Below are 113823 nucleotides of genomic sequence, written 5' to 3' on the forward strand. Positions count from 1 at the left end.
GTCGCGGTGAGGGCTCGAAGGGCAAGACCGCCGGTCGCGGCACCAAGGGCACGAAGGCCCGCAACACGGTGCGCCCCGGCTTCGAGGGCGGCCAGCTTCCGTACCACATGCGTGCGCCGAAGCTCCGCGGCTTCAAGAACCCGTTCCGCGTCGAGTACCAGGCGGTCAACCTGGACAAGCTCGCGGCGCTCTACCCGAAGGGCGGCGACGTCACCGTCGCCGACCTCGTGGCCAAGGGCGTGGTCCGCAAGAACGAGCGCGTCAAGGTGCTCGGCAACGGCGACCTGCAGGTGAAGCTGAACGTCTCCGTCGACAAGGTCTCCGGCTCGGCCGAGCAGAAGATCGTCGCGGCGGGCGGCTCGGTCAAGTAACCGATCCACCATCGAAGTTCGAGCCTGTCGGGACCTCGCGTATGATTCACGGGGGTCCTGACAGGCTCGAATCGCATCCGGGCGCCGCGCCCGGGTGCTGTGTATGACGCTCCACGACGGAGCAACAGGAGGACGAGTGTTCAACGCGATCGGGCGGATCTTCCGCACGCCGGACCTGCGCCGGAAGATCGGCTTCACCCTGGGCATCATCGCCCTGTTCCGTCTGGGCTCGTTCATCCCCGCGCCGTTCGTGGACTTCTCGAACGTGCAGGCCTGTCTCGCGGCGAACCAGGGCGCCTCCGGCCTCTACGAGCTCGTCAACCTCTTCTCCGGCGGTGCGCTGCTGCAGCTGTCGATCTTCGCGCTCGGCATCATGCCGTACATCACCGCGTCGATCATCGTCCAGCTGCTCCGCGTCGTCATCCCGCACTTCGAGACCCTCTACAAGGAGGGCCAGGCGGGCCAGGGCAAGCTGACCCAGTACACCCGGTACCTCACGATCGCCCTCGGCGTGCTGCAGTCGACCACTCTGATCACGGTCGCCCGCTCGGGCGCCCTGTTCAGCGGTTCGGCGGACCCCTCCTGCTCGCAGCTCATCACGAACGACGCCTGGTACGCGATCCTCCTGATGGTCATCACGATGACCGCGGGTACCGGCCTCATCATGTGGATGGGCGAGCTCATCACCGAGCGCGGCATCGGCAACGGCATGTCGCTGCTCATCTTCACCTCGATCGCCTCGACCTTCCCCGGCTCGCTCTGGGCCATCGGCATCTCGCGCGGTTGGGACGTCTTCGCGATCGTCCTCGCGATCGGCCTCGTCGTCGTCGTCGCGGTCGTCTTCGTCGAGCAGTCGCAGCGCCGCGTCCCCGTGCAGTACGCGAAGCGCATGGTCGGCCGGCGAACGTACGGCGGCAACAACACCTACATCCCGATCAAGGTGAACATGGCCGGCGTCGTGCCCGTCATCTTCGCCTCCTCGCTGCTCTACCTGCCCGCGCTCATCGCGCAGTTCAACCAGCCGAAGGCGGGCGAGGAGATCCAGCCCTGGGTCGCGTGGATCACGAACTACCTGACCAAGGGCGACCACCCGCTCTACATGCTGCTGTACTTCCTGCTCATCGTGGGCTTCACGTACTTCTACGTCGCGATCACCTTCAACCCCGACGAGGTCGCCGAGAACATGAAGAAGTACGGCGGCTTCATCCCCGGCATCCGCGCGGGCCGCCCGACGGCCGAGTACCTCGACTACGTGCTCACTCGCATCACGTTCCCGGGCTCGCTCTACCTGGGCCTCATCGCGCTCATCCCGCTCATCGCGTTCGCACTGGTCGGGGCCAATCAGAACTTCCCGTTCGGCGGTGCATCGATCCTGATCATCGTCGGCGTCGGTCTCGAGACCGTCAAGCAGATCGACGCGCAACTCCAGCAGCGACACTACGAAGGACTCCTCCGATGACCAGCGCCGACTCCGCCCGCTCCGCCCGCTTCCTCATCGTCGGCCCGCAGGGCTCCGGCAAGGGGACCCAGGGCGTGCTCGTCGCCGCGGCGTTCGACGTGCCGCAGATCGCGACCGGCGACATCTTCCGTGCGAACGTGAAGGGCGGCACCGAGCTCGGCAAGCAGGTGCAGTCGATCATCGAGGCCGGCGAGCTGGTGCCCGACGAGCTCACGAGCGCGCTCGTGGCCGACCGGCTCGCCCAGCCCGACGCGGCCGAGGGCTTCCTCCTCGACGGCTACCCGCGCAACCGCGGCCAGGTGGCCGACCTGGACGCCTTCCTCGAGCCCCGCGGCGAGGCGCTCGACGCCGTCATCGAGCTCGACGTGCCCCGCGATGAGTCCATCGCCCGGCTGCGCCAGCGCGCCGTCGAGCAGGGCCGCACCGACGACACCGAAGAGGTCATCGCCAACCGTCTCGCGATCTACGAGCGCGAGACGGCCCCGATCCTCGACGTGTACCGGGCTCGCGGCATCGTCGTGCGCATCGACGGTGTCGGCTCCCTCGACGAGGTCACGACGCGCATCTTCGAGTCCCTCGCGGCTCGCGGCCTCGCTCCGGTGCATCCGGGCGCCGTCGCCTGACTCCGTGTTCCGCCGCTCGATCCTGAAGTCGCCGGCCGAGCTGCGCGCGATGCGCGCGGCCGGCACGGTGACGGCGGCGGCACTCGCGGAGGCGCGCGGGCTGATCGCCCTCGGGGCGACGCCCCTCGAGCTCGACGCCGCAGCCGAACGGGTCATCCTCGATCACGGCGGCCGCTCGAACTTCCAGCTCGAGCCCGGCTACCGGCACACGCTCTGCGTCTCGGTCGACGACGACGTCGTGCACGGCATCCCGAGCGACCGGCCGTTCCGGCCGGGTGACCTCGTCTCCGTCGACGGCGGAGCGGAGGTCGACGGCTGGAACGGCGACGCCGCCTTCTCGGTCGTGCTCGACGATCCCGACCGCCCGGACGTCGTCGCCGCCCGGCGCGAGCTCGTGCGGGTCGCCGAGCTGGGGCTCTGGACGGGCATCGCGACGCTCGCGAGCGCCCGTCACCTGAACGAGGTCGGCGGGGCGATCGAGGACGCGATCCTCGCGGAGGCGGATGCCCCGGGCGGGACGGGCCGGCAGTACGGCATCCTGCTCGACTACGTCGGGCACGGCATCGGGCGGCGCATGCACGAGGAGCCCCCGGTGTTCAACTACCGCGTCGACCGCCGCGGGCCCGCGGTGAAGCCGGGCCTCGTCGTCGCCATCGAGCCGATGATCGTGGCGGGCTCGATCGAGACGTTCGTGCGCGACGACGGCTGGACCGTGACGACCGCCGACGGCTCGGACGCCGCGCACGTCGAGCACTCCGTCGCGGTGCACGCGGACGGCATCTGGGTGCTCACGGCCGAGGACGGCGGGGCAGCGGGACTCGCGCCCTTCGGCGTGACCCCGGTCCCCATTCCCTGAGCGCCGCCTCCCGCGCCGGCGCGACCGGGCTGCGCCGCGCCGTTCCTCAGCGCGCGACCCCGGGCTAGGGTGAACGAGGAGAGGGCGCCACCGACGAGGGAGGACCGCATGCGCGAGATCCAGGGCATCGGCATCGGGCAAGGCGTGGCGGCGGGGCCCGTCGTGCGGATGGCGGAGCCGCTCCCCGAACCGGTCGACCGCCCGAGCGAGCTCGACGCCGCGCGCGAGGAGGAGCGCGCGAGGGCGTCGCTCGCCGCCGTGGCCGAGGAGCTGCGGCGCCGCGGCGCCCGGGCCGGCGGCGCCGCGAAGGACGTCCTCGAGGCGCAGGCCATGATGGCCGAGGACCCGAGCCTCATCACCGACGTCGTCAAGCGGCTCGCCGAGGGCAAGACCGCCGAGCGCGCCGTGTACGAGGCGTTCGCCGCATTCCGGGAGCTCCTCGCCGGCATGGGCGGCTATCTCGGGGAGCGCGCCGCCGACCTCGACGACGTCTCGCAGCGAGTCGTCGCGCACCTGCTCAAGGTGCCCGCCCCCGGCGTGCCCGACCCGGGGCATCCCTTCGTGCTCGTCGCCCGAGACCTCGCCCCCGCCGACACGGCGGTGCTCGACCTCGAGCAGGTGCTCGCCCTCGTCACGATCGACGGCGGCCCCACCTCGCACACCGCGATCCTCGCTCGCGAGCAGTCCATCGTCGCCGTCGTCGGCGCCGTGGACGCCGCCTCGCTCGCCGACGGGGAGCAGGTGCTCGTCGATGCCGAGCACGACGTCGTCGTGGCGGCGCCGAGCGAGGCGCAGCTCGCCGAGGCGCGCGAGCGCAGCGCGGCCCGCCGGCTCGCCGCGGAGGCGCCGATCACGCCCGGTGCGCTCGCCGACGGGACCCCGGTGCCGCTGCTCGCGAACCTCGGCTCGGTCGCCGGCGCAGAGGAGGCGCTCCGGCTGGGCGCGGAGGGTGTGGGCCTGTTCCGCACCGAGTTCCTCTTCCTCGACGCCGAGCGCGCGCCGAGCGTCGTCGAGCAGCAGGAGCAGTACACGAAGCTGCTCACCGCCTTCGCCGGCAAGAAGGTGGTCGTGCGGGTGCTCGACGCCGGAGCGGACAAGCCGCTCGCGTTCCTGAACGACGCCGAGGAGGAAAATCCCGCGCTCGGGCTCCGAGGCATCCGCGCCCTGCGCCGGTCCGAGCCCGTCCTGCGCGAGCAGCTCGCGGCGCTCGCCGCCGCCGACGCCGCGACCGACGCCGAGCTCTGGGTCATGGCGCCGATGGTCGCGACGGTCGAGGAGACCCGGTACTTCACCGCCCTGGCCGCAGAGCTCGGCATCCGCACCGCGGGCGTCATGGTCGAGGTGCCCGCCGCGGCGCTGCTGGCCGAGCAGGTACTGGGCGCCTGCGCCTTCGCCTCGATCGGCACGAACGACCTCACCCAGTACACGATGGCCGCCGACCGCCTGCTGGGCACGGTCGCCCAGTTGCAGAGCCCGTGGCATCCGGCGGTGCTCCGCCTCATCGAGGAGGTCGGCGCCGCCGGGGCGCGCACCGGCACGCCGGTCGGGATCTGCGGCGAGGCCGCCGCCGATCCGTTGCTCGCGGTCGTCCTCGTCGGCCTCGGCGCCACCAGCCTGTCGATGTCGCCCTCGGCGCTCGCCGACGTGCGCGCCTCGCTCGCGCGCTACGGCCTGGAGGATGCCCGGGCCATCGCGAGGGCCGCGCTGGGGGCCGAGGGCGCGGCCGAGGCCAAGACGGCGGCGACGACCGCCGCCGAGGCGGCGCGGGGCGGCTCGGTTGGCGATTCCTCCGCGAGTGGTCTACAGTAGTCCCTTGGTGTTCTGCACCTGCGCTGCGGCATGCGCCGACAGGGCGTCAGAGGTGCGGAACCATCGCACGACCGACCACCTTTACCCCAAGCGATAGTGAGGCTATGGCGAAGAAAGACGGTGTCATCGAGATCGAGGGCTCGGTCATCGAGGCGCTCCCGAACGCAATGTTCCGCGTCGAGCTGACCAACGGCCACAAGGTCCTGGCCCACATCTCCGGCAAGATGCGGCAGCACTACATCCGCATCCTCCCGGAGGACCGCGTGATCGTGGAGCTGAGCCCCTACGACCTGACCCGCGGGCGCATCGTCTACCGCTACAAGTAAAGGCTGTCGGAAAGTAACGGCCCGCGGCATCCCGCGGGTACGAGGACAGCGAATCGAAGGAAACATCCCTCATGAAGGTGAACCCCAGCGTCAAGCCGATCTGCGATCACTGCAAGGTGATCCGCCGCCACGGCCGCGTCATGGTCATCTGCAAGTCGAACCCGCGCCACAAGCAGCGCCAGGGCTGACCTGCTGCGGTCCGTGCCGCGCACGGATCCGCGACAACTGAACACGGCAGTGCCAGAACCCGCCGCCCGATGACTCGGGAGCGGGGGACACCTCGGGAGGAGGCCCGGGCACCGGCACTGCTTCACACCTCCACTCACTCACAGGAGAAGCCACCATGGCACGTCTGGCAGGAGTCGACATCCCGCGCGAGAAGCGCGTGGAGATCGCACTGACCTACATCTACGGCGTCGGCCGCACCCGTGCGCTGCAGACGCTCGCGGACACCGGCATCGACGGCAACATCCGCGTCAAGGACCTCAGCGACGAGCAGCTCGTCGCGCTGCGCGACTACATCGAGGGCAACTACAAGGTGGAGGGTGACCTTCGCCGCGAGGTCGCCGCCGACATCCGCCGCAAGGTCGAGATCGGCTCGTACGAGGGCCTCCGCCACCGTCGCGGCCTTCCGGTCCGCGGCCAGCGCACCAAGACCAACGCTCGTACCCGCAAGGGCCCGAAGCGCACCGTCGCCGGCAAGAAGAAGGCCGGCCGCAAGTAACCGCTTGTCGCCAGATCTAGGAGATTTCGAACATGGCAGCACCCAAGGCGGCTACTCGCAAGCCGCGCAAGAAGGAAAAGAAGAACATCGCCGTGGGCCAGGCCCACATCAAGTCGACGTTCAACAACACGATCGTCTCGATCACCGACACCAACGGTGCCGTGATCAGCTGGGCCTCCTCCGGCGGCGTCGGCTTCAAGGGCTCGCGCAAGTCGACCCCGTTCGCCGCGCAGCTGGCCGCCGAGTCGGCCGCCCGCCAGGCGCAGGAGCACGGCATGAAGAAGGTCGACGTCTTCGTCAAGGGCCCGGGCTCGGGTCGTGAGACCGCCATCCGCTCGCTCCAGGCCGCGGGCCTCGAGGTCGGCAGCATCAACGACGTGACGCCCCAGGCGCACAACGGCTGCCGCCCGCCGAAGCGCCGTCGCGTCTGACCCTCCGTCCCCGCCCCCGGGCGGCGCCCTCGCGGCGTCGCCCGGGGTGCGGGCCGTTCTCTCACAACTCAAGATCCTTCAAGAACTGCTCGGTGTCATATAGCGGACACCCTGCCGAAAGGAATCCACAGTGCTGATCGCACAGCGCCCGACGCTCACCGAAGAGAACATCTCGGAGTTCCGTTCGCGGTTCGTGATCGAGCCCCTCGAGCCGGGCTTCGGTTACACCCTGGGCAACTCGCTCCGTCGCACCCTCCTCTCCTCGATCCCGGGGGCGGCCGTCACGAGCATCCGCATCGACGGCGTGCTGCACGAGTTCTCGACCGTGCCCGGCGTCAAGGAGGATGTCACCGAGATCATCCTCAACATCAAGAACCTGGTCGTCTCCAGCGAGCACGACGAGCCCATCACCGCCTACCTGCGCAAGCAGGGCGCCGGTGAGGTCACCGCCGCCGACATCTCGGCCCCGGCCGGTGTCGAGGTGCACAACCCCGAGCTCGTCATCGCGACCCTGAACGACTCGGCGAAGTTCGAGCTCGAGCTCACCATCGAGCGCGGCCGCGGCTACGTGTCGGCCCAGCAGAACCGCAACGAGTACAGCGAGGCGGGCCAGATCCCGATCGACTCGATCTACTCGCCGGTCCTGAAGGTCACCTACCGCGTCGAGGCCACCCGTGCCGGCGAGCGCACCGACTTCGACCGCCTCGTGGTCGACGTCGAGTCGAAGCCCGCCATCTCGCCGCGCGACGCGATCGCCTCGGCGGGTCGCACGCTCGTCGAGCTCTTCGGTCTCGCCCGCGAGCTGAACACCGCGGCCGAGGGCATCGAGATCGGCCCCGCGCCGGTCGACGCGGTGCTCTCGAGCGAGCTCTCGATCCCGATCGAGGACCTCGACCTCTCGGTGCGCAGCTACAACTGCCTGAAGCGCGAGGGCATCAACACGGTGTCCGAGCTCGTCGCCCTGTCGGAGTCGCAGCTCATGAACATCCGCAACTTCGGCCAGAAGTCGGTCGACGAGGTCAAGGACAAGCTCACGGAGATGGGGCTGGCCCTCAAGGACTCGGTTCCCGGCTTCGACGGCGCCCACTTCTACACGGGCTTCGACGACGAGAACTAAGCGGTAGCGCCGCCCTAACCCCCCAAGTACTGGAGACAACGAATCATGCCGAAGCCCACCAAGGGCCCCCGCCTCGGAGGCGGCCCCGCGCACGAGCGGCTGCTGCTCGCGAACCTCGCCGCCGCGCTGTTCACGCACAAGTCGATCACGACGACCGAGACCAAGGCCAAGCGCCTTCGTCCGCTCGCCGAGCGCCTGATCACCTTCGCGAAGCGCGGCGACCTGCACGCCCGCCGTCGCGTGCTCGCCGTCATCGGCGACAAGTCGGTCGTCCACGAGCTGTTCGCGGTCATCGCGCCGCAGGTCGCCGACCGTGAGGGCGGCTACACCCGCATCACGAAGATCGGCAACCGCAAGGGCGACAACGCCCCCATGGCGGTCATCGAGCTCGTGCTCGAGCCGGTCGTGAAGAAGCAGCGCGCGGCGAAGCCCGCCGCCGAGGCCGCCCCGGCCGCCCCGGTCGAGGAGCCGGCCGAGGAGGCCGCCGCCGAGACCGAGGCTCCCGCCGAGGAGACCGCGGAGACCGAGGCTCCGGCCGAGGAGCAGGCGGAGACCGCCGAGGCCGAGGCCAAGTAACCTCAGCACCCCGTTCGACGGGCCCCGATGCATCGCGCATCGGGGCCCGTCGTCGTTTCCGGCGGCGCGCTCGGCCGCTCCGCCCGCAGGCGGGCGGGGGTGCCGGATCGCCCTAAGCTGGACGGCATGGCGAGCACTCGGGATCCCGGAGTCGACGCCGGCCCGCAGCGGGACCGGGCGGACCTCGTCCGGCTGCGCCTGGGCATCGCCTACGACGGCGGCGGCTTCGCCGGCTGGAGCACGCAGCCCGGCCTGCGCACCGTGCAGGGGGTCGTCGAGCAGGCGCTCGGCACGCTGTTCCGTCGCACCGGCACCGCGCCGCGGCTGACCGTAGCCGGCCGCACCGACGCGGGCGTGCACGCCCTCGGCCAGGTCGCGCATCTCGACGTCGAGCCCGAGGCCCTCGCCGCGGTCACGAAGCCGCGTCGCGGCGACGCCGACTCGGCGGACGCCCCGGATCCGGCCGCGGTGCTGCTGCGCCGGCTCACCGGCATCCTCGGCGCGGCCGAGGCCGATGTCGTGGTGACCTCCGCGGCGGTCGCGCCGCCGGGCTTCGACGCCCGCTTCTCCGCGGTGTGGCGCCGCTACGAGTACCGCATCGCCGACGGCGCCGCGCTGAAGGACCCGCTCGCCAGGAACCGCACGGTCTGGCTGCCGCGCACGCTCGACGCGGCGGCGATGAATGCCTCGGCGCGCTCGCTGGTGGGGCTGCACGACTTCGCCGCCTTCTGCAAGCCCCGACCCGAGGCGACGACGATCCGCACGCTGCAGGCCTTCGGCTGGACGCGCGACCCCGACGGCGTCCTCGTGGCGCGGCTGCAGGCCGACGCCTTCTGCCACTCGATGGTGCGCGCGCTCGTCGGCTCGAGCGCGGCCGTGGGGGAGGGGCGGCTCGACCAGGCGGATCCCGCCGCGCTCCTCGCCGCCGCCGAGCGCACGAGCGCCTTCAAGGTGATGCCGGCGAAGGGGCTCGTGCTCACCGAGGTCGGCTACCCGCCCGACGCAGAGCTCGCGGCGCGCGCCGAGCAGACCCGAGCTCGCCGCGAATTGCGGGTCGACGGGGTCGTCGGCTAAACTCTCCCTTTGGTGCCACGGCGCCGACCTTCGGGTCGACCCCGGGTATCCGAAGTTGAGCCCTCCACCGGGGCGTTCCCGCGCATCGCGCTCGAACACCCCACCGGAGCGGGATTCACGAACCTCTCACTCGATACAGAAAGCAGCACTCCCGTGACGCGTACGTACACCCCGAAGCAGAGCGAGATCCAGCGCGACTGGCTCGTCATCGACGCCGCCGACATCGTGCTCGGCCGCCTCGCGAGCCACTCCGCCGCCCTGCTCCGCGGCAAGCACAAGGCGATCTTCGCCAACCACGTCGACACCGGCGACTTCGTCATCATCATCAACGCCGAGAAGGTGGCCCTCACCGGCCAGAAGCTCGAGCAGAAGAAGGCCTACCGCCACTCGGGCTACCCGGGCGGCCTCAAGGCCGTCGGATACGCCGAACTCCTCGAGAAGAACCCCGTCCGCGCCGTCGAGAAGGCGATCCGCGGCATGCTCCCGAAGAACTCGCTCGGTCGGGCCCAGCTCAAGAAGCTGAAGGTCTACGCCGGCCCGGAGCACCCGCACGCGGCTCAGCAGCCGAAGCCGTACACCCTCACCCAGGTCGCGCAGTAAGCGCCCCCTCGACTTCTCGAAAAGGACTCATTACCACCATGGCGAAGATCGCAGACCAGATCGACCAGGCTCCCGAGAGCTACACGACCGAGAGCGCCGCGGCTGAGGCTCCCGCCGCCGCCCGCCCCGTGCTGAACGTCTCCGGTGCGGCCGTCGGCCGCCGCAAGCAGGCCATCGCGCGCGTGCGCGTCGTGCCGGGCGCCGGCGGCATCAAGGTGAACGGCCGCGAGTTCGCGGACTACTTCCCGAACAAGCTCCACCAGCAGCTCATCACCGACCCCTTCACCGTGCTCGAGCTCAACGGCTCGTACGACGTGATTGCCCGCATCACCGGCGGCGGCCCCTCGGGCCAGGCCGGCGCGCTGCGTCTCGCGATCGCCCGTGCGCTCAACGAGATCGACCGAGAGAACAACCGTCCGACCCTGAAGAAGGCCGGCTTCCTCACGCGCGACGCCCGCGTCATCGAGCGCAAGAAGGCCGGTCTCAAGAAGGCGCGCAAGGCTCCGCAGTTCTCGAAGCGTTAATCGCTTCGCCGGACTTTCCGCATGCCTCGGCTATTCGGAACCGACGGGGTCCGGGGCCTGGCCAACCGTGAACTCACGGCTGACCTGGCCCTGGGCCTCGCTCAGGCGGCTGCCGCCGTCCTCACTCAGGGGCGCCACGCGGAGGAGAACCGCGCGGCCGGGCGACGCCCCGTCGCCGTCGTCGCGCGCGACCCTCGCGTCTCGGGTGAATTCCTCACCGCCGCCGTCGCGGCCGGCCTCGCGTCGAGCGGGGTCGACGTCCTCGACGCCGGCGTGATCCCCACCCCGGCGACCGCGTTCCTCATCGACTCGATCGACGCCGACTTCGGCGTGATGATCTCGGCGTCGCACAACCCGGCCCCCGACAACGGCATCAAGTTCTTCTCGTTCGGCGGCACGAAGCTCCCTGACGAGGTCGAAGACCGCATCGAGAGCTATCTCGGCAAGCAGAAGCTCGCCCCCGTCGGCGACGGCGTCGGCCGCATCCGCCGCTTCGCCGACGCCGAGGACCGCTACGTCGTGCACCTGCTCGGCACGCTGCCGCACCGTCTCGACGGGCTGAAGGTCGTCCTCGACTGCGCCCACGGCGCCGCCGCAGGCGTGTCCCCCGAGACGTTCCGCGACGCGGGCGCCGAGGTGATCGTCATCGGAGCCGACCCCGACGGCATCAACATCAACGACGGCGTCGGCTCCACCCACCTCGGGCCGCTGCAGGCCGCCGTCGTCGAGCACGGCGCCGATCTCGGCATCGCGCACGACGGCGACGCCGACCGCTGCCTCGCGGTCGACGCCGAGGGCAACGTCATCGACGGCGACCGCATCATGGCGATCCTCGCGGTCTCGATGAAGGAGCGCGGCACGCTCGTCGACGACACCCTCGTCGTCACCGTCATGTCGAACCTGGGCCTGAAGCGCGCGATGGCCGAGCACGGCATCCGCATCGTCGAGACGAAGGTCGGCGACCGCTACGTCCTCGAGGAACTGACGGCCGGCGGCTACGCGCTCGGCGGCGAGCAGTCCGGGCACGTGATCATGAGCGAGTTCGCGACGACGGGCGACGGCGTGCTCACGGGGCTGCACCTTGCGGCCGAGGTCGCCCGCACCGGCAAGTCGCTCGCAGAGCTCGCTTCCGTGATGCGCGTGTACCCGCAGGTTCTCGTCAACGTCCGCGACGTCGACCACCACGCGCTGCACGAGAGCCCCGGCATCGCCGCGGCGGTCGCCGCCGCGGAGGCCGAGCTCGGCGATTCCGGGCGCGTGCTGCTGCGTCCGAGCGGCACCGAGCCGATGGTGCGCGTCATGGTCGAGGCGGCCGAACAGGCCGAGGCCGACCGGCACGCGGCCACGCTCGCCGAGGTCGTGAGCGTCGAGCTCGCCCGCTGATCCGCGTCGCGCCGGTGCCGACGAGGCATCCGTCGCCGCCATCGCGAATCGCCCGTTCCCCGAGGGAGCGGGCGATTCGCCGTTCCGGAGCGGGAGGCGCGTTCAGAGCTTGCGCAGCAGCACGCTCGACACGGTGTGGTCCGCGCTCTTGCGCAGCACGAGCGAGGCCCGCGAGCGGGTGGGGCGCACGTTCTGCAGGAGGTTCGGCTCGTTGATCGCGTGCCAGATCTCCCGGGCGCGCTGGCGCGCCTCCTCCTCGGAGAGGGCGGCGTAGCGGTGGAAGTAGGAGCGCGGATTCGCGAAGGCGCCGCGCTGCAGCTTCAGGAAGCGCTCCTCGTACCAGCGGGCGATGTCGCTCGTGCGCGCGTCGACGTAGATCGTGAAGTCGAAGAGGTCGCTCACGGCGAGGCGGTGGCCGGGGCCGGGCGGCTGCAGCACGTTCAGTCCCTCGACGATGAGCACGTCCGGGCGGCGCACGGTGATCTGGGCGTCGGGGACGATGTCGTAGGCGAGATGCGAGTAGAAGGGGGCGCGCACCTCGGCCGCGCCGGCCTTCACCTCGCTCACGAAGCGCAGGAGCGCGCGCCGGTCGTACGACTCGGGGAAGCCCTTGCGGGCCATGAGCCCGCGGCGCTCGAGCTCGGCGTTCGGGAACAGGAAGCCGTCGGTCGTCACGAGCTCGACCCGCGGGGTGTGCTCCCAGCGCGCGAGGAGCTCTCGCAGCAGGCGGGCGATCGTCGACTTGCCGACCGCGACGGAGCCGGCGACGCCGATGACGAACGGGGTCGGCGCGAAGCGCTCCCGCAGGAACTCGCTGGTGACCTTGTGCAGGGCCTTCGTGCCGCCGACGTAGAGGTTCAGCAGTCGCGAGAGCGGCAGGTACACCTCGGCGACCTCGCGCGGGTCGAGCGGTTCGCCGAGCCCGCGCAGCTGCACGAGCTCGGTCTCCTGGAGCGGCGAGGGCATCGACGGTGCGAGCGCAGCCCAGTCGGAGCGGTCGAGCTCGATGAACGGCGACAGCTGCGGGGCGTTCGACGCGGCGTGATGCTGGTCCGGCACCCGCACAGTCTAGTGAGGGCCGCGGGCGCCGCCCGACCGTGGGGCGCTCGTCCAGGATCTCGCCGCTAGGATCGTGCGCATGTGTGGAATCGTCGGATACGTGGGCGCCCGTTCGAGCGTCGACGTCCTCATGGGTGGCCTGCGCCGCCTGGAATACCGTGGCTACGACTCGGCCGGGGTGGCCATCATCGGCGCCGAGGGCGAGCTCGCCACGGCGAAGCGCGCCGGCAAGCTGAAGGTCCTCGCCGATGCGCTGGAGCAGCAGCCGATCGAAGCGGGCGGCACCGGCATCGGCCACACCCGCTGGGCGACGCACGGCGGCCCCACCGACGCGAACGCGCACCCGCACCTCGCCGACGAGGGCCGGCTCGCGCTCATCCACAACGGCATCATCGAGAACTTCTCCGAGCTGAAGCAGGAGCTGCTCGACGAGGGCTTCGCCTTCGCCTCCGAGACCGACACCGAGGTCGCGGCCGTACTGCTGGGCCGCGAAGTCCGTCGCACCGGCGACCTCCGCGCCGCGTTCCGCGCGACCGTGCAGCAGCTCGAGGGCGCGTTCACGCTCCTCGCCGTGCACCGCGACGAGCCGGGACTCGTCGTCGGCGCGCGCCGCAACTCGCCGCTCGTGCTCGGCCTCGGCGAGGGCGAGAACTTCCTCGGCTCCGACGTCGCCGCCTTCGTGGAGTTCACGAAGCGCGCGGTCGCCATCGGCCAGGACCAGATCGTCGAGCTCACCGCCGACGAGGTCCGCGTCACGGACTTCGAGGGCTCGCCCGTCGAGGTCGAGTCCTTCGAGGTCGCCTGGGACGCCTCCGCCGCCGAGAAGGGCGGCTGGTCCTCCTTCATGCGCAAGGAGGTGGCCGAGCAGCCCGAGGCCGTTGCGAACACCGTGCGCGGCCGCATCGCCGACGAGCACGTCGTCATCCCCGAGCTCGAGGCGCTCGGCGACGAGGAGCTTCGCGCCGTCCGCCGCATCACGATCGTCGCCTGCGGCACCGCCTCCTATGCGGGCCTCGTCGCGAAGTACGCGATCGAGCAGTGGGCGCGCGTGCCCGTCGAGGTCGAGCTGAGCCATGAGTTCCGCTACCGCGAGCCGGTCATCGAGCAGGACACCCTCGTGCTCTCCATCAGCCAGTCCGGCGAGACGATGGACACGCTCATGGCCGTGAAGTACGCCCGCGAGATGGGCGCGAAGACGGTCTCGGTCTGCAACACGCAGGGTGCCACCATCCCGCGCGAGTCCGACGCGGTCGTCTACACGCACGCCGGGCCCGAGGTCGCCGTGGCGTCGACGAAGGCGTTCGTCGCGCAGATCACCGCCCTGTACCTCTTCGGCCTGCACCTCGCGCGCGTGCGCGGCACCCTGACGGACGGGCAGCTCGCCGCGCAGCTGCACGAGCTGCAGGCGGTGCCCGAGAAGCTCGCCTCGGTGCTCGAGGAGTCCGAGAAGGTCGCGCAGCTCGCGCACTGGATGGCCGACACCCGCTCCGTGCTCTTCCTCGGCCGTCACGTCGGCTACCCGATCGCCCTGGAGGGCGCGCTGAAGCTCAAGGAGCTCGCGTACATCCACGCCGAGGGCTTCGCCGCCGGCGAACTGAAGCACGGGCCGATCGCCCTGATCGAGCCCGGTCAGCCGGTGTTCGTCGTGGTGCCGAGCCCGCGCCACCCGAACAGCCTGCACCCGAAGGTCGTCTCGAACATCCAGGAGATCCGCGCCCGCGGCGCACGGGTCATCGCGATCGCCGAGGCCGGCGACGCGGCCGTGCTGCCCTTCGCCGACGAGGTCATCCGCATCCCGCTCGCCGCGCCCCTCTTCGAGCCGCTGCTCGCGGTGGTGCCGCTGCAGGTGTTCGCGATGGAGCTCGCGCAGGCCAAGGGCCTCGACGTGGACCAGCCGCGGAACCTCGCGAAGTCCGTGACGGTGGAGTGACCGGGAGCGCATGAACGACGGGGGCTGTGTGAGCGACGGAGCACGCGAGTGATCGCGGGCATCGGCATCGACGTGGTCGATCTGGACCGCTTCGAGCGGTCGATCCGTCGCACCCCGGCCCTCGTCGAGCGCCTGTTCGCCGAGAGCGAACGCGGCCGCTCGCCGCGCTCGCTCGCGGCGCGCTTCGCGGCGAAGGAGGCGCTCATCAAGGCCCTCGGCGGGCACGCGGTGCTGCGCTGGCAGGAGATGCGGGTCGTGCAGGACGCCGACGGCAACCCCGGCTTCGAGGTCACCGGCGGGCTCGCCGCGCACCTCGAGGCGCTCGGCATCGACACGCTCCACCTCTCGATGAGCCACGACGCGGGCATCGCGAGCGCCTTCGTCGTGCTCGAACGGAGCGGGGGAGCGGGCGGATGACGGAACGACCCTTCCGCGAGGCGCTGATCGACCTCGACGCCGTGACCGCGAACGTGCGCACCCTGGCGGAGCGGCTCGGCACGCCGGCGATGGCCGTCGTGAAGGCCGACGCCTACGGCCACGGCGCGGTGCCCGTCGCCCGCGCGGCGCTCGCCGGCGGGGCCGCCTGGCTCGGCACCGCCGACCTCGGCGAGGCCTTCGAGCTGCGCGCCGCCGGCATCGACGCGCCGATCCTCGCCTGGCTGCACGATCCCGGCGCCGACTTCGGCCCCGCGATCGACGCCGGCATCGACCTCGGCCTCTCCGCCGAGGCGCAGCTGCACCGGGCCGCGGACGCCGCGGGCACCGCCGGTCGGCCCGCGGCGGTGCACCTGAAGATCGACACGGGCCTCAGCCGCAACGGCGTCCAGCCCGACGAGTGGGCCGGCACCGTCGCGGCGGCCGCGCAGCTCGAGCGCGCGGGCCTCGTCCGCATCCGCGGCATCTTCAGCCACCTCGCGAACACCTCCGCCGAGGCGGACGCGGCCCAGCTCGCCGCCTTCGAGCGCGCGCTCGCCGTGGCCGCCGAGGCGGGCCTCCGGCCCGAACTCCGGCACATCGCGTCGACCGCCGGGGCGCTCACCAGGCCCGAGGCGCGCTACGACCTCGTCCGGCTCGGCATCGCCTGCTACGGCATCCCGCCGTTCGCCGACGGCACGACCTCGGCCGAGCTGGGACTCGTGCCGGTGATGACCCTCCGCGGCCGGGTCGCGGCGGTCCGCCGCATCGCCGCGGGCGACGGGGTGTCCTACGGGCACACCTGGCGCGCGGAGCGTCCCACCACGCTCGCGCTCGTGCCGCTCGGTTATGCCGACGGCATCCCGCGGCAGGCCTCCGGCCGCGGCGAGGTGCTGCTCGCGGGCGCCCGCCGCCCGGTCGTGGGCCGGATCGCGATGGACCAGTTCCTCGTCGACGTCGGCGACGACGCCGTCGAGGTCGGCGACGAGGTCGTGCTCTTCGGCGACCCGGCGACCGGTGCCCCCTCGGCCGACGACTGGGGCGTCGCCGCCGACACGATCGGCTACGAGATCGTCACCCGGATCGGCCCGCGCGTGCCGCGCGGCTACCTCGGCGGCGCGTGATGCGGGTCGAGATCGCCGACACCGAGCAGATGGAGGCGTTCGGCCGGCGGCTCGGCGCGGTGCTGCGCGCGGGCGACCTCGTGCTGCTCACGGGCCCGCTCGGCGCAGGCAAGACGACGCTCACCCGCGGGATCGGCGAGGGCCTCGGCATCCGCGGCCCCGTGCAGAGCCCGACCTTCGTGCTCGCTCGCACCCACCCGAGCCTCGTCGGCGGCGCGCCGCTCGTGCACGTCGACGCGTACCGGCTGCGCGATGCGCTCGAACTCGACGACCTCGACCTCGACTTCGACGGCTCCGTCGTCGTGGCGGAGTGGGCCGCCGGCCTCGTGGACGAGTCGCACCCCGCCTGGCTCGAGGTCGTCATCGAACGGCGCACGGGTGCCGACGCCGGGACGACGGCCGACGAGCTCGACCTCGAGGCCGACGAACCCCGCACGCTCACGCTTCGCGGACCCCTCCTCGAGCGGGTTCAGGAAGACGCGGCCGAGACGAGCGAGTAGCGCGCGGCCCGGCGCGGATTCCACGATGCCGAGACAGGTGCTCCCGTGCGAGCGGGGAGGGCGGGGCCCGTCGGCGAATAGGCTGGAGGCATGCTCCTCGCCATCGACACTTCGGCCGGCACGAGCGTCGCCGTGGTCGATCGCGACGGCGGCGTGCTCGAGCAGCGCGGCACCGCCGACGCGATGCGGCACGCCGAGGTCATCGGCGAGCTGATCGCCGAGACGCTCGCGGCCGCGGGCGTCGCGCCCGCGCAGCTCTCCGGCGTCGCGGTCGGCATGGGCCCCGGCCCGTACACGGGGCTCCGGGTCGGGATCGCCGCCGCCCGCGCGTTCGCGATCGGGATCGGGCGCCCGCTCGTGCCCGTGCCGAGCCACGACGCCGTCGCCTGGGCGCAGCTCCGCGCGGGCGGCGCCTCCGCCGTGCAGGTCGTGACCGACGCGCGCCGCCGCGAGTTCGCCGTCTCCGAGTACCTCGGGCTCGACGCCGACGGCCTGCCGGTGCGCACGTCCGGCCCCGTGCTCGTGCCGCGCGAGGAGGTGCCCGCATTCGAGGGGGCGCGGGTCGACGCGGCCGAGGTGCCGGCTGGCGGCATCGGGATGCTCGCCGAGCTGGCCTTCGCGGCCGGGCGGCTGCCGCTCGCCGGCGACTCGGCCATCTACCTGCGCGAGCCCGACGTGACGCCGTCCGCAGGCAAGCGGGTGACCCGGTGAGCGTGCTGCTCCGCCGTGCGCGCCCGGACGACCTCGGCGCGATCATGCGGCTCGAGCGCGACACGTTCACCGACGACGCCTGGCCCGAGGACGCGATGCGCCGCGAGCTCGCGAGCGAGCACGGCTATTACCTGGTCGCGGTCGACGGTGAGACCGACGCGGATGCCGCGCCCGACGCGGTCTTCGGCTACGCCGGGCTGCTCGCACCGCGGGGGAGCGGGCAGGGCGACATCCAGACGATCGCCGTCGAGCCGGCCCACCGGGGCGCCGGCCTCGGCCGCGTGCTCATGCAGGCGCTCATCGCCGAGGCGCGCCGCCGCGAGGCGGTCCACGTCTTCCTCGAAGTGCGCGCCGACAACCCGGTCGCCCGCGGCCTGTACGCGTCCCTCGGCTTCACGGAGCTCGGCGTGCGGCCGCGCTACTACCGCAACGGCGTCGACGCGGTGCTGATGCGCCTCGAGGTGCCCCAGCCCGTCACCCGCCCGGCCGACGCCCGCCCGGCCGACCCGATCGAGGAGACCCAGTCGTGAACCGCAGCGCCCCGCTCGTGCTCGGCATCGAGACGAGCTGCGACGAGACCGGCGTCGGCGTCGTCCGCGGCACCGAGCTGCTCGCGAACACGATCGCCTCCTCCATGGACGAGCACGCGAGGTACGGCGGCGTCGTCCCCGAGGTCGCCGCGCGGGCGCATCTGGAGGCGCTCGAGCCGACGATCCGGCAGGCGCTCGCCGAGGCATCCGTGTCCCTCGACGAGCTCGACGCGGTCGCGGTCACGAGCGGACCGGGACTCGCCGGCGCGCTCATGGTCGGCGTCGGCGCCGCGAAGGCGCTCGCCGTGTCGCTGGGGGTGCCGATCTACGCGGTGAACCACCTCGTCGGTCACGTCGGCGCCGATCTGCTCGATACGGATGCCCCGCTCGAGACGCCCACGATCGCCCTGCTCGTCTCCGGCGGGCACACCTCGCTGCTGCTCGTGCGCGACCTCGTCTCCGACGTGGAGCTCCTCGGCGAGACCATCGACGACGCGGCCGGGGAGGCCTTCGACAAGGTGGCCCGGCTGCTCGGCCTGCCCTACCCGGGCGGCCCCGAGATCGATCGTGCCGCGGTCGGCGGCGACCCCGCCGCCATCCGCTTCCCCCGCGGGCTGACCAAGCCGAAGGACCTCGAGCGGCACCGCTACGACTTCAGCTTCTCGGGCCTGAAGACCGCGGTCGCCCGCTGGGTCGAGCAGCGCGAGGCCGCGGGCGAGCCCGTGCCGGTCGCCGACGTCGCCGCGAGCTTCCGGGAGGCCGTCGTCGACGTGCTGACGGCGAAGGCGGTCGACGCGTGCCGCGAGCTCGGCGTCCCGCGCCTCCTGCTCGGCGGCGGGGTCATCGCGAACGCCCGGCTGCGCGAGCTCACAGCCGAACGCGCGGCGGCGGCCGGGATCGAGCTGCGCATCCCGCCGCTGTCGCTCTGCACCGACAACGGCGCGATGATCGCGGCCCTCGGCGCGCAGCTCATCATGGCCGGGCACGAGCCGTCCACGCTCGGCTTCGGGGCCGATTCGACGCTGCCGGTCACCGAGATCCAGGCCTGAAGCGGGCGCCGGGGCGGCGCTCCGGCCCTCGCGCGCGGCTGAGGCCCGCGCTAGGCTTTCGGGAGAGGCCGGATGCCTCGGGGGGAAACTGCGCCCGAAGCGGCGCGACCGGGCAGCCGAGCACGAGGAGGGCCAGCGATGAGCGATCCCAGGCAGAACTCCGACCCGGCGTTCACGCCGGCGTCGGCCGACTTCGGCATGGCGACCTCGGCCACGCCGCCGGAAGACCCGATCGTCCCCAACTACGTCGACCAGGAGTCGCGCATCCCGGCGCCCGCCAAGACGAACACCCTCGCGGTCGTCTCGCTGGTCGCCTCGCTCGCGGGCCTGCTCACGGGCTTCGGCTTCCTCGTCGGCATCATCTGCGGGCACATCTCGCTCAGCCAGATCAAGAAGACCGGCGAGGAGGGCCGCGGCGCCGCGCTCGCCGGCACCATCATCGGCTACATCGGCATCGCGCTCTCCGTGATCGCGGTGATCGTGGTCATCATCGTGGTGGCGGCCGCGGCCACCATGTCGAACGTCAGCGTCAGCGGCTGAGCGCCGGCCACGACTCCGAACTACCCGTCCCGCGCGCGACACGAGAGGCACGCACATGAGCGACCAGAACACCCCGCAGACTCCGGCCGAGCCCGAGCCGAACGCCGGCGGCACCCCCGAGGTGCCCTCGGCGCCCGAGCCGCCGGCCTCGCCCGAGCCTCCGGCGACTCCCGCCGCGCCCGAGCCGCCCGCCGCGCCGACCCCGCCGTCGTACGGCACGACCGAGGCCCCGGCGTACGGGGCCCAGCAGGCGCCCGCCGCCGCCCCGGCCCCGCCCGCATACGGCGCGCCCGCCGGCGAGCAGCCCCCGGCGTACGGCCAGCCGCCCTACGGCCAGCCCGCGTACGGTCAGCAGCCGGCCTACGGCCAGCAGCAGCCGGGATACGGCCAGCAGCCGTACGGACAGCCGCAGCAGCCCGCCTACGGCCAGCCGCAGGCCGGCTACGCCGCGTACGCGCCCGCCCAGGCGGCACCGACGCCGACGCTGAGCATCATCTCGATGATCGGCGGCATCCTCGGTCTCGTCGGCAGCCTGTTCTACGGCTTCGGCGCGCTCTTCTCGATCGCGGCCGTCGTGCTCGGCTTCCTCGGCCGCAAGAAAGAGCCGGCGGCCAAGGGCTTCTGGCTCACCGGCCTCATCACCGGGTTCGTGGGCATCGCGCTCGGCCTGCTCTGGATCATCGGCATCGTGATCTTCTTCGTCGTGCTCGCGGCGTCGAGCAGCGGCTACGGCTACTGAGCGGAGCCGTCCTGTCCGAAACGAACGATCGCTCAGGGGTCCCGTCGTCCGACGGGACCCCTGAGCGCTTCGACCCCGCCCGGCCGCTCGCGCCCTACGAGCCCGCGGAGCCCACCTTCCGCGGCGAGCCCGCCGTTCGTGAGGCGCTCAGCGGAGCGACGGGACGCCGGCGCCGCACGGACGACGAGGGCGCACCGGGCGCCGCGACGGCGGAGCCGCGCCGACTCGACGAGCCGCCGACCGCGATCGAGCAGCGGGAGTACGAGGTGCCCGTCGACACCGGGCAGCTGCGCTCGCTGTCGACGGGCCAGCTCCTGCTCGTGCACCGTCCGCCGCTGCCGGAGCCGGTCGAGCACGTCGACGTCGCGGACGACGACGAGGCGCAACGGCGGCTCTACAGCTGGATCTCCGTCATCACCGGCACCATCGGCGGCATCGCCTCCCTCTTCGTGGGCTGGATGCTGCCGGTCTCGCTCGCGGCGATCGTCTTCGGAGTGCTCGGGCTCCGCCGTGAGGAGCACGGCCGCTCGCTCGCCTTCGCCGGCATCGGCACCGGAGTCGGCGGGCTCGTGTTCTCCGCGGTCTGGATCGGCTACTACGCGATCGTCTTCGGCGCGCTCCCGCGCTGAGCCGGACGGGCGTCGGCTCAGTCGGCGCGCTCGACGAGCAGCGCGATGTGGCGGCCGGCCTCGCGGGTCAGGATGATCGTCGCCGAGGCCGCCCCGGACAGCTTCAGCCGGGTGCGCAGCGCCGCCGGATCCACGTCGACCCCGCGCTTCTTGATCTCGAGGGTGCCGACGCCGCGGCTCGCGAGTTCTCGGCGGAGCTGGCGTTCGTCCGCCGGCAGTCGCTCCAGTACGCGGAATGCGCGGGCGAACTGCGTCTCGACCAGGCGGTCGCCGGTCAGGTAGGCGATGCCTTCGGAGAGCATGCGCGCGTCGAGCGAGCGGGCCAGGTCGCCGATCAAGCGGGCGCGGATGACGCCGCCGTCCGGCTCGTAGACGTAGGCGCCGAGCTCGCCGACCGGCTCGTCCGGGCTGTCCGCCGGGGCGGTGAGTTCGTGCGCCTCGCCGCCGCGGATGACGAGGGCCGCGCGGCCGACGCCCGGCCGGGCCAGCGCGCCGAGCCAGACGGCGAGCTCCACGACGTCGCCGTCGACCGAGACCCACTGCGCCTCTGCGCCCGCCGGGATGACCCCGCGGTCGGTGCCCGGGCCGAGCTTCACGCCGACGGGGAGCCGTTCGGAGAGTCCGAACGCGAAGTCGAGCGGCGGCGAGTAGTCCGAGGCATCCGCCAGCCGCCGGGTGCTGCCGCCCGAGGTGACCCGGCGCGCCGGGTCGAGCCAGGCGCCGCCGATGCCGCCGAGGGCGACCTCCTCGGCGCGCGCGTGCAGCACCGTCGCCTGCGGGAACGGGGTCAGGTTGTAGGCGGCGATCGCGGCGGTGACCTCGTCGGCGTCGGCCGCGGTGACCTCGAGCTCGATCGCGGCGAGGGCGAGGGCGTCGCCGCCGATGCCGCAGCCGAGGTCGGCGACGTGCGTGATCCCGGCGCGCGCGAAGCGACCCGCGTGCAGCGCCGCGACGTTCAGTCGCGTCGCCTGCTCGAGGCCGGGCTCGGTGAAGAGCATGCGGGAGGCGAACTCGCCGAACTTCGCCCGCCCCTTCGCGCGCAGCCTGGCCTGGCTCAGCACGGCCGCCACGAGGCCGGGCGCGTGGCCCTGCTTGCGGAGCGCCGCGACGGTCTTGACGACGTCGGCCTTCGCGTCCCATTCGCCGATCGAGTCGAGGAGGCGGAGCCCCTCCGGCGACAGCAGTTCCACGAGTTCGGCGCGATCCACCCGGCCACGCTAGCACCCGGGGTTCCCCGCCCGAGCCGTCCGCTGGCACTCACGTTGCACGAGTGCCAGATCCACCCTAGACTTTGGTTAGCACTCTCGTTCCGAGGCTGCTAACCCAGTCTTCCAAGACAGTCGTCATCTAGAAAAGGGGTCAACCGTGTCGGTTTCCATCAAGCCGCTCGAGGATCGCATCGTCATCAAGCAGGTCGAGGCCGAGCAGACCACTGCGTCTGGCCTCGTCATCCCCGACACCGCCAAGGAGAAGCCGCAGGAGGGCGAGGTCGTCGCCGTCGGCCCCGGCCGCATCGACGACAACGGCAACCGCGTGCCGCTCGACGTCGCCGTCGGCGACCGCGTGCTCTACTCGAAGTACGGCGGCACCGAGGTCAAGTTTGGCGCCGACGAGTTCCTCGTGCTCTCGGCCCGCGACGTCCTCGCGGTCGTCGTCCGCTGACCTTCAGCACCGCTCGCAACGGCCCGGATGCCTCGTGCATCCGGGCCGTTCCGCGTTCCCGGGGCCCGCGGCATCCTGGAACGTCGCCCGCCGGGCGTAGGCTGAGCCGGTGAACAGCCCAGCCGACCGCCCTGCCGAGACGGTCGGCGCACCATCCGCGGGCCGCGCTTCGAGCGGCCGTGCCCCGCTGAGCGGATCGGGGCTCGGCTACGCCGTGTCCGCCTACGTGCTCTGGGGCTTCCTGCCGGTCTACTTCATCGCGCTCGCGCCGAGCGGGCCCGTCGAGATCGTGGCCTGGCGCATCCTGCTCTCGCTCGTCTTCTGCGCGCTGCTGCTCGCCGTGACCCGCGGGTGGCGCGCGTTCTGGGCGCTCCTGCGCGACCGCCGGGTGCTCTTCACGATGGGTGCGGCGGGCGTGCTCATCTTCGTGAACTGGCTGACCTACGTCTACGCCGCCGTGTCGGGTCAGGTCGTCGAAGCCGCGCTCGGCTACTTCATCAACCCGATCGTCACCGTCTTCCTCGGCGTGCTCGTGCTGCGCGAACGGCTCAGCGTCATGCAGTGGGTCGCGGTCGGCATCAGCATCGTCGCGGTCGTCGTGCTCGCGGTCGGCCACGGACAGTTCCCGTGGATCGCGCTCGTCCTCGCCTTCTCCTTCGGCTTCTACGGACTCATCAAGAAGCGCGTCGGCCATCGCGTCGACGCCGTGTCCGGGCTGACGCTCGAGACGCTGTGGCTCGCGCCCGTCGCCGCGGGCCTGCTCTGGTGGGTCGCCGCCACGAGCGGGCTGACGATGGGCACGGTGAGCGCCTGGCACACGGTGCTCCTGGTCTGCGCCGGCGCCGTGACCGCGGTGCCGCTGCTGCTGTTCGCCGCCGCCTCGCGCCGGCTTCCGCTCATCCACCTCGGCTTCATCCAGTATTTCGCCCCGTTCATCCAGTTCCTCGTCGGCGTGCTCATCCTGCGCGAGCCGATGCCGCTCGAACGCTGGATCGGCTTCGCCCTCGTCTGGGTCGCCCTCGTCGTGCTGACGATCGACCTCGTGCGGAACGCCAGGGCGGCCCGCAAGCTCGTTCCCGAGCCCGTCTGATCCGAGCGCCCGAAGGCGCCGCGGCGCACGGATGCTGCGTCGGAACGGGTCCCGAAGTCGGCGCAGGCACGATGAACGCGGTGTTACGCGGTTGTGACCGGCATCCCTTGTTTCCAGGTTGGCCGGGCAATACTGTCAAGACCACGGCGTCATCTGACGCATCGTTCTGTCCGAATCCTTAGTCCCAAGGAGCACCATGAGCGTATTCGCGAAGGCCACGGCCAAGCGCGGTGCACGCGGAATCTGGACGGGGGTCGCCCTCGCCGGCGCCGCCGCCCTCCTTCTCTCCGCCTGCACGAGCGGCGGCGGCAGCACCACCGCCCCGACCGAGGAGCCGGCCGACACGGGCGACGCCCTGCCCATCGAGGCGGGCCCGCGCGACCTCACCCTGAAGGTCGGCCAGCTCGCGCCCCAGTCGGGCAGCCTCGCCGTCCTGGGCCCGCCCCAGATCGCCGCGGCGAAGCTCGCGGTCGACGACATCAACAAGGCTGACCTCGGCATCACGCTCGAGCTCGTCCTCCGCGACGAGGGCGACACCTCGATCGACGTCGCCACGGGCTCGGTCACCGACCTGCTCTCGCAGGGCGTCTCGGCCATCTCGGGTGCTGCCGCGTCGGCGCAGACGCGCAACATCTACGAGCAGGTCACGAGCGCCGGCGTGGTGCTGATGTCGCCGTCGAACACCGGTCTCGACCTGTCGACCATCGACGACAACGACCTCTACTGGCGCACGGCGCCCTCCGACCTGCTGCAGGGCGAGGTGCTGGGCAACCTGATCGCCGAGGACGGCAACAGCACCCTCGGCATCATCTTCCAGAACGACGCCTACGGCACCGGCTTCGCCGAGACGACGAAGAAGGCGTTCGAGAGCGCCGGCGGCGAGGTCGTCGCGGAGTCCTCGTACAACACGGGCGACACCAACTTCACCACGCAGATCTCCGACGTGACGGCGCAGTCGCCCGACGCGATCGCGATCATCTCGTTCGACCAGGCGAAGATCATCATCCCGGAGCTCGTCGGCGGCGGCTTCCCGGGCGACAAGATCTACCTGACCGACGGAAACCGGCTCGACTACAGCGACGTGTTCGCCCCCGGCCTGATCAAGGGCGCGAAGGCGACCACCCCGGGTCTCGACCTGGCGACGCTCGGCGACTTCACCGACCGTCTCCTCGAGGTCGACCCGTCGCTGACCGACTTCACCTACGCGGCGGAGTCGTACGACAACATCGTGCTGTTCGCGCTCGCGGCCTACGCCGCGAACGACACGAGCGGCACGAAGATCGCCGAGTACCTCCGTCAGATCTCCGGCTCGAGCGGAGACGGCGAGAAGGTGACCGACTTCGCGCAGGGCGCCGCCCTGCTGGAGAAGGGCGAGCAGATCGACTACGACGGTCTCTCCGGTCCCATCACCTTCGATGAGAACGGCGACCCGACCGGCGCCACGATCGGCATCTACGAGTACCAGGACGACAACACCTCGACGCGCGTCAACTAGTCGATGGTGGAAGGCCTCGGCGAGCGTTCCGCTCGCCGGGGCCTTCGTCATGCCGGGGCCTTCGTCATGCCGGGCCTTCGTCATGCCGGGCCTTCGTCATGCCGGGCCGTCGTCATGCCGGGCCGTCGTCATGCCGGGCCGTCGTCATGCCGGGCCGTCGTCATGCCGGGGGAACGAGAACGGGCGGGTGGATGCCGAGGCATCCACCCGCCCGTCAGCGGCGCTCAGGCGCCCGCTCAGTCGTCCTGACCGAGGGTGCCGAGGTAGAGGCCGATCACCTTCGGATCGTTCAGCAGCTCGCGACCGGTGCCCTCATAGGCGTCGCGGCCCTGATCGAGCACGTAGCCGCGGTCGCAGATCTGCAGGCAGCGGCGGGCGTTCTGCTCGACCATGATCGTCGTCACGCCCGCGCGGTTGATCTCCTTCACCCGCAGGAACGCCTCGTCCTGCTTCACGGGGGAGAGTCCGGCGCTCGGCTCGTCGAGGAGCAGCACGTGCGGCCCCATCATGAGCGCGCGGCTCATCGCGACCATCTGCCGTTCGCCGCCCGAGAGCGATCCGGCGCGCTGGCCGAGCCGCTTGCCGATCTCGGGGAAGATCGCGGTCACGAACTCGAGCCGCTCCTTCAGCCCCTTGGGCTTCTGGTAGAGGCCCATCTCGAGGTTCTCCTGGATCGTGAGCGAGGGGAACACGTTGTTCGTCTGCGGCACGAAGCCGACGCCCTTGGCGACGAGCTTGTTCGCCTTCAGGTTCGTGATGTCCTCGCCGTTCAGCAGCACGGCGCCCTTCCGCACCTTCACGAGGCCGAAGATCGACTTCAGCAGCGTCGACTTGCCGGCGCCGTTCGGGCCGATGATGCCGATGAGCTCGCCCTGCCTCGCGACGAGCGAGCAGCCGTTCAGGATGTTCACGCCGGGCAGGTAGCCCGCGGTGACCTCGGCGACCTCGACGACGGTGTCGCCCGGGGCCTCGGTCACGGCCGTGGCGCCGGCCGGTTCACTGTTCGTCATCGATGAGCTCCTTCACTGCCTCGACGTTCGACGTGTGCGCCGCGCCGAGGTCCGTGTCGTGGTGGGCGCCGAGGTAGGCGTCGATCACGGCCTGGTCCTGCATGACGGAGTGCGGGTCGCCCTCCGCCACGATGCGTCCCTCCGCCATCACCACGACCCAGTCGGCGATGTGCCGGACCATGTGCATGTCGTGCTCGACGAAGAGCACGGTCATCCCCTGCGTCTTCAGGTCGAGGATGTGGTCGAGGAGGGACTGGGTGAGGGCGGGGTTCACGCCGGCCATCGGCTCGTCGAGCATGACGAGCGTCGGGTCGCTCATGAGCGCCCGCGCCATCTCGAGGAGCTTGCGCTGCCCGCCCGAGAGGCTCGCCGCGTAATCGTGCTGCTTCGCGTCGAGCTTGAACCGGGTCAGCAGCTCGACGGCCTTCGCCTCGATCTGCTGCTCCTGCTTGCGCCAGAGGAACGGCAGCAGCGAGCGGAACAGGTTCTCGCCCGTCTGGTCCTTGGCGCCCAGCTTCATGTTGTCGAGCACGCTCAGCAGGCCGAGCGACTTCGTCAGCTGGAAGGTGCGGATGAGCCCCATGCGGGCGACCCGGTAGGCGGGCACGTGCGCGAGCGAGCGGCCGTCGAACTGCCACGTGCCCGAGTCGGGCTTGTCGAAGCCGGTCAGCAGGTTGAAGAACGTCGTCTTGCCGGCGCCGTTCGGGCCGATGAGGGCCGTGATCGCGCCGCGCGGGATCTCGACGTGGGCGACGTCGACGGCCGTCAGGCCGCCGAAGGTGCGCGTCACGCCGTCGGCGACGAGGATCGGGTCGACCTTGCGGCAGCCGGGCTCGGCGTCGCCGAGGTGGAGGCCGGTCGACTTCACCGGCTTGGACGTGGGAGTGGTCTCACTTGACAAAAGACATCTCCTTCTTGTTTCCGAGCAGCCCCTGCGGTCTGAAGATCACGAGGAGCATGATCGCGACGCCGACGAGGATGAACCGGAGCTGTCCCGCCTGCACCTCGGAGATCGGGAACCAGCCGGCCTCGACCGCGCGGGCGATGAAGCCCGAGAAGAAGGACAGCAGCACCCAGAACACGATCGATCCGAGCACGGGGCCGAGGATCGTCGCGGCTCCGCCGAGGAGCAGGATCGCCCAGATGAAGAAGGTGAGCGAGGTCGCGTAGGCGGAGGGGATCACCGCGCGCGGCATGATGAAGATCATGCCCGCGAGGGTGCCGAAGACTCCGCCGATGATGAGGCTCTGCATCTTGTAGGAGTAGACGTTCTTGCCGAGGGCGCGCACGGCGTCCTCGTCCTCCCGGATGCCCTTGATGACGCGGCCCCAGGGGCTGCGCATGAGGAGCCAGGTGAAGAGCACCGCGAGGATCACGACGCTCCAGCCGACGATGATGTTCCACCAGTCGTTCGCGCTGAACATCCAGGGGCCGAAGCCGGCCTTGCCCTCGAAGCTCAGCGGGTTCAGCGCCCGGAATCCGCCCTTGTACTCGCTGAGGCCGTTCGCCGAGCCCGTCACCGCGACGAAGGTGTTCGTCGTGAACAGGAGACGCACGATCTCGGCCGCCGCGATCGTGACGATCGCGAGGTAGTCGGCCCGGAGCCGCAGGGTCGGGATGCCGAGGATGAGGGCGAACACGATGGACGCCCCGATGCCGACGAGCACGGCGCCCCACACCGGGAACCCGAAGGTGAGCACCGAGATGGCGTAGCCGTAGGCGCCGATGGCCATGAAGCCGGCCTGGCCGAAGTTCAGCAGGCCCGTGTAGCCGAAGTGCACCGCGAGGCCGAGCGCCGCGAGGGCGTAGGCGGCCGTGGTCGGGCTGATGAGCTCGACCGCCGCGTTCGAGAAGATGCTTCCCCAATCGATCATCGTCGGCCTCCTACCCGATCCGCTCTCGTCGGCCGAGGATGCCCTGCGGCCGGAAGAGGAGCACCAGAATCAGCACGACGAGCGCGCTGACGAACTTCATGTCGGAGGGCAGCCAGAGCGTCGAGAGCTCGACGAAGATGCCCACGATGAGCGAACCGATCAGGGCGCCGAACGCCGTGCCGAGACCGCCCAGGGTGACCGCCGCGAAGACCAGCAGCAGGATCTGGAAGCCCATGTCCCAGCTGACGCCGGGGCGGTAGTACGCCCAGAGGATGCCGCTCAGGCCGGCGAGGCCGGCGCCGAGCACCCAGACGATCCGGATCACCCGGTCGACGTCGATGCCGCTCGTGGCGGCGAGGCTCGCGTTGTCGGCGACCGCGCGGGTCGCCTTGCCGATCCGCGTGCGCATCAGCAGGAACGCGACGCCGAGCAGGACGACGATGCTGATGCCCATGCTGGCGAGGTCGATCCACGAGAGCGAGATGGGGCCGAGCTGCAGATCGGCGGGGGAGGCGCCGGGCAGCTGCCTGGTCGCTCCGCCGTAGAAGAACTGGTACGTGTACCGCATCGCCAGCGAGAGGCCGATGCTCACGATCATCAGCTGGATGACTCCGACCCCTCGTCTTCGGAGGGGTTTCCAGATCACCCCGTCGAGGGACCAGCCCAGGCCGAGGCTCAGCAGCAGCGCGATGATGATCGCGATCCAGACGGGGAAGCCGAGGTCGCTGGAGAAGGTCAGCAGCATGAGCGCGCCGAAGGTGATCATCTCGGAGTGCGCGAAGTTGCTGAGGCCCGTGGTGCCGTAGATCAGCGAGAGCCCGATCGCCGCGAGGGCGAGCAGCAGGCCGAAGTTCACGCCGTTCGCCAGCCGGTTCAGCAACTGGTCGAAGAACGAGACGGTCTGCCTGGTGCCCTCGCCGAGGAAGAAGTTCACCGACTTCGTGTTGGTGAGCCCGAACTCCGCGGTGCGCGGGTTCTCCTCGTCCTCCGCGACGATGACGCCCTTCGGCAGGGTGTCCTCGTCGAGGGTCACTTTGTAGCTGGCCTTCTCGGGCACGCCGATGCGCCATTTGCCGTCGGCATCCGTCTCGGCGCTGGCTTTGAAGCCACCGCCCTCGACCGTGATCTCGACACCTTCAAGCGGTTCGTCCTCGTACTTCACATTCCCGAGGAAGAAGTAGTCGTACTCTTCGGAGCCTGTGCCCGTACTCCCAGCCTCCGCCATCGCAGGGGACGCTGCGATGCCGGACAGAGTGAGTGCGGACAGTAGGACTGCGAGGAGTACGAGCCATCTCCCTGGGGAATGCCGTCGGACTGTTCGCGTGGATTCCACTGCACCTCCAAGGGGTTCCGGAGGTCGTTGTGGACCTCCGGGACCGGTCCTTTCCCGTCGACAACGTCGTTGACGGTACGTGCCGATTATGTCTCAGGTGTTTCGCCCGTGACACAAACGGCCCTCGATTGTTATCCGAGCGACGGGTCCGGCGCAACGTTCGTGCGGGGCACGGCCCGAATACGCAGCGACGATGGGAATTCGGCGGCCCCGCCGTCGCTTAACATTGATGCACCGCATCGCGCGCATCCCGCGCGGGCGGCATCGATCCAGGCGGCGAAACCAGCGGCGGCAGCGAAGGGCAGACATGGACAGGAACGATCCGTTCGGATTCACGGGACTCACCTACGACGACGTGCTGCTCCTGCCCGGGCACACCGACGTCATCCCGAGCGAGGCCGACACGACCTCGCGGCTCACCCGACGGATCAGCGTGGCGACGCCGCTGCTCTCCGCCGCGATGGACACCGTCACCGAGAGCCGCATGGCGATCGCGATGGCGCGCCAGGGCGGCATCGGCATCCTGCACCGCAACCTCTCCATCCAGGACCAGGCCGAGATGGTCGACCGGGTGAAGCGCAGCGAGTCCGGCATGGTCACGAACCCCGTGACGACCACCCCCGACGCCTCCGTCGCCGACGTCGACGCGCTCTGCGGCACCTACCGGGTGAGCGGCCTGCCGGTCGTCGACGAGGCGGGCAAGCTCGTCGGCATCGTCACGAACCGCGACATGCGCTTCGTCTCCGACTTCGAGAAGCCGAGCACGAAGGTCTCCGAGGTGATGACGCGGATGCCGCTCATCACCGGTCACGTCGGCATGAACCCCGACGAGGCGCTCGCCATCTTCGCCGAGCACAAGATCGAGAAGCTGCCGCTGATCGACGACGAGGGCCGGCTCACCGGCCTCATCACCGTCAAGGACTTCGACAAGAGCGAGCAGTACCCGAACGCGACGAAGGACGCCGAGGGGCGCCTGCGCGTGGGCGCGGCGATGGGCTTCTTCGGCGACGCCTGGGAGCGCGCCGAGGCCCTCCGCGACGCCGGGGTCGACGTGCTCGTCGTCGACACCGCGAACGGCGAGTCCGCCGGCGTGCTCGACATCATCCGCCGCCTGAAGGCCGACCCCTCCTTCGCGGACATCGACGTCATCGGCGGCAACGTCGCGACCTACGAGGGTGCGAAGGCGCTCGTCGAGGCCGGCGCCGACGCCGTGAAGGTCGGCGTGGGCCCGGGCTCGATCTGCACGACCCGCGTCGTCGCGGGCGTCGGCGTGCCGCAGATCACGGCCGTGTACGAGGCCTCGAAGGCGACGATGCCGGCCGGCGTACCGCTCATCGCCGACGGCGGCCTGCAGTACTCGGGCGACATCGCCAAGGCGCTCGTCGCCGGCGCCGACACGGTCATGCTCGGCTCGCTGCTCGCCGGCACCGCCGAGAGCCCCGGCGAGCTCGTCTTCCAGAACGGCAAGCAGTTCAAGACGTACCGCGGCATGGGCTCGCTCGGCGCGCTGCAGACCCGCGGCAAGAAGACCTCGTACTCGAAGGACCGCTACTTCCAGGCCGACGTGCCGAGCGACGACAAGCTGATCCCCGAGGGCATCGAGGGCCAGGTGCCCTACCGCGGCCCGCTGTCCGCCGTGGCGTACCAACTCATCGGCGGCCTGCGCCAGTCGATGTTCTACGTCGGCGCGCGCACGATCGAGGAGCTGAAGACCAAGGGCCGCTTCGTGCGCATCACGCCGGCGGGGCTCAAGGAGTCGCACCCGCACGACGTGCAGATCGTCGTCGAGGCGCCGAACTACACGCGCTGAGGGTCAGCGCGGCGCGGCGGAGCCGCGACGCGCTTCCCTCAGCAAGCGGCAGCAGGAGCGCTCGCGGCGCGCCAGCGCCGCGAAGCGTGCCACGGCAGATCGCCGACGCGAGCTGCACGGGCCCCTCCCGTCCCTACCGCGCGTCCGCCAGCCGGGTGATCGCCTCGGCGAGCACCTCGGGCGTGCACGCGAAGTTCAGCCGCACGTGGCCGCGGCCGGCCGTCGCGCCGAACTGCGGCCCGACGCCGAGGGCGACCTTCGCGTGCTCGAGCGCGTACGCGGCGGGGTCGTCGCCCCAGCCGAGCGCGCTGAAGTCGAGCCAGGCGAGGTAGCTCGCCTGCGGCATCCGGTAGCGCACCCCCGGCAGCTCGTCGGCGAGGAGCTCGGCGAGCAGCCGCCGGTTGTCGTCGAGGCTCGCGAGCACGCCGTCGAGCCAGAAGCCGCCCTCGCGGAACGCGGCGATGCTCGCGATGGAGCCGAACTGGCTCATCCGCCACTCGACCTCGTACGGCATGCCCCGGCGCACGGCGTCGCCGCGCTCGGAGGCCGTCACGATCATCGCCGCCTTGAGCCCGGCGAGGTTGAACGCCTTCGTGCCTGCCGTCACGGTGACGCCGAACTCGCGGGCCGCGTCCGAGACGGTGAGGAACGGCGTGTAGACCGAGTCCGGCTGCGAGAGCGGGCCGTGCACCTCGTCGGAGACGATCGTGGCGCCGTGCCGGGCGGCGATCTCCGCGAGGGCGGCGAGCTCGTCGCGGCTCGGCACGAGGCCGATCGGGTTGTGCGGGTTGCAGAGCAGCATCGCCTTCGCCCCGGCGGCGAAGGCGCGGTCGATGCCGTCGAGGTCGAGCGCCCAGCCGGCGTCGATGCCGCCCGTCATGGGCACCTCGACGACCGCGGCCGACGCCTCCGTCACGATGTCGAAGAACGGCGGGTAGATCGGCGGGGTGACGACGACGCGGTCGCCGGGGCTCGTGACCCGGCGGAGCACCTCGACGAGCCCCATGGCGACGTCGCCCGTGCTCGTCACCCGGGCCGGGTCGACCTCCCAGCCGAAGCGCGCGAGGGCGAACGGTGCGAAGGCCTCGGCGATGGGGCCGCTGCCGGCGGCGTAGCCGGTGTCCGAACGGTCGATCGCGGCGTGCAGCGCCGCCGCGACCGGCTCGGCGAGCGGGTAGTCCATCTCGGCGACCGGCAGCGGCAGGACGTCGGCGGGGTAGAGCCGCCACTTGGCACTCGTGCGGGTGCGGAGGACGTCGAGGGGCTGAGCGGCGATCCGATGCATGGCTCCAGCTTGCCGCAGACGGCCGGGCTCGGCATCCCTCCGCCGTGGTCGCGTTTGCCGATCGAGTCGTCGCTCGCTAGTCTGATCGGCTGCCCACGAGGCGGCGCGGCCCCGGAGCGTCCGGCGCGGCCGCATGCGAACGGATGTCTCGACATGGGATTCATCGACGTCAACGGCGTCTCCTACTCGCTGCCCGACGGGCGGCCGCTCCTCGCCGACCTCGCCTTCCGCGTCACGGAGGGCCGCACGACGGCGCTCATCGGTGCGAACGGCGCGGGCAAGTCCACCCTGCTGCGGATCGTCCGCGGCGAGCTCGCCGCCGACGAGGGCAGTGTGCGGGTCGAGGGCGGCCTCGGGGTCATGGACCAGTTCATCGGCACGGGCCGCACCGCCGAGGGCGCCGCCGAGACCGTCGCGGGGCTCCTCGTCTCGGTCGCGCCCGAGCGGATCCGCGTGGCCGCGCTCGAGCTCGAGGCCGCCGAGAACGCGCTCATCGAGCACGAGGACACCGCCGCGCAGATGCGCTACGCCGCCGCGCTCGCCGAGTACGCCGAAGCGGGCGGCTACGAGCAGGAGGTCGTCTGGGACCACTGCACCGAGGCCGCGCTCGGGGTGCCGTTCGAGCGGGCCCGCTGGCGGGAGCTCGCGACGCTATCCGGCGGCGAGCAGAAGCGGCTCGCGCTCGAGGCGCTGCTGCGCGGGCCCGAGCAGGTGCTGCTGCTCGACGAGCCGGACAACTCGCTCGACGTGCCGGGCAAGCGCTGGCTCGAGGAGCGGCTGCGGGAGACGTCGAAGACCGTCTTCCTCGTCTCGCACGACCGCGAGCTGCTGGCCAGGGCCGCCGATCGCATCGTGACGATCGAGCTCGGCGGCGGAGGCAACACCGCCTGGGTGCACGGCGGCGGCTTCGAGGGGTACCACGAGGCCCGCGAGGCGCGCTTCGCCCGGCTCGACGAGCTGCGTCGGCGCTGGGACGAGCAGCACGCCGCGCTGAAGCAGCTCGTGGCGACGCTCAAGGTGAAGGCGACGTACAACGACGGCATGGCCTCCAGGTATCAGGCGGCGGTCACCCGACTCCGCAAGTTCGAGGAGGCCGGGCCGCCGGAGGAGCGCCCGCCCGCCCGCGAGGTCGACATGCGCCTGCGCGGGGCGCGCACCGGCAAGCGCGCGCTCGTGTGCGAGGGGCTCGAGCTCACGGGCCTGATGCGGCCGTTCGAGCTCGAGGTCTGGTACGGCGACCGGGTCGCCGTGCTCGGCTCGAACGGCTCGGGCAAATCGCACTTCCTGCGCCTGCTCGCGGGCGGCGGCAGCGACCCCGACCCGATGCAGGGCCACCGGACCGAGGCGACGGCGGGGCTCGCCCGGGTGCCGCACTCCGGTCGCGCCGTGCTCGGCGCCCGGGTCGTGCCCGGCTGGTTCGCGCAGAACCACGAGCACCCCGAGTTCGCCGGGCGGACGCTGCTGGAGATCCTGTTCCGCGGCGACGCCGAGCGGCCGGGCCTGCCGCGCGAGCAGGCGAGCTCGGCGCTCGACCGCTACGGCCTCGCCCGGGAGGCGCAGCAGCGCTTCGAGCACCTGTCCGGCGGGCAGCAGGCCCGCCTGCAGATCCTCCTGCTCGAGCTCTCGGGCGCGACCATGCTGCTGCTCGACGAGCCGACGGACAACCTCGACCTCGTCTCGGCCGAGGCGCTCGAGGACGCGCTGTCGCGCTTCGACGGCACGGTGCTCGCCGTGACCCACGACCGCTGGTTCGCGCGCGGCTTCGACCGCTTCCTCGTGTTCCGCGAGGACGGCGCGGTCGTCGAGGCGGATGCCCCGGTCTGGGACGAGCGCCGCGTGGCGCGCGCCCGATGAGGCTCCCGGGTAGGCTGGGACGGTGAGCCAGGAGATCGAGATCGGCCGTTCCAAGCGGGGCCGCCGTGTCTACGCGTTCGACGACATCGCCATCGTGCCGAGCCGGCGCACGCGCGACCCGGAGGACGTCTCCGTCGCCTGGTCGATCGACGCGTACCAGTTCGAGCTGCCGTTCCTCGCGGCGCCGATGGACTCCGTGGTCTCGCCGAAGACGGCGATCATGATGGGCCAGCTCGGCGGTCTCGGCGTCCTCGACCTCGAGGGCCTGTGGACCCGCTACGAGAACCCCGAGCCGGTGCTCGCCGAGATCCGCAGCCTCCCGGCCGACAAGGCCACGGCGCGCATGCAGGAGCTCTACGCCGCGCCGATCCAGCCCACGCTCGTGCGCGAGCGGCTCGCCGAGATCCGCGCCGCCGGCGTCACCGTCGCCGGCGCGCTGTCCCCGCAACGCACGGCGGAGCTGCACTCGACCGTCGTCGAGGCGGGCGTCGACCTCTTCGTCATCCGCGGCACGACCGTCTCGGCCGAGCACGTCTCGAAGAACGTCGAGCCGCTGAACCTGAAGAAGTTCATCTACGAGCTCGACGTCCCCGTCATCGTCGGCGGCGCTGCCACGTACACCGCAGCGCTGCATCTCATGCGCACGGGCGCGGCGGGCGTGCTCGTGGGCTTCGGCGGCGGCGCCGCCTCCACGACGCGCGCCTCGCTCGGCATCCACGCGCCCATGGCAACCGCGGTGGCGGATGTCGCGGGCGCGCGCCGCGACTACCTCGACGAGTCGGGCGGCCGCTACGTGCACGTCATCGCCGACGGCGGCGTCGGGGCCTCCGGCGACATCGTGAAGGCGATCGCGTGCGGCGCCGACGCGGTCATGCTCGGCGCCGCGCTCGCGCGGGCGACCGACGCCCCGGGCGGCGGCTGGCACTGGGGCGCCGAGGCGCACCACCCGAAGCTGCCCCGCGGCAAGCGCGTGCAGGTCGGCCAGGTGGCCCCGCTCGAGGAGATCCTCTACGGCCCGGCGCCGAACGCCGAGGGCACCGCGAACCTCGTGGGCTCGCTGCGCAAGTCGATGGCGACGACCGGCTACTCCGACCTGAAGGAGTTCCAGCGGGTCGAGATCGTCGTCGCGCCGTACCAGGGCGCCTGAGACCGGCCGGAGCGCGGACTCGGGCTCGTCGAACCGAGTCGTGATCGCCGGACCTGCTGTCCGAGTTGTCGGGTAGCGTGGAAGCAGCGCGGTATACGACGTCTGGGGAGGCGACGATGGCGAAGCTCAAGTCGGTGGCACGGTCGGACAAGCTCGGCCCTGAGGAGCGCGCGGCGGCGATCGCGCGACTGAAAGAGAAAGAGCTCGACGTCCTCGTCGTCGGCGGCGGCATCGTCGGCACCGGCTCCGCGCTCGACGCGGTCACCCGCGGGCTCTCGACCGGGCTCCTCGAGGCCCGCGACTGGGCGAGCGGCACCTCGAGCCGCTCCTCGAAGCTCGTGCACGGCGGCATCCGCTACCTCGAGCAGCTCGACTTCCGGCTGGTCCGCGAGGCGCTCATCGAGCGTGGCCTCCTGCTGCAGCGCATCGCCCCGCACCTCGTAAAGCCGGTGCGCTTCCTCTACCCGCTGAAGAAGCGGGTGTTCGAGCGCTTCTACATCGGCGCCGGCATGATGCTCTACGACATCTTCAGCTACACGGGCGGGCGTCCGCCCGGTGTCCCGCACCACCGGCACCTGTCGAAGCGCCAGGTCATGCGGGCCATCCCCTCGCTCTCGAAGGACGCCCTCGTGGGCGGCCTGACCTACTACGACGCGCAGGTCGACGACGCCCGCTACGTGGCCTCGCTCGCGCGCACGGCGAGCTTCTACGGCGCCCACGTCGCGAGCCGCGTGAACGTCGAGGGCTTCCTGAAGGTCGGCGAGCGGGTCGTGGGCGTGAAGGCGCACGACCTCGAGACCGACGAGCACTTCGAGATCCGCGCGAAGCAGGTCGTCAACGCGACCGGCGTGTGGACCGACGACACCCAGCGCATGGTGGGGGAGCGGGGCACCTTCAAGGTGCGCGCCTCGAAGGGCATCCACCTCGTCGTGCCGCGCGACCGCATCCAGTCCGCGATGGGCATGATCTTCCGCACCGAGAAGAGCGTGCTCTTCGTCATCCCCTGGGGCCGGCACTGGCTGATCGGCACGACCGACACCGACTGGAACCTCGACAAGGCGCACCCCGCGGCGACCGCGGCCGACATCGACTACCTGCTCGAGCACGTGAACGCCGTGCTCGCGGTGCCGCTCACCCGGGAGGACGTCGAGGGCGTGTACGCGGGCCTCCGCCCGCTCCTCGCGGGCGAGAGCGACCAGACCTCCAAGCTCTCCCGCGAGCACCTCGTCGCGCACACCGTGCCCGGGCTCGTGGTCATCGCGGGCGGCAAGTGGACCACCTACCGGGTCATGGCGAAGGACGCGATCGACGCGGCCGTCGACGCGCTCGACGGCAAGATCCCGCCGTCGGCGACACAGGACATCGCGCTGCTCGGCGCCGAGGGCTATCAGGCCGCGTGGAACAAGCGCGGCAAGATCGCCCGCGCCTTCGGCGTGCACAAGGTGCGCATCGAGCACCTGCTGAACCGCTACGGCACGATGACCGACGACCTGCTCGACCTCATCCGCAACGACCCCTCGCTCGGCGAGCCGCTGCCCGGGGCCGACGACTACCTCGCCGCCGAGGTCGTGTACGCGGCCTCGCACGAGGGCGCCCTGCACCTCGACGACGTGCTCGCCCGGCGCACCCGCATCTCGATCGAGGCGTGGGACCGCGGCGTCTCGGCCGCGCCCGTCGCGGCGAAGCTCATGGGCGGCGTGCTCGGCTGGGACGAGGCCCGCGAGACCCTCGAGGTCGAGCGCTACCTGCAGCGGGTCGAGGCCGAGCGCGCCTCGCAGGAGCAGCCCGACGACGCCTCGGCCGACCGGGTGCGGCTGGAGGCGCCGGACATCGTCCGGGTCGACTGATCGGTCCGCCCGGCGCCCCGGCATCGTCGTGGGCGCCGGGCGGGCACCCACCGCTTCCCCAGCCGCGGGCGGGTAGGCTCGGTGATCGTGTCCGCTGACTCACGCCGCGCCGTGCTGCGCATGATGGTGCGCCCGCGGTGGCTGCTCGCCCTGCTCCTCGCCCTCGGCATCGCCGCCGCCTTCGCCCTGCTCGGGCAGTGGCAGGTCGAGCGGGCCGTCGAGCAGGCCACGGTCGAGGTGCGGCCGACGGAGGAGGTGCTGCCCTTCGCCGGGCTCGCCGCCCCCGACGCGCCCACCGAGCAGCGCGCGACCGGGCAGATGGTCGAGGTCACCGGGCGTTTCGTCCCCGGCGACACGGTGATCGTCGACGGCCGTCTGAACGACGGCGTCGCGGGCAGCTGGGTCGTCGCGCACCTCGAGGTCACCGACGGCGCGCCGGGTGGTCTGCCCGTCGCGCTCGGCTGGGCGCCCGACCGCGAGGCGGCCGAGCGCGCGCTCGCCGAGTTCGAGCGCGGCCTCGGCTCTGAGGACACCACCCTCGTCGGCCGTTTCCTGCCGAGCGAGGCCCCGATCGCGCCCGCGGACGACGCCGACCCCTTCGAGATGAAGACGGTCGCCGTCGCGCAGCTCGTGAACCTGTGGGCCGACTTCGACGACCGGCCGGCGTACTTCGGCTACGTCACGGCGAAGGATGCCTCGCCCGGACTCGAGGCGATCCACTCGCCGCCGCCCGAGCAGTCGGTGGAGCTGAACTGGCTGAACGTCTTCTACGCGGTCGAATGGGTGGTGTTCGCGGGCTTCGCGATCTACCTCTGGTACCGGCTCGTGCGAGACGCGGTCGAGCGCGAGCGCGACGAGGCGGAGGCGCTCAGCCAGTCCGCGTAGACTGGTGGCATGCCCCTCGAGCCCAAACTCGCCGATCTGCCGCGCATCCGCGGGGCGCTGAAGTTCTACCAGGTGGCGTCGGTCATCACGGGCGTGATGCTGCTGCTGCTCTGCGCCGAGATGCTGCTGAAGTACGTCTGGCACTTCGAGCTGTACGCCTTCGGCCCGAACGGCGTGCTCAGCTTCGAGCCCGTGCTCGAGACGGCGAGCGGTCTCGAGTCGACCGGCACCGGGGTGAACCTCTCCACCGGCATCCTGATCGCGCACGGCTGGTTCTACGTCGTGTACCTCTTCAGCGACTTCCGGCTGTGGAGCCTCATGCGCTGGCCGTTCACGCGCTTCATCCTCATCGCGCTCGGCGGCATCGTGCCGTTCCTCTCCTTCTTCCTCGAGGCCAAGATCGGCCGCGAGGTCCGCAGCTACCTCGACCGCCGCGAGGCCGAGGCCGCAGATTCCGACAACCAGCCCGTGGAGGCCGCCCAGTGAGCGAGACCGAACAGCGTCCCGTCCTCGTCGTCGACTTCGGTGCCCAGTACGCGCAGCTCATCGCGCGACGGGTGCGCGAGGCATCCGTCTACTCCGAGATCGTGCCGCACACGGTCACGGCCGAGGAGGTGCGCGCCAAGAACCCGATCGGCATCGTGCTCTCCGGCGGGCCGAGCTCGGTGTACGAGCAGGGCGCCCCGCAGCTCGACCCCGAGGTGCTCGAGCTCGGCGTGCCGACTCTCGGCATCTGCTACGGCTTCCAGGTCATGGCGCAGCACTTCGGCGGCGAGGTCGCGCAGACCGGCCAGCGCGAGTACGGCGCGACACACGCGAACGTGGTGGATGCCGAGGGCAACGCGCTGCTCGTCGACCAGCCGGCCGGGCAGACCGTGTGGATGAGCCACGGCGACTCGGTCGCCCGAGCCCCCGAGGGCTTCGAGGTGCTCGCCTCGACCGAGTCGACGCCGGTCGCCGCCTTCGCGAACGACGAGCGCAAGCTCTACGGCGTGCAGTGGCACCCCGAGGTGAAGCACACGCCGTTCGGCCAGGGCATCATCGAGAACTTCCTGCACCGCGCCGCGGGCATCCCCGCCGACTGGAACTCGGGCAACGTCATCGCCGAGCAGGTCGCCCGTATCCGCGAGCAGGTCGGCGACGCCCGGGTCATCTCGGCCCTCTCCGGCGGCGTCGACTCGGCCGTGTCGACCGCGCTCGTGCAGCGCGCCGTGGGCGAGCAGCTCACCGCGGTGTTCGTCGACCACGGTCTGCTCCGCAAGGGCGAGCGCGAGCAGGTGCAGCAGGACTACGTCGCCGCGACCGGGGTGCGCCTCGTCACGGTCGACGCGGCAGACACCTTCCTCGACGCGCTCGCCGGGGTCACCGACCCCGAGGAGAAGCGCAAGATCATCGGGCGCGAGTTCATCCGCGCCTTCGAGGCGGCGGAGCGCGACCTCCTCGCCGAGGCGGCGGCCGACGGCACGCCCATCAAGTTCCTCGTGCAGGGCACGCTCTACCCCGACGTCGTCGAGTCGGGCGGCGGCGCGGGCACGGCGAACATCAAGAGCCACCACAACGTCGGCGGCCTGCCCGAAGACCTGCAGTTCGAGCTCGTCGAGCCGTTGCGCACCCTGTTCAAGGACGAGGTGCGCGCGATCGGCCGCGAGCTCGGGCTGCCCGAGGCGATCGTCGGCCGGCAGCCCTTTCCGGGGCCCGGCCTCGGCATCCGCATCGTGGGCGAGGTCACCCGTGATCGTCTCGATCTGCTCCGCGAGGCCGATGCCATCGCGCGCGAGGAGCTGAGCCGTGCGGGCCTCGACCAGGAGATCTGGCAGTGCCCCGTCGTGCTGCTCGCCGATGTGCGCTCGGTCGGCGTCCAGGGCGACGGCCGTACCTACGGGCACCCCATCGTGCTCCGCCCGGTCTCGAGCGAGGACGCGATGACCGCCGACTGGACGCGGCTGCCTTACGACGTGCTCGCGAAGATCTCGAACCGCATCACGAACGAGGTGCGCGAGGTGAACCGCGTCGTGCTCGACGTCACGTCGAAGCCGCCGGGCACCATCGAGTGGGAGTGAGCCGGGGCATCCGGCATCCGGAGGGCGCGGTCTGCTGACCGCGCCCTCCGTCGTTTCCGGCGCCGCAGCGCGCACGCACTGGCCGTCGCCGTTCCGGCCGGGCAGGATGGTCCGCATGGCGAATGCGCGCACGAAACTGACCGTGGTCGGCGCCGGCAGCGTCGGGGTGAGCCTCGCGTACGCCGCGCTCATCCGGGAGAGCGCCGCCGAGGTGGCGCTCTACGACATCGCCGCCGAGAAGGTGGAGGCCGAGGTGCTCGACCTCGCGCACGGCACCCAGTTCACCGGCTCCGCGGTGTCCGGCGGCGCGGACCCGGCCGTCGTCGAGGGCAGCGACGTGGTCGTCGTGACGGCGGGCGCGAAGCAGCAGCCCGGGCAGTCGCGCATGGAACTCGCGGCGACGAACGCGGGCATCCTCGAGCAGCTCATGCCGACGCTCCTCGCGCGGGCGCCGGGCGCGGTGTTCGTCATCGTGACGAACCCGGCGGACGTGATGACGGTCGTGGCACGGCGGGTCACCGGGCTGCCGGCCGAGCGGGTGTTCGGCTCCGGCACGGTGCTCGACACCTCGAGGCTGCGCTGGCGGCTCGCCGAGCGCGCGGGCGTCGGCACCGCGAGCGTGCACGCCGACATCGTGGGCGAGCACGGCGACACCGAGTTCCCGCTCTGGTCGAACGCGCGCATCGGGCCGGTGCCGATCCTCGACTGGCGCGGCGGCGAGCCGTTCACGATGGGCGAGCTCGACCGCGTCGCCCAGGAGGTGCGCGAGGCGGCGTACACGGTCATCCGCGGCAAGGGGGCGACGAACCTCGCGATCGGGCTCAGCGGGGCGCGCATCGTCGAGGCCGTGCTCCGCGACGAGCACGCCGTGCTGCCGGTGTCGACCGTGCTCGACGGCGTCCGCGGCATCCGGGGCGTCGCGCTCTCCCTGCCCTCGGTGGTCGGGGCGCACGGCGCCCGGGTCGTCGCCGAGACCCCGATGTCGGCGGAGGAGGAGGCGCGCCTCCTGGCCTCCGCCGAGGCCATCCGCACCGCTGTCGAGGCCCTCGGCTGAGACGCGAGAAGATTCTCGGAGAGTTTTTCGCACTCGTGTCGATCTGCGCGGTTCCCGTTCGACGCCATGAGTGAGAGGGTCGGAACCGGCCCCGATCGATCCGAACAGGAGACGGAATCATGACCAAGTACATGCTGATCATGCGTGCGGACGAGCGCGGCGTCGCCGCCTACGAGGAGATGGACTTCACCGAGGTCATCGCCGCGATGGGCCGCTACAACGAGTCCATGATGAAGGCCGGCGTGCTGCTCGCGGGCGAGGGCCTGTCCGACGCGAGCGAGGGCTTCGTCGTCGACTTCAGCGGCGAGACCCCGCTCGTCACCGACGGCCCCTACGGCGAGATCAAGGAGCTCTTCAACGGCTTCTGGATCATCGAGGTGGGCTCGAAGGCCGAGGCCGCCGAATGGGCGAGCCGGGCGCCGCTCGGACCGGGCGCGTTCCTCGAGGTGCGCCGGGTGACCGACGCCTCCGACTTCCCCGCCGATAACGAGTGGGTGCAGAAGGAGGAGGGCTGGCGCGAGGAGCAGGCCCAGCGGGCCGCACAGGCCTGAGCCGGGCGGCCGCGTGAGCCACGAGACCGAGGAGCGCCGCATCGACGAGGCGTCGGTGCGGCGCTCCGGCGCGCCCGGCGAGGCGTCCGCTCCTGCTCCGGCGGCCGACCCGGCCCTCGTCGCCGAGCGCGTCGCGGCGGTGTGGCGCATCGAGGCGCCGCGCATCGTGGGCGCGCTCACCCGCTTCGTCGGCGACTTCGCCCAGGCGGAAGACCTGGCCCAGGAGGCGCTCGCCGAGGCGCTCGAGCAGTGGCCGGCCGAGGGGGTGCCGCGCAACCCCGGCGCGTGGCTCACCGCGGTCGCGAAGCGCCGCGCCATCGACGGCTGGCGCCGCAGGGAGCGCTACGAGGAGCGGGTGGCGGCGATCGCGCACGACCTCGAGGCCGAGCGCGCGGCCGAGGCGGAGGCGCCGCCCTACGACCCCGACCGGATCGACGACGACGTGCTGCGCCTCGTCTTCGTCGCGTGCCATCCGGTGCTCAGCCGGGAGGCGCGCGTCGCGCTCACCCTCCGCGTGGTCGGCGGACTCACGAGCGAGGAGGTGGCGCGCATGTTCCTCGTGCCCGTCGCCACCGTGCAGCAGCGCGTCGTGCGCGCGAAGAAGACGCTCGCCGAGGCCGGCGTCGCGTTCGAGGTGCCGCCCAGGGCGGAACTGCCCGAGCGCCTCGGCGCGGTGCTCGGCGTGCTCTACCTGATCTTCACCGAGGGCCACGCCGCGAGCGGCGGCGAGGACTGGATGCGCCCGGAGCTCAGCCGCGAGGCCCTGCGGCTCGCGCGCATCGTCGCCGCGCTGCTGCCCCGGGAGCCCGAGGCGCAGGGCCTCGTCGCGCTGATGGAGCTCACCGCGGCGCGCTTCCCCGCCAGGACGGACGCCGAGGGCAACCCGGTCCTGCTCGCCGATCAGGACCGCTCCCGCTGGGACCGCGGGGCGATCGGCCGCGGCCGCGCGGCGCTCGAGCGCGCCGATGCGATCGGGCATGGGCGCGGGCCGTACGCGCTGCAGGCGGCGATCGCGCTCGAGCACGACCGGGCCGCCTCGGTCGAGGACACCGACTGGGCGGCGATCGTCGCCGTGTACGACGCGCTCGCGGAGCTCTCCGGATCGCCGGTGGTCGCCCTCAACCGCGCGGTCGCCGTGTCGATGGCGGACGGCCCGGCGGCCGCCATCGAACTCGTCGACGCGCTCGCCGGCGAGCCGCGGCTGGCGCTCTCGCACCTGCTGCCGAGCGTGCGGGGCGAGCTGCTCGCGCGGCTCGGCCGAGACGAGGAAGCGAGGGCCGAGTTCGAGCTCGCCGCCGAGCGCACGCAGAACGCCCGGGAGCGCGCCGTGCTGCTCGCGAAGGCGAGCGGCCGGGGCTGAGCTGCCGGCCGGGCTGAGCGGGCGGCGGGCTCCGCCGCGCATCGGGCCCTCGCCCGGAAACGACGAACGGGCCGCCCGAGGGCGACCCGTTCGTGCAGTCGAGCTGCTGCGGCGACTAGTCTCGCGCGATCGCGATGAAGCGCAGGATCTCGAGGTAGAGCCAGATGACGGTGACCATGATGCCGAAGGCGCCGGACCAGCCGTACTTCTTCGGGGCGCGGTTGCGCACGCCCTGCTGGATCGCGTCGAAGTCGAGCACGAGCGAGTACGCGGCCATCAGGATGACGAGCACCCCGATGACGAGGCCGAGCGGGATGCCCATGATCTCGACGCCGCGGAGGCCCCACGGGTCGCTGTTGACGCCGGTCCACATGAGGATCATGTTGACGAGCGAGAACACGAGGTAGCCCACCATCGCGATGAGGAAGACCTTCGTGGCCTTCTTCGAGGCGCGCACCTTGCCGCTCGCGAAGAGCGCGAGCGTCACGCCGAAGACGGCGAGCGTGCCGATCACGGCCTGGGCGATGATGCCCGAGTACTGGGTCTCGTAGATCAGCGAGATGCCGCCGATGAAGAGACCCTGCGCGGCCGCGTAGGCGAGGATCAGCGCGGGCGAGGGCTCGCGCTTGAAGATGTTGACGAGGGCGAGCACGAAGCCGACGATGGCGCCGACCCAGAACACCCACGGCATGGTGGGGGTCAGGGCGAAGCCCGCGGCGGCGCCGACGAGCAGCACGCCGAACGAGGCGACGGTCTTCGAGATCGTGTTCTCGACCGTCATGACCTCGGTGTCGGGCAGCGTGGTCGGGCGGTCGTACATCTCCTGCAGCTGCTGGGCCGACACGTCCTGCGCTGCGGCCACCGCCCCCTGCTGGGAGAATGCGGGGTTCCGCGAGAAGGCGGGATTGTCGAGTGCCATGGACGGTTCCTCTGCTTTCGGCGTTCGTCGGGTGGAGGGGAATCCGGGCGCGGCTGCATACCGGATTCCTACGAATCTACCGTGTCCAGCCGTGACGACGCCGAGAATGCGCCGGAGATCATCCTCTGGTGCCATGCCGTCGCTACGCTATGCGCATGCTGGCAGACACCGCGGGCCATCCGCTCGTCATCGGACACCGCGGCGCCTCCGGCTACCGGCCCGAGCACACCCGTGCGGCCTACGAGCTCGCCTTCGCGCTCGGCGCGGAGGCCGTCGAGCCGGATCTCGTCGCGTCGCGCGACGGCGTGCTGGTGCTGCGCCACGAGAACGAGATCTCGGGCACGACGGATGTCGCGAGCCGCCCCGAGTTCGCCGGGCGCCGCACGACCCGCGAGGTGGACGGGGCCCCGCTCACCGGCTGGTTCACCGAGGACTTCACCTGGGCCGAGCTCGCGACCCTGCGGGCGACCGAGCGCCTGGGCGCGCTGCGCCAGACGAGCGCGAGCTTCGACGGCCGTTTCCCGCTGCTGCGGCTGCGGGACCTGCTCGAGCTGGTGGAGGATGCCGCGGACGCCGGTCAGCGGCTGCTCCGCATCGTGGCGGAGTTCAAGCACGCGAGCCACTTCGCCGGTCTCGGGCTGCCGCTCGACGAGCTGTTCGCCGCCGAGCTCGAGGCGGCCGGGTGGGGGAGAGGCGACGGGCGGCTCATCCTCGAGTCCTTCGAGCCGACGATCCTCGACCGCCTGGGCGATCGCGGCGTGCACGGGGCCCGGGTGTTCCTCATCGAGGAGTCGGGCGCGCCCTGGGACCTCGTGCTCCGCGACGGCGCGGCCGCGACGAGCTACGACGAGGTCGTGACCGAGGCCGGGCTGATGCGGCTCGCCGGCCGCTTCGACGGGGTGAGCGTCTCGAAGTCGCGCCTCGTCGGCGGCTCGAAGCGCCGCGGACCGCTGCATGGGGCGGAGCTCGTGGACGCCGCGCACAGCGCCGGCCTCGCCGTCTACACCTGGACGCTCCGCCCGGAGAACCGCTTCCTGGCACCGGCGTTCCGGCGCGGGACGGCCCGCGCGCACTGGGGGGACTGGCTCGGGGAGTTCCGCGCCGTCATCGACACCGGGGTCGACGGGATCTTCGTCGACCAGCCCGACCTCGGGGTCGAGGCGCGCGACGGGCGCGACTGACAGCTCGGTCTCGGGTCGCGGGGTCTGTCCACAGCCCGGCCGGATGCCTCGGCGCGGCCGGGGGCGTGTCGCTAGGCTGGGGAACCCAGCACGCCGGCGTCGACAGGAGGAACGATGTCCAGCTCCACTCCGGGTCCCGATCCCGCTCAGGGGTCGGTCCCAGCACCGGGGTCCGCACCGGTCCAGCGCTCGCGCACCGCGAGGATCGCACTCTGGCTCTCCATCGGCATGCTGGTGGCGGCAGCGCTGCTCGGCGGCTTCTTCATCATCGTCGGCGATCAGGCGAACGTCGCGGGGCGGGCGTGGCTCACCATGCTGCTCGTCGCGGTGTTCGCCGGCACCGTGCTGCTCGACACGACCATCGCCGACGGGCCCAACCGCTGGTACCTCGCGGCCTCGACCATCGTCAACGTGGTGCTCGTCGCGATCGGCCTGATGAAGGTGTGGAACGGCTGGCTCCAGCCGGCCAACACCGCCGACCCGGGCGTCTGGGCCGCCCAGATCGGCCGCTTCATCGCCGTCGTCATCCTGTTGCGGCTCGCGCTGCTGCTCACCCAGCTCTACGGGCTGCATTTCGTCGCGCGGGCGAAGAAGACGGCGACGCGCATCTCCGGCATCGTGACGCTGATCTTCGTCTGGGCGACGGCGCTCGTGCTGTCGATCCCCTCGGCGTTCCCCGAGCCCGACTGGCCCGACTGGTGGTGGCGCACCGCGGGCGCCACCTCGCTCGTCGCGGTCGTCGCCGCGGTCATCCCGCTCATCCTGCGCGCCTTCGAGCCGAAGGAGCCGCGACCGGCGCAGCTCGCGTACGGGCAGCCGGGCTACGGGCAGCAGCCCGCGTACGGTCAGCAGCCGGGGTATGGCCAGCAGCCGGTCCAGCAGCCGGGGTACGGGGAGCCCGGGTACGGGCAGCCGCCGGTGCAGCCGGGGTACGGCCAGCCCGGGTACGGTCAGCCGGCCGCGCAGCCCGGGTACCCCGCACCGCCGGCTCCTCCCGGGTATGGGCAGCCGACGACCCCGCCGCCTCCGCCCGGGTATGCGCAGCCGACGCCGCCCCCGCCGCCCGTTCCGGGACAGCAGCAGCCGACGCCGCCCCCGCCGCCCGCACCTGGGCCGCAGCCCCCGGCGCCGCAGCCCCCGGCCTGAGTCAGCGGGGTCGGGTGTCGGCGGTCCCGCCTAGACTTGAAGGGACATGACGCTGATCCTCGACCCCGACGACCCGGCCGGCTGGCGCGAGGCCGACGCTCCCGTGCGCGACGGCGCCGGCAGCCGCCTCACCGACGGACTCAACCCCCAGCAGAAGGCCGCAGTCGAGTACCGCGGCCCCGCGCTGCTCATCGTGGCAGGCGCGGGGTCCGGCAAGACCCGGGTGCTCACCCACCGCATCGCGCACCTCATCGAGACGCGCGAGGCCTGGCCGAGCCAGATCCTCGCGATCACCTTCACGAATAAGGCCGCCGCCGAGATGCGCGAGCGGGTGCAGGCCCTGCTCGGCGACAGCGCGCAGGGCATGTGGATCTCCACGTTCCACTCCGCCTGCGTGCGCATCCTCCGCCGAGAGGCCGAGTCGCTCGGGCTCAGCTCGACCTTCACCATCTACGACTCGGCCGACCAGCGCACCATCCTGAAGCGCATCATCAAAGAGCTGAACGCCGACACGATGGGCTTCACCCCGGCCGGTGCGCAGAGCAAGATCTCCAAGCTCAAGAACGAGCTCGCCGACGTCGAGACGTACGCGCGCAACGTCAACACGAACGATCCGCAGGAGCTCACGTTCCTCGAGATCTTCCGTCAGTACACGCGCCGGCTCCGCGAGGCCAGCGCGCTCGACTTCGACGACCTGATCGCCGAGACCGTGTACCTGTTCCGGGCGTTCCCGAAGGTGGCCGCGCTCTACCAGCGGCGCTTCCGGCACATCCTCGTCGACGAGTACCAGGACACGAACCACGCCCAGTACGCGCTCATCCACGAGCTCACCCGTCCGGTGGAGCCCGAGATCGTCGCCGAGCTCGACCAGCACGGCGTCCTCGTGCGCGGGCTCACCGACCGCAACGGCCGCATCCCCGGGGCCTCCCTCACGGTCGTCGGCGACTCCGACCAGTCGATCTACGCCTTCCGCGGCGCCGACATCCGCAACATCGCCGAGTTCGAGCGCGACTTCCCGGGCGCCGAGGTGGTGCTCCTCGAGCAGAACTACCGCTCCACGCAGAACATCCTCTCCGCAGCCAACGCGGTCATCTCGAACAACTTCGACCGCAAAGACAAGAAGCTCTGGACGGCCGACGGCGACGGCGACAAGATCGTCGGCTACACGGGGTACACCGCGCACGACGAGGCGCAGTTCATCGCCGACGAGATCGAGGCTCTCCACCGCGACGGGGTCGCCTACCGCGACATCGCCGTCTTCTACCGCACCAACGCGCAGACGCGCGCGCTGGAGGAGATCTTCGTGCGCTCGGCGCTGCCGTACCGCGTCGTCGGCGGCACCAAGTTCTACGAGCGAGCCGAGATCAAGGACGCCATGGCGTACCTCATCGCCGTGGCGAACCCGCTCGACGAGCTCGCGCTGCGACGCATCCTGAACACCCCGAAGCGGGGCATCGGGCCCGCGACCGAGACCGCGATCGCGAACTACGCCGAGCAGAACGAGCTGAGCTTCCGGCAGGCCATGCGGCACGCGGGGTCGCTCGGCCTCGGGCCGAAGGTCACCGGCGCGATCACCGCGCTCGCCGACGTGCTCGACGAGGCCGCCGCGATGCTCGTGCCCTCGCAGGCCGGCATCGACGCGGGCACCAACGAGGGCGCCGCGAAGGTGTCCGACGTGCTCGTCCACCTCGTGCAGCGCTCCGGCCTGCTCGACGCCCTCCGCAACAGCCGCGACCCGCAGGACGAGACCCGAGCCGAGAACGTCGACGAGCTCGTCGCGCAGACGCGCGACTTCGACCGGGAGAACCCCGGCTCCACCCTCGTCGACTTCCTCACTCAGGTCTCGCTCGTCGCGGCGGCCGACGAGATCGACGACGAGTCCGGCACCGTCTCGCTCATGACCCTGCACACCGCGAAGGGCCTCGAGTACCACGCGGTCTTCCTCACCGGCATCGAGGAGGGGCTGCTGCCGCACCAGATGTCGGCCTCCGAGCCCGGCGGCCCGGCCGAGGAGCGGCGGCTGTTCTACGTCGGCATCACCCGGGCGCGCAAGCGCCTCTACCTCTCGCTCGCGATGAGCCGGGCCCAGTTCGGCGAGGTGGCGGTCGCGATGCCGAGCCGGTACCTGCAGGAGATCCCCGACGAGCTCATCGACTGGAAGCAGTCGCCCGGCATGGCCACGAGCCGGGGCGGCACGCAGCCGCGCGCGCTCAACGCCCGGCGCGGCTCCGAGCGCTGGGGCGGCGGCTTCGAGTCCCGGCGCGACCTCGACCGCTTCAGCGTCACCAGGGCGCCGGCGACGAAGACGGAGTGGGCGAACAAGGTCACCGGCACGGTGCGCGACAACGGCGACCTCACCCTCGAGGCCGGCGACCGCATCCGTCACACCGACTTCGGCGAGGGGCGCGTCACCCAGGTGACCGGCGAGGGCACCAAGCGCATCGCGCACGTCGCCTTCGACACCGCGGGGCAGAAGAAGCTCCTCATCAAGATCGCCCCGATCGAGAAGCTGTGAGCTGGCCCGTGCGCGCCAGCCGCGCCGTGTACGAGAACGCGTGGATCCGGGTGCGCGAAGACGAGGTGGTCCGGCCCGACGGCAGCGACGGCGTGTACGGCGTCGTCGAGCTGCGGCATCCCGCCGTCATCGTCATCGCGATGACCGACGACGACGAGGTGCTCCTCGTCGACCTCGACCGGCACACCGTCGGGCGCACGCTGGAACTCCCCGCCGGCGGCAGCGACGGGCAGCCGTTCCTCGACGCCGCGCGCCGCGAGCTCCTCGAGGAGACGGGCTACACCGCCTCGTTCTGGCGCGAGCTCTCGCCGATGTCCATGCTGAACGGTGTGACGGTCGCCGAAGTGCGCCCGTTCCTCGCGACCGGGCTCCAGCGCGCCGTCGACGGCGAGCTCTCGACCCAGCGCGAAGAGGGCATCGCCGAGGTGCAGGCCATCGCCTGGCCCGAGGTCCTGCGCATGATCGGCACGGGCGAGATCGACGACGGTGAGTCCGTCGCGGCCCTGTTCCGCGCGGCCCTGGAGCTCGGGCGCGTCTCGTGAACCGCGCGACCGCCGCGATGGGCGGCTGGTGGCGTTCGGCTCGGGAACTCGACCTCGAGGTCGCCTTCCGCGCCGCCGTCGCGGCCGCGGTCCCGCTCGCGATCCTGGTCGCGGTCGGCCGCATCGATTGGGCCGCCTACGCCGCGTTCGGCGGGATGACGGCGATCTTCGGCCGCAGCGAGCCGTACCGCACCCGGCTGCGCACCGTCACCACCGCGGCGGTCGTGCAGCTCGCGGCGACCGGACTCGGCATCCTGCTCTCCGTCGGCGGCGCCGGACCGCTCGGGCAGGCCGCCGTGCTCGCGCTCGTCGTCGCGGCCGTCATCGTCGCGTACAACATGCTCGGCGTGACGCCCTCGACGCCGCTGTTCGCGGTGTTCGGGCTGCTCGTCTGCGCGGCCCTCCCGGTCGACGACGGCACCGGGTGGCAGCGCTGGGGCGTCGCGGTCGCGGCGACCGTCTTCGCCTGGCTCCTGGCCATGTCCGGCTGGCTGCTGCGGCGGCTCGCCGGGCGTCGGGCGCAGCGGGTGTTCCGCCCGCTGCCGCGCACCACGCCGGTCCGCGGTCGCGGGCACACCGACCCCCGGCTCTGGCTGAACGTCGCGCAGAACGTCCTCGCGGCGCTCGTCGCCGGGGCGATCGCGCTGGCGCTCGGCACCGGGCATCCGTACTGGGCGGTCGTGAGCGCCGTGGCGGTGATTCCGCCGGCACGAGCCGCCCACACCGTCTCCCGTGCCGTGCACCGGGTGCTCGGCACGGTCGCGGGCGTCGCGGTCGCCGCGCTGCTGCTCTGGCCTGAGCCCTCCGTGTGGCTGCTCGTCGCGGCGGTCGCGATCTGCCAGTTCGGCGCGGAGGTGCTCGTGACCCGCCACTACGGCACCGCGCTCGTCTTCATCACGCCGATGGCGCTGACGGTCGCGCACCTCGCCTCGCCGGCGCCACTCATCGGACTGCTCGGCGACCGGGTGCTCGAGACCGTCATCGGGGCGGCGGTCGGCGTCGTCGCGGTGCTGGCCGCTCGGCGCTTCGTCGAGGCGGTGCCGATGCCGCCGCCGACGACGGCGACGCCCAGCGTCGCTCCGAAGGGCCCGGACCGGCCGTAGCGCCGGTTAGACCGCGCCGCCGATGAGCCAGCCGATCAGCCAGGTGACGGCGAGCGCGAGCGCGCCCCCGACGACCACCCGCACGATGGCGCGCCCCCGGGGCGAGCCGCCGATCCAGGCCGACAGCCAGCCCGTGACCGCGAGGGCGACGACGACCGCGGCGAACGTCGTGGCGATCCGCCACTCTGGCGGCGGCAGCAGGATCGCGAGCATCGGCAGCACCGCGCCGACGAGGAACGACAGGGCCGAGGCGCCCGCCGCGTGCCACGGGTTCACGACGTCGGCTTCGGCGATGTGGAGCTCGGCCTCGAGGTGCGCGGCGAGCGCGTCGTGCGCCGTGAGCTCGCGGGCCACCTGATCCGCCGTCTCGGCGCTCAGCCCCTTCGAGCGGTAGATGCCGGCGAGCTCGGCGAGCTCCTGCTCGGGCATGGCCCCCAGCTCCCAGCGCTCCTTCGCGATGAGCGCGTGCTCGGTGTCGCGCTGGCTCGAGACCGAGACGTACTCGCCGAGCCCCATCGAGATCGCGCCGGCGACGACGGACGCGACGCCCGCGACGAGGATGGGGCCGCTGTCGCTCGTGGCGGCGGCGACGCCGACGACGAGGGCGGCGACGGAGATGATGCCGTCGTTCGCGCCGAGCACGCCGGCGCGGAGCCAGTTCAGCCGCTCGTGCACTCGGGGGTCGTGCGGCTCGTCGCCGTGGAAGGGAACTGCTTCGCCGTCCGTCATGCCTGCAGTCTCGCAGCGCACGCGCGCCACCGCCAGGATGCCGAGGCTGTCCTCAGTCGCGCAAGCGGGCGATGAGCGCCATCGCGTCGACCGGGGCGCGCACCTTCGCGTCGTTGTCGAAGTAGAGGTACGCATCGCGGCCGGCATCGAGGTGAGCCGAGGCCCACGCGGCCCAGCGGTCGAGGGCCGCGTCGTCGTAGCCCGAGACATAGAGCTCCTCGTCGCCGTGCAGCCGCGCATAGGCGAAGTCGGCCGTCGTCCGGTCGATGCGGGGGTACCGTCCGGCGGTGTCCGCCACGACGCTCGCGACGCCGTGCCGGGCGAGCAGCCCGGCCCACTCCTCCTCCGCCTCGGCGAAGGACGGATGCCGCACCTCGACCGCGTGGCGGAGCGGGGCATCCTCCTCGACGGCGAACGCGCTGCGTCCCTCCATCCGCTCGTCGTGCGCCGCGGCGAGCCGCGCCGCGGCCCGCCGGGTGCTGGGCAGCCGCTCGAGGAACCCGGCGAGCAGCGCCTCGTCGTACGCGAGGGTCGGCGGCAGCTGCCAGAGGATCGGGCCGAGCTTCGCCCCGAGCTCGAGCACGCCGGAGGCGAAGAAGTTCGCGAGCGGGGCGTCGACGTCGCCGAGCCGTTTGACGTGGGTGATGAAGCGCGGGCCCTTCACCGCGAAGACGAAGCCGTCGGGCGTCGCGTCGCGCCAGCGATGCCAGCTCGCGGGGCGCTGCAGCGCGTAGAACGAGCCGTTGATCTCGATCGAGGTCATCCGCGCGGCGGCGTAGCCGAGCTCGTCGGCCTGCCGGAGGCCCTTCGGATAGAAGGTGCGCCGCCACGCCGGGTAGACCCAGCCGGAGATGCCGACTCGGGCCTGCGGGCGGGGTGCTGACTCGCTCATGGCGCCAGTCTTCCGAGGCCGCCGCGGTCGCGGAAGGGGGTGACGAGCGAGCGCCGCTCGGCTACCGGGGTGGCGCCGACGATCGAAACATGTAGCATAAGTGCTACATCTGATAGCGATTCAACGACGAGAGGATGCCCGATGGTCACCGCTCCCGTCGTCGAGGTGCAGGGGCTGCGCCTGCGCTACGGCGCACGCACCGTGCTCGACGGCATCGACTTCCGACTCGATCGCGGCGAGGTGGTCGCGCTCCTCGGGCCGAACGGCGCCGGCAAGACGACGACGATCGAGGTGCTCGAGGGCTTCCGGCGGCCCGACGCGGGAGCGGTCCGCGTGCTCGGCGAGTCGCCCGAGACCGCCGGCGACGCCTGGCGAGCCAGGATCGGGGTCGTGCTGCAGTCCTGGCGCGACCACGCCCGCTGGCGGGTCGGCCCGCTGCTCGAGCAGTTCGCGACGCTGTACGAACCGTTCGCGGCGAGCACCGGGCGCCGCCCGCACGACGTCGCGGAGCTCCTCGACCTCGTCGGGCTCGGCGGGCACCGCGGTGCGCTCGTCCGCTCCCTCTCGGGCGGTCAGCGCCGCCGCCTCGACGTCGCGATCGGCCTGGTCGGGCGACCCGAGCTGCTCTTCCTCGACGAGCCGACGACGGGCTTCGACCCCGTCGCCCGGCACGAGTTCCACGAGCTCGTCCACGCCCTCAGCGACTTCGACGACACGACCGTGCTGCTCACCACGCACGACCTCGCCGAAGCGGAGAAGATCGCGGGACGCATCCTGATCCTCGACCGCGGCGCCATCGTCGCCGACGGCAGCCCCGCCGAGCTCGCCCGCGCCGTGCCGAGCGCGAGCGAGATCAGCTGGCGCGAGGACGGTGTCCCGCAGGTGCACAGCGCCGCCGATCCCGAGGCCTTCGTGCGCGAGCTGCTCGCCCGCACCGACGTGGCCGTGACCGAGCTCGTGGTCCGCGCGCAGACCCTCGAAGAGACCTACCTCGCCATGATCGATACGGAGGACGCCCGATGATCGCCGCCGTCCGCGCCGGCCTCCGCCGGGGCCTGACCGAGTTCGGCATCTCGCTGCGCACCCCGTCCGACGTGGTGTTCATCCTGATCGGCCTCGTCGCCGTCGGCGTCACGCTCTGGCTGTACCGCGACGTGGAAGCGGCCCCCGGGGTGCCGCTCACCTGGTTCATCCTGCCCAGCATCCTCACGATCCAGCTCGTCTTCATCGCCGGCTACGGGCTCGCCACGGTCGTCGTCACCGAGCGCGAAGACGGCACCCTCCTCCGGGCCCGCACCCTGCCGCGCGGGCTGCCGGTCTACGCGAGCGGGGTCGTCACCAAGACGCTCGCCGAGCTCGTCTGCACCTTCGTGCCCACGCTCGTGATCGCCGCGATCCTGCTCGGCGGGCGCTTCGGGCTCGACGCCGTGGACCTCGCGATCGTGCTGGCCATGCTCGTGCTCGGTACGCTCGCGCTCACGCCCTTCGGCTTCGTCGTCGGCACCGTCTTCCGCAACCCGCGCTCGGTGAGCGGCTGGGGCTTCCTCGTCGTCGGCCTCCTCGCCTTCGTCTCGGGCCTGGTGCAGCCGCTCGCCTCACTGCCGGTCTGGGTGCAGCCGCTCGGGCTCGCACTGCCGCTCTACTGGATCGGCCACGCGCTGCGCGGGGCGTTCCTGCCCGGCGAGCTCGGCGCGTTCGAAGTGTTCGGCGACTGGCAGTTCGGCCTCGCGTTCCTCGTCGTCGGTTCCTGGGCCGTCGTCGGCCTCCTGCTCGCGCCGCGGCTGCTGCGCCGCGTCGCGCGCCGGGAGACCGCCTCGGGCATCGAGCTGCGGCGTCAGGCCGCACTGCAGCGGGCATGAGCGGCGCCGCAGGGGAGGGCGGGCGCAGCGACCTGGTGCACAACCGGGTCGCCATGCTGCGCGCCGAGCGACGGGTCACGAGACGGGAGCTCGCCGAGGCGATCGGCGTGCACTATCAGACTGTCGGCTACCTCGAACGGGGCGAGTTCAACCCGAGCCTGCACCTCGCCCTGCGCATCGCGCGCTTCTTCGAGGTGCCGCTCGAGTTCGTCTTCTCGCTCGAGGAGTTCCCCCGGATCGCGCCGGACGGGATGCCTCGCGGCTGACCCTGCCCGCGGGCCTCGCGTCGGGCCAGGCGGCGCTTCCTGCACCGCGTCGAGCGACGCCGGGCGACCCCGGTTCGGCGGCGTCGAACAAGGGGAGTAGCATGGCAGGCGGCCCGTGCCGATAGCTCGACATCGAGAGAGTTTCGGGGCCGGGTCCCTCACCCACCATCCCTGCGCGAACCAGCGCGGACCGATTGGAAGCAGAGCGTGGATCTTTACGAGTACCAGGCCAGAGACCTCTTCGAGCAGTACGGGGTGCCGGTGCTCCCCGGCATCGTGGCCGACACCCCCGAGGCGGTGCGTGCGGCGGCCGAGCAGCTCGGCGGCGTCGTCGTGGTCAAGGCCCAGGTGAAGACGGGCGGCCGAGGCAAGGCCGGCGGCGTCAAGGTCGCGAAGACCCCCGACGAGGCGTACGAGGCGGCGAAGGCCATCCTCGGGCTCGACATCAAGGGGCACGTCGTGAAGCGCGTCATGGTCGCCGGCGGCGCCCGCATCGCGCAGGAGTTCTACTTCTCCGTGCTGCTCGACCGCGCCAACCGCTCCTACCTGTCGCTCACGAGCGTCGAGGGCGGCATGGAGATCGAGCAGCTCGCCGTCGAGAAGCCCGAGGCGCTCGCGCGCATCGAGATCGACCCGATCGCCGGCATCTCGCTCGAGAAGGCCAAGGAGATCGCCGTGGCCGCGAACTTCCCGGCCGAGCTCGTCGACCGCGTCGCCGAGGTGTTCGTGAAGCTCTACGAGGTCTACGACAAGGAAGACGCGACCCTGGTCGAGGTCAACCCGCTCATCCTCGACGAGGACGGCAAGATCATCGCCCTCGACGGCAAGGTCAGCCTCGACGAGAACGCCGAGTTCCGTCACGCCGGCCACGCGCTGCTCGAGGACAAGGACGCCGCCGACCCGCTCGAGGCGAAGGCCAAGGCCCTCGACCTCAACTACGTCAAGCTCGACGGCGAGGTCGGCATCATCGGCAACGGCGCGGGCCTCGTCATGTCGACGCTCGACGTCGTCGCCTACGCCGGCGAGAACCACGGCTCGGTCAAGCCCGCGAACTTCCTCGACATCGGCGGCGGCGCCTCGGCCGAGGTCATGGCCAACGGCCTCTCGATCATCCTCGGCGACCCGCAGGTGAAGAGCGTCTTCGTGAACGTCTTCGGCGGCATCACCGCCTGCGACCAGGTCGCGAAGGGCATCGTCGGCGCGCTCGCCGAGCTCGGCTCGGCGGCGAACAAGCCGCTCGTCGTGCGTCTCGACGGCAACAACGTCGTCGAGGGCCGCCGCATCCTCGAGGAGGCGGCGCACCCGCTCGTGACCCTCGCCGAGAACATGGACCAGGGCGCCGACAAGGCCGCCGAGCTGGCGAACGCGTAAGGACAGCAGAACCATGACGATCTTCCTCAACAAGGACTCCAAGGTCATCGTCCAGGGCATCACCGGCGGCGAGGGCTCGAAGCACACCGCCCGCATGCTCGCGGCCGGCACCCAGGTGGTCGGCGGCGTGAACGCCCGCAAGGCCGGCACCACCGTGCTGCACCAGGACGCTTCGGGCGCCGACGTCGAGCTGCCCGTGTTCGGCACGGTCGCCGAGGCCATCGCCGCGACCGGCGCCGACGTCTCGATCGCCTTCGTCCCGCCGGCCTTCACGAAGGACGCCGTGATCGAGGCCATCGACGCCGAGATCCCGCTCCTCGTCATCATCACCGAGGGCGTGCCCGTGCAGGACTCGGCCGAGTTCTGGGCCTACGCCAAGGAGAAGGGCGGCTCGACCCGCATCATCGGGCCGAACTGCCCCGGCATCATCAGCCCCGGTGAGTCGCTCGTCGGCATCACCCCGGCGAACATCACCGGCAAGGGCCCGATCGGCCTCGTCTCGAAGTCGGGCACGCTCACGTACCAGATGATGTACGAGCTGCGCGACCTCGGCTTCTCGACCGCCATCGGCATCGGCGGCGACCCCGTCATCGGCACGACGCACATCGACGCGCTCGCCGCGTTCGAGGCCGACCCCGAGACGAAGGCGATCGTCATGATCGGCGAGATCGGCGGCGACGCCGAGGAGCGTGCGGCCGACTTCATCAAGGCGAACGTGACGAAGCCGGTCGTCGGCTACGTCGCGGGCTTCACCGCGCCCGAGGGCAAGACCATGGGCCACGCCGGCGCCATCGTCTCCGGCTCGGCCGGCACCGCCCAGGCGAAGAAGGAAGCCCTCGAGGCCGCGGGCGTCAAGGTCGGCAAGACCCCGAGCGAGACCGCCCGCCTCCTCCGCGAGGTGTACGCGGCGCTCTGATCGCCCGGAGCCCCCGGCTCCGCTCCGCACGAAGGCCCCGCCGGCATCGACCGGCGGGGCCTTCGTCGTGCGTGGATCCCACTCTGTCGCCCGCGCCGCTCCACCCGCTATCGTCGTGCCCAGGGGGGAACATGGCGAAGACGCAGGCGGACCTCGAGGCGCGCATCGCGCTGCTCGAGGCGGAGAACCGCGAGCTGCGCTCGCGCGAGTCGGCCCGCACCGCGGGCGGCGACGAGGCGGAGGCCTCGGCCGGCACCGGGGGGCGCCGGAAGCCCGGGCGCTGGCGCTCGGTGGTGTCCGGCATCCTCGTGGTGCTCGCCCTGCTGCTCACCCCGGTCGCGCTGCTCAGCTCCTGGGCACGGCTCGAGCTCGTCGACACCGACCGCTTCGTCGCGACCTTCGCCCCGCTCGCCGATGACCCGGATGTGCAGGCGTTCGTCGCCGACACGGTCACCGGGATCATCGAGGAGCAGGTCGACATCCCGGAGCTCACCTCCCAGGTGTTCGACGGCATCCGCTCGCTCGAGCTGCCGCCCCGCGCGGCCGACGCGCTCGGCCTCCTCGAGGGGCCAGCGGCCCAGGGGCTGCAGGCCCTGGTCGCGCAGACGGTGAGCCAGGTCGTCGCCTCCGACGCCTTCGCCGACACCTGGGCGACGGCGCTGCGAGTGAGCCACCGGCAGGCGATCGCCGCGATCCAGGGCGACCCGAACGCCGCCCTCGAGATCGGCCCGGGCGGGCAGCTGTCCGTGCAGCTCGGCCCGATCATCGAGACGGTGAAGCAGCAGCTCGTCGACCGCGGTGTCGGCTTCGCGAGCGCGATCCCGGTCGTGAACCAGAGCATCGCGATCGCCCAGGCCGACTCGCTCGTGCTCGTGCAGACCGTGTACGCGCTCGCCGTGGCGGTCGGCACCTGGCTGCCCTGGGTGGTGCTCGCGATGCTCGTGGGCGGCGTGCTGCTCGCCCGCAACCGGCCGAGGGTGTTCGTCTGGACCGCCGCGGGCTTCGCGCTCGTGATGGCGACCCTCGCCGCCGGGGTCGGCATCGGCCGCCTCTTCTTCGTCGGCACCGTCAGCCCGTCGATCATGCCGGCGGGCGCCGCGGGCGCACTGTACGAGCAGATCATCGAGCTCATCCGCTCCACGATCGTCGCCGGCCTCGTGCTCGGCATCCTCACCGCGGTCATCGCGTGGTGGGCGGGGCCGTTCCGGCCGGCCAGAGCGCTCCGCCGCTTCTCGAACGCGATGTTCTCGGCGATCCGGCGCGCCGCGGCGAAGTACGGCGTCACCACCGGCGCGTTCGGCACCGCCCTCGACCGCTTCCGCTCCGCGATCTACCTGGTGATCGCGCTCATCGCCGTGGTCGTCGTGCTGCTCGGCCGCCCGCTCACGACGGGCCTCGTGGTGACGACGGTGCTCCTCGCGCTCCTCGCCATCCTGCTCGTCGAGCTGCTGCGGCGGCCGGCCGAGGAACGGGAGCCGGCCGGGCTCGACGGCACCGGCGACGCCGCTGATCGGGCGCCGACGGCGGAGGGCGACGACCCGCTCGCCGAGGACGCGACGGCCGACGCCGCCGACGCGGTCGCGGCGGCACGCGCACGGGAGTGACGGAGCCCCGCCGTGGCGGGCGGGATCGGGGGATCGGTCCGCTAGGCTCGACCGGGTCATGAGACGCACCACGGTCGCCCTGCTCGCCGCGCTCGAGGCGCTCGTCTCGGCGCTCGTCGGCTACGGCATCGCCCTCGTGCCGCTCATGCTGCTCTGGGGCATGCACTTCCAGCTGGGCCTCGGCCTCGACGTCGTGTTCCGCGCCGCCGCCGACGTCTGGCTCCTCGGCCACGGGGTGGACCTCACGGTGCAGCTCGACGCGGTCACGGCCGCCCGCACCGGCGTGCCCGGCGCGGAGGCGGCCTTCCCGATCACGATCGCCCTGCTCGGCTTCGCCCTGCTCACCCTCCTCGTCGCCCGACGCATCGGCCGCCGGGCGGTCGCGGCCGGCGCGCCCGTGGCCGGGCTCGTGGCCGCCGTCGTCGTCTCGGGCGCCGTCGGGCTCGTCGCCACCCTCGCGGCCCGCCATCCGGCCGCGCACGCATCGCTGTGGCAGGGGGCGCTGCTGCCGGCGGCGATCACCGCCGCGGGCGTCCTGATCGGCCTGCTGAGCTCGGAGGAGCTGCGCGACCGGCTCCTCGACCGTCTGCCCGCCACGGTGCCCGACGAGTGGCTCGAGCTCGCCGGGCGGGCGTGGCGCGTCGGCGTCGGCTCGGCCTTCGCCGTGCTGACCGTCGCCGGGCTCGTCGTCGCGTGGGCGATCGTGTCGAGCTACGCGACGATCACCGGGCTGCACCAGGTCCTCGGCGCGGGCTTCGACGGCGGCGTCGCCATCTTCGTCGCCGAGCTCGCCCTCCTGCCGAACCTCGTGCTCTGGGGTGCGTCCTGGCTCCTCGGTCCCGGCTTCGCGATCGGGACCGGCACCCAGGTCACCCCGGCGGGCACGCTGCTCGGGCCCGTCCCGGGGCTGCCCATCGCCGGCGCGCTGCCGAGCGACGGCGCGCCGATGTCGGCGCTCTGGCTCCTCGTGCCCGTGCTCGCGGCCTTCGTGGGCGCGTACCTCGTCACCCGGCTCGCGCGGCAGGGTGCGGATGCCTCGGCGGCCCTCGGCGCCGTGCGCGATGCGAGCTCAGCAGAGGACGGCTGGCACCTCGAGCCCGACCCCGGGTCGGCATCGGCGCCGTGGTGGCATCCGCTCGTCGTCGGACTCGCGGCCGGCGTCCTCGCCGGACTCGTCCTCGGCCTCGGCGCCTGGTGGTCGGGCGGCGCGATCGGACCCGGCCGGCTCGCCGACACCGGCCCGAACGGCTGGGCCGTCGCCGGGGTGGCCGCGCTCACCGTGGCCGTCGGCGCCGTCGTCGGCGGCTTCACCGCGAGGGCCCGCACCGCTCGCCGAGCGTCACCGACCGAATCGGCCGCCGCCGAACCCGATACACTCTGAGCGTGCTGAAGCTCGTCGTGCTCATCTCCGGCGGCGGCTCGAACCTCCGCGCGCTGCTCGAAGCCTCCCGCGACGCCGAGTTCCCCGCCCGCGTCGTCGCCATCGGCGCCGACCGCGAGGCCGACGGGCTCGCGCTCGGCGAGGAGTTCGGCATCCCGACCTTCACCGTGCCGTACACGGCCTACGAGAGCCGCGACGCCTGGGGCGACGCCCTTATCGAGGAGGTGCGCCGCTGGGACGCCGAGCTCGTGGTGCTCTCCGGCCTCATGCGGCTCGTACCGCCCGCCGTCGTCCGCGCCTTCTCTCCGCAGCTCATCAACACCCATCCCGCCTACCTGCCGGAGTTCCCCGGCGCGCACGCCGTGCGCGACGCGATCGCGGCGGGCGTCAGCCAGACGGGCGCGAGCCTCATCGTCGTCGACGACTCCGTCGACGGCGGCCCGATCGTCGCCCAGGAGCGCGTGCCCGTGCTGCCCGGCGACACCGAGGCCAGCCTGCACGAGCGCATCAAACCCGTCGAACGCCGCCTCCTCATCGAGGCCGTGCTCGACATCGCCAACGCCCACCTCGATCTGAAGGACCTCGCGCGATCATGAGCGGCCCCGCCATCGACCCCAGCCTGTACCGCGAGCGGGACGTCGTGCCCGTGCGCCGCGCGCTCATCGCCGTGAGCGACAAGCGCCGGCTCGCCGAACTCGCCTCGGCCCTCGTCGACGCGGGCGTCGAGATCGTCTCGACCGGCGGCACCGCGAAGGCGATCGCCGAGGCCGGCCTCCCCGTCACGCAGATCGCCGAGGTGACGGGCTACCCCGAGCATCTCGACGGGCGCGTGCGCACCCTGCACCCCGCCGTGCACTCGGGCCTGCTCGCCGATCTGCGGCTCGAGCACCACGAGCGCGAGCTCGAGGGCCTCGGCATCGCGCCGTACGAGCTCGTCGTCGTGAACCTGTACCCCTTCGTCGAGACCGTCGCGTCCGGGGCGGAGCCCGCCGCCGTCGTCGAGCAGATCGACATCGGCGGCCCCGCGATGGTGCGCGCCTCCGCCAAGAACCACGCGAACGTCGCCGTCGTCGTCTCACCCGACCGCTACGACGACGTCATCGCCGCGGTCGCGGCCGGCGGCACCACGCTCGCGCAGCGCCAGGAGCTCGCCCGCGAGGCGTTCCGGCACACCGCCAGCTACGACGTCGCGGTCGCGAGCTGGATCGGCAGCGCGGTCGCGCCGGACCAGGATGCCTCGGTGTCGCCGTTCCCCGCCTGGGTGGGCGGCACCTGGCAGAAGCAGGCCGACCTCCGCTACGGCGAGAACAGCCACCAGCGCGCCGCGATCTTCGCGACGGACGGCGGCCGCCCCGGCATCGCCCAGGCCGTGCAGCTGCACGGCAAGGAGATGAGCTACAACAACTACGTCGACGCCGACGCGGCCGTGCGCGCCGCGTTCGACTTCGACGAGCCCGCGGTCGCGATCATCAAGCACGCGAACCCCTGCGGCATCGCCGTCGCCGCCCCCGACGCCGCGGACCCGATCGCCGACGCGCACCGCCGCGCCCACGAGTGTGACCCCGTCTCCGCGTTCGGCGGCGTCATCGCCGCGAACCGCACCGTCACCCGCGAGATGGCCGAGACCGTCTCGGGCATCTTCACCGAGGTGCTCGTCGCGCCGGCCTTCGAGGCCGAGGCGGTCGAACTGCTCAGCCAGAAGAAGAACCTCCGCCTGCTCACCCTGCCCGAGGGCTTCGCGCCCACCGCGGTCGAGCTGAAGCAGGTCTCCGGCGGCATGCTGCTGCAAGAGGCCGACCGCAGCTTCGCGCCGGTCGCCGGGTGGACGCTCGTCTCCGGCGAGCCGGCCGACGAGGCGACCCTCGCCGACCTCGCCTTCGCCTGGACCGCGAGCCGGGCCGTGAAGTCGAACGCCATCCTGCTCGCCTCGGGCGGCGCCTCGGTGGGCGTCGGCATGGGGCAGGTCAACCGGGTCGACTCCTGCCGGCTCGCCGTCGAGCGGGCGGGGGAGCGCGCGGCCGGTTCGGTCGCGGCATCCGACGCCTTCTTCCCCTTCGCCGACGGCCTGCAGATCCTGCTCGACGCCGGCGTGAAGGCCGTCGTGCAGCCCGGCGGATCGGTGCGCGACGAGGAGGTCGTCGAGGCGGCGAAGGCCGCCGGCGTCACCATGTACTTCACCGGGGAGCGGCACTTCTTCCACTGACCCCTCGCCGGCTCCGCCCCGGATCCGGGGCGCTCCGCCGGGCGGTACGCTGGGAGCGACGGGCGCTCACGAGGCGCTCGCACCAGCATGCCCACGAGGCGTCAGAGTCGAGGAGAACCGATCGATGTCGATCACCCCTGCACCGGCCGCACCCGCGACCGAGGTCCACGTCCAGTTGCCCCAGGCGGCCCCCGAACATGAACGGGTGCTCATCACCCGCGGGGCGCGATCCGGGCTCACCATCATCGTCGCCGTGCACTCCACGGTGCTCGGCCAGGCGCTCGGCGGGGCCCGCCTCTGGCGCTACGAGCACTGGACCGACGCGCTCGGCGACGCGCTTCGGCTCTCCCAGGCGATGACGATGAAGAACGCCGCGGCGGGACTCGCGCGCGGCGGCGGCAAGTCGGTCGTCGCGATCCCGGCCGGGGTCGAACTCGACGAGGCCGGCCGACGCGACGCCATGCTCGACCTCGGCGACGCGGTCGAGGCGCTCGGCGGTGCGTACATGACCGCCGAGGACGTCGGCACGAGCGCGGAGCTCATGGCCGTCGTCCACGAGCGCACCGAGCACGTCTGCGGCCTGCCCGCCGAGGCCGGCGGCGTCGGCGAGCCCGCCGACGCGACCGCCGCGGGCGTCTTCGCCGGCATGCTCGCGACGCTCGAGCACGTCTTCGGCTCCGCCGATCCCGCCGGCCGCCACTTCGTCGTGGCCGGGCTCGGCCAGGTCGGCGGACGGCTCGCCCGCATGCTCGCCGCCCGCGGCGCCCGGCTCACCGTCACCGACGTGTTCGAGGGCAAGCGGGCGCTCGCCGAGGAGCTCGGCGCCGCCTGGGTCCCGGCCGCCGAGGCGCACCTCGTCGAGGCCGACGTATTCGTGCCGTGCGGGCTCGGCGGCGTGCTCACCGGCCAGGTCGTCTCCGAGCTGCGGGTGCGCGCCGTCGTCGGCGCGGCGAACAACCAGCTCGCGGCGCGCGGCGTCGCCGATCGGCTCCGCGAGCGCGGCATCGCCTGGGCACCCGATTTCGTCGTGAACGCCGGCGGCGTCGTCTACCTCGACCTGGCGTCCACCCCGGGCGTCACGGCCGCCGAGCTCGACGAGCGCATCGCGGGCATCGGCGACACGATCGGCGCGATCCTGCGCGAAGCGGATGCCTCGGGCACGACCACCCTCGAGGCCGCCGAGCGGCTCGCCCTCGCCCGGCTGCACGCCGCCGGCTGATCGGGTGACGGACGGCACGAAGGAACGGCCGGGAGCGCGGGCGGCAGCGGTGACGCGCCGCCCGCGGCCCGGCCGCTAGGCTCGGTGACCATGACGTCCCCCGCGCCCGCCGATCCCGCCGCCGAATCGAGCGGCGACCCCGCCGAGCCCGCCGCGAGACCCGCGCCGGCCCGCCGCACCGGCGGCGGCCGGCAGGTGCTCGCCGTGCTCGGCTCGGCCGCGGCTGTCGGCGCGCTCGGCTTCCTGGGCGCGCTGCTCGCCTTCTTCATCGGCAACGGGCACACCCCCGAGGTGTTCGTGCAGCTCACGGGGCACTTCGCGCTCGCCGGGTTCTTCGCCGCCGCCCTGCTCGCGATCTCGAACGCCGCCGGCGCCCTGCGCACCTGGTTCCTCGCCCTCATCTCGGGCTTCGCCGCGGCGGTGCTCGCCGCGATCCTCGCCACCACGGTGACCGTGCTAGCCACGGGGCGCGGCATCTCCGGCGAACTGTTCCTCTTCGTCGTCGGCTCGCTCGTCAGCCTGAACCTCGTCTTCGTGCTCCTCGTGACGTTCGGGGAGCTCTGGCTCGCCCCCTTCGTCGCCCGGGCCATCCAGTCGTACCAGCCCGAACGGACGCCCCGGCGCATCGCCCTCGTGCGCATCCCCGCCTCGAACCTCGCCGACGGCGAGCTCACCCACCTCGAGCGACTGCCCGTCGACCAGGCCAAGGCCGACGAGCAGTGGGACAACTACTGCGCCACGCTCGTCGCCGAGGGCTGGGAGACCGTCGAGATCGACGCGGCGCCCGAACTCGCCGACTCGGTCTTCGTCGAGGACACGGTCGTGCTCTTCGAGGACCTGGCCGTCATCACGAGTCCGGGCGCGGCCTCGCGGCGCGGGGAGATCGAGGGGGTCGAGCGCAGCGTCCGCGACCTGCCCGGGCTCGAGTTCGCCCGCATCGAGGCGCCGGGCACCCTCGAGGGCGGCGACGTCCTGAAGGTCGGCCGCACGGTGTACGTCGGGGCCTCCAGCCGCACGAACGCGGAGGGGATCCGCCAGCTCCGCGCTCTGCTCGAGGGCCGCGGCTACACCGTCGTCGCCGTCCCCGTGACGCGCGCGCTCCACCTGAAGAGCGCGGTCACGGCGCTCCCGGACGGCACGGTCATCGGGCACCCCGAGCTCGTCGACGCGCCGAGCCTGTTCCCGCGCTTCCTGCCGGTGCCGGAGCGCGAGGGCGTCGCCGTCGTGCTCGTCTCGGACGACACGCTGCTGATGTCGGCGGCCGCACCTCGCACCGCCGAGCTGCTGTCGGGGCTCGGCTACCGCGTGCTCACGGTCGACATCAGCGAGTTCGAGAAGCTCGAGGGCTGCGTCACGTGCCTGTCGGTCCGGGTGCGCTGAGCCCCGGCGCCGGGCGGGTCGACCCGACGCCGTCGTGCAGCTCCAGCAGCTGATCCGCCCGCTTCACGAGCGAGGGATCGTGCGTGGTCACGACCGCGGCGACGCCGTGCTCGTGGACGAGCTCGCCGATGAGGTCCATGACCTGCGCGGCGGTGCCGCTGTCGAGCTGCCCGGTCGGCTCGTCCGCGAGCAGCAGCTGCGGGCGGGCGACGAGGGCCCGGGCGATGCCCACCCGCTGCTGCTGACCGCCGGAGAGCTCGTACGGCCGCTGAGCCGCGTGCTCGGCGAGCCCGACGAGCCGGAGCGCCTCGGCGACGCGCTCCTCGCGTTCGGCGGGGTCGATCCGCTGCAGCCGGAGCGGGACCGAGACGTTCTCGGCGGCCGAGAGCACCGGGATGAGCCCGAACGACTGGAAGATGTAGCCGAGGCGGTCGCGCCGCACCTCCGCGAGGGCGGACTCGTCGAGGGCGGAGAGCTCGAGCTCGCCGAGGTGCACGCGGCCGGCATCGGGGCGGTCGAGGCCGCCCAGGAGGTTGAGCAGCGTCGTCTTGCCGGCGCCCGAGGGGCCGGTTACGACGAGGAGCTCGCCCGGCCGGACCTCGAGCGAGACCTCGCGGACGGCGTGCACCTCGCCGGCCCGAGCTGAGAAGGTGCGGGTGATCGATTCGGCGCGCAGCGCGGCGGTCATGCGGCTCCTCCGTTCGGGGCCGGGCGCTCGCCCGGGGCGGGGTCGGCGGGCTCGCCGTGCGCGGGCTGTTCGGCGAGGTCCGGCGCGGCGTGCCGGCCGCGGCGGCGCGGAGCCCCATCGGCGGATGCCTCGACCCCGGACGGCTCTGAGCCGGATGCCTCGGCCCCGGGCGCCTCGGCCCCGGATGCCTCGGTCCCGGGCGCCTCGGCCCCGGGCGCCTCGGCCCGGGATGCCGAGGGCGTCCCCGGGCTCTGGGCGGGCGCGGCCTCGCGCGGTCGCGGCGGCGGGGCGCCGTCATGGCCGGGCCAGACGCCCACGTGGTCGGGCTCGAGCGCGAGCCGCACGCGCTCCTGCAGTTCGAGCGAGGCGACGAAGTCGTGCGGGAGCTGCAACCGTCCGACCCGGTCGAGCACCGCGAACTCCTCGGCCACTGCCTGCTCGGCGCCGTGCTCGTCGAGCCGGGTCGAACGCAGCACCTCGGTGGACGTGCGGCCGTCGCGGATCTGCACGGTGCGCCGGACGTGCTCGGACACGGTCGGGTCGTGCGTGACGATGAGCGTCGTCACGCCGAGCTCCTCGTTGACCCGTCGCATCGCCTCGAGCACCGACGCGCTCGTCGCCTCGTCGAGCTCGCCGGTCGGTTCGTCGGCGAGCAGCACCCGGGGCGCATTCGCGAGGGCCACGGCGATGGCCACCCGCTGCTGCTGACCGCCGGAGAGTTCGCCCGGACGACGGTCGGCGAACTCCGCGACCTCGAGGAGCTCGAGGAGCTCGGCGATGCGCGCAGTGCGCGCGCCGCCCTTCGCGGTGCCCGCGACGTTGATCGCGAGCGCCAGGTTCTCGGCGGCGGTGAGATACGGCAGCAGGTTCCGCGAGGTCTGCTGCCAGATGAAGCCGACCGTGCGGCGCTGGTACTGGACGCGCTCGCGTCCGCCCATCGTCAGCAGGTCGTGGCCCGCGACCCTGGCGACGCCGGCGGTGGCGGTGTCGAGCCCGGAGAGGATCGTGAGCAGGGTGGACTTGCCCGAGCCCGACGCCCCGACCACGGCGACCATCTCGCCGGCCTCGACCCGGAGGTTCAGGCCCTGCAGCGCCTGCACCTCGACGCCGTCGGCGCTGAAGATGCGCACGAGATCGACGCAGAGGATGTGCGGTTCGGCGACGTCGGTCATGATTCCTCCTCCTTGCGGAGCGCTCTGGCGGCATCCACCCGGCCCCCGATGCTCGCCGCGACCCAGGCGCCGATCGCGGAGACCGCGATCGCACCGGCGAGCACCCCGCCGACGAGCAACGGGTCGATCGAGATCGGCGGTTGGACGATGGCGCCCGTGAACGCCGCGATGTTGATGGCCGGCAGCACGACCGCCGGCAGCAGCAGCCCGAGCGCGGCGCCGGCGACGACCGCGGCGACGACGACCGGGCCGATCTCCCACGCGACGAGGGCGCGTTCCTCGCGGCGGCGGAGGCCGAGGGTGGACAGCAGTGGCAGGAGCCGCTCGCGGGCGGGCCGGCCGACGACGAGGGTGAGCACGATCGCGAGCGCCGTCGCGAGGCTCGTCAGCACGATGGCGATCGCGAGCGCGACCATGAGGCCCCGCGCGGCCGGACTCGCCGCAAGCGCCGTGGCCAGCGAGTCCGGGGTGTCGGCGGTCGCGCCGTCGCCGGCGATCTCGACCGCGGCGTCCGCGACCGCCCGGGCGGAGGCGTCGGGTGCCACCCGGATGAGCACGGTGCGCGGCACGAGGGTGTCGGTGAACGGCCGCGCCTTCGACCGGTCGACGAGCAGCCAGTCGCGTCGCGGGGTGAACGCCGTCTCGGCGGTGACGCCCTCGACGACGTCGATCTCCTGCCCGTCGAGCCGGACCCGGTCGCTGCCGGCGAGCCGTTCGGCGAGCGCCCCGGAGGCCAGCACCGCCACCGGGCGGTCGGCGGCGTCGCCCGCCCCGAGCTCGGCCGGCAACGGCACGACGCCGCTTCGCCCCTCCTGCACGGCCGTCATCTCGGCGACGTCCACCACGACGACCGTCGTCGGTCGGCGCTGACCGTCGACCTCGAGCGGCGCGGAATCGGTCGAGTACACGGGCGCGATGGCCTCGACCCCGTCGATCGCGCGGAGCTCGTCGAGCTGCGCGGTCGTCAGCGGCCCGGAGTGCAGCTGCACGTCGGCACCGACCTGCACGGCGGCGGATGCCTCGATGCCGCCCCGCACGGTGCCGAGCAGCACCGCGGAGAACACGGCGACGGCCACGCCCACCACGACCGCGAGCACGGGGACGAGGCCGGCGGACGGGTCGCGCAGGGCGCGTGCCGCACCGAGGAAGGCGACGAGCGATCGACGTCGCTCGAGCACGGTCACCAGGCGTCGCAGCGGAAACGGGTAGAGGCGGAGCACGACGACGCAGACGACGAGGGCGAGCAGCAGGGGCACCGCCGCGAGCAGCGGGTCGACGCTCGCCGAGCCCGCCGGGTCGGTGCCCGCGAGGCCCCGACGGAACAGCAGCACGACGGCGGTCGCGGCGACGAGGACGACGGCGAGCTCGGCGATCCAGCGTCCCCGGGCGGGAACCCCGCCGAGGTCGACCCTGGCGCGCCGCAACGGGCTCAGCTGCCCGGCCGAGGCGGCGAGCAGCACCCCCGGCGCGAGCGCGAAGGCTGCGGCGAGCCACCATCCACCGGTGCCCGCGTCGGAGCTCACGGCGAAGGTGCCGGCGACGCCCCCGGCGAGGAGCGCGGGCAGGCCGATGATCGCGCCCTCCGCGCCGAGCACGGCGCGCAGCTGCCCCGTGGAGCCGCCGCGCGCGGCGGCGAGCTCGAGGCCGGTGCGGCGGCGCTCGAACACCACGAGCGCGCCGAGCACGAGCACGGCGACCGTGACGCCGATCGGGCCGGAGGCGACGGTGGCGAGCACGGCGTCGACCGCGACCGCTTCGCTGCGCGCCTGGATCAGCACGTCGCGCAGGCCGCTGCGGAAGGTGATGCTCTCCGCGGTGCGGAAGGACAGGGTCTCGGCACTCTGGTCGAGCGGCTCCATGCGGGACTCGACCTCGCCGAGCTGGTCGATGAGGGTAGACATCTGCTCCGCGCGGACCTCGCCGGGCTCGAGCGGGAACCACACCTGGAACTGGATCGGGAGCGAGACGGACTGGACCGTCTCCCACGAGCTCGGATCGAGCATCCCGACGCCGGTGATGATGGGCGGGCTGAGGCCGACCTGCTCCCGGTTCGCGCGGAGCGCCGTCGGCACGTGGCTCCAGAACGGATCGGCGGGATCCACCGCCGTGTAGGTGCCGGTCACGATCGCCGGCACCTGACCGGTCGGGAAGTCGAGCGTCCGCGTCTCGCCGACCGCCCACTCCAGGCGTTCGGCGACCGGGACGGAGAGCACGATCTCGATCGGCTCCGCGCCGGGCACCGCGCCGTCGAACGGGGCCGGCCAGTCGCCCTCGCTGAGTTCGGCGTGCTTGCGCAGTCGTGGGTCGAAGCCGGGCTGGATGCGGAAGACGGTGCTGCCGACCCCCTGCTCCGCGGTGCTCGCGATCACCGGGTCGCCGACCACGACGGCGCTCGGCGGGCCGAGGACCGCACGGAGCTCGTCGGGCAGCCGCTCCCGGATCTGCTCCGCTTGCTCGGCCTGCGAGCCCCAGACGGCGGAGACGTCCTCGGGCAGGGCGGACTCGCCCGGCCCGACCGGCGGGCGGTCCCTCGTCGACGCGGTCAGGTCGAGCTCCCGCGGCTCGACGGCCGCCATCGACTGCTGGAGCGACTCCGTGTGCAGCGCGGTGATCGCGCGGGGCAGGGCGACCGCGGCGAAGGCGGCAACCGCGACGAGGACCGCCAGCAGGATCGAGGCGGTGGGGGAGGCCTGGAACTGCCGGCCGACGAGGCCCGCGGAGGACAGCCGGGAATGCCTGCTCATCGCACCTCCTCCCGCCCGGGGCGGCCGGCGGCGACCGTGACCGCACGCGCCGCGACCAGCGCGACGGCGGCGGTCGCCAGCGCGAACGCGCCGAGCGCCGCGAGCAGCGGCCACCAGTCGAGCACGATGGCCGGGGCGAGCGCCGCCGGCGCGCCTGGCACGGCGGCGCGCGCGAGCTCGGCCGCGGTCGCCCACGCGGCGACGGCGCCGATCGCCGCGCCGAGGACGATCGCGGTGCCGACGGCCGCCGCGAGCTCGGCGAAGCGCGCCCGCCCCTGCATCACGGCGGGCGCCCCGAGGGCGCGGAGCACGAGCACCTCGCCCCGCCGGGCCGAGCCGAGCGCGGCGGCGAGGGCGATGATCGCCGCGAGGGCGGCGGCGAGAGCACCGATCGCGCCGAGCCAGAGCGCGGTGATCGCGGGGGCGACGAGGCTCGCCGTCGACGTGGCGTCCCGGGCGAGCGCCACGGCGCCACCTGGGCGCTCCCGGTCGAACGCGGCGACGACGGCATTCGGTTCGGCCGCGCCGATCCACAGCTCGTCCGCGCTCGGCGTGCGTGCGCCGGCCTCGGTCACGGCAGCGTCGAGCTCGGCTCGGTCGGCGAGCACGCCGATCTCCCCGGCACCGGGAACGGCCTGGACGACGGCGGCGACGCGCGCGTCGATCGTGCCGTCGGCGCTGCCGAGCCGGAGCGAGATGCGATCGCCGGGGCCCGCACTCGTGCCGGCGGAGAGCCGCTCGTCGATCGCGACGGGGAGGAGCGAGGCATCCGCCGCCTCGATCGCCCCGATCGCGTCCTGCACGTCGTCGGGAAGCCCGGGGGCCACCTGCGGCAGAAGATCGAGCCCGGTGGCGACCAGCGTCGCGGTCTCGGGGCCGACACGGATCTCGCGCCGCACGACCGGCTCGACGATCACCTCTGGCAGTGCCGCGGCGGCCTCGGCCGCGGCGGCCGGGTCCGCGGCGCCGACGACCCGGACCTCGCCGCCCGTGGCGAGTGCGGCGGCGTCGGCGTCGAAGCGCTGCCAGCTGCCGGCGACGGCCGCGGTCAGCACGATCCCGGCGACGCCGAGCATCGCGGTGAACGAGGCCGCGGCGAACATGGGCGCCCGCCGGGCGAGCTGACGCAGGGGGAGCGAGGGGACGAGTCCAGGCCGCGCCGAGGCGATGCGCTCGAGCAGCCGGGAGACGAACGGCGTGCAGGCGAGGGCCCCGAGCGCGAGGGCGAGCAGCACCAGCACGGGCGCGAGCACCGCGAGCGGGTCGACCGCCGTGCCGCCGTCGGCGGTCCGCACGAGCGGCGAGCCGTAGAGGCGGAACTGCCAGAGCGACACCGCCGCAGCGACCGCGACGAGGATCGTGCCGCCCAGTGCGGCGGCACGGGTGCCGCGGCCGCTTTCGTCGCCGGTGGAGCGGGTGACCGGCCGCCTCGCCTCGCCCCACGCGCTCGCCGCGAGCAGGACGACGGCGACGAGCACCGAGGCGACGGCGACCGCGGCGGCGATCGCGAGCGAGCGCGGCTCGCCGGGGCGGAGCAGGAGCAGGGCGAGTTCGCCGGCCGCTGCGCCGAGGACCGCGGCGGGCGCGCCGACCGCGGCCGCCTCGCCCGCCTGCCAGCCGACGAGCTGCCGGGTCGCGGCGCCGCGGGCGCGCAGGAGCACGGTCTCGCCGCGTCGGGCGCCCGCGAGCAGCGTGCCGAGCCGTCCGAGCGCGGCGATCCCGGCGGCGGCGAGGAGCAGCAGCGGCAGCGGGGTGATGGCGCGCACGGCGTCGAGCCCCGCCGTGGCCCCGTCGATCGTGGCTGGCAGGCCGCCGAGCCGGCTGAGCCCGTCCTCGCCGATGCCCGGCTGCGCGGCGAGGGCCGGCGTCGTGCGAGCGAGGTCGCCGGTGAGCTCGCGAGCCGTGTCGGGCGTGAGCGCGTCGATGATCGGGGTCGCCGTCCAGCGCACCCGGACCGCGACCGGCAGCCCGTCGAGCGCGGGCTCGTCGACGAGGAAGGGGCCCGCGGCTCCGTCGGCCGAACCGGTGGCGACGAGTGGCTCGCCGAACCAGGCGGGTGCTCTGGCATCGTCGGGCAGCCAAGTGCCGACGATCTGCAGGCGACGGTCGACGAGCTCGACCGTGTCGCCGATCGCGAGACCGAGCGTGTCCGCCGCGCCCTGGTGGACCGCGGTCGGGATGACGGCGGATGCCTCGTCGGCGCTCGCCGCCTCGGGCCAGCCCCCCTCGACGAGTCGCGCCCGTTCCGCGATCGCCGGGTCGGCGAGGAGCACGAGCCCCGTCTCGGGCGAGTCGTCGGTGCCGTCGGGCTCGCTGCCGGCGGCCGTGTCGATGCCGTCGGCCGCGTCGATGTCAGCGGCCACGGGCACCGGCGAGCTCTCGGCCGAACGCTCCCACTCGATCGTCGCGGCGGGGAGGGTGCGGTCGAGCACCGCCGCGCCGGCCTCGGCCTGCGCCTCGGGATCGGTCGAGCGGCGGATCTCCCAGCGCACGGCCCCCTCGGCTCCGGCGGCGGCGGCCACACGATCCCGGAGCCCGGTGACGGCGGCCCCGGCGGTCTGATCGATGATGGCGGTGCCGACGCCGGCGAGCACGAGGACGACGGCGGCGACGCCGGCGAGCACGCCCGAACGCGCGCGGGCACGAGCCAGTGCCAGCCGGGCCGATGCCACGCGCGGAGCCTCCTCGATGCAGGGTTCGGGTCGCCGCGGCGATCGGTGCAGCGGTGCGCCGGCGTCGAATTCGGACAGCTTACCCCGCACCGGGGACTTGCATACCACTCCGATCTCTGAATAGTCTGTAAGGCTGTCGCACCACGAGTTCGACAGGCTATGGATCACGAGACGATGACGCAGGAGGACCCGATGTCAACAGCCCACACTTCCGCCCGTTCGGTCGCGGTCGCTGGCGCTGGCATCCGCGCCCCGCGCCGTCCCGCTGCCACGCCGGAGCACTAGCTCCGACCCGTCGCGCCGGACTCGGTCCGGCCGAAGCGCCGCTCCAGCGGCCACCATTCCCGGGCGCCCCCGGATCGCGAGATCTCCGCTGAGCCTCGCCCTCCGGCGCTCCGCCCCCGCCCCCAGGCATCGGTTCCGCTCCGGATCCGACTCCGCTTCGCCTCGGCACCGTTCGCCGTCGACGACGACGCTCCGGTCCGCCATCCGCATCTCATCGCACGCCTCCGCGTGCGCGGCCTTCGCTGCCGCACGCCGTTTCGAAAGGGCCATCCTTGACCACCCCACCCACCCATCCGCCCGGTCACGCCGCCGAGGCGCCCCGCCTCGGCGCGGTGCGCGCGCTCTGGCGCCTCCGCGAGTACGCGGGGCCCGCGCTGCCCGCCTTCGCGATGAGCATGGGCGCCGCGCTGATCGCGCAGCTCTTCGCGCTCGCGATCCCGCAGGTGATGCAGCAGATCGTCGACGGGCCGCTCGCGCAGCGCGACGCGAGCGCCGTCTGGCCGCTCGCGATCCTCGTCTTCGTGCTCGGGGCGATCGAGTCGATCCTCTACGCGCTCCGCCGCTGGCTCGTCGTCGGCCCCGGCACCAAGGTCGAGGCGCGCATGCGCGACGCCCTGTACGCGAAGCTGCAGGATCTGCCCGTCAGCTTCCACGACCGCTGGCCGAGCGGGCAGCTGCTCTCGCGCGCCGTCAGCGACCTGAGCCTCATCCGCCGGTGGTTGAGCTTCGGCCTCGTGCTGACCGGCGCGAACCTCGTCATCATCGTGGTCGGCGTCGGCATCCTGATGTCGATGAACTGGCTGCTCGGGCTCATCTTCCTCGTCTGCTCGCTGCCGCTCTGGTGGGCCGGCTACCGCTTCGAGGGGGAGTACTCGGAGAAGTCGCGCCTCAGCCAGGATCAGCAGGGCGACCTCGCGACCGCGGTCGAGGAGTCGGTGCACGGCATTCGCGTCCTCAAGGCGTTCGGCCGGGGCAAGCACGCCCTGTCGACGTTCCGGGCGCAGGCCGAGTCGCTGCGCCGCACCGAGATGGAGAAGGCGCGCCTCGACGCGAACATCTGGGTGTGGATCATGGTCGTGCCGGCCATCGCGCTCGGCGCCTGCCTCGTCGTCGGCATCTGGCTCGCGGCGAACGGGCAGCTGACGGTCGGCGAGCTCGTCGCGTTCTTCGCGACCGCGACGGTGCTCGCCTGGCCGATCGAGTCGATCGGCTTCATGCTCGCGTTCGCGCTCGACGCGCGCACCGCGACCGACCGCTTCTTCGACATCATGGACAGCGAGAACACGATCCTCGACCCGGAGGCGCCGCGCACGCTCGAGCGTCCGCGCGGCGAGCTCGCCTTCGAGGGCGTGCACTTCCGGTATCAGGATGCCCCGTCGCGGTTCCCCGACCTGCTGGACGACGTCGAGCTCGTCGTCCGGCCGGGCGAGACCATGGCGCTCGTCGGCCTCACCGGCAGCGGCAAGACCACGATGACTGCGCTCACGACCCGCCTGTACGACGTGACCGGCGGCGCCGTCACGCTCGACGGCGTCGATGTGCGTGCGTTCAGCCGCGAGGAACTGCGCCGGCACATCGCCATGGCGTTCGAGGACGCCACGCTGTTCAGCGCCTCGGTGCGTGAGAACGTGCTGCTCGGGCGTCCCGAGCTCGCCGGGGACGACCCGGCCGTGCAGGCGGAGGCGCAGCGCGTGCTCGAGGAGGCGCTGCGCATCGCGCAGGCCGGCTTCGCGTACGAGCTGCCCGATGGGCTCGAGACGAAGGTCGGCGAAGAGGGCATGAGCCTGTCCGGCGGTCAGCGTCAGCGGCTCGCGCTCGCGCGTGCGGTCGCGGCGAAGCCGGCCGTGCTCGTGCTCGACGACCCGCTGTCCGCGCTCGACGTCACCACCGAGGCGAAGGTCGAGGAGGAGCTGCGCAGCGTGCTCGCCGACACCACCGCGCTCATCGTCGCGCACCGCCCCTCGACGGTCATGATGGCCGACCGGGTGGCGCTGCTCGAGGCCGGACGGATCACCGCCGTCGGCACCCACTCCGAGCTGCTGCGGGAGTCGGAGCACTACCGCTTCGTCATCTCCAGCCTCGAAGAGGAGGAGCGGGCCGGCAGCGACCCGGTCGACACCATGCGAGAAGAACCCGAGACCGATCGAGAGGAGGTCGCCCGATGAGCGTCACTGGCGTTCAGGGAGAAGAGCGCGAGCACTACACGCGCGCCGAGTCACGGCAGATCCGCCGGCGGTCCATGCGGCTGCTCGGCTCGTTGCTGCACCCGCTGCGGCCCACCCTGTGGCTCACCGTCATCGCGGTGATGCTCTCGTCCGCCGCGCAGGTGGCGGGCCCGGCGATCATCGCCTACGGCATCGACACCGGCATCCCGGCCCTGATCGGGCAGAACTGGTGGCCGGCGGCGCTCTCGGGCGCCGCGTACGTCGTGACCGGCCTCGTCGGGGCGTTCCTCATCGCCGTGTACATCCGCCTCTCGGCGCGGATCAGCCAGGCCGTGCTCATCGACCTGCGCACGCGGGTGTTCCTGCACACGCAGAAGCTCTCGCTCGAGTTCCACGAGTCGTACACCTCGGGCCGGATCATCTCGCGCCAGACGAGCGACCTCGACGCCATCCGCGAGCTCATGGACGAGGGGCTCACGCTGCTCGTGCGCGGGCTCATGTACATGGTGTTCACCGCGGTCATGCTCATCATCCTCGACTGGCCGTCGGGCGTGGTGCTGCTCATCGCGCTCGTGCCGCTCGGCATCCTGACGCGGTGGTTCCAGCTGCGCTCGCAGCAGCTGTTCCGCCGCTCGCGCGTCGCCTCGGCACGGCTCATCGTGCAGTTCGTGGAGACCATGACCGGCATCCGCGCGGTGCAGGCGTTCCGCAAGGAGCGCCGCAACGAGCGGGAGTTCGGCGCGCTCGTCGAGGACTACCGGGACGTCAACGCGAAGGTGCTCGGCCTGTTCGCGGTGTTCAACCCGGGGCTCGCGCTCATCGGCAACACGGCGGTGGCCGCCACGATCGTGCTCGGCGGCTTCCGCGTCGTCGACGGCTCCCTGCAGGTCGGCGTGCTGCTCGCGGCCGTGCTGTACACGAAGCGCTTCTTCGACCCCATGGAAGACCTCGCGATGTTCTACAACGGGTACCAGTCCGCCGCGAGCGCGCTCGAGAAGATCTCGGGCGTGCTCGAGGAGGAGCCGAGCGTCCCCGACCCCGAGCGACCGGTCGACCTGTGGAACGCGAACGGCCGCGTGCGCTTCGACGGCGTCGAGTTCGCCTACACGAAGGACCGGGTCGTGCTGCCACGCTTCGACCTCGACATCCCCGCCGGGCAGACGATCGCGCTCGTCGGCTCCACGGGGGCCGGCAAATCGACGCTCGCGAAGCTGATCGCCCGGTTTTACGACCCGAGCGACGGCGCGGTCACGCTCGACGAGCTCGACCTGCGCACCCTGCACCCCAAGGACCTGCGCCGCGCGATCGTCATGGTCACGCAGGAGGCGTACCTGTTCTCGGGTTCCGTCGCGGACAACATCGCGCTCGGCAAGCCGGACGCCTCGTTCGACGAGGTGGTCGCGGCGGCGAAGGCCGTGGGGGCGCACGAGTTCATCGAGGGGCTGCCGAACGGCTACGACACCGACGTGAACAAGCGCGGCGGCCGGGTGAGCGCGGGGCAGCGGCAGCTGATCTCGTTCGCGCGGGCATTCCTGGCGAATCCGGCGGTGCTGATCCTCGACGAGGCGACGAGCTCGCTCGACATCCCGAGCGAGCGGCTCGTGCAGGAGGGACTCACGAAGTTGCTCGCCGACCGGACGGCGATCATCATCGCCCACCGGCTGTCGACGGTCGCGATCGCCGACCGGGTGCTCGTGATGGAGCACGGGCGGATCGTCGAAGACGGCTCGCCCGCGGAGCTGATCGGCGGCGACGGCCGGTTCGCCGCGCTGCATGCGGCGTGGCGCGACTCGCTCGTGTGAGCGGGCGCTGAACAGCGGAAGGCGGGTGACCCGATGGGGTCACCCGCCTTCTTGCGTTCGTGCGTGCTTGCGTTCGTGCGGTGCCGGGCTAGATGCTGCAGCCCGCCGCGCGGGCCGCGGCGTATGGGAAGCCGGGGATGGGGCCCGGGCCCTTCTGCGGGTAGCAGATGATGTTCCAGGTGCGCGGTCCGACGATGCCGTCGGCGGTGAGGCGGAAGATCGACTGCACCCGGATGACGGCGGACCGCGTCTTCGGCCCGAAGTTGTTGTCGACCGCGAGTCCGGCGCCCGTGTGGTAATTGACGAGCTGCTGGATGTAGCCGATGCAGCTCGAGTAGCCGCCCTGGGAGTAGTTGTAGTCGACGCATCGGCCCGCCGCCTCGGCCGGCTCGGCGCCGGTGCCGACTGCGCCGATCGTGCCGGTGGCGGCGAGCGCGAGCGCGGAGAGGGCGAGGGCGAGCTTGTGTCGCCGGGTGCGAAGTTTCACGGTGATCTCCTGTCGGTACGGAAACGGTCGAGCGTGGCGATCGTACGTACGGCCGTCCGCCGGTGTCGATGGGCAGCGGTGCCCATCGTTCTCGTGCGGAGATCCGCATCAGGCACCCCCGGATTGGGACCTGCCCTGCCGTTTCCAGCGCGATACAGTGAGCGGGGCGGTGTGTGCGCCCGCGGCCGCGCGCCCGAGCGCCGTCGAACGGAGGAGCAATGGGCGATTCGACCACGCCCCTGCGAGTCGTCATCGCGGACGACGCGATGCTGCTCCGCGAGGGAATCCAGAAGGTGCTGGAGGACGCGGACATCGAGGTCGTCGCCTCCGTCGGGACCGCCGACGAACTCCTCGGAGTGCTCGACGAGACTCCCGTCGATGCCGCCGTCCTCGATATCCGCATGCCGCCCGGACACAGTGACGAGGGCGTCGTCGCGCTCGAACGGATCCGCGCCGGCGGCTCGACGATCGGCGTACTGCTGCTTTCCATGTACGCGACCCCGGAGTACGCGCTGCGCGTCATGGGGGCGGGGAGCGGCACCGGCTATCTGCTGAAAGAGCGGGTCGCCCAGCCGCAGACGCTCGTGCGCGCCGTCGAGACGGTCGCTTCGGGTGGCTCCGTCGTCGACCCGGAGGTCGTCGAGCAGCTCGTCGGTCGGAGTCGAGTCGATGACCCGATCTCACGACTGACCGAACGTGAGCGCTCGGTGCTCGAGCTGATGGCGCAGGGGTACTCGAACGGCGGCATCGCGCAGTCCCTGTTCCTCGGGCTCAAGACCGTCGAAACGCACGTGCGCAGCATCCTGCAGAAGCTGGGGCTCGAGGAATCGCGCGACCATCATCGTCGCGTGCTCGCCGTCCTCGCGCTCCTCGGCGAGCGGTGACCGCGAGGTGATGGCTCCGGGCCGGAACGGCCGGATCGTCCGGCGGGGCATCACCCTCGCCCTCGCGGTCGGCCTGAGTCTGGCGATGGCGATCTCCGGATACTGGTCGACGCCGGCCGAGGCGCGCCCGGAGACCTCGTACGCGACCCTGCACGCGCTCGTCCCCCTCGTCTTCGCCGCGTGCGCCGGCGTGGCGTGGGCGATCAGCGAGAGCCGATGGCCTGCCCGCTTGATGGTCGCGTTCGTCGTGCTCTGGATTCCGCAATCGATCTACGCGGTGATCGGCGGCGTCGGATGGCTCTGGCCGATCGTGCGCGGACTCGACCTCGGGTGGGCGGTCGTCACCGGCATCATCGTGCTCATCTACCCCCGCGGAGTGCTGCGCGAACGATTCGATCGGTGGGTGGTCGGCATCGCGGCCGTCGCGTCTGCGGTGAATCTCCTCGCGGTGCTCCTGCTCGCCGCACCGGGCGACGGGGTCTGCGCGTGCAGCGCACCGAACCCGTACCGCCTGGCCGCGCTCCCGGAACTCTTCGCTGCGATCGACGTCGGCTACCGCATCATCGGCGTCGGCCTGGCGCTGGCCATCGCGGTGCGTCTGCTCTTCCGGTGGATGCGGGGCAGTGTCCCCGCCCGGACGGTCGCCTTCCTGATGCCGCTCGCGCTTCTCGCGTGGGCGACGACCCTCACCGCCCAAGCGGTCAGCTACGCTGCCGAGGCTCGGAGCGACCAGATGCTCGCGACGATTTCGCTGATCGCGATCGCGTCCATCCCCGTGAGCTTCGTCGCGGGCGTCTCGCACGCCCGGAACATGCGGGCCCGGGTCGCCGACCTGATGCGGATCACCCGCGAGGGCGCCGACCGGGGGCTCTGGGCGGAATCGCTCGCCCGAACGCTGCGGGATGCGTCGGTGCGGGTGTACTGGTGGGACGAGGAACGCGGCGTCTACGCCGACGCCTCGGGTACGCCGATCCCCGAAGGCGACGCCGACCCCGGGGGAGCCAGAGCGTCCTCCCGGTCGCCTCGCCCCTCGGTGTACCGATCGCGCTCATTCGACACGACCGCGTGCTGACGGACAACATGCGCTTGCTCGACGGGGTCTCGAGCGCGCTGAGGCTCTCCGTGGACAACGGCCGGCTTCGTTCGGAGATCGAGCGGACGCTCGCTCATGTGCGGGAGTCCCGTCAGCGCATCGTCGAGGCCGGCGACGCAGCCCGGCGGCGCATCGAGCGCGATCTGCACGACGGGGCCCAGCAGCAGCTCGTCTCGCTCGCCATGCGGCTCCGGCGGACGTCCGACCAGGCGAGGGACCGCGGCATGCCGGCCATCGCCGACGAGGTCGATGCCGAGATCCTGCTCTTGAACGCCGCGCTGAAGGAGCTTCGAGAGCTCGCCCAGGGTCTCCACCCGAGCCTGCTCGCCCAAGGCGGCCTGTCGCTGGCATTGCCCGAGCTCGCCGGACGGTGCTCGGTGCCGACTGAGGTGCGGGTCGACGTCGCCGGCAGGCTGCCGGAGCTCGTCGAAGCGACGGCCTACTTCGTCGTGGCCGAGGCGCTCGCGAACGTCGACAAGCACGCCGGGGCGACGCGTGTGTGGATCGATGCGAGTTCGGACGGCGGCGAGCTTCGGCTGACCGTCCGGGACAACGGCGCGGGAGGCGCTCGGCTCGATGCCGGAACCGGCATCGTCGGAGTCCTCGATCGCGTCGAGGCGGTTGGCGGGACGCTCGAGCTCGTCAGCGAGTCAGGGCACGGGACGACGATCACTGTCCGCCTACCGCTCGTCGACGGTGTCGATGGAGCGCCGCCCACGCTGGGCTGAGAGCGGCGCGGGCTGAGAGCGGCGCGCGCCGAGAGCGGCGCGGGCTGAGACCGGCGCCGGCGCTGAGACTGGCGTTGGCGTTGGCGTTGGCGTTGGCGTTGGTGTTGGTGTTGGGCGCTGGCACTGCACCGGCACGGCACGGCGGCGCGGCACAGCATGGCATGGCACGGCAAGGATCCCACTGGACGCCACCCGCGTTGGACCTGTTCTGGTTCAGGCTCAGCTCGGGGCGAAGGGATCCAGCACATCTGCTGGAGTCTTCGAGGGCATCGCACGGGGGCGTTGCTCGGGGTCGACCCGAGCCGGCGGGATCAGCCAGTACTCGGTGCCCTCGCGCCGGACTTCCCAGCCTTCGTTGTGATAGCGGAGGTGGTCCCGCCGGCACAGCAGGATGCCGTCCGCGAGATCGGTGCGGCCGTCGTCGCGACGCCAGTGGTCGATATGGTGCGCCTCGGTCCAGGAGGGCGGACGATCGCATTCGGGGTCGCGGCATCCGCCGTCTCGCACCGCCATCGCGGCCTTCTGCGCCTCGCTGAACAGGCGTTCGTCTCGTCCGAGGTCGAGCACCGCGCCGCCGTCGAAGCGGACCGGGAGGTAGCCCTCGCAGAGACCGGCGACGGTCGTCGCGAGCGGCACGCGGTCGCTGTGCCCCTCCAGGGCGCCGCTGCCCCTGCCGCGTTCGAGTGATGCGGCGTTCACGACCAGGTGCACCGCGGGTCGGCGGTCACCGAGGACGCGGTGCGGGTTCACCGAGGCACCGGCTCGGAGCAGCTGCGCGAACCCTTCGGCGGCGTTGCGCTCGCGGCTCTTGCGCGCCTCGGCGTACGCGCGCTCGCCGTGGACCGGATGACCGAACGTGCGCCGGACGCCCCGATCGAGGCGACGTGGATGGCTCAGCCGGTCGAAGAGCGCCTTGACCTCGGCCCCCGCGACCGGCTCCAGCTCGAACTCGCCGTGGTACATGCCCGATTCGGTCTGCCACATGCGCCAGAACTGCGCACGCCGCTGGCCCTCCGCGCGTCGTTCGACGCCGACGGGGTCGAGTCGGTCGCGCAGCGAGCGGGCTGCTCGTCTCGCCTGTTCCGGAGAGCGGGTGCGGCAGGTGGCGATGAGCTCGGGGAGTGCCCGGGCGATGAGGACGGAGAGCGCTTCGGCACCCGGCTCGCCATCGGCAGGGGAGGGATCGTCGAGCTCCTCGATCGGACCGATGCCCCAACGGAGCGCGTCGGCGACGGCGACGGTCAGCTCGCCGCGCGCGACCGCGAGTCCGATGGCCGCATGCCAGGGAGCCTCGACGGGCATGGCGGTGGCAGCACGCGCGCCACTCCCGTCGAGCACGGCCCCGCTCGTCTCATCTGCGTCGGCGTCGCCGTCGGGTCGGCCGGGGCCTGCCGAGGCAGCGGCCGCAGCCTCGGCGGCGATGCGCCCCACTTCGAGCAGCGCCTCCGCCTCGCGCCTCGTGGCTCCGGTGACGTGCTGCACAAGGGCCGTCGTCGTCGCGTGGCCGTCGCGGCGGGCGAGTCCCTGCGCACCGAACACGGTTCGCGAGCGCCGCGCCGCCTCGGCCGCGGCGAGGGCTTGCAGCCGCTCGATCTCCTGACGGAGTTCGCTGAGCGCGCGAAGGCTCTCGAGCAGCTCGCGGTCGGAGCGATCGGCCGGGTGCCAGGAGCGGGCCGCTGTGCGCACGGCTTCGCCGAGTTCGGCGAAGGGCGGGAATGCGGCGGACATGGGTCCATGCTGCGTCGAGATGGCGCGGTCTCGGGACGGGGCGCCCCGGACGGTGGAGGAAGACGGACGGGTGCGGCGTGTGGAGGACGGCCGCTCAGCCGCGCCAGCGGCACGCAGCGAGGTCGACGCGGTAGCCGTCCTCGGAATCGACGGCGATCAGTGGTGTGCCCTCGCGCTCGTAGTGCGCACGGGCCTCCGCTCCGTGCCCGCTCGGCGGGTGCCCGCCGGCGCGGATGACCCGCCACCACGGCACGGTGCCGCCCGAGAGTGCCATGACGCGCCCGACCGCGCGAGCCCCGCGGGTGCCGAGGACGGCGGCGACATCGCCGTAGGTCGCGACGCAGCCGGAGGGGATATCGGCGACGACGGCGAGCACGGCGTCCGCGAAGCTGCCGAACGGCTCGCCGGAACCAGCACTCGCCGCACCGGCGCCCGCTGCGCGAGAACTCAGCGCGGGAGCGCCGTCCGAGCCGGTGCCCGTGCGAAGCATCCGCCCGCTCAGAGCTCGAGCGCCCCGATGATGTCGCCGTACGCGGTCTCGCCGATGTCGGTGAACCCGACCCGGTGGAAGAACGCTTCGGGGCCTTCGTCGCCGGGCTCCCAGAGCACGGTGATGCGGTCGAAGCCGCGCCGCTTGGCCTCTTCGGCGAGGGCGGTCGCGAGGAAGCGGCCGACGCCCTGGCCCTGCACCTCGGCGTCCACGTTGATGCGCCAGATGCAGGCGCGGAACTCCTCGTGCACGTTCTCGGGGTCGAAGTTGCCGTGGATGAACCCGACGACCCGGTCGTCGAGGAGCGCGACCCGCTGCCACGCGGTCTCGGGGTTCACGACGGAGGCCTCGGCGGAGTAGGTGACGGGGGCGATGAACTGCTCCTGCCCGGGCTTCAGCGACAGCGTGTTCGCCGCGACGATGTTCGAGGCGGACAGGTCTTCAAGTCTCAGCGCACCCATGCGAACAGGCTAACGGCTCGCGGCCCGTGCCGGTATCCGCCTCTGGTCCCATCCGCAGCGCCCCCGTCGTTCCGCGGAACGACGGGGGAGGGTCTCTCGATGTCGAGATATTCGCGCGACACGGTAAACTGTCCGGCGGTGCGAACTCTCGCGCCCCGCCGGTTCTCGAGCCCGCACGACGGGCCCGCTTCCCCGCCCGCATTCAAGGAGACATCCCTTTGTCGAAGATCAAGGTTGAAGGCACCGTCGTCGAACTCGACGGCGACGAGATGACGCGCATCATCTGGCAGGCCATCAAAGACCAGCTCATCCACCCCTACCTCGACGTGAACCTCGAGTACTACGACCTCTCGATCCAGAAGCGCGACGAGACCGACGACCAGATCACGATCGACGCCGCGAACGCCATCAAGAAGCACGGCGTCGGCGTCAAGTGCGCCACCATCACCCCCGACGAGGCCCGCGTCGAGGAGTTCGGCCTGAAGAAGATGTGGCGGTCGCCGAACGGCACGATCCGCAACATCCTCGGCGGCGTCATCTTCCGCGAGCCGATCATCATCTCGAACATCCCGCGCCTCGTGCCGGGCTGGAACAAGCCGATCATCGTCGGCCGCCATGCCTTCGGCGACCAGTACCGCGCCACGGACTTCAAGTTCGAGGGCGAGGGCACGCTCACGATGACCTTCACCCCGAAGGACGGCTCGGAGCCGCAGTCGTTCGAGGTGTTCCAGGCCCCGGGCGCGGGCGTCGCGATGGGCATGTACAACCTCGACGACTCGATCCGCGACTTCGCGCGCGCCTCGCTGAACTACGGCCTCTCGCGCAACTACCCGGTGTACCTCTCGACGAAGAACACGATCCTGAAGGCGTACGACGGCCGGTTCAAGGACCTGTTCCAGGAGGTCTTCGACACCGAGTTCAAGGACGCGTTCGACGCGGCCGGCCTCACCTACGAGCACCGCCTCATCGACGACATGGTCGCCTCCTCGCTGAAGTGGGAGGGCGGTTACGTCTGGGCGTGCAAGAACTACGACGGCGACGTGCAGTCCGACACGGTCGCGCAGGGCTTCGGCTCGCTCGGCCTCATGACGAGCGTGCTCACCACGCCCGACGGCAAGATCGTCGAGGCTGAGGCGGCGCACGGCACGGTCACGCGCCACTACCGCCAGCACCAGCAGGGCAAGCCGACCTCGACGAACCCGATCGCCTCGATCTACGCCTGGACGCGCGGCCTCGCGCACCGCGGCAAGCTCGACGGTAACCAGGAGCTCATCGACTTCTCGAACACCCTCGAGGACGTCGTCGTGAAGACGGTCGAGTCGGGTGCCATGACGAAGGACCTCGCGCTCCTCGTCGGCCCGGAGCAGGAGTACCTGACGACCGAGGGCTTCCTCGACGCGATCGACGCGAACCTGAAGGCGCGCCTCGCGGCCTGATGACGCGGGCCGCGATGCGGCCGACCACGTAGGGCGGATGCTTCGGCATCCGCCCTTCGTCGTGCCGGGAGGAGGCGAGCCGGCGGACGAGGCAGCGGACGAGGCGGGCGGACGAGGAGGGCGACCGAGCGACCCGGTGGGCGGATGCCTCGTGCAGCCACGCGGATGCCCGGCGCGGAGGCCGCCGGCGTCGTAGGCTGGGCCCGTGACCGGCGCGGGGGAGCCGGCGGGAGGAGCGGGCTCGTGACACGGATCCTGCACGTCGCCAGGCGCTACTGGGCGGTCACGCTGACGGTGATCGTCGGGCTCGCGGGGCTCGTCCTGTGGGCGGCCGGCGCGGGGGCGGCGGTGCCGTGGCTGTTCAGCGTCTACGCGCTCGCGATCGCGGCCTGGCAGGGCGTCGGCATGGTGCGCGATCTGCTCCGCGGTCACTGGGGCCTCGACGTCCTCGCGATCACGGCGATCGTCGCGACGGTGCTGGTCGGCGAGTACATCGCGGCCGTGGTCGTCGTGCTCATGCTGACCGGCGGCGAAGCGCTCGAGGACTACGCGAACCGTCGGGCGAAGCGCGAGCTCGACGCCCTGCTCACCCGTGCCCCGCAGCAGGCGCACGTGCGCCGTGACGGCGAGATCGTCGATGTGCCCGCCGACGCCGTGCGGCCGGGCGAAGTGCTGCTCATCCGTCCCTCCGAGCTCGTCCCGGTCGACGCAGTGCTGCTCTCGCCGGAGACGACGATGGACGAGTCGCAGATCACCGGCGAGAGCGTGCCGGCCGAGAAGCGCTCGGGCGACGCGGTCCTGAGCGGTTCGGTGAACGGCAGCTCCGCCGTCGAGGTGCGGGCCACCGCGACCGCGGCCGACAGCCAGTACCAGCAGATCGTCGCGCTCGTCGCGGAGGCGTCCGAGTCGAAGGCGCCGGTGGTGCGCCTCGCCGACCGCTACGCCGTGCCCTTCACGGTCTTCTCGCTCGCGCTCGGCGGCATCGCCTGGTGGGCGTCGGGCGATCCGGTGCGCTTCGCCGAGGTGCTCGTGCTGGCGACCCCCTGTCCGCTGCTCATCGCGGCGCCGGTCGCGTTCCTGGGCGGGATGAGCCGGGCCGCGAAGAACGGGCTCATCGTGAAGTCCGGCGGCGTGCTCGAGCTGCTGGCGAGGGTGCGCACGGCGGTCTTCGACAAGACGGGCACCCTGACGAGCGGTGAACCCGAGCTCGCGGAGATCCGTCCGGAACCGGGTTTCGACGAGCGCGAGCTGCTGCGCCTCGTCGCGAGCGCCGAGCAGTACTCCTCGCATGTGCTGGCCGCCGCCATGCTCCGGGCGGCCGCGGCTCGGGGGCTCGTGCTCGCCGAGGCGGATCGCGCGGGCGAGACGGCCACGAACGGCGTCGTCGCCACCATCGAGGGCCGCGAGGTCGTGGTGGGCAAGTTCCGCTTCGTCGCCGAGCACGCGCCGGAAGCCCATCGGACCGAGATCGCCGCCGGCCAGCTCGCCGTCTACGTCGCGGTCGGCGGCCGGTACGCGGGCGCGGTACTCGCCGCGGACCACGTGCGCCCGGATGCCGCGGCCACCCTCGCCGAGCTGCGCCGCCTCGGCGTCGAGGAGACCATGATGCTGACGGGCGACGCGGAGGCCACCGCCCGGCACATCGCGGAGGAGCTCGGCATCACCCGTGTGCACGCGGAGTGCCTGCCCGGTGACAAGGTGCGCGATGTGCAGGCCGTCGAGCGTCGCCCGGTGATGATGGTCGGCGACGGCGTGAACGACGCCCCGGTGCTCGCGGCGGCGGATGTCGGTGTCGCGATGGGGGCGAAGGGCACGACGGCGGCGAGCGAGTCGGCGAATGTGGTCGTGCTCGTCGACGAGATCTCGCGGGTGGCTCGCGCGGTGCGGATCGGGCAGGACACGGTGCGGATCGCGCTGCAGAGCATCTGGCTCGGCATCCTCGTGAGCGTCGGGCTGATGCTCGTCGCGGCGTTCGGCGTCATCCCGGCGACCCTCGGTGCGGTGCTGCAGGAGGTCGTGGACCTCGTCGCGATCCTCGCCGCGCTGCGGGCGATCGGCGGGCGCCTGGACCGTGCGAAGGTCGCGCCGGGCGAACCGCGCGCGGCTGCGGCGGCGTCCGAGCCGGAGCTTCGCTGAGGCGGATCACAACTCGGTAACGAGGGGCTCGCATCGGGAATTCCTCTTGCGCGAAGTTTGTTCGTAAGCTTTACTAACTTTCGTGACTGCTACGGAAGCACCTCGTGGAACGGCGCAGGCGGAGCTCGCGGGCCCCGCCACCGCCGCCGGTCCCGGCGCGCTCGCCGGGCTCTCGAGCCGGAGCCGCGCACTTCGCCCCTCGGGCAAGGTGCTCCCCGAGCACGCGCGCAGCCACAACCGGGCGCTCGTGCTGCAGACCCTTTACACGACCGGCGCGCAGAGCCGTGCCGACCTCGCCCGCGGAACCGGGCTCACCCGGGTCACGGTCTCCGACCTCGTGGCCGAGCTGATGGCCGAGGGCCTCGTGGTCGAACTCGGCCAGCGTGAGGACGCCCGGCCGGGCAAGCCCGCGACCCTCCTCGACGTCGCCCGCGGAGCCTTCCGCATCGTCGGCATCGACGTCTCCGGCCACCGCGTCGTCCGCGGAGCCGTGCTCGACCTCTCCGGCACGATCCTCGAGCGCGCAGAGTCGCCGCTCGGCGGGGCGACGGGGGAGCGGGCCTTCGAACTCGTCGCGGAGCTCGCCGCCCGCCTCGTCGGGCTCGCGACCGCGCCCGTGCTCGGCGTCGGCATCGGCACCCCCGGTGTCGTCGACCCGCGCGGCACCGTCCGCTCGGCCCCCAACCTCGGCTGGGCCGACCTGCCGCTCCAGGCGCGGCTCTCGGCCCGCCTCGGCCTGCCGGTGCACGCCACCAACGACGCCAACGCCGCGGTGCTCGCCGAGCACGGCGCGGCCGAGGCCGACGACCTCATGCTCGTGAAGATCGGCCACGGTGTGGGTTCCGGCCTCATCGTCGGCGGCCGCCTCGTCACCGGATCGGGCTTCGCCTCCGGTGAGATCGGCCACGTCGTCGTCGGCACCGACGGCGGCCCTCGCTGCGTCTGCGGCCGCGACGGCTGCCTCGAGGCCTGGTTGTCCGTGCCGCGCCTCACCGGACAGCTCGAGGCCCTCGGCGCCGACGCCGACGAGGCGGCCCGCGCCGAAGTCCTCGCCGAAGCCGGCCGCCGGCTCGGCATCGTCCTCGCGCCCGTCGTGGGCGCCCTCGACCTGCCGGAGATCGTGCTCAGCGGTCCGGCTCACCTGCTCGACGGCCCGCTCATCGACGCGGCCCTCGAAACGCTCCGGAAGCGGACGATGGCGGAACAGACCCGCGATCTGAGGCTCCGGATGACCGCGCACGGGCAGGACATCGTCCTGCACGGCACGGCCGTCATGGTCCTGTCCGGAGAACTCGGGGTCTCGTAGACGAGCCCTCGCACTGAGAGAACAGCGTCCTGCTGCTCCTTCACCCCCAGAAAGGAAACAACGCAATGCGGAAACTCGGCATCGTGGCCCTCGGCGCCGCTGCTGCGCTCACCCTCGCCGGCTGCGCCTCGGGAGACGCCGGCGGCGGATCCGACGAGAACGCGACCATCCGCGTCTGGCTCGTCGGCACCGACACGCCCGACACGGCTCGCGACTACCTGGTGAAGACCTTCGAAGAGGAGCACCCCGGCTCGAAGCTCGTCATCGAGGAGCAGGCCTGGGACGGTCTCGTCGACCGCCTCACCACGAGCCTCTCCGGCTCGGACAGCCCCGACGTGGTCGAGGTCGGCAACACGCAGGCCTCCGCGTTCACCTCGGCGGGCGCGTTCCTCGACCTCACCGACCAGTACGAGGACCTCGGTGGCGACGACCTGCTGCCGGGCTTCGTCGAGGCGGGCACCTACGACGGCAAGTTCTACGCCGCCCCGCTCTACTCGGGCTCGCGCCTCGTCTTCTACAAGAAGGACGCCATGGAGGCGGCCGGCCAGACCGTGCCGACCACCCTCGACGAGTACGTCGCGACCGGTGCCGCGCTCGCGGCGGCGAACCCCGGCAAGTCGGGCATCTGGTGGCCCGGCCAGGACTGGCGCAACGCGCTCCCCTTCATCTGGGAGAACGGCGGCGAGGTCGCCGTGCCGGACGGCGACAAGTGGGACGCGCAGCTGAGCTCGCCCGAGTCGATCAAGGGCCTCGAAGAGGTCCAGCAGGCCATGGCCACCGCCTCGGTCGCGCCGAAGGACGCGAACGAGACGAGCCCTGAGGTCGGCTTCTGCGACGGCACCACGCTGCAGCTCTCGGCCCCGAGCTGGGTCAAGTTCTCGATCCTCGCTCCGGTCGACGCCGAGGCGCCCGGCTGCCCCGACCAGGAGGCCAACCTCGGCGTCTACGCCCTCCCGGGCAAGGACGGCGGCGCGGCGCAGGTCTTCGCCGGCGGTTCGAACATCGGCGTCTCGGCGAAGTCGGCGCACCCCGAGCTCGCGGTCGACGCGCTGAAGATCATCCTCTCGGACGAGTTCCAGACGATCTACGCCGAGGGCGGCCTGGTTCCGGCCAAGCTCTCGCTCGCCGACAAGCTCGGCACCGACGAGGTCGCGCAGGCGATCGCCGCCGCAGCCGGCAACGCGAAGCTCACGCCGGCCTCGCCGCGCTGGGCCGACGTCGAGGCCGCCCGCATCCTCGAGGACCTCTTCGTGAACATCGCCCAGGGCGGCGACGTGAAGACCCTCGCCGAGGAAGCGGACAAGCAGATCGAGGACATCCTCAACAGCTAGTCGGCACCCCACCGACGAAGCGAGTCGGTACCCGCCGACTGCGCGGTGCCGCGGGCCCCATTCCCCCGCGGCATCGCACCCGACCGGGGTCGGCGACGACCACACACGTCGCCGGCCCCGATCCCCGGGGGCGAGACCCGAACCCGCCCCCGGACATCCCTCGATCTTTCAGGAGTACCAGCATGACCACGGTCGATCAGGACCTCGAGCCGGCCGCCCCGAGCGCCGTCGAGGGCGAGCGACTCACCGCTCCGAGCGGCGGGAAGCCGCAGCGGCGCGGCCGTCGCGCCGCCGGCTTCACCCCCTACGCGCTCATCACGCCGGCCATCATCGTGCTGGCCGCGATCGTCGGCTGGCCGCTCGTCCAGCTGATCATCACGTCCTTCCAGGAGTTCGGCCGGGCCCAGGTCTTCGGCGCCCCGCCGAGCTGGGTCTGGTTCGACAACTACATCGACGTCTTCACCGACCCGGTCTTCTACGGCGTCCTCGGCCGCACCCTCCTGTTCGCCGGCGCGTGCGTGCTGGTGACGATGGTGCTGAGCACGCTCATCGCCCTCATGCTCGTGCGCCTGCCCAAGGGCTTCCGCATGCTCCTCACCGTGGGCATGCTCCTCGCCTGGGCGATGCCGGCCCTCACCGCCACCATCGTGTGGGGCTGGATGTTCGACACGGCGTACGGCGTCATCAACTACGCCCTCGTGAACTGGTTCGGCCTCGCGGAGTTCGACCAGCACCAGTGGCTCATCAACCCGCTGAGCTTCTTCATGGTCGCGGGCATCATCGTCGTCTGGGGCGCCGTGCCGTTCGCGGCGTTCACGCTCTACGCGGGCCTCACCCAGGTCCCGGGCGAGGTGCTCGAGGCGGCCCAGCTCGACGGCGCCGGCGGCTTCGCCCGCTTCCGGCTGATCATCTTCCCCTACCTGAAGCCGATCTTCATGATCGTGACCATGCTGCAGGTGATCTGGGACCTCAAGGTGTTCACGCAGATCTTCGCGCTGCAGGACATCGGCGGCATCCGCGCCCAGACCAACACGCTCGGCGTGTACATCTATCAGACCTCGATCGCCGGCGGCGACTTCGGCCACGGCGGCGCGATCGCCGTCATCACCGCGGTGCTGCTGATGGCGATCTCCATCTACTACATCCGTCAGGTACTCAAGGAGGAGGAGCTGTGAGCGCCGCCGTCACCCCGACCACCCGCGCGGTCACCGCGCCCGGCTCGCTGGATCGCGCACGGCGCGGCGGCGGCCGCCGCCGGGTCACGACGTGGCTGCTCTCGGCGCTCTCCGTCGTGCTGTTCGCACTGTTCGTGTTCCCCGTGTACTGGATGGTGAACACCTCCTTCCAGCCGAACAACGACGTGCGCGGCTCCGAGGTGCACTTCTTCCCCGACAACTTCACGCTCCGCAACTACGAGACGGTCATCTTCGATCCGGGCCGCACGCCGTTCCTGCCCGCGGCGGCGAACTCGCTCATCGTCACGCTGCTGACGGTGATCATCGCGCTCGTCTTCGCCTTCCTCGCCTCGGTCGCCGTGACCCGATTCCGGTTCAAGAGCCGTCGGGCGTTCATCCTGACGATCCTCGTCATCCAGATGATCCCCGGCGAGGCGATGATCGTCTCGGTGTTCCGCGTCATCGACGGCTGGCAGCTGCTGAACACGATCGCGGGCCTCACCATCGTGTACATCGCGACCGTGTTGCCGTTCACCATCTGGACGCTGCGCGGATTCGTGAACGGCGTGCCCGTCGAACTCGAGGAGGCCGCCATGATCGACGGCTGCTCGAGAGCCGGCGCCTTCTGGCGGGTCACGTTCCCGCTGCTCGCCCCCGGCCTCATCGCCACCGGCGTCTTCGGCTTCATCCAGGCGTGGAACGAGTTCATCATGGCGCTCGTGCTGAACGCTCGCCCCGAGATGATGACGCTGCCCGTGTGGCTGCGCACCTTCCTGGTCGCGAACGGCACCACGAACTGGGCCGGCATCATGGCCGGTTCCACGCTGATGGCGATCCCCGTCATCGTCTTCTTCCTCATCGTGCAGGGCCGGATGACGAGCGGACTCGTGAGCGGAGCTGTCAAGGGATGAGCGAGCAGATCCGACCCGACGCGGCCCAGACGCTGCGCCGGGACATCCTGACGACCCTGCTTCCGGGCTTCGACGGGCCAGTCGCCCCCGAGTGGCTGCTGCGCCGGCTCGCCGACGGGCTCGGCGGCGTGTGCCTCTTCGGCATGAACGTCGAGGGCCCGGAGCAGCTGGCCGCCCTGAACGCCTCGCTCCGCGCGGCGAACCCGGCCGCGGTCATCGCGATCGACGAGGAGGGCGGCGACGTCACCCGGCTCTTCTACGACCGAGGAGCGCCCTACCCGGGCAACGCCCTGCTCGGGCGGCTCGACGACGTCGTCCTCACCGAGGGCGTCGCCCGGGCGGTCGGCGAGGCGCTCGCCGCCGCCGGCTGCACGCTCGCCTTCGCCCCGGACGCCGATGCGAACTCCGACCCCGACAACCCGGTGATCGGCGTGCGCAGCTTCGGCAGCGACCCCGAGCTCGTCGCCAGGCACACCGCGGCATGGGTGCGCGGCATCCAGTCCACGGGCGTCGCCGCGAGCGCGAAGCACTTCCCGGGGCACGGCGATACCGCGACCGACTCGCACCTCGCCCTGCCGGTCGTCGACGTCGACCTCGAGACGCTGCGCTCGCGCGAGCTCGTACCGTTCCGTGCGGCCGTCGCCGCCGGCACCGCGACGATCATGACGAGCCACATTCTGCTTCCGCAGCTCGATGCGGAGAACCCGGCGACCCTCTCCCCGCACATCCTGCATCGCCTGCTCCGCGGGGAGCTGGGCTTCGAAGGCGTCATCGTGACCGACGCCCTCGACATGCAGGGGGCGAGCGGCGTGCACGGCATCCCCGAGGCGGCCGTGCGCGCCCTCGCCGCCGGCTGCGACCTGCTCTGCATCGGCTCGGACAACGACGACGCCGAACTCGAGTCGATCGTCGTCGCGGTCGAAGCAGCGGTCGCCGCCGGCCGGCTCGGCGCCGATCGGGTGGCCGAGGCGGCGGCCCGCGTGCGGGCGCTCGCCGAGCTGCCGCTCGCCGGGGATGCCGCGGCCGGTCGCATGCCGGAGCCCGCCGAGCTCGTGCCCGCCTTCGAGGTCTCGCCCGCGGCCGCCGCGGTGCTGGCCGGCGGGGTCGGCAGCGTGGTGCGCGTCGAGACGGAGGCGAACATCGCCATCGGCGAGGCGCCCTGGGGCGTGTTCGCCGCGGAGGCCGAAGCCGCGCGACCGGGCTGGGTCAGCCTCGCCCGACGCGAGCGGCTCGCCGACGGCGAGGCCGAGCCCGACTGGGCGGCCCTCCCCGGCCCCGTCGTCGTCATCGGCAAGGACCTGCACCGACACGGCTTCGCCCGCCGGGCGATCGACGCGCTGCGGGCCCTGCGGTCCGACGTGGTCGCGCTCGACATGGGGTGGCCGTCGGACGACCGGCGCTACGCCGACATCGCCACCTTCGGGGCCTCGCGCCTCGTCGGCGACGCCGTGATCGGGCTCGTCGAGGAGGCGGGCCGGGCGACGCCCGCGAGCTTCGCGTGAGGCTCGGCATCGACATCGGCGGCACGAAGACCGCCGCCATCGCCCTGGACGAGGCGGACGCGCTCAGCGAGATGCTGCGCATCCCGACCGCGATCGGCGCGGAGGGCGTCCTCGAGACGGCCTACGCGACCGCGGAGCGGATGCGCGAGCTCGCCGGCGCCCCCGCCGGCGGATTCAGCTCGATCGGCATCGGCATCCCGGGCGCGGTGGACACGAGCACCGGCCGGGTCGCCCACGCGGTGAATCTCGGCGTCGAGGGGCTCGATCTCGGCCCCCGGCTGAGCGACCGGCTCGGCGTCGAGGTGCGCGTGGAGAACGACGTCAAGGCCGCCGCGCTCGGTGCGCAGCACCTGCTCGCGGCGAGCGGCGAGGCGCCCCGCTCGATGGCGTACGTGAACCTCGGCACGGGACTCGCCGCCGGGATCGTGCAGGACGGCGTGCTGCTGCGCGGCGCGAGCGGGGTCGCCGGCGAGGTCGGGCACGTCCCGGTCGATCCGGACGGCGTGCGCTGCGCCTGCGGCCAACGCGGATGCCTCGAGACGCTCGCCTCCGGATCCGCCATCGCGCGGATGTGGCCGAGTCGGCATCCGTTGCCCGCGCTCGAGCTCTTCGACGCCGCCGACGCGGGCGATCCTCGCGCCGTCGAGGTGCGCGACCGCTTCCTCTCGGGCGTCGCGGCGACCGTGCGGACGCTCGTGCTCACCGCCGATGTGGAGCAGCTCGTCATCGGGGGCGGGCTCGCCGCCCTCGGTGGCCGACTCGAGGCGGGCGTGCACCGTATCCTGGGGGAGTGGTCCGCCGAATCGGCGTTCCTCGACTCTCTGGACCTCGCCCGACGGGTGCGGGTCATCCCCCTCGGATTCCCCGCGGCCGCCGTCGGCGCCGCGCTCGTAGGAGAACAGCTATGGCCGAAGTCGTGATCGTCTCCGACCAGGACGCCGCGGGCGCCCTGGTCGCCGATGCCATCGTGCAGCTCATCCGTCGGACGCCCGACGCGGTGCTCGGGCTCGCGACCGGCTCGACCCCGCTCGCCACGTACCGGGCACTCGCGGCGCGCATCGAGGCCGACGGGGTGGATGTGCGCGGGGTGCGCGGCTTCGCGCTCGACGAGTACGTGGGGCTTCCCGCGGGCCACCCGGAGAGCTACCGCTCGGTGATCACCCGCGAGGTCGTCGAGCCGCTGGGGCTCACCCCGGAGCTCGTGCGCGTGCCCAACGGCGACCCGGCCGAGGTGCAGCACGCGGGCGCGGACTACGAGGCCGCGATCACGGCGTCCGGCGGGGTCGACCTGCAGATCCTCGGCATCGGCCGGACCGGGCACATCGGCTTCAACGAGCCCGGCTCCTCGCTCGCCTCGCTGACCCGGGTGAAGACGCTCACCGAGCCCACGCGGGCCGACAACGCGCGCTTCTTCGACTCGCCCGACGACGTGCCGATGCACTGCATCACGCAGGGGATCGGCACCATCCTCCGCGCGAAGCATCTCGTGCTCCTCGCCTTCGGCGAGGCGAAGGCCGACGCGGTCGCCGCGGCAGTGGAGGGGCCGGTCTCAGCGAGCCAGCCCGGCTCGGCGATCCAGCTGCACCCGCACGCGACCGTCGTGATCGACGAGGCGGCGGCGTCGAAGCTGCAGCAGACGGCGTACTACCGGCACGCCTGGGCGAACAAGCCGGCCTGGCAGGGCATCTGAGCCGGCGCGGCCGCGGTCGGCCCGTCGCCGCGGCTCAGGCGCTGAACTCGCGGCGACCGTTGATCACGCCGCTGACGGCCGCGACGACGGCGAACACGATCGCGACGATCGGCTGACCCATCAGCCACCAGGCGATCGCGGCCGAGGAGAACACGGCGATCTCGACGAGGGCCTTCACGAACGGGTCGACGGCGAAGACCGCCTTGGGCGACCGGAACAGCGCCCAGAGCAGGATCGCGAAGAGCGGCGCGCCGATGCCGATGAGCACGCCCGGCCAGGGCAGCGGGAACGCGGTGAAGCCGAAGATGCCGAGCGTGACGATCGCGAAGAGTTCGAGGACGAAGCGGAGCAGCTCGTTGAAGCCGATCTTGGGCTGGGCGGTGCTGGGGGCGTTCACGACGATCAAGCCTAGTCGCGCCACGAGGCATCCGCTGCCGGCGCAGCCCGCCGCCGGCCGCGACCGCGGTCATAGGCTCAGCGGAAGATGATGGTCCGCTCGCCGTCGGCGAGCACGCGTCGCTCCGCGAACCACTTCACGGCCTGGCTGAGCGTACGGCTCTCCTCGTCCTGCCCGATCGCGACGAGCTCGGCGACCGAGCGCGAGTGGTCGACACGCACGACGTTCTGCTCGATGATGGGGCCCTCGTCGAGATCGCTCGTCACGAAGTGCGCGGTCGCCCCGATGAGCTTCACGCCGCGGGCGTGCGCCTGGCGGTAGGGGTTCGCGCCCTTGAAGCCGGGCAGGAAGGAGTGGTGGATGTTGATGCAGCGGCCGGCGAGCGCCTCGCAGAACTCCGGGGAGAGGATCTGCATGTAGCGGGCGAGCACCACGAGCTCGATGTCGTGCTCCTCGACCGCCTCGAGCACGCGCCGCTCGAACGCCGCCTTCTCGTCGGCGTTCGTGACCGCGAGGGACTCGAACGGCACCCCGTAGAAGTCGACGAGGTCGCGCAGCGTGCCGTGGTTCGAGAGCACAAGGGGGATGTCGACCGGCAGCTGCCCGGCGCGCTGACGGAACAGCAGGTCGTTCACGCAGTGGCCGGCGGTGGAGGCCAGCACGAGCGTGCGGAGCGGCCGGGCGACCTCGTCGAGGTGCCACTCCATGCCGTAGCGCTCGGTGACGGGCAGGATGGCCCGCTCGAACTCCGCGCGGTCCGCGGGCGACTCGACCTGCAGCCGCATGAAGAAGCGGCCGGTGTCGAGGCTCGCGAACTGCTGGCTCTCGGTGATGTTGCCCCGCGCCGCGACGATCGCCCCGCTCACCGCGTGCACGATGCCCGGTCCGTCGACGCAGACGAGGGTCAGCACCCAGTGGTGCAGGTGCGCGGGAGCGAGGTCGGCGGCGGAGGTCATCCCGCCAGAGTACCGGGTTCCTCCGGTGCGACCGGCGCGAGCTGACCGCTGTCCGGGGCGGCCGTGTCGGCGATCAGGCCGCCCTCCTCGCCCCAGTTCCGCAGGCCGGGGGCGAAGACGCCCGTGCGGTCTCCGACGACGTAGCGGACGCCGATCGTGGCGGGGTCCTCGACGAAGCCGAGATACTCCCGACTGGCCCGGCCGTCCTCGCCGAGCTCCACGCGATCGACGACGCGCCCATCGGCGAGCAGCTCCACCGTCGCGCCGGGCGCGCCGGTGAACAGACCGACCCAGGCTGCGCCGAGGAATCCGCCGTAGTGCAGGACGGGCGCCTGGAGCCAGAGCCCGATCTCGGTCGGAGCGGAGACGTTGCCCGCGACGTCGCGCTGCACCACCGCCACCCGGCTGTCGCCGGCCGGCAGCGTCGTAAGCTCGAGCATCCAGCGGCCGTCGGACCCCGCCACGGTGCTCATCGAGCCGTCGGCGGCGGATGCCTCGGCGCCGCCGTCGCTCGCGGCGAGCACGGTCGCGACGTCCTGACGCACGGGCGTGGCCGTGACCGTCGCGCCGGGCTCGGCGGTGCCCGTGAGCCGGGGGAAGACGAGTCCGCCGGCCGTGTCGACGTCCTGGTCGACGGTCGGGGGCAGCGCGACCGTGTCCGGGGGTTCCGGAGTGGGCGTCGGCGTCGGGGTGGGCGTCGGCTTCGGCGCGGGCGACGGGGCGGCGGGTTCTGCCGGGGCCTGCGGCGCGGGCGACCCCACGGGCGGGGCGTCGTCTGGGGGCGGCGTCTGCACCGTCGGCGGGACGAGCGGCGGCGCGGCCGGCGGAGCGACGACGGGGGCGTCATCGGCCCCCGCGGCCGGCGCCTCGACGGCGGGCGCCTCGGCGACGGCCTGCGGCTCCGGGGTGCCGGCGGTGAGGCCGGGCAGCACGACGGCCGCCGCGACGACCGCGGAGACGAGTACCAGCGCGCCCACGCCGGCACCGACCGCGACGCCGGCCCCGCCGACGCCTCCGGCCGCTCCGCCGGCAGCGGCGCCCCCGGCACCCCCGGCACCACCGGCGGCGCCGGCACCCGCGCCACTCGCGCCGCCCGCCGCTCCGCCGGCGACGCCCACGGCGATCCCCGCGCCGCCGACGCCCAGGGCGACGTCGACGACCGGCGTGTGCTGCTGCAGCCACGCGGAGTACGCGGTGGCGCCGCCGATGCCGGCCGCGAGCGGCAGCAGCACGAGCGCGAGCCGGGAGCCGACCTCCTTCGCCTCCGCGGCGACGATCGTGCACTTCGCGCAGTCGTCGAGGTGCCGTTCGAGTCGGGAGGTGTCGCGCTTGCCGAGCTTGCCGCGGGCGTAGCCGCCGAGGTGATCGATGGTCCAGCGGCACTCCGGTTCGCTCGCCGACTTCAGGTGCGCCCGGATCCACGCCTGCCGCAGGCCCTCGCGGGCCCGGTAGGCGAGGGCAGCCGTCGAATTCGCGCTCATGCCGACGAGCGGTGCGATCTGCGCGGGCGTCATCTGCTCGACCTCGGAGTACCAGAGCACCTCCTGCCACCGCGTCGGCAGCGAGCGGAACGCCTGCGCCGTCGTGCTGCGGTCCAGGGCATCGAGCGTCGACTGCTCGTTCGACTCGGGGTCCTCGAAGGACTCGAGCGTCTCGAGGTTCGTCTCCTGGCGGGCGCGGCCCCAGCCGGCCGCCGTGTTGCGGATGGTCGTGAAGAGGTACGGGCGGAACGCGCCGCGCGGTCCGCCGCCGGCGAGGATCGCGTCGTAGATCTTCGTGAACGACTCGGAGACGAGGTCGTCCGGGTCGAGGCTGCTGTACGAGCGCGCCACGGTGCGACCGGACGCCGCATGGCGCTGCCACAGCTCGGCGTACGCGGCCGAGTCGCCCTGCCTCGTCTGCTCGACGAGGTCGAGGTCCGAGACCTCGCTCACGGCGTTCCGCATCGTCATCCTCTTCCCGGGCGCATCGCGTGCAGGCCCGATCGAGAGACGGTGGAGCAGCCGCGTCATGACGCGGAAACTGATCGGGTCACAGCATTTCAGCAGATTTCTCTGGAAATCGCGTCATGATCGCGTCCAGACTGCATCTGTTCAGCGAAGGCATCCGCACGGATCGCGGCGCCGGGAGACCCGAACCCCGGCGAGATCCGCTCCGCGCGGAGGCTCTGAACCGGGCGGGGGAAGCCCGGTTCGGTACCCGGCCGGGCTTCGGAGGCGATGGGGAACACGCCTCCGAACCCGGTCCACCGGGCACTGGTTCCCTGAGCTCGTCGAAGGGAACGCCGCGCGCTTCGACAAGCTCAGCGAACCAACCCTGGTTCCCTGAGCTCGTCGAAGGGAACGCGGCCGGCGCGCTTCGACGAGCTCAGCGAACCACGGCGGTTCCGCGACGGCTCAGCGGGCGAACGGCACCAGCGGGCGGCCTGCGCCCCACACCGCCTGCACGGCGAGCTCGTCGTCGAGCAGCACGGCGTCGGCCGCGAAGCCGCGGTCGAGGCGGCCGAGCTCGTGCGCGCGACCGATCGCGGCGGCGGGCGTGGCGGTCAAGGCGCCGATCGCCTCGTTCAGCGGGATGCCGCAGTCGAGCACGGCGCGGCGGAGCGCCACGTCCTGCGTCAGGGTGGACCCGGCGATGGAGCCGCCGTGCTTCAGCCGGGCGACCCCGTCGAGCACGACGACCTCGAGCGAGCCGAGGATGTACTCGCCGTCGGCCGCACCCGTGGCTGCCATGGCGTCGGTGATGAGCGCGAGCCGCCCCGGCGCGCCCGAGAAGGCGAGCTTCACGACGTCGGGGTGCACGTGCACGCCGTCGTTGATGATCTCGAGGGTCACGTGATCGGCGTGCATCGCGGCCACCACGGGGCCGGGGGCGCGGTGGTGGATGCCGCGCATGCCGTTGAAGGCATGCGTCAGGATCGAGGCGCCCGCGTCGAAGGCGGCCAGCGCCTCCTCGAAGCCCGCGCCGGTGTGCCCGACGGCGACCGCGACGCCCCGGTCGACGAAGCGGGCGATCGCCTCGGCGGCGCCCTCGTGCTCGGGCGCGATGGTGATCTGGCGCAGCGTGCCGTCCGAGGCATCCAGCAGCGCGTCGACGTCGGCGAGGGTCGCCCGCCGCAGCAGCTCGGGATCGTGCGCGCCGCGGAACTCGTGGTCGAGGAACGGCCCCTCGAGGTGCGAGCCGAGGATCCGCGGGTCGTGCGCCGCCAGCTCGGAGATCATGCGCAGCCGCTCGGCGAGGGCGTCGACGGGAGCGGTCACGAGCGAGAGGACCGAGCGGGTCGTGCCGTGCGCGGTGTGCACCGCGAGCGTGCCCTCGACGCCCTCCGGCCCGTCGTCGACGGAGGCGCCGCCGGCGCCGTGGCAGTGCAGGTCGATGAAGCCGGGGGCGAGCCATCCGCCTGCCGCGTCGACCACCTCGGTGCCGGCCGCGAGCTCGTCGCGCCAGCCCTCGCCGAGGCCGCGCGCCGCGACGACGCCGCCCTCGAAGCGCACCCAGGCGTCGGGGGTGGTCTCCGAGTCGGTGACGAGACGGGCCGAGTGGATGACGACGGGCGCGGTGCTCACGCGTTCAGCCTAGTTGCGCGGGCGAGGAGGCTCATTCGGCGACCATCACCTCGTAGCCGTGCTCGGCGAGCGCGGCGCGCTGCTCCGACGTGATGCCCGAGTCGGTGATGACGAGCGGGAACAGTCGCGGCCCGCCCATGGTCGCGAACGCGGTGCGCCCGAGCTTCGAGGAGTCCGCCACGATGATCGCCCGCCCCGCGCGGGTGGCCATGAGCCGGTTCACGGCGGCCTCGCGTTCGTCGTGGGTCGTCGGGCCCTTGACGGGGTCGATGCCGTTCACGCCGATGAACGCGATGTCCACGGTCACCGAGTTCAGCACCTGCTCGGCGTAGCTGCCGACCAGCTCGTAGCTGCGCGGGTGCAGCACGCCGCCCGTGACCACGAGCTTGATCTGCGGCCGGGTCGCGAGCTGGGTGGCGATGTTCACCGCATTCGTCACGACCGTGAGGTTCGGCGTCGGCGAAGGCTCCATGATGTCGGGCCGCATCGCGAGCGCGTTGCCGATGGCGGTCGTCGTCGTGCCGCCGGACAGGCCGATCACGGCACCGGCGGGCACGAGCCGGCTCGCGGCCTGGGCGATCCGCTCCTTCTCGTCGGTGCGCTGGTGGTTCTTGTAGCGCAGCGGCAGGTCGTAGGCGACGGTCTGCGCGACGGCACCGCCCCGCGTGCGGGTGAGCAGCTGCTGCTCGGCGAGGGTGTCGAGGTCGCGGCGGGCGGTGGCCGGCGAGACGCCGAGGCGCTCGACGAGCTCCTCGACCTCGACCCGTCCGCCGTCCGCGAGCAGGTCGAGCACCGCGTTCAGCCGCTCGGCACGATTCATGGTCACCCCTCGGTCAGCGCGAAGTTCCGCAGCATCCGCGCCGCTTCGACGGCGACGGCCTCCCGGCCTTCGCGCACGTACTTCCGGGAATCGACGATATCGGGCCGCGCCGCGAGGAACTCGCGCACGGCGCGCGTGAAGTGGCCGTTCAGATGCGTCGAGACGTTGATCTTCGTCATGCCCGCGGCGATCGCCCTGGCGATCTCCGCGTCGGCCACGCCGGAGGAGCCGTGCAGCACGAGCGGCACGGGGAGCGCCTCGTGCAGCCGTGCGATGAGCTCGAGGTCGAGCGCGGCCGTGCGGTCGGTCATCGCGTGCGAGGACCCGACGGCCACGGCGAGGGCGTCGACGCCGGTCGCCTCGACGAAGGCGACGGCCTCGGCGGGGTCGGTGCGGACGCCCGGCGCGTGCGCGCCGTCCTTGCCGCCGACCTCGCCGAGCTCGCCCTCGACGAAGACGCCGGCGGCGTGCGCCTTCGCGGTCACGCGCGCGGTCGCCGCGACGTTCTCCTCGTACGGCAGGGCGCCGCCGTCGAACATGACGGAGCCGAAGCCGAGGGCGATCGCCTCGTCGACGAGCTCCTCGCGCTCCGCGTGGTCGAGGTGCACCGCGACGGGCGTCGCCGCCCGCCGTGCGACCGCGAGCGTCGCGAGTCCGATCGGCTCGAGCGCGCCGTGGTAGTCCGCGCAGTTCTGGGAGAGCTGCAGGATGACCGGCAGCCCGGCCCGCTCGGACGCGGCGACGAGCGCCTCGGCGGTCTCCAGGTGGATGACGTTGAAGGCGCCGAGGCCGGTGCCTGCGGCTGCGGCGGCGCGGACGAGCTCGGCGGCGGGGACGAGGGGCATGCGTGGCCTTTCCGGTGGGATGCCGGGAGCGTCAGGCTCCGGCGGGACGGTCGACGAGGAGTCGGTCGGCGAGCTCGGGATGCCGCGGCGAGATGTCGCCGGCACCGGGCGCGAGCACGGCCGCGGCCGACCAGGACGCCGCGGCGACGAGCAGTCGCTCGTCGTCGACGTCCGGGTCGTCGTGGAGCAGGACGGCGGCCGCGGCGACCGCGGCGTCGCCGGCGCCGGTGGGGTTGCCGGCGAGCGGTTCGGGGAGGCGGGCGCGGAGCGGGGCGACGCCGGCGCGGACGAGGACCAGGCCCTCGGCGCCGAGGGAGCAGAGCACGCGCCGGGCGCCGAGCCGGAGCAGTTCGCGGGCGCCCTCGAACGGATCGTCGAGGCCGGTCGCGTCGGCGAGCTCGGCCCGGTTCGGCTTCAGCAGGGCGGCGCCCGCCGACGCGGCAGCGAGCATCGCGGGGCCGGAGACGTCGACGACCGCAGGCACGCCGCGGTCTGCGGCGAGGCTCAGGAGTCGCGGCACGAGCCCGGGATCGGCGCCCCGAGGCAGGCTCCCTGAGACGACGAGCACGCCCGCGCCGAGCAGGGCCGCCTGCACCTCGTCGAGGAGGGCCGCCCACTCGGCGGGGCTCGGACTCGTGCCGCGTTCGTTGAAGATCATCGTGTCGCCGAGCGCCTCGTCGACGATCGCGGCGCTGCGCCGGGTCTCGGCCGCGACGGGCACGAGCCGGTGCGGCACCCCGCTCTCGCGCAGCTCGTTCGCGAACTCCTCGCCGACGGGTCCGCCGGCGGTCGTCACGGCGAGGACTTCGGCGCCCTGCGCGTGCGCCACCCGGGCGACGTTCACGCCCTTGCCGCCGGCGCGGGCGAGCGCGGCGTCGACGCGGTGCGAACCGCCGGGCACGACGCGCTCGGCGCGCCAGGTCAGGTCGAGTGCGGGGTTCGGCGTGACGGTCACGATCATCCGGCGACCTCGGCATCCGCGCGGCCCGTGACATCCGGGTCATCCGCTGCCGTGTCGCCGTCGAGCTCGCGGGCGATGAGCGCGGCGCCCAGGAGTCCGGCGTCCTCGCCGAGCTCCGCGGGGACGAGCTCGGGCCGACGGTGGAAGCTCAACCGGGCGTCGAGCCGATCGCGGAGCGGCCCGAACAGCCCGTCGCCTGCGCGGGACAGCCCGCCGCCGATCACGACCGCGCGCGGCGCCAGCACGGCGGTGAGCTGGGCGATCGAGAAGGCGAGCGCGTCGAGGGCCTCCGACCAGACCGCGGATGCCTCGGCGTCGCCGTCGGCCGCCAGCGCGAGCACCTCGCGGGCGCCGTCCACTGCGCGTCCGGAGCGCTCGGCGTAGTGCCGGGCGATGGCGCCGGCCGAGGCGATCGCTTCGAGGCAGCCCATCGCGCCGCAGGCGCAGCGCGGGGAGTCGGCGACGGGGGAGTGCCCGATCTCGCCCGCGTAGCCCCCGGCGGTGTGCGGGCGGCCGTCGAGGATCAGCGATCCGGCGATGCCGGTGCCGATGACGAGCACGACGACGTCGTCGAAGGCGCGGGCGGCGCCGAGCCGGTGCTCGGCCCAGCTCGCGGCGCGGACGTCGTGGTCGAAGGCGACGGGCAGGCCGATCTCGCGGGAGGCGAGCGCCCGGATCGGGGCGTCCGCCCAGCCCAGGTTGCTCGCGAAGACGCCGACGCCGCGCTCGGCGTCGACGATGCCCGGCACGACGACGCCCGCGGCGACCGGCTCGACCTCGGGGAACCGTGCGCGCAGCTCACGGGAGAGCTCGCCGAGCCGGCGCGTCACCGAGGCGGCGGTGCGCCCGTGCTCGAGCGGCGTCGGGGTGCGGCTGAGGCCGAGCACGCGCCCGGCGTCGTCGAAGAGCGCCGCCTTGATGTCGGTCCCGCCGACGTCGAAGGCGAGCACCGCCGGACCGGTGCCCACTGGGGCCGGCCCGACGGCGGGAAGGTCGGAGGATCGGTTCACGGATTCAGGATGACCGATCGCGAGAGGTTCCGGGGGCTGTCGGGGTCGAGTCCCTTGGCGCGGGCACGGGCGAGGGCGACGCGCTGGGCCCGGACGAGGTCGGCCATCGGGTCGAGCGTGCTCGTCTCGAAGCGGGCGCCGGTCGCGGCGACGTCGGCGGCGAGACCCTCCGGCGCCGGCCCGAACTGCCAGGTGACCCGGCCGGGCGCGGCGATCGCGATCGGCCCGTGGCGGTACTCCATCGACGGGTACGACTCGGTCCAGGACTGGGAGGCCTCGCGCATCTTCAGTGCGGCCTCGTGGGCGAGTCCGACGGTCCAGCCGCGGCCGAGGTAGCTGAACTGCTCGGCGTCGACGAGGGCGGGGTCGAGCTCGGCGGAGACGGCGGCCGAGGCATCCGCGATCGCACCGTCGAGGTCCTCGCCGAGGCTCGCGCGGAAGAGCGCGAGTGCGGTGGTCGCGAAGCGGGTCTGCACGACGGACTGCTCGTCGGCGAAGGGCAGGAGCACGGCGTCGTCGACGAGCGAGACGAGCGGGGAGTCGGCGTCGCCGATGACGCCGATCGTGCGCACCCGGCCGCGGAGGCCCTCGACGAGCTCGAGCACCTCGGTCGTCGTGCCGGAGCGGGTGAGCGCGACGACCGCGTCGTAGCCCCGGTCGATGAACGCTTCGGATGCCGCGAACGCGTCGGTCTCGCCCTGGCCCCCGCGCTCGCGGAGGGCGGCGTAGGACTGGGCCATGAACCACGAGGTGCCGCAGCCGACGACGGCGATCCGCGCACCCGCCGCGGGCAGCAGCGCCTGCTCGGCGCGGAGGCCGGCGGCGCGCGCCCAGGTCTCCGGCTGCGAGGCGAGTTCGGCGGCCATGTGCGCTCCGCCGGCGGGCTGGGGGGTGGTGGGGTCGGTCACCGTGTCGCTCCTCCGTGGTCGGTCGTCGGCCCTGCTCCTTCAGCACGGCTGACGACGCATCAATGCTCGCGGATGATCGTTTCATGCATCTTGCAATCATGTCAATGCAAGCAGTACTGGTGTTGTGGCCGAATGAGACGGTATGTATAGTTTCCGAACAAATTCGGATAACGATCCGGGGACGCCTCTTGACGGGCGCTGACGGCCGCGGCCATCATTTCGAGCACCGTCTGGGCGAAACTGATCGGTTCTCCGGAGGGACATTCACCACCCGTCATCCGACGGACTGAATGCACGCACTGTCGCGTGAAGCGTTCTGCGGCTGTGCACCACCAACACAGTGAGGAAGCACACATGAAGAAGTCCCACCGGTTCGGCGCGATCGCGCTGGCCGCCGCGGCGACGCTGACGCTCGCCTCGTGCGGCTTCGGCGGCGGTTCGAGCGGGGGCGACGCCTCCGGCAAGACCACCCTGAACCTGCTCGTGCCGAGCTACTCCGACAACACCCAGGGCCTCTGGGAGGACGTCATCTCGGGCTTCGAGAAGGCCAACCCCGACATCGCGGTCGAGCTCGAGGTCCAGTCCTGGGACAACCTCGAGTCGGTCATCGCCACGAAGATCCAGGGTGGAGAGGCGCCCGACATCTACAACGGCGGCCCCTTCGCCGGCTTCGCGGCCGACGATCTGCTCTACCCGGCCAAGGACGTCGTCTCGTCCGACACGTACTCCGACTTCCAGGACGCGTTCCTCGCGAACGCCGAGGTCGACGGCACCGCCTACGCGCTGCCGCTCATCGCCTCGGCGCGCGCGCTGTTCGTGAACAACGCTCTGCTCGCGCAGGCCGGTGTGGCCGCCCCGCCGAAGACCTGGGACGAGCTCCTCGACGCGGCGACGAAGGTCTCCGCGCTCGGCGGCGGCGTCGCCGGCTACGGCATGCCGCTCGGCTCGGAAGAGGCGCAGGCCGAGGCGGCCGTGTGGCTGTGGGGCGGCGGCGGCAGCTTCGGCGACGCGTCCGAGATCACGGTCGACGACCCGGCCAACCTGCCGGGCGCCGAGCAGATCAAGAAGATGATCGACGCGGGCGCCACGCAGGCCGACCCGGGCTCGACGAACCGTTCGCCGCTCATGGACATCTTCGTCCAGGGCAAGATCGGCATGCAGGTCGGCCTCCCGCCGACCGTCGGCCAGATCGCGGAGAACAACCCCGAGCTCGACTACTCGATCGTGCCGATCCCGACCAAGGACGGCTCGGCGTTCACCCTCGGCGTCATGGACCAGCTGATGGCGTTCAAGAACGACGACAGCAAGAAGGACGCCATCACGAAGTTCTTCGACTACTACTACTCGGCCGACGTGTACGTGCCGTGGGTGCAGACGGAGGGCTTCCTGCCCGTCACGAAGTCGGGCGCCGAGGCACTCTCGGGCGAGGAAGCGCTGAAGCCGTTCCTCGACGTGCTGCCGGACGCGCAGTTCTACCCGTCGACGAACCCGAAGTGGTCCGCCACGGACGGTGCGTTCAAGTCGCTCTTCGGTCAGATCCAGACGAAGCCGGCGCAGGACGTCCTGACCGAGATCCAGGCGCAGGCCGACGCGGGCTGAGCCCCGACTCACCACGGAAGGGTTCGGTGACCACCGCACCATGAGCTCCACAACCGATACGTCATCGAACCCCGCGGGGGCGGCCTCGGGCCGCCCCCGCCCCGGGGGAACGGGCCGCGCGGGAAACGCCCCGGGCGGCGCCGCCCGCGGCAAGCCGGGCGGGCGCGACCTCGTCAAGGCGCTGCCCTGGATCGCCCCCGCGCTCGCCCTCATCCTCGGCGTCGTGCTGTTCCCCGCCGGGGTCATGTTCTTCAACTCGACCCGGGACATCTCGCAGTCCGGCGTGGACAAGGGGTCCGTCGGCTTCGACAACTACGTCGAGGTGTTCTCCTTCCCGTACTTCTGGCCGATCTTCCTGCGCACGATCGTGTGGGTCGTCGTGGTCGTCGTGTTCACCGTGCTGATCTCGCTCGGCATCGCGCAGATCCTGAACAAGGCGTTCCCCGGCCGGCGGATCGTCCGCCTCGTCGTGATCATCCCGTGGGCGGCCTCGGTCGTCATGACGACGATGGTCGTCTACTACGGGCTCGAGCCGTACTTCGGCGTGATCAACAAGTTCCTCGTGGACGTCGGGCTCATCGACACCCCCGAGGGCTACGGCTGGACCCGCAACCCCACGACGGCCTTCATCTGGTCGATCGTGATCGCGATCTTCGTGTCCCTCCCGTTCACGACCTACACGATCCTCGCCGGCCTCGCCACGGTGCCGAGCGACACGATCGAGGCCGCGAAGATGGACGGCGCGAGCCCCGCCCGCACCTACTTCACCGTGGTGCTGCCGCAGCTGCGCGGCGCGCTCTCGGTCGCCGTGCTGATCAACATCATCAACGTGTTCAACTCGCTGCCGATCCTGAAGGTGATGACCGGATCGATCCCCGGCTACGACGCGGACACGATCATGACGATGATCTTCAAATACATCCAGAACCAGCACAAGGTCGACGTCGCCTCAGCGCTCTCGGTCGTCGCCTTCCTCATCGTCATCGTGATCGTCGCGGTGTACGTGAAGGTCGTCAAGCCCACCAGGGAGGTCTGAGCGATGACCGTCACCGAAACCCGCGCCATGCTCTCCGTCGACGCCGAGCGCTCGCCCGGCGGCCGCGACCGGGGGCCCGCGCGCAAGCGCCGCTACACCGAGGACCAGGTGCCGCTCGGCCGCGTGCTGCTGCGCATGCTCGCCGGCCTCGTGGTGCTCGCGATCTTCATCCTCCCGTACACGATCATGTTCTTCGGCTCCGTGAAGACGAAGGCGCAGATCCGCTCGGTCGATCCCACCTACTTCCCCACGGAGTGGCACTGGGAGAACTACCTCAACATGTGGTCGACCCCCGAGACGCCGCTGCCGCAGAACCTGATCTCGACCATCGTGATCTCGGTGTTCGCGACGCTGCTCGTGCTGCTCGTGGCGCTGCCCGCCGCGTACTACACCGCGAGGTTCCGCTTCCCCGGGCGGATGGTGTTCCTCTTCCTGGTGATCGTCACGCAGATGCTGCAGCCCGCGGTGCTCACCTCCGGACTGTTCCGGCAGTTCGCGACGCTCGGGCTGATCGACACCTGGGCGGCGATGATCTTCATCAACGCGGCGTTCAACTTGTCGTTCGCGGTGTGGATCATGCACTCCTTCTTCGCGGGCATCCCGAAGGAGGTCGACGAGGCGGCCCAGATCGACGGCGCGGGCCGGCTGACGGTGCTGTTCCGGATCAACCTGCCGCTCGTCTGGCCGGGCATCGTGACCGCGATCGTGTTCACCTTCGTGGCGTGCTGGAACGAGTTCGCGGCGTCGCTCGTGATCCTCTCGACGGCGGGCAACCAGCCGCTCTCGGTCGCGCTCACGAAGTTCGTCGGCCAGTACGAGACGAGCTGGCAGTACGTGTTCGGCGTCTCGATCGTCGCGATCGTGCCGGTCGTCATCCTGTTCATGCTCATCGAGAAGCGCCTCGTCGGCGGCCTCACGGCCGGCAGCGTGAAGTAGGCGCGGCGCGGCGCGGCTGGTCCCGCGCCCGCGCGGAGGAGATTCGCACGGAGGGAGGATGAATCGGCCAGATTCATCCTCCCTCCGCGTCATCCCAGGCGAGCCCGCACCGGCCGAGCGGCGGCGCCGCCCTCAGTCGCGCCAGGGCACCTCGGGCATGCGGTGGTACGGCACCGACATCGCCTCCAGGCGCTCGCCGTAGCCGGCGACGGCGCCGAAGAACGCGGCCTCGTCGCGTCCGTCGGGCGCGGCCGGCGACCAGGCGATCTCGGCGATCGCGAGGATGCGCGGGAACGCCATGAACTCGACCTCGTCGAGGGTGCGCATCGTCTCGGTCCAGATCGGCGCCTCGACGCCGAGGATGTCGTCGTCGCCGACACCGGGGACGATCGCCGCCGGATCCCAGCCGTACGCCTCGGCGAGCGAGGTGTCGCCGTCGGCCCAGTCCTGGCCGAGCTCGCGGCCCTCGAAGCTCGGCGCGTCGGGGTAGACCATGTCGAGGTAGGCGACGTCGGCGGGGGAGAAGACGATGCGGCCGCCCTGGTCGAGGAACGAGCGCACGTCGGCCTCGGAGCCGGTCTCCTCGCGCGGGGTCGCGTAGTCCCAGTACTGCCCGACGGTGCCGGGAGGCAGCTCCGGCGAGGCGCCGAGCTCGTGCCAGCCGATGATCGTCTTGCCGGTGGCGGCGCCCGCCGAGGTCATCCGGCGCACGAGGTCGAGGTAGTCGGCCTCGCTCGTGGCGAGCGATTCGTCGCCGCCGAGGTGGATCCACGGGCCGGGGGTGAGCTCGGCGAGCTCGCGGGTGACGTCGGCGAGGAAGCGGTCGGTGGCCTCGGCGCGCTCGGGGGCCGCGCAGAGGGAGGAGAAGCCGACCTCGACTCCTTCGTACGGGGCCGGCGCGACGCCGTCGCAGTTCAGCTCGGGGTAGGCGCTGAGGGCCGCGTTGGTGTGCCCCGGCAGGTCGACCTCAGGCACGATCGTCACGTGCCGCTCGGCCGCGTAGGCGACGAGGCGGCGGAAATCGTCCTTCGTGTAGAAGCCGCCGCCGTCGCCGCCCGTCGAGGTGGACGCGCCGATGCCGGTGAGCTCCGGCCAGGCGTCGATCTGCAGCCGCCATCCCTGGTCGTCGGTGAGGTGCAGGTGCAGCACGTTGAGCTTCAGCATCGCGAGCTGGTCGACGTAGCGCTCGACGTCGCCGACGGGCAGGAAGTGCCGGGCGACGTCGAGCATCGCGCCCCGGTAGGCGAAGCGCGGGGCATCGTCGATGCGCACGGCGGGTGCGGTCCAGCCGCCCTCCGGCGTGCGCGCTGCCTGGGCCGCTTCGCCCGAGGACAGGATCGCGGCCGGCAGCAGCTGCAGCAGGCTCCGGCTCGCCCAGAACGCGCCGGCCGGGCTCGCCGCCTCGATGCGGGCGCCGTCGGCGCCGGTGGTGAGCCGGTACGCCTCGGCGGCGGGCGCGGCGGGGACGGATGCCTCGGCCGCCCCGGCCTCGACGGCGATCAGGACATCGGCCGGGCCTGCCTCGTCCTCGCTGCCGGCCACGACCGGCACCTCGGCGCCGGTGGCGAGGCGCAGTTGGGCGGCGAGCAGCGCGGGGGCGGTGCCGGCGTCGCCGACGACGAGCACCCGGCTCGTGTCGTCGAGGCGGAACGGCTCGGCGTCGAGCTGCTCGAAGGAGGCCGGGGCGGGGATGATGCGGGGCACGTCGGCTCCGTTCGGCTGCGGCGCGCAGCCGGCCAGAACGACCGAGCCGAGCGCGATGGACAGGGCGGCGGCGAGGAGGCGGGCGGTGCGGGCGGCGATGCTCATGCGCGGTTTCCTCGTCGTCGAGCGGTCGGTGCGACCATTTGTGAGGGATCTTTACTCCCGCGCCCCATCCTGCCACGACGTCGCCATTCGCAACACCCGCGGTGAGGTGGCATCCATTGCTATGCTTGCTCCGTCGCGACTGGCGTTGAGATGGTCACCATCGGGGAGCGACTGGCACGCATCGACCGCACGCCTGGGCCGGTACGGATGCCTCGTGGCGCGAGTCGCGCGAGGCAGCACCCTCGTTTGGTCCGTACCTGTCATGAAGGAGCCAGTCTTGGCCGAATCCGTCTTCAACGCCCCGCTGTCCGAGGTTGATCCCGAGATCGCCGAGGTGCTCGAGCTCGAGCTCGGTCGCCAGCGCGACTACCTCGAGATGATCGCGAGCGAGAACTTCGTTCCCGTCTCGGTGCTGCAGTCCCAGGGCTCCGTGCTCACGAACAAGTACGCCGAGGGCTACCCGGGCCGCCGCTACTACGGCGGCTGCGAGTTCGTCGACATCGCCGAGTCGCTCGCGATCGAGCGGGCGAAGAGCCTCTTCGGGGCCGAGTACGCCAACGTCCAGCCGCACTCGGGCGCGAGCGCCAACGCCGCCGTGCTCGGCGCGATCGCGACCCCGGGCGACACCATCCTCGGCCTCGAGCTGGCCCACGGCGGCCACCTCACCCACGGCATGAAGCTGAACTTCTCGGGCAAGCTCTACAACGCCGTCTCCTACGGCGTCGACCCCGAGACGTTCCGCGTCGACCTGAACGTCGTCCGCGAGAAGGCGCTCGAGCACAAGCCGCAGGTCATCATCGCCGGCTGGTCCGCGTACCCCCGCCACCTCGACTTCGCCGCGTTCCGCGAGATCGCCGACGAGGTCGGCGCCAAGCTCTGGGTCGACATGGCGCACTTCGCCGGCCTCGTCGCCGCTGGCCTGCACCCCTCGCCCGTGCCCTACGCCGACGTGGTGTCCTCGACGGTGCACAAGACCATCGGCGGCCCGCGCTCGGGCTTCATCCTCTCGCGCGACACCGAGCTCGCGAAGAAGCTGAACTCCAACGTGTTCCCCGGCCAGCAGGGCGGCCCGCTCATGCACGTCATCGCGGCCAAGGCGACGGCGTTCAAGATCGCCGCCTCCGCGGACTTCAAGGACCGTCAGGAGCGCACCCTGCGCGGCGCGGCGATCCTCGCCGACCGTCTCACCGCCGACGACTCGCGCGCCGCGGGCATCGACGTGCTCACGGGCGGCACCGATGTGCACCTCGTGCTCGCCGACCTGCGCAACTCGAAGATCAACGGCCAGGAGGCCGAGGACCTGCTGCACGAGGCGCTCATCACCGTCAACCGCAACGCCGTGCCGTTCGACCCGCGCCCGCCGATGGTCACCTCGGGCCTGCGCATCGGTACGCCGGCGCTCGCGACCCGCGGCTTCGGCGACGCCGAGTTCACCGAGGTCGCCGACGTCATCGCCGAGGTCCTCATGGGCGGCGCCGACGTCGCCGCGCTGCGCGAGCGGGTGCAGAAGCTCACCGCCGCGTTCCCGCTGTACCCCGGCCTGCAGCAGTAAGGACGCACCCGGATGACCGCCATCACCCTCGACGGCGTCGCGACCGCGGCTGCCGTGAAGTCCGAGCTGGCCGGCCGCATCGCGAGCCTGCGCAGTCACGGGATCGTGCCGGGCCTCGGCACGCTCCTCGTCGGCGACGACCCCGGCTCGCGCTCGTACGTTGCGGGCAAGCACCGCGACTGCGCCGAGGTCGGGATCGAATCGATCCGCATCGACCTGCCCGCCTCGGCGACGCAGGCCGACGTGATGGCGGCCATCCGGGACCTCAACCACGCCCCCGAGGTCACCGGGTACATCGTGCAGCTGCCGCTCCCGGCCGGCCTCGACGAGCACGCCGCGCTCGAGGCGATCGACCCGGGCAAGGACGCCGACGGCCTGCACCCGACCAATCTCGGCCGGCTCGTGCTCGGCATTGAGGGCGAGCTCGCTTCGCCCCTGCCCTGCACACCGGCCGGGATCGTCGAGATGCTGCACCGCTACGAGGTGCCGATCCGCGGGCGTCACGTGACCGTCATCGGTCGCGGGCTCACCGTGGGTCGGCCGCTCGGGCTGCTGTTCACCCGCAAAGGACTCGACGCCACGGTGACGCTCACGCACTCCCGCACGAGCGACCTCGCCGCCGAGGTGCGTCGCGCCGACATCGTCGTCGCGGCGGTCGGGGTGCCGCACCTCGTGCAGCCGGACTGGATCAAGCCCGGCGCCGCCGTGCTCGACGTCGGCATCACCCGGGTCCAGGACGAGGAGACCGGCAAGGGCCGGCTGACGGGCGATGTCGACCCGGCGGTCGCCGAGGTCGCGGGGCACCAGTCGCCGAACCCGGGCGGGGTCGGCCCGATGACCCGGGCCATGCTGCTCGCGAATGTCGTGAAGGCCGCCGAACTGCGTCTCGCCGGCTGAGCCCGGAGCGCTGGGCCCACGGCGGTTCGCTGAGCCCGCGGCGGATCGCTGCGCCTGTCGAAGCGCCTCGTGGTTCGCTGAGCCCGTCGAAGCGCCTCGTGGTTCGCTGAGCCCGTCGAAGCGTCGAGCCCGTCGAAGCGTCGAGCCCGTCGAAGCGCCCCCGGACTCAGGCCGCCCGCTGCCCCGAACGCCCGAGCCGCTGCTTCGCCGTGTTCTGCCCAGGTCCGACGGGCACGTGCGCGGTCGCCTTGGCGAGCCCGAACGCGGGCATGTCGGCGTAGACTGCCTCGGCGTCCGCGACGGGCACTTCGTACGTCTCGTGCCACACGCCCACGTGGCCGGTGCCGAGCGCCGTGCGCATGAACTCGCGCCAGGGCTCGAGGTGCGGCGCGTCGCGGTCGGCGGCGAAGCGCTGCAGGTGCTCGGGGCTCTCCCAGTACGAGAGCAGGATGGTCGTTCGGCCGACCCAGCTCTCGAAGCCGAGCATGCCCGCCTCGGTGTGTGTGGCGAGGTGGCGGAGCATGCGCGGCATCTGCTTCGCGACCCGCTGCACCCGGGGTACGCGCCACCAGCGGTTCGCGCGCATGCCGATGAGGAACACCGTGATCGTCTCCCGCTCGGGCGCGGCCGTGTACCGCCCCGGGAACACCGTTCGAGTCATCCCACGCCTCCATAACGTCGTTACAAAACGATGTTATGACTAGACTGGCGACATGGCAAGACCCCCCGTGTACGACGACGCGCTCCGCGAGCGGCTGCTCGAGGTCACCGCCGAGATCGTCGCCCGCGACGGGGCGTCCCGCGCGGCCCTCCGCGACATCGCGAGCGCTGCCGGCACCTCGACGTCGGCCGTGTACGCCCTGTTCGGCGGCAAGGGCGAGCTCCTGGCCGCCGTCATCGAACACGGCTTCGCCTCCTTCGCGGCGGCCCAGCAGGAGGCCGCCCCGGACGGCCTGCGCGCGCTCGGCGTCGCCTACCGCGAGTGGGCCCTCGGGCATCCGGCGCTCTACCGCTTGATGTTCGGGGGAGCGCTCGAGTCCGTGGCCGACTGCGAACCCGACCCGGCCTCGGCATCCGCCTCCCTCGCCCCGCTGCAGGCGGCGATCGCCGGCCGCGGCGCCGCCGAGGTCGGGGTGAGCGTCGTCGCCGTCTGGGCGCAGGTGCACGGTGCGGTGAGCCTCGAACTCACCGGGATGGCCGGGCACGGCACGTCCTGGGAGGAGGTCTACGACGCCGTGCTCGACGCGGTCGAGCGGAGCCTGCCGACGGGCTGAGGGCGCGCTTCGACGAGCTCAGCGAACCAGGCGCTTCGACGAGCTCAGCGAACCAGGCGCTTCGACGGGCTCAGCGAACCAGGCGCTTCGACGGGCTCAGCGAACCAGGCGCTTCGACGGGCTGAGCGAACCAGGCGTTTCGACGAGCTCAGTGAACCAGGCGCTTCGACGAGCTCGGCGGGCCAGCGGCGCGGAGTGTTCACCGGGCGGCCACCCCACCGCCACGACGGCGACGTACCGTCGCCCCATGGCACGCGAGCGCACCGACCCCGCCGACCGCCCCTCGGTGGTCGCGGTGATCCCGGCGCGCGGCGGCTCCAAGGGCCTGCCGGGCAAGAACCTCGCGCCCGTCGGCGGCGTCCCCCTCGTCGCCCGCGCCGTGCGCGCCGCGTCGGCCGCCGCGCTCATCGACCGGGTCGCGGTCACGAGCGACGACGCGGCGATCGCCGAGGCCGCGCGGGACGCCGGCGCCGAGACGATCGCCCGGCCGGTCGAGCTCGCCGGCGACTCGGCCAGCTCCGAGCGCGCGCTGCTGCACGCGCTCGACCAGCTCGCGCTCGCGGGCAGCGACCCCGAGGTGCTCGTCTTCATCCAGGCCACCTCGCCCTTCATCGACCCGGACGATGTCGACCTCGCGGTCGCCCGCGTGCTCGCCGGCGAGGCCGACGTCGTCTTCTCCGCGGTCGAGAGCCACGCCTTCCTCTGGCGGCGGGATGCCTCGGCCGGCGCGACGGGCGTGAACCACGACGCCGCCCGGCGACTCCGACGGCAGGACCGCGAGCCCGAGTTCCGTGAGACGGGCGCCTTCTACGTGCTGCGGGTCGAGGGCTTCCGCACCGCCGGGCACCGCTTCTTCGGGCGCGTCGAGGTGCAGCTCGTGCCCGAGGCGCACGCACTCGAGATCGACGGCCCCGCCGAGCTCGCCATCGCCGAGGCGCTCGCGCCGATGCTCGACGGCGGCGCCTGGCGCCCGCGGCTCGACGTCGACGCCGTCGTCACCGACTTCGACGGCGTGCACACCGACGACACCGCGATCGTCGGTGGCGACGGGGTCGAGTTCGTCCGGGTGAGCCGCAGCGACGGCGCCGGCGTCGCCCGGATGCGCGCGGCGGGCGTCCCCGTGCTCATCCTCTCGGCCGAGCGGCACCCCGTCGTCGGGGCCCGCGCCGCGAAGCTCGGCGTCGAGGTGCTGCAGGGCGTCGCCGACAAGGGCGCCGCGCTCGCCGACTGGGCCGAGCGCCGAGGCATCCGGCTCGACCGCATCGCCTACCTCGGCAACGACCTCGGCGACGTGCCGGCCCTCGCCCTCGCGGGCTGGCCGGTCGCGGTCGCCGACGCGATCCCCGAGGTGCGCCGTCTGGCGCGCCTCGTCCTCAGCCGGCGGGGTGGTGACGGCGCGGTCCGAGAGCTGGCCGACGCCGTCCTGGCTGGGCGCGCGGCCGTGGGGGCGGCCGCCGATGCCCCCGCCGCCCCGCCCACCCCGTCCGGAGGCTCGGCCGTCGAGGCCGAGCCCGACCCCGCAACTGAAGGAGCCCTGACATGAGCGTGCGCATCGGTCGTCACGAGGTCGGCACCGGCCTGCCCGTCTACGTCATCGCCGAGATCGGCCTCAACCACAACGGCGAGCTCGACCTCGCGAAGCGGCTCATCGATGTCGCGGCCGAGGCCGGCTGCCAGGCCGTGAAGTTCCAGAAGCGCACGCCGGAGCTGGCGACGCCGGAGCACATGAA

Annotated in this window: 104 protein-coding genes, 1 pseudogene and 1 riboswitch (2 of these 106 running past the window's edge); of the genes and pseudogenes, 76 read left to right on the forward strand and 29 right to left on the reverse strand. The window is 72.4% G+C overall.

Going from position 1 to position 113823, the window contains the following annotated elements; genetic code table 11:
* The 15 genes from rplO to glmM all read left to right on the forward strand — a co-directional run.
* Positions 1 to 371, forward strand: partial view of a 50S ribosomal protein L15 gene (rplO, locus tag QSJ60_RS06790; protein ID WP_285463102.1) — the 3' portion only. The gene continues 292 nt to the left of window position 1, outside the view; only the last 371 of its 663 coding nucleotides appear in the window; its start codon lies off the left edge, out of view; its stop codon occupies positions 369 to 371.
* A gap of 136 nt (positions 372 to 507) precedes the next feature.
* Entirely contained in the window at positions 508 to 1830 is a 1323-nt protein-coding gene (gene secY / locus QSJ60_RS06795) for a preprotein translocase subunit SecY (RefSeq protein ID WP_189083727.1), read from the forward strand.
* On the forward strand, positions 1827 to 2453 hold the full coding sequence (locus tag QSJ60_RS06800; protein ID WP_285463104.1) for an adenylate kinase: 627 nt from the start codon (positions 1827 to 1829) through the stop codon (positions 2451 to 2453). Before secY ends, QSJ60_RS06800 begins: the two co-directional genes overlap by 4 nt.
* Positions 2454 to 2457: 4 nt before the next feature.
* A complete protein-coding gene (gene map / locus QSJ60_RS06805) occupies positions 2458 to 3309 on the forward strand; it encodes a type I methionyl aminopeptidase (protein ID WP_285463105.1) in 852 nt (283 codons plus the stop codon).
* A gap of 108 nt (positions 3310 to 3417) precedes the next feature.
* Positions 3418 to 5118 carry a phosphoenolpyruvate--protein phosphotransferase gene (gene ptsP, locus QSJ60_RS06810; protein WP_285463106.1) on the forward strand — a complete coding sequence of 567 codons (1701 nt, stop codon included), beginning with the start codon at positions 3418 to 3420 and terminating at the stop codon, positions 5116 to 5118.
* Between the two features lie 104 nt (positions 5119 to 5222).
* Complete coding sequence (gene infA, locus QSJ60_RS06815; protein ID WP_011186713.1) at positions 5223 to 5444, forward strand: translation initiation factor IF-1; 222 nt, start codon at positions 5223 to 5225, stop codon at positions 5442 to 5444.
* Between the two features lie 71 nt (positions 5445 to 5515).
* Positions 5516 to 5632, forward strand: a complete 117-nt coding sequence (gene rpmJ / locus QSJ60_RS06820) for a 50S ribosomal protein L36 (protein WP_005050492.1) — start codon at positions 5516 to 5518, stop codon at positions 5630 to 5632.
* Positions 5633 to 5787: 155 nt separating this feature from the next.
* Positions 5788 to 6168: a 30S ribosomal protein S13 gene (gene rpsM / locus QSJ60_RS06825; RefSeq protein WP_189083731.1), complete on the forward strand. Its 381-nt coding sequence runs from the start codon at positions 5788 to 5790 to the stop codon at positions 6166 to 6168.
* Between the two features lie 32 nt (positions 6169 to 6200).
* Positions 6201 to 6599 carry a 30S ribosomal protein S11 gene (gene rpsK, locus QSJ60_RS06830; protein ID WP_022889749.1) on the forward strand — a complete coding sequence of 133 codons (399 nt, stop codon included), beginning with the start codon at positions 6201 to 6203 and terminating at the stop codon, positions 6597 to 6599.
* Positions 6600 to 6729: 130 nt separating this feature from the next.
* Positions 6730 to 7716 carry a DNA-directed RNA polymerase subunit alpha gene (locus QSJ60_RS06835; RefSeq protein WP_189083732.1) on the forward strand — a complete coding sequence of 329 codons (987 nt, stop codon included), beginning with the start codon at positions 6730 to 6732 and terminating at the stop codon, positions 7714 to 7716.
* A gap of 45 nt (positions 7717 to 7761) precedes the next feature.
* Complete coding sequence (gene rplQ / locus QSJ60_RS06840) at positions 7762 to 8292, forward strand: 50S ribosomal protein L17 (RefSeq protein WP_189083733.1); 531 nt, start codon at positions 7762 to 7764, stop codon at positions 8290 to 8292.
* Positions 8293 to 8418: 126 nt separating this feature from the next.
* Positions 8419 to 9366 carry a tRNA pseudouridine synthase A gene (locus QSJ60_RS06845; protein WP_285463108.1) on the forward strand — a complete coding sequence of 316 codons (948 nt, stop codon included), beginning with the start codon at positions 8419 to 8421 and terminating at the stop codon, positions 9364 to 9366.
* Between the two features lie 153 nt (positions 9367 to 9519).
* Positions 9520 to 9966 carry a 50S ribosomal protein L13 gene (gene rplM / locus QSJ60_RS06850; protein WP_189083735.1) on the forward strand — a complete coding sequence of 149 codons (447 nt, stop codon included), beginning with the start codon at positions 9520 to 9522 and terminating at the stop codon, positions 9964 to 9966.
* Positions 9967 to 10004: 38 nt separating this feature from the next.
* Positions 10005 to 10490 (forward strand): 30S ribosomal protein S9, encoded by a 486-nt coding sequence (gene rpsI, locus QSJ60_RS06855; protein WP_189083736.1) that lies wholly within the window; start codon positions 10005 to 10007, stop codon positions 10488 to 10490.
* A 21-nt stretch (positions 10491 to 10511) separates the two neighbouring features.
* Positions 10512 to 11873, forward strand: coding sequence for a phosphoglucosamine mutase (gene glmM, locus QSJ60_RS06860; protein ID WP_230764782.1), 1362 nt, complete (start codon positions 10512 to 10514; stop codon positions 11871 to 11873).
* Positions 11874 to 11975: 102 nt separating this feature from the next.
* Here glmM and coaA read toward each other — a convergent pair whose 3' ends face one another.
* Positions 11976 to 12932, reverse strand: coding sequence for a type I pantothenate kinase (gene coaA, locus QSJ60_RS06865; RefSeq protein WP_189083738.1), 957 nt, complete (start codon positions 12930 to 12932; stop codon positions 11976 to 11978).
* 79 nt (positions 12933 to 13011) lie between these two features.
* Between coaA and glmS the strand changes: the two genes are divergently transcribed.
* From glmS to QSJ60_RS06915, 10 genes are all read left to right on the forward strand, one after another.
* Positions 13012 to 14862, forward strand: a complete 1851-nt coding sequence (glmS, locus tag QSJ60_RS06870) for a glutamine--fructose-6-phosphate transaminase (isomerizing) (RefSeq protein ID WP_285463109.1) — start codon at positions 13012 to 13014, stop codon at positions 14860 to 14862.
* A 48-nt stretch (positions 14863 to 14910) separates the two neighbouring features.
* Positions 14911 to 15279 (forward strand): holo-ACP synthase, encoded by a 369-nt coding sequence (locus tag QSJ60_RS06875; protein WP_230764784.1) that lies wholly within the window; start codon positions 14911 to 14913, stop codon positions 15277 to 15279.
* On the forward strand, positions 15276 to 16400 hold the full coding sequence (gene alr / locus QSJ60_RS06880) for an alanine racemase (protein WP_285463110.1): 1125 nt from the start codon (positions 15276 to 15278) through the stop codon (positions 16398 to 16400). The genes QSJ60_RS06875 and alr overlap by 4 nt, the downstream gene beginning before the upstream one ends.
* A complete protein-coding gene (gene tsaE, locus QSJ60_RS06885; protein ID WP_285463111.1) occupies positions 16400 to 16900 on the forward strand; it encodes a tRNA (adenosine(37)-N6)-threonylcarbamoyltransferase complex ATPase subunit type 1 TsaE in 501 nt (166 codons plus the stop codon). The genes alr and tsaE overlap by 1 nt, the downstream gene beginning before the upstream one ends.
* 90 nt (positions 16901 to 16990) lie before the next feature.
* The gene (gene tsaB, locus QSJ60_RS06890) at positions 16991 to 17611 is read left to right on the forward strand and encodes a tRNA (adenosine(37)-N6)-threonylcarbamoyltransferase complex dimerization subunit type 1 TsaB (RefSeq protein ID WP_285463112.1); all 621 of its coding nucleotides are present in this window, start codon (positions 16991 to 16993) and stop codon (positions 17609 to 17611) included.
* Positions 17608 to 18141: a ribosomal protein S18-alanine N-acetyltransferase gene (rimI, locus tag QSJ60_RS06895; RefSeq protein WP_285463113.1), complete on the forward strand. Its 534-nt coding sequence runs from the start codon at positions 17608 to 17610 to the stop codon at positions 18139 to 18141. Before tsaB ends, rimI begins: the two co-directional genes overlap by 4 nt.
* Positions 18138 to 19190, forward strand: a complete 1053-nt coding sequence (tsaD, locus tag QSJ60_RS06900) for a tRNA (adenosine(37)-N6)-threonylcarbamoyltransferase complex transferase subunit TsaD (protein ID WP_285463114.1) — start codon at positions 18138 to 18140, stop codon at positions 19188 to 19190. The genes rimI and tsaD overlap by 4 nt, the downstream gene beginning before the upstream one ends.
* Before the next feature lie 138 nt (positions 19191 to 19328).
* Positions 19329 to 19730 carry a DUF4190 domain-containing protein gene (locus QSJ60_RS06905; protein ID WP_230764793.1) on the forward strand — a complete coding sequence of 134 codons (402 nt, stop codon included), beginning with the start codon at positions 19329 to 19331 and terminating at the stop codon, positions 19728 to 19730.
* Between the two features lie 55 nt (positions 19731 to 19785).
* The gene (locus tag QSJ60_RS06910) at positions 19786 to 20469 is read left to right on the forward strand and encodes a DUF4190 domain-containing protein (RefSeq protein WP_285463115.1); all 684 of its coding nucleotides are present in this window, start codon (positions 19786 to 19788) and stop codon (positions 20467 to 20469) included.
* A 266-nt stretch (positions 20470 to 20735) separates the two neighbouring features.
* The gene (locus QSJ60_RS06915; protein ID WP_285463116.1) at positions 20736 to 21098 is read left to right on the forward strand and encodes a hypothetical protein; all 363 of its coding nucleotides are present in this window, start codon (positions 20736 to 20738) and stop codon (positions 21096 to 21098) included.
* A 17-nt stretch (positions 21099 to 21115) separates the two neighbouring features.
* Here the strand turns inward: QSJ60_RS06915 and QSJ60_RS06920 are convergent, their stop codons facing one another.
* Positions 21116 to 22306: a class I SAM-dependent methyltransferase gene (locus QSJ60_RS06920; RefSeq protein ID WP_285463117.1), complete on the reverse strand. Its 1191-nt coding sequence runs from the start codon at positions 22304 to 22306 to the stop codon at positions 21116 to 21118.
* A 157-nt stretch (positions 22307 to 22463) separates the two neighbouring features.
* Here QSJ60_RS06920 and groES point away from each other — a divergent pair, with 157 nt between their 5' ends.
* The 3 genes from groES (at position 22464) to QSJ60_RS06935 (ending at position 25345) form a co-directional block, all read left to right on the forward strand.
* Positions 22464 to 22760, forward strand: coding sequence for a co-chaperone GroES (gene groES / locus QSJ60_RS06925; protein WP_017203655.1), 297 nt, complete (start codon positions 22464 to 22466; stop codon positions 22758 to 22760).
* A 187-nt stretch (positions 22761 to 22947) separates the two neighbouring features.
* Positions 22948 to 23850: an EamA family transporter RarD gene (rarD, locus tag QSJ60_RS06930; protein ID WP_230764873.1), complete on the forward strand. Its 903-nt coding sequence runs from the start codon at positions 22948 to 22950 to the stop codon at positions 23848 to 23850.
* Positions 23851 to 24046: 196 nt separating this feature from the next.
* Complete coding sequence (locus tag QSJ60_RS06935) at positions 24047 to 25345, forward strand: ABC transporter substrate-binding protein (protein WP_189083749.1); 1299 nt, start codon at positions 24047 to 24049, stop codon at positions 25343 to 25345.
* A gap of 236 nt (positions 25346 to 25581) precedes the next feature.
* Here QSJ60_RS06935 and QSJ60_RS06940 read toward each other — a convergent pair whose 3' ends face one another.
* From QSJ60_RS06940 to QSJ60_RS06955, 4 genes are read right to left on the reverse strand one after another with little or no spacing between them, the layout of a single operon-like run.
* On the reverse strand, positions 25582 to 26355 hold the full coding sequence (locus QSJ60_RS06940) for an ABC transporter ATP-binding protein (RefSeq protein WP_189083750.1): 774 nt from the start codon (positions 26353 to 26355) through the stop codon (positions 25582 to 25584).
* A complete protein-coding gene (locus tag QSJ60_RS06945; RefSeq protein ID WP_189083751.1) occupies positions 26342 to 27256 on the reverse strand; it encodes an ABC transporter ATP-binding protein in 915 nt (304 codons plus the stop codon). The genes QSJ60_RS06940 and QSJ60_RS06945 overlap by 14 nt, the downstream gene beginning before the upstream one ends.
* Positions 27246 to 28226, reverse strand: coding sequence for a branched-chain amino acid ABC transporter permease (locus QSJ60_RS06950; protein ID WP_229781625.1), 981 nt, complete (start codon positions 28224 to 28226; stop codon positions 27246 to 27248). The genes QSJ60_RS06945 and QSJ60_RS06950 overlap by 11 nt, the downstream gene beginning before the upstream one ends.
* Before the next feature lie 13 nt (positions 28227 to 28239).
* Positions 28240 to 29454: a branched-chain amino acid ABC transporter permease gene (locus QSJ60_RS06955; protein ID WP_230764800.1), complete on the reverse strand. Its 1215-nt coding sequence runs from the start codon at positions 29452 to 29454 to the stop codon at positions 28240 to 28242.
* A 415-nt stretch (positions 29455 to 29869) separates the two neighbouring features.
* Here QSJ60_RS06955 and guaB point away from each other — a divergent pair, with 415 nt between their 5' ends.
* The gene (gene guaB, locus QSJ60_RS06960; RefSeq protein ID WP_230764802.1) at positions 29870 to 31372 is read left to right on the forward strand and encodes an IMP dehydrogenase; all 1503 of its coding nucleotides are present in this window, start codon (positions 29870 to 29872) and stop codon (positions 31370 to 31372) included.
* Positions 31373 to 31505: 133 nt separating this feature from the next.
* Here the strand turns inward: guaB and QSJ60_RS06965 are convergent, their stop codons facing one another.
* Positions 31506 to 32657: a MalY/PatB family protein gene (locus QSJ60_RS06965; RefSeq protein ID WP_285463118.1), complete on the reverse strand. Its 1152-nt coding sequence runs from the start codon at positions 32655 to 32657 to the stop codon at positions 31506 to 31508.
* A 153-nt stretch (positions 32658 to 32810) separates the two neighbouring features.
* Here QSJ60_RS06965 and QSJ60_RS06970 point away from each other — a divergent pair, with 153 nt between their 5' ends.
* From QSJ60_RS06970 to QSJ60_RS07010, 9 genes are all read left to right on the forward strand, one after another.
* Positions 32811 to 34511 (forward strand): ABC-F family ATP-binding cassette domain-containing protein, encoded by a 1701-nt coding sequence (locus QSJ60_RS06970; protein WP_285463119.1) that lies wholly within the window; start codon positions 32811 to 32813, stop codon positions 34509 to 34511.
* A gap of 22 nt (positions 34512 to 34533) precedes the next feature.
* Complete coding sequence (locus QSJ60_RS06975) at positions 34534 to 35658, forward strand: GuaB3 family IMP dehydrogenase-related protein (protein WP_230764808.1); 1125 nt, start codon at positions 34534 to 34536, stop codon at positions 35656 to 35658.
* 116 nt (positions 35659 to 35774) lie between these two features.
* On the forward strand, positions 35775 to 37505 hold the full coding sequence (locus tag QSJ60_RS06980; RefSeq protein ID WP_285463120.1) for a glycerol-3-phosphate dehydrogenase/oxidase: 1731 nt from the start codon (positions 35775 to 35777) through the stop codon (positions 37503 to 37505).
* Positions 37506 to 37592: 87 nt separating this feature from the next.
* Positions 37593 to 38390, forward strand: coding sequence for an SURF1 family protein (locus QSJ60_RS06985; RefSeq protein ID WP_230764810.1), 798 nt, complete (start codon positions 37593 to 37595; stop codon positions 38388 to 38390).
* Positions 38391 to 38399: 9 nt separating this feature from the next.
* Entirely contained in the window at positions 38400 to 38876 is a 477-nt protein-coding gene (locus QSJ60_RS06990; protein ID WP_189083760.1) for a DUF3817 domain-containing protein, read from the forward strand.
* Positions 38873 to 40450 carry a glutamine-hydrolyzing GMP synthase gene (gene guaA, locus QSJ60_RS06995; protein WP_189083761.1) on the forward strand — a complete coding sequence of 526 codons (1578 nt, stop codon included), beginning with the start codon at positions 38873 to 38875 and terminating at the stop codon, positions 40448 to 40450. Before QSJ60_RS06990 ends, guaA begins: the two co-directional genes overlap by 4 nt.
* Before the next feature lie 115 nt (positions 40451 to 40565).
* Positions 40566 to 41504, forward strand: a complete 939-nt coding sequence (locus tag QSJ60_RS07000) for an L-lactate dehydrogenase (protein ID WP_285463121.1) — start codon at positions 40566 to 40568, stop codon at positions 41502 to 41504.
* A 119-nt stretch (positions 41505 to 41623) separates the two neighbouring features.
* Positions 41624 to 42055: a YciI family protein gene (locus tag QSJ60_RS07005; protein WP_229781496.1), complete on the forward strand. Its 432-nt coding sequence runs from the start codon at positions 41624 to 41626 to the stop codon at positions 42053 to 42055.
* 139 nt (positions 42056 to 42194) lie between these two features.
* Entirely contained in the window at positions 42195 to 43415 is a 1221-nt protein-coding gene (locus QSJ60_RS07010; RefSeq protein ID WP_285465275.1) for an RNA polymerase sigma factor, read from the forward strand.
* A gap of 115 nt (positions 43416 to 43530) precedes the next feature.
* Here QSJ60_RS07010 and QSJ60_RS07015 read toward each other — a convergent pair whose 3' ends face one another.
* Positions 43531 to 44334, reverse strand: coding sequence for a Bax inhibitor-1/YccA family protein (locus tag QSJ60_RS07015; protein ID WP_285463122.1), 804 nt, complete (start codon positions 44332 to 44334; stop codon positions 43531 to 43533).
* 155 nt (positions 44335 to 44489) lie between these two features.
* Between QSJ60_RS07015 and QSJ60_RS07020 the strand changes: the two genes are divergently transcribed.
* The 5 genes from QSJ60_RS07020 to QSJ60_RS07040 all read left to right on the forward strand — a co-directional run bounded on the left by QSJ60_RS07020 (position 44490) and on the right by QSJ60_RS07040 (position 50821).
* Positions 44490 to 45515, forward strand: coding sequence for a glycerophosphodiester phosphodiesterase family protein (locus QSJ60_RS07020; RefSeq protein ID WP_285463123.1), 1026 nt, complete (start codon positions 44490 to 44492; stop codon positions 45513 to 45515).
* Positions 45516 to 45629: 114 nt separating this feature from the next.
* A complete protein-coding gene (locus QSJ60_RS07025; protein WP_285463124.1) occupies positions 45630 to 46661 on the forward strand; it encodes a hypothetical protein in 1032 nt (343 codons plus the stop codon).
* A 46-nt stretch (positions 46662 to 46707) separates the two neighbouring features.
* On the forward strand, positions 46708 to 49176 hold the full coding sequence (locus QSJ60_RS07030) for an ATP-dependent helicase (protein WP_285463125.1): 2469 nt from the start codon (positions 46708 to 46710) through the stop codon (positions 49174 to 49176).
* Positions 49177 to 49184: 8 nt separating this feature from the next.
* Complete coding sequence (locus tag QSJ60_RS07035; protein WP_285463126.1) at positions 49185 to 49718, forward strand: NUDIX domain-containing protein; 534 nt, start codon at positions 49185 to 49187, stop codon at positions 49716 to 49718.
* Positions 49715 to 50821, forward strand: a complete 1107-nt coding sequence (locus tag QSJ60_RS07040; RefSeq protein ID WP_285463127.1) for an FUSC family protein — start codon at positions 49715 to 49717, stop codon at positions 50819 to 50821. Before QSJ60_RS07035 ends, QSJ60_RS07040 begins: the two co-directional genes overlap by 4 nt.
* A gap of 6 nt (positions 50822 to 50827) precedes the next feature.
* Here QSJ60_RS07040 and QSJ60_RS07045 read toward each other — a convergent pair whose 3' ends face one another.
* Both QSJ60_RS07045 and QSJ60_RS07050 read right to left on the reverse strand, forming a co-directional pair.
* Complete coding sequence (locus QSJ60_RS07045) at positions 50828 to 51550, reverse strand: VIT1/CCC1 transporter family protein (protein WP_285463128.1); 723 nt, start codon at positions 51548 to 51550, stop codon at positions 50828 to 50830.
* Between the two features lie 52 nt (positions 51551 to 51602).
* Positions 51603 to 52442 carry a DUF72 domain-containing protein gene (locus tag QSJ60_RS07050; protein ID WP_285463129.1) on the reverse strand — a complete coding sequence of 280 codons (840 nt, stop codon included), beginning with the start codon at positions 52440 to 52442 and terminating at the stop codon, positions 51603 to 51605.
* 141 nt (positions 52443 to 52583) lie between these two features.
* On the opposite strand from QSJ60_RS07050, the gene QSJ60_RS07055 reads away from it, so the two are divergent.
* The 11 genes from QSJ60_RS07055 (at position 52584) to ddaH (ending at position 64641) form a co-directional block, all read left to right on the forward strand.
* The gene (locus tag QSJ60_RS07055; RefSeq protein ID WP_285463130.1) at positions 52584 to 53465 is read left to right on the forward strand and encodes an ABC transporter ATP-binding protein; all 882 of its coding nucleotides are present in this window, start codon (positions 52584 to 52586) and stop codon (positions 53463 to 53465) included.
* Entirely contained in the window at positions 53462 to 54301 is an 840-nt protein-coding gene (locus QSJ60_RS07060; protein WP_285463131.1) for an ABC transporter permease, read from the forward strand. The genes QSJ60_RS07055 and QSJ60_RS07060 overlap by 4 nt, the downstream gene beginning before the upstream one ends.
* Entirely contained in the window at positions 54298 to 54567 is a 270-nt protein-coding gene (locus QSJ60_RS07065; protein ID WP_189083772.1) for a helix-turn-helix transcriptional regulator, read from the forward strand. Before QSJ60_RS07060 ends, QSJ60_RS07065 begins: the two co-directional genes overlap by 4 nt.
* A 207-nt stretch (positions 54568 to 54774) precedes the next feature.
* Positions 54775 to 55938 carry an ADP-forming succinate--CoA ligase subunit beta gene (sucC, locus tag QSJ60_RS07070; protein ID WP_230764835.1) on the forward strand — a complete coding sequence of 388 codons (1164 nt, stop codon included), beginning with the start codon at positions 54775 to 54777 and terminating at the stop codon, positions 55936 to 55938.
* Between the two features lie 13 nt (positions 55939 to 55951).
* Positions 55952 to 56854: a succinate--CoA ligase subunit alpha gene (gene sucD, locus QSJ60_RS07075; RefSeq protein WP_189083774.1), complete on the forward strand. Its 903-nt coding sequence runs from the start codon at positions 55952 to 55954 to the stop codon at positions 56852 to 56854.
* 131 nt (positions 56855 to 56985) lie between these two features.
* Positions 56986 to 58458, forward strand: a complete 1473-nt coding sequence (locus QSJ60_RS07080; RefSeq protein WP_285463132.1) for a hypothetical protein — start codon at positions 56986 to 56988, stop codon at positions 58456 to 58458.
* A gap of 58 nt (positions 58459 to 58516) precedes the next feature.
* Positions 58517 to 59839, forward strand: a complete 1323-nt coding sequence (locus tag QSJ60_RS07085) for a cell division protein PerM (protein ID WP_285463133.1) — start codon at positions 58517 to 58519, stop codon at positions 59837 to 59839.
* A gap of 2 nt (positions 59840 to 59841) precedes the next feature.
* Positions 59842 to 60435 (forward strand): phosphoribosylglycinamide formyltransferase, encoded by a 594-nt coding sequence (gene purN / locus QSJ60_RS07090; RefSeq protein ID WP_189083777.1) that lies wholly within the window; start codon positions 59842 to 59844, stop codon positions 60433 to 60435.
* Positions 60432 to 62042, forward strand: coding sequence for a bifunctional phosphoribosylaminoimidazolecarboxamide formyltransferase/IMP cyclohydrolase (gene purH / locus QSJ60_RS07095; protein WP_285463134.1), 1611 nt, complete (start codon positions 60432 to 60434; stop codon positions 62040 to 62042). The genes purN and purH overlap by 4 nt, the downstream gene beginning before the upstream one ends.
* Positions 62043 to 62166: 124 nt before the next feature.
* Positions 62167 to 63261 (forward strand): Glu/Leu/Phe/Val dehydrogenase family protein, encoded by a 1095-nt coding sequence (locus tag QSJ60_RS07100; RefSeq protein ID WP_230764842.1) that lies wholly within the window; start codon positions 62167 to 62169, stop codon positions 63259 to 63261.
* Between the two features lie 90 nt (positions 63262 to 63351).
* Positions 63352 to 64641, forward strand: a complete 1290-nt coding sequence (gene ddaH, locus QSJ60_RS07105; protein WP_285463135.1) for a dimethylargininase — start codon at positions 63352 to 63354, stop codon at positions 64639 to 64641.
* On the opposite strand, the gene QSJ60_RS07110 is transcribed toward ddaH, so the two are convergent.
* The 4 genes and pseudogenes from QSJ60_RS07110 to QSJ60_RS07125 form a co-directional block, all read right to left on the reverse strand.
* Positions 64613 to 65329 (reverse strand): ABC transporter ATP-binding protein, encoded by a 717-nt coding sequence (locus QSJ60_RS07110; RefSeq protein ID WP_285463136.1) that lies wholly within the window; start codon positions 65327 to 65329, stop codon positions 64613 to 64615. The genes ddaH and QSJ60_RS07110 overlap by 29 nt on opposite strands.
* A 260-nt stretch (positions 65330 to 65589) precedes the next feature.
* Positions 65590 to 66501 (reverse strand): annotated as a pseudogene (locus tag QSJ60_RS07115) (ABC transporter ATP-binding protein); the annotation flags it as partial.
* Positions 66498 to 69245, reverse strand: a complete 2748-nt coding sequence (locus QSJ60_RS07120; RefSeq protein ID WP_285463137.1) for an FtsX-like permease family protein — start codon at positions 69243 to 69245, stop codon at positions 66498 to 66500. The pseudogene QSJ60_RS07115 and the gene QSJ60_RS07120, both read right to left, overlap by 4 nt.
* Positions 69242 to 71917, reverse strand: coding sequence for an FtsX-like permease family protein (locus tag QSJ60_RS07125; protein ID WP_285463138.1), 2676 nt, complete (start codon positions 71915 to 71917; stop codon positions 69242 to 69244). The genes QSJ60_RS07120 and QSJ60_RS07125 overlap by 4 nt, the downstream gene beginning before the upstream one ends.
* Positions 71918 to 72474: 557 nt before the next feature.
* Here QSJ60_RS07125 and QSJ60_RS07130 point away from each other — a divergent pair.
* Positions 72475 to 74367, forward strand: a complete 1893-nt coding sequence (locus QSJ60_RS07130; protein WP_502871380.1) for an ABC transporter ATP-binding protein — start codon at positions 72475 to 72477, stop codon at positions 74365 to 74367.
* Complete coding sequence (locus tag QSJ60_RS07135) at positions 74364 to 76169, forward strand: ABC transporter ATP-binding protein (RefSeq protein ID WP_189083784.1); 1806 nt, start codon at positions 74364 to 74366, stop codon at positions 76167 to 76169. The genes QSJ60_RS07130 and QSJ60_RS07135 overlap by 4 nt, the downstream gene beginning before the upstream one ends.
* Before the next feature lie 88 nt (positions 76170 to 76257).
* Here the strand turns inward: QSJ60_RS07135 and QSJ60_RS07140 are convergent, their stop codons facing one another.
* A complete protein-coding gene (locus QSJ60_RS07140) occupies positions 76258 to 76656 on the reverse strand; it encodes a peptidoglycan-binding domain-containing protein (protein ID WP_230764852.1) in 399 nt (132 codons plus the stop codon).
* Positions 76657 to 76874: 218 nt separating this feature from the next.
* Here QSJ60_RS07140 and QSJ60_RS07145 point away from each other — a divergent pair, with 218 nt between their 5' ends.
* Genes QSJ60_RS07145 through QSJ60_RS07155 form a run of 3 tightly spaced genes read left to right on the forward strand, consistent with a single transcriptional unit; the run spans position 76875 to position 79361 of the window.
* Positions 76875 to 77540, forward strand: a complete 666-nt coding sequence (locus QSJ60_RS07145) for a response regulator transcription factor (RefSeq protein ID WP_230764853.1) — start codon at positions 76875 to 76877, stop codon at positions 77538 to 77540.
* A gap of 10 nt (positions 77541 to 77550) precedes the next feature.
* Entirely contained in the window at positions 77551 to 78612 is a 1062-nt protein-coding gene (locus QSJ60_RS07150) for a hypothetical protein (protein WP_285463139.1), read from the forward strand.
* Positions 78613 to 78620: 8 nt separating this feature from the next.
* Complete coding sequence (locus tag QSJ60_RS07155) at positions 78621 to 79361, forward strand: sensor histidine kinase (protein WP_285463140.1); 741 nt, start codon at positions 78621 to 78623, stop codon at positions 79359 to 79361.
* Positions 79362 to 79580: 219 nt separating this feature from the next.
* Here the strand turns inward: QSJ60_RS07155 and QSJ60_RS07160 are convergent, their stop codons facing one another.
* The 3 genes from QSJ60_RS07160 to QSJ60_RS07170 all read right to left on the reverse strand — a co-directional run bounded on the left by QSJ60_RS07160 (position 79581) and on the right by QSJ60_RS07170 (position 82040).
* Positions 79581 to 81089 carry an HNH endonuclease gene (locus QSJ60_RS07160; protein WP_285463141.1) on the reverse strand — a complete coding sequence of 503 codons (1509 nt, stop codon included), beginning with the start codon at positions 81087 to 81089 and terminating at the stop codon, positions 79581 to 79583.
* 94 nt (positions 81090 to 81183) lie between these two features.
* Positions 81184 to 81579, reverse strand: a complete 396-nt coding sequence (locus tag QSJ60_RS07165) for an MGMT family protein (protein WP_285463142.1) — start codon at positions 81577 to 81579, stop codon at positions 81184 to 81186.
* An 8-nt stretch (positions 81580 to 81587) separates the two neighbouring features.
* Entirely contained in the window at positions 81588 to 82040 is a 453-nt protein-coding gene (locus QSJ60_RS07170; RefSeq protein WP_189083790.1) for a GNAT family N-acetyltransferase, read from the reverse strand.
* Positions 82041 to 82258: 218 nt separating this feature from the next.
* Here QSJ60_RS07170 and QSJ60_RS07175 point away from each other — a divergent pair, with 218 nt between their 5' ends.
* From QSJ60_RS07175 to nagB, 9 genes are all read left to right on the forward strand, one after another.
* The gene (locus tag QSJ60_RS07175; protein ID WP_189083791.1) at positions 82259 to 83476 is read left to right on the forward strand and encodes an NADP-dependent isocitrate dehydrogenase; all 1218 of its coding nucleotides are present in this window, start codon (positions 82259 to 82261) and stop codon (positions 83474 to 83476) included.
* Between the two features lie 243 nt (positions 83477 to 83719).
* A complete protein-coding gene (locus QSJ60_RS07180; RefSeq protein ID WP_230764858.1) occupies positions 83720 to 85612 on the forward strand; it encodes a heavy metal translocating P-type ATPase in 1893 nt (630 codons plus the stop codon).
* Positions 85613 to 85694: 82 nt separating this feature from the next.
* Positions 85695 to 86918, forward strand: a complete 1224-nt coding sequence (locus tag QSJ60_RS07185) for an ROK family transcriptional regulator (protein WP_372458676.1) — start codon at positions 85695 to 85697, stop codon at positions 86916 to 86918.
* 65 nt (positions 86919 to 86983) lie between these two features.
* Positions 86984 to 88249, forward strand: coding sequence for an extracellular solute-binding protein (locus QSJ60_RS07190; RefSeq protein ID WP_230764861.1), 1266 nt, complete (start codon positions 86984 to 86986; stop codon positions 88247 to 88249).
* 182 nt (positions 88250 to 88431) lie between these two features.
* Positions 88432 to 89424 carry a carbohydrate ABC transporter permease gene (locus QSJ60_RS07195; protein WP_230764863.1) on the forward strand — a complete coding sequence of 331 codons (993 nt, stop codon included), beginning with the start codon at positions 88432 to 88434 and terminating at the stop codon, positions 89422 to 89424.
* The gene (locus tag QSJ60_RS07200; protein ID WP_189083794.1) at positions 89421 to 90335 is read left to right on the forward strand and encodes a carbohydrate ABC transporter permease; all 915 of its coding nucleotides are present in this window, start codon (positions 89421 to 89423) and stop codon (positions 90333 to 90335) included. Before QSJ60_RS07195 ends, QSJ60_RS07200 begins: the two co-directional genes overlap by 4 nt.
* The gene (locus QSJ60_RS07205) at positions 90332 to 91837 is read left to right on the forward strand and encodes a glycoside hydrolase family 3 protein (RefSeq protein ID WP_230764865.1); all 1506 of its coding nucleotides are present in this window, start codon (positions 90332 to 90334) and stop codon (positions 91835 to 91837) included. Before QSJ60_RS07200 ends, QSJ60_RS07205 begins: the two co-directional genes overlap by 4 nt.
* The gene (locus QSJ60_RS07210; RefSeq protein WP_189083796.1) at positions 91834 to 92757 is read left to right on the forward strand and encodes an ROK family protein; all 924 of its coding nucleotides are present in this window, start codon (positions 91834 to 91836) and stop codon (positions 92755 to 92757) included. The genes QSJ60_RS07205 and QSJ60_RS07210 overlap by 4 nt, the downstream gene beginning before the upstream one ends.
* Entirely contained in the window at positions 92742 to 93527 is a 786-nt protein-coding gene (gene nagB / locus QSJ60_RS07215; RefSeq protein ID WP_189083797.1) for a glucosamine-6-phosphate deaminase, read from the forward strand. Before QSJ60_RS07210 ends, nagB begins: the two co-directional genes overlap by 16 nt.
* Before the next feature lie 34 nt (positions 93528 to 93561).
* Here nagB and QSJ60_RS07220 read toward each other — a convergent pair whose 3' ends face one another.
* From QSJ60_RS07220 to QSJ60_RS07260, 9 genes are all read right to left on the reverse strand, one after another.
* Positions 93562 to 93924 carry a YrdB family protein gene (locus tag QSJ60_RS07220; protein ID WP_229781499.1) on the reverse strand — a complete coding sequence of 121 codons (363 nt, stop codon included), beginning with the start codon at positions 93922 to 93924 and terminating at the stop codon, positions 93562 to 93564.
* Positions 93925 to 94001: 77 nt separating this feature from the next.
* Entirely contained in the window at positions 94002 to 94880 is an 879-nt protein-coding gene (gene purU / locus QSJ60_RS07225; protein WP_285463143.1) for a formyltetrahydrofolate deformylase, read from the reverse strand.
* On the reverse strand, positions 94877 to 96826 hold the full coding sequence (locus QSJ60_RS07230; RefSeq protein WP_285463144.1) for a sigma-70 family RNA polymerase sigma factor: 1950 nt from the start codon (positions 96824 to 96826) through the stop codon (positions 94877 to 94879). Before QSJ60_RS07230 ends, purU begins: the two co-directional genes overlap by 4 nt.
* A gap of 450 nt (positions 96827 to 97276) precedes the next feature.
* Positions 97277 to 98446, reverse strand: a complete 1170-nt coding sequence (gene nagA, locus QSJ60_RS07235) for an N-acetylglucosamine-6-phosphate deacetylase (protein WP_285463145.1) — start codon at positions 98444 to 98446, stop codon at positions 97277 to 97279.
* 31 nt (positions 98447 to 98477) lie between these two features.
* Positions 98478 to 99266, reverse strand: a complete 789-nt coding sequence (locus QSJ60_RS07240; protein ID WP_189083803.1) for a DeoR/GlpR family DNA-binding transcription regulator — start codon at positions 99264 to 99266, stop codon at positions 98478 to 98480.
* Positions 99267 to 99268: 2 nt separating this feature from the next.
* A complete protein-coding gene (locus QSJ60_RS07245) occupies positions 99269 to 100111 on the reverse strand; it encodes a class II fructose-bisphosphate aldolase (protein WP_285463146.1) in 843 nt (280 codons plus the stop codon).
* A gap of 31 nt (positions 100112 to 100142) precedes the next feature.
* Positions 100143 to 101072, reverse strand: a complete 930-nt coding sequence (locus QSJ60_RS07250) for a 1-phosphofructokinase family hexose kinase (protein ID WP_285463147.1) — start codon at positions 101070 to 101072, stop codon at positions 100143 to 100145.
* Entirely contained in the window at positions 101069 to 102082 is a 1014-nt protein-coding gene (locus QSJ60_RS07255; protein WP_285463148.1) for an ROK family protein, read from the reverse strand. Before QSJ60_RS07255 ends, QSJ60_RS07250 begins: the two co-directional genes overlap by 4 nt.
* Entirely contained in the window at positions 102079 to 102948 is an 870-nt protein-coding gene (locus tag QSJ60_RS07260; RefSeq protein ID WP_285465276.1) for an SIS domain-containing protein, read from the reverse strand. Before QSJ60_RS07260 ends, QSJ60_RS07255 begins: the two co-directional genes overlap by 4 nt.
* A 396-nt stretch (positions 102949 to 103344) precedes the next feature.
* On the opposite strand from QSJ60_RS07260, the gene QSJ60_RS07265 reads away from it, so the two are divergent.
* Genes QSJ60_RS07265 through QSJ60_RS07275 form a run of 3 tightly spaced genes read left to right on the forward strand, consistent with a single transcriptional unit; the run spans position 103345 to position 106561 of the window.
* Positions 103345 to 104589, forward strand: a complete 1245-nt coding sequence (locus QSJ60_RS07265) for an extracellular solute-binding protein (RefSeq protein WP_285463149.1) — start codon at positions 103345 to 103347, stop codon at positions 104587 to 104589.
* A 40-nt stretch (positions 104590 to 104629) separates the two neighbouring features.
* Positions 104630 to 105625, forward strand: a complete 996-nt coding sequence (locus tag QSJ60_RS07270) for a carbohydrate ABC transporter permease (RefSeq protein WP_285463150.1) — start codon at positions 104630 to 104632, stop codon at positions 105623 to 105625.
* Between the two features lie 3 nt (positions 105626 to 105628).
* Positions 105629 to 106561 (forward strand): carbohydrate ABC transporter permease, encoded by a 933-nt coding sequence (locus tag QSJ60_RS07275; protein ID WP_285463151.1) that lies wholly within the window; start codon positions 105629 to 105631, stop codon positions 106559 to 106561.
* Between the two features lie 132 nt (positions 106562 to 106693).
* On the opposite strand, the gene QSJ60_RS07280 is transcribed toward QSJ60_RS07275, so the two are convergent.
* A complete protein-coding gene (locus QSJ60_RS07280) occupies positions 106694 to 108370 on the reverse strand; it encodes a beta-N-acetylhexosaminidase (protein ID WP_285463152.1) in 1677 nt (558 codons plus the stop codon).
* A gap of 125 nt (positions 108371 to 108495) precedes the next feature.
* A riboswitch (ZMP/ZTP riboswitch) is annotated at positions 108496 to 108576 on the forward strand.
* Between the two features lie 56 nt (positions 108577 to 108632).
* Between QSJ60_RS07280 and glyA the strand changes: the two genes are divergently transcribed.
* Positions 108633 to 109922 carry a serine hydroxymethyltransferase gene (gene glyA / locus QSJ60_RS07285; protein WP_189083810.1) on the forward strand — a complete coding sequence of 430 codons (1290 nt, stop codon included), beginning with the start codon at positions 108633 to 108635 and terminating at the stop codon, positions 109920 to 109922.
* Positions 109923 to 109934: 12 nt separating this feature from the next.
* Complete coding sequence (locus QSJ60_RS07290) at positions 109935 to 110819, forward strand: bifunctional methylenetetrahydrofolate dehydrogenase/methenyltetrahydrofolate cyclohydrolase (RefSeq protein ID WP_285463153.1); 885 nt, start codon at positions 109935 to 109937, stop codon at positions 110817 to 110819.
* A 166-nt stretch (positions 110820 to 110985) separates the two neighbouring features.
* Here QSJ60_RS07290 and QSJ60_RS07295 read toward each other — a convergent pair whose 3' ends face one another.
* Entirely contained in the window at positions 110986 to 111480 is a 495-nt protein-coding gene (locus tag QSJ60_RS07295; protein WP_285463154.1) for a DUF4188 domain-containing protein, read from the reverse strand.
* Positions 111481 to 111532: 52 nt separating this feature from the next.
* On the opposite strand from QSJ60_RS07295, the gene QSJ60_RS07300 reads away from it, so the two are divergent.
* The 3 genes from QSJ60_RS07300 to QSJ60_RS07310 all read left to right on the forward strand — a co-directional run.
* On the forward strand, positions 111533 to 112093 hold the full coding sequence (locus tag QSJ60_RS07300) for a TetR/AcrR family transcriptional regulator (RefSeq protein ID WP_285463155.1): 561 nt from the start codon (positions 111533 to 111535) through the stop codon (positions 112091 to 112093).
* A 247-nt stretch (positions 112094 to 112340) separates the two neighbouring features.
* Positions 112341 to 113636, forward strand: coding sequence for an acylneuraminate cytidylyltransferase (locus tag QSJ60_RS07305; RefSeq protein WP_285463156.1), 1296 nt, complete (start codon positions 112341 to 112343; stop codon positions 113634 to 113636).
* Positions 113633 to 113823, forward strand: partial view of an N-acetylneuraminate synthase family protein gene (locus QSJ60_RS07310; RefSeq protein ID WP_285463157.1) — the start only. Its footprint extends 679 nt past the window's final position; the window shows 191 of its 870 coding nt (coding positions 1–191); the start codon lies at positions 113633 to 113635; its stop codon lies beyond the right edge, outside the window. The genes QSJ60_RS07305 and QSJ60_RS07310 overlap by 4 nt, the downstream gene beginning before the upstream one ends.

The organism is Agromyces sp. NBRC 114283 (assembly GCF_030268405.1).
Taxonomy (GTDB): Bacteria; Actinomycetota; Actinomycetes; order Actinomycetales; family Microbacteriaceae; genus Agromyces; species Agromyces mediolanus.

Bases quoted from the DNA above. Each gene is read 5' to 3' on its own strand.
- QSJ60_RS06800 (WP_285463104.1), top strand. From the start codon at position 1,827: ATGACCAGCGCCGACTCCGCCCGCTCCGCCCGCTTCCTCATCGTCGGC.
- ptsP (WP_285463106.1), top strand. From the start codon at position 3,418: ATGCGCGAGATCCAGGGCATCGGCATCGGGCAAGGCGTGGCGGCGGGG.
- infA (WP_011186713.1), top strand. From the start codon at position 5,223: ATGGCGAAGAAAGACGGTGTCATCGAGATCGAGGGCTCGGTCATCGAG.
- rpmJ (WP_005050492.1), top strand. From the start codon at position 5,516: ATGAAGGTGAACCCCAGCGTCAAGCCGATCTGCGATCACTGCAAGGTG.
- rpsM (WP_189083731.1), top strand. From the start codon at position 5,788: ATGGCACGTCTGGCAGGAGTCGACATCCCGCGCGAGAAGCGCGTGGAG.
- rpsK (WP_022889749.1), top strand. From the start codon at position 6,201: ATGGCAGCACCCAAGGCGGCTACTCGCAAGCCGCGCAAGAAGGAAAAG.
- rplQ (WP_189083733.1), top strand. From the start codon at position 7,762: ATGCCGAAGCCCACCAAGGGCCCCCGCCTCGGAGGCGGCCCCGCGCAC.
- QSJ60_RS06845 (WP_285463108.1), top strand. From the start codon at position 8,419: ATGGCGAGCACTCGGGATCCCGGAGTCGACGCCGGCCCGCAGCGGGAC.
- rpsI (WP_189083736.1), top strand. From the start codon at position 10,005: ATGGCGAAGATCGCAGACCAGATCGACCAGGCTCCCGAGAGCTACACG.
- glmM (WP_230764782.1), top strand. From the start codon at position 10,512: ATGCCTCGGCTATTCGGAACCGACGGGGTCCGGGGCCTGGCCAACCGT.
- glmS (WP_285463109.1), top strand. From the start codon at position 13,012: ATGTGTGGAATCGTCGGATACGTGGGCGCCCGTTCGAGCGTCGACGTC.
- alr (WP_285463110.1), top strand. From the start codon at position 15,276: ATGACGGAACGACCCTTCCGCGAGGCGCTGATCGACCTCGACGCCGTG.
- tsaE (WP_285463111.1), top strand. From the start codon at position 16,400: ATGCGGGTCGAGATCGCCGACACCGAGCAGATGGAGGCGTTCGGCCGG.
- tsaB (WP_285463112.1), top strand. From the start codon at position 16,991: ATGCTCCTCGCCATCGACACTTCGGCCGGCACGAGCGTCGCCGTGGTC.
- QSJ60_RS06905 (WP_230764793.1), top strand. From the start codon at position 19,329: ATGAGCGATCCCAGGCAGAACTCCGACCCGGCGTTCACGCCGGCGTCG.
- QSJ60_RS06910 (WP_285463115.1), top strand. From the start codon at position 19,786: ATGAGCGACCAGAACACCCCGCAGACTCCGGCCGAGCCCGAGCCGAAC.
- QSJ60_RS06935 (WP_189083749.1), top strand. From the start codon at position 24,047: ATGAGCGTATTCGCGAAGGCCACGGCCAAGCGCGGTGCACGCGGAATC.
- QSJ60_RS06940 (WP_189083750.1), bottom strand. From the start codon at position 26,355: ATGACGAACAGTGAACCGGCCGGCGCCACGGCCGTGACCGAGGCCCCG.
- QSJ60_RS06955 (WP_230764800.1), bottom strand. From the start codon at position 29,454: ATGGCGGAGGCTGGGAGTACGGGCACAGGCTCCGAAGAGTACGACTAC.
- guaB (WP_230764802.1), top strand. From the start codon at position 29,870: ATGGACAGGAACGATCCGTTCGGATTCACGGGACTCACCTACGACGAC.
- QSJ60_RS06965 (WP_285463118.1), bottom strand. From the start codon at position 32,657: ATGCATCGGATCGCCGCTCAGCCCCTCGACGTCCTCCGCACCCGCACG.
- QSJ60_RS06970 (WP_285463119.1), top strand. From the start codon at position 32,811: ATGGGATTCATCGACGTCAACGGCGTCTCCTACTCGCTGCCCGACGGG.
- QSJ60_RS06980 (WP_285463120.1), top strand. From the start codon at position 35,775: ATGGCGAAGCTCAAGTCGGTGGCACGGTCGGACAAGCTCGGCCCTGAG.
- QSJ60_RS06990 (WP_189083760.1), top strand. From the start codon at position 38,400: ATGCCCCTCGAGCCCAAACTCGCCGATCTGCCGCGCATCCGCGGGGCG.
- QSJ60_RS07000 (WP_285463121.1), top strand. From the start codon at position 40,566: ATGGCGAATGCGCGCACGAAACTGACCGTGGTCGGCGCCGGCAGCGTC.
- QSJ60_RS07005 (WP_229781496.1), top strand. From the start codon at position 41,624: ATGACCAAGTACATGCTGATCATGCGTGCGGACGAGCGCGGCGTCGCC.
- QSJ60_RS07015 (WP_285463122.1), bottom strand. From the start codon at position 44,334: ATGGCACTCGACAATCCCGCCTTCTCGCGGAACCCCGCATTCTCCCAG.
- QSJ60_RS07020 (WP_285463123.1), top strand. From the start codon at position 44,490: ATGCTGGCAGACACCGCGGGCCATCCGCTCGTCATCGGACACCGCGGC.
- QSJ60_RS07025 (WP_285463124.1), top strand. From the start codon at position 45,630: ATGTCCAGCTCCACTCCGGGTCCCGATCCCGCTCAGGGGTCGGTCCCA.
- QSJ60_RS07030 (WP_285463125.1), top strand. From the start codon at position 46,708: ATGACGCTGATCCTCGACCCCGACGACCCGGCCGGCTGGCGCGAGGCC.
- QSJ60_RS07045 (WP_285463128.1), bottom strand. From the start codon at position 51,550: ATGACGGACGGCGAAGCAGTTCCCTTCCACGGCGACGAGCCGCACGAC.
- QSJ60_RS07050 (WP_285463129.1), bottom strand. From the start codon at position 52,442: ATGAGCGAGTCAGCACCCCGCCCGCAGGCCCGAGTCGGCATCTCCGGC.
- QSJ60_RS07055 (WP_285463130.1), top strand. From the start codon at position 52,584: ATGGTCACCGCTCCCGTCGTCGAGGTGCAGGGGCTGCGCCTGCGCTAC.
- QSJ60_RS07060 (WP_285463131.1), top strand. From the start codon at position 53,462: ATGATCGCCGCCGTCCGCGCCGGCCTCCGCCGGGGCCTGACCGAGTTC.
- QSJ60_RS07065 (WP_189083772.1), top strand. From the start codon at position 54,298: ATGAGCGGCGCCGCAGGGGAGGGCGGGCGCAGCGACCTGGTGCACAAC.
- sucD (WP_189083774.1), top strand. From the start codon at position 55,952: ATGACGATCTTCCTCAACAAGGACTCCAAGGTCATCGTCCAGGGCATC.
- QSJ60_RS07080 (WP_285463132.1), top strand. From the start codon at position 56,986: ATGGCGAAGACGCAGGCGGACCTCGAGGCGCGCATCGCGCTGCTCGAG.
- QSJ60_RS07085 (WP_285463133.1), top strand. From the start codon at position 58,517: ATGAGACGCACCACGGTCGCCCTGCTCGCCGCGCTCGAGGCGCTCGTC.
- purH (WP_285463134.1), top strand. From the start codon at position 60,432: ATGAGCGGCCCCGCCATCGACCCCAGCCTGTACCGCGAGCGGGACGTC.
- QSJ60_RS07100 (WP_230764842.1), top strand. From the start codon at position 62,167: ATGTCGATCACCCCTGCACCGGCCGCACCCGCGACCGAGGTCCACGTC.
- ddaH (WP_285463135.1), top strand. From the start codon at position 63,352: ATGACGTCCCCCGCGCCCGCCGATCCCGCCGCCGAATCGAGCGGCGAC.
- QSJ60_RS07110 (WP_285463136.1), bottom strand. From the start codon at position 65,329: ATGACCGCCGCGCTGCGCGCCGAATCGATCACCCGCACCTTCTCAGCT.
- QSJ60_RS07120 (WP_285463137.1), bottom strand. From the start codon at position 69,245: ATGAGCAGGCATTCCCGGCTGTCCTCCGCGGGCCTCGTCGGCCGGCAG.
- QSJ60_RS07135 (WP_189083784.1), top strand. From the start codon at position 74,364: ATGAGCGTCACTGGCGTTCAGGGAGAAGAGCGCGAGCACTACACGCGC.
- QSJ60_RS07145 (WP_230764853.1), top strand. From the start codon at position 76,875: ATGGGCGATTCGACCACGCCCCTGCGAGTCGTCATCGCGGACGACGCG.
- QSJ60_RS07150 (WP_285463139.1), top strand. From the start codon at position 77,551: ATGGCTCCGGGCCGGAACGGCCGGATCGTCCGGCGGGGCATCACCCTC.
- QSJ60_RS07155 (WP_285463140.1), top strand. From the start codon at position 78,621: ATGCGCTTGCTCGACGGGGTCTCGAGCGCGCTGAGGCTCTCCGTGGAC.
- QSJ60_RS07160 (WP_285463141.1), bottom strand. From the start codon at position 81,089: ATGTCCGCCGCATTCCCGCCCTTCGCCGAACTCGGCGAAGCCGTGCGC.
- QSJ60_RS07165 (WP_285463142.1), bottom strand. From the start codon at position 81,579: ATGCTTCGCACGGGCACCGGCTCGGACGGCGCTCCCGCGCTGAGTTCT.
- QSJ60_RS07170 (WP_189083790.1), bottom strand. From the start codon at position 82,040: ATGGGTGCGCTGAGACTTGAAGACCTGTCCGCCTCGAACATCGTCGCG.
- QSJ60_RS07190 (WP_230764861.1), top strand. From the start codon at position 86,984: ATGCGGAAACTCGGCATCGTGGCCCTCGGCGCCGCTGCTGCGCTCACC.
- QSJ60_RS07195 (WP_230764863.1), top strand. From the start codon at position 88,432: ATGACCACGGTCGATCAGGACCTCGAGCCGGCCGCCCCGAGCGCCGTC.
- QSJ60_RS07205 (WP_230764865.1), top strand. From the start codon at position 90,332: ATGAGCGAGCAGATCCGACCCGACGCGGCCCAGACGCTGCGCCGGGAC.
- nagB (WP_189083797.1), top strand. From the start codon at position 92,742: ATGGCCGAAGTCGTGATCGTCTCCGACCAGGACGCCGCGGGCGCCCTG.
- purU (WP_285463143.1), bottom strand. From the start codon at position 94,880: ATGACCTCCGCCGCCGACCTCGCTCCCGCGCACCTGCACCACTGGGTG.
- QSJ60_RS07230 (WP_285463144.1), bottom strand. From the start codon at position 96,826: ATGCGGAACGCCGTGAGCGAGGTCTCGGACCTCGACCTCGTCGAGCAG.
- QSJ60_RS07240 (WP_189083803.1), bottom strand. From the start codon at position 99,266: ATGAATCGTGCCGAGCGGCTGAACGCGGTGCTCGACCTGCTCGCGGAC.
- QSJ60_RS07245 (WP_285463146.1), bottom strand. From the start codon at position 100,111: ATGCCCCTCGTCCCCGCCGCCGAGCTCGTCCGCGCCGCCGCAGCCGCA.
- QSJ60_RS07250 (WP_285463147.1), bottom strand. From the start codon at position 101,072: ATGATCGTGACCGTCACGCCGAACCCCGCACTCGACCTGACCTGGCGC.
- QSJ60_RS07260 (WP_285465276.1), bottom strand. From the start codon at position 102,948: ATGGCCGCCGAACTCGCCTCGCAGCCGGAGACCTGGGCGCGCGCCGCC.
- QSJ60_RS07265 (WP_285463149.1), top strand. From the start codon at position 103,345: ATGAAGAAGTCCCACCGGTTCGGCGCGATCGCGCTGGCCGCCGCGGCG.
- QSJ60_RS07270 (WP_285463150.1), top strand. From the start codon at position 104,630: ATGAGCTCCACAACCGATACGTCATCGAACCCCGCGGGGGCGGCCTCG.
- QSJ60_RS07275 (WP_285463151.1), top strand. From the start codon at position 105,629: ATGACCGTCACCGAAACCCGCGCCATGCTCTCCGTCGACGCCGAGCGC.
- QSJ60_RS07280 (WP_285463152.1), bottom strand. From the start codon at position 108,370: ATGAGCATCGCCGCCCGCACCGCCCGCCTCCTCGCCGCCGCCCTGTCC.
- glyA (WP_189083810.1), top strand. From the start codon at position 108,633: ATGAAGGAGCCAGTCTTGGCCGAATCCGTCTTCAACGCCCCGCTGTCC.
- QSJ60_RS07290 (WP_285463153.1), top strand. From the start codon at position 109,935: ATGACCGCCATCACCCTCGACGGCGTCGCGACCGCGGCTGCCGTGAAG.
- QSJ60_RS07295 (WP_285463154.1), bottom strand. From the start codon at position 111,480: ATGACTCGAACGGTGTTCCCGGGGCGGTACACGGCCGCGCCCGAGCGG.
- QSJ60_RS07300 (WP_285463155.1), top strand. From the start codon at position 111,533: ATGGCAAGACCCCCCGTGTACGACGACGCGCTCCGCGAGCGGCTGCTC.
- QSJ60_RS07305 (WP_285463156.1), top strand. From the start codon at position 112,341: ATGGCACGCGAGCGCACCGACCCCGCCGACCGCCCCTCGGTGGTCGCG.